The sequence below is a fragment of the Tissierella sp. QWL-11 genome, from assembly GCF_058683765.1.
Map to the genome: position 1 here is coordinate 807402 of NZ_CM178750.1, position 115343 is coordinate 922744.

Sequence of the window (115343 nt, forward strand, 5' to 3'; positions counted from 1 at the left end):
TATAACAGCTGCCATGTCTCTTTGTAATTTATTGGTTTCTGCATTGGCATTAGATATGGAAGATACTTTAATTAACAATCTCAAGGATAAAAGTAAAATACAAAAATATTTTTATGATAGATTAGAAATAGTAAAAAATTAAAGAAAGAGAAATCTCAATAAAGCCTATTAATAAAAACTCAATGTAGGTTTTATTGTATTTTTTTGCATTTTTATAACTTATGTAGTCTTGATTTTTAAAATCTTTTTCGGAATTTTTCTTATCTAAAATTATATTGAAAAACTTTTTAAATCCAAAACCTAATAAATCAAAAAAACCTAGACTTTTAACTAATTTAGAAAGTCCGATTATAATATAAATTAAACCTAAAACACCTAAAGAGTCTGATAAATTTAGAGGAAAACTTTTATTTCCTAGAAAAAAACTATATATACTAATGAACAAAATGGCTATTAATATATGTTTAAATATAAATTTATTTTTTTGATTTTTCATTTATATATTCCACCTCTATTTTATAAACATATTATATCTTAAACCCTCATATAATGAAAGTATTAAAGTGAAAAGTATAAAAAATCAGATAAATTATATTTATTACTTAACATGAGAACTAGCCGGTGATTCTCTGACTAGATGATATATTTATTAGTATCTTAAATTAATTGAAAATTAAAAATATTTGTGGCTTATTCAATGAGATTACATAATAATTTTAAAAAGTTAATTATCACATCTATAAGTTGTGGTTTAATTAGATTTACTTAAAATAAGGAGGGAATAAGATGTGTAAAAAAATTGTTTTATCTATGGTCGTTTTAGCTCTATGTATTAGTGTAATATTAACAGGGTGTTCATCAAAAAATCCGGATAATGCTCCAGCAGATGGGCAAACAGATAGTGAGGCAAAACAATCTACAGATAAACTAGAAGAAACAGAAAAAATTTTTAGAACGCTTTCAGTGATGGCGGCATCAAATGCTAATCCTCATATAGCTAGTACATCTTATGATAATGAGATTAGTACTCTTATAAATGCTGGATTATATAGATATGTTCCAGGAGAAGATAGAAATAGTTCATATTTAGCACCTGAATTGGCTGATGGAAATCCTAAGCAAATGGATGACAAAGGCAAAGTATGGGAGATAAAGATTAATAAAAATGCTAAGTGGTCAAATGGAGAGCAAATAAATGCAGATACTTTTATATATTCTTGGAAGACAGCACTAGATCCAACATTATTAAATCCACCTGCCATATCATTAGCAGTTAGTTATATAGAAATAGAAAATGCAGAACAATATTATACTCAAGTTGCTGATGAAACAAAAGTTGATTGGGAAGATGTTGGCATTAAAAAAATTGATGACTATACTGTTCAAATTAAGACAACACAAGGATATACAGAGCAAGATGTAATGAGACATTTTAGTGTTAGAGTGACTAAAGCGGTAAATGAAAAAATGTATGAAGAATTCATGAACGATTCTAAGACTTCAACCTTATATGGCACTGATAAAGACAAGATTATATCTGCTGGTCCATTTATATTAGATGAATGGATAAAAGGATCAGAACGTGTATTTAGCAAGAATCCTGAATACTTATTTGCAGATGAAATAAAACTTGATGGAGTGAATACTCGAATTATTAAAGATACTGGAACTCAGATGCAAATGTTTGAAAATGGGGAGCTAGATTATATAAATCTCTCACCAGAAGGTTATCTAAAGTATGAAGAAGATCCTAGAATTGCAGTTTTTCCATCAAGGGTAGTAAGAAATGTAGAAATTAATAGGGCTAATCCAGACCAACCAATACTTGGAAATCTGAATTTTAGAAAGGCATTGTACTATGCTATGGATAGAGAAACTATGGCAGAATTAGGAAAGCACAAACCAGCACCTTATTATGTTTCTACAAATTCTGTTGCATATTCAGATGGTAGTAAATTTAGAGATATTCCTGAGGCTAATGAATATATACCAGAAAATAATGGATACAATCCAGAATTAGCCCTTGAATTATTTAATAAGGCTTTAGAAGAAGAAGGAATATCTAAAGTAAGCTTAACTTTAAATTACTATGATTCAAGAGAAGATGTAAAAATGATGGCAGAATATCAACAAAAGAGCGTGATGGAATTATTTGGAGAAGATAAATTTGAATTAAAACTACAAGCATTACCAAACAAGCAATTATTTGAAACAATGAAAGATTTCAGACAAAATCCTTCTAGCTATGAATTGTCATGGGGAGCATGGTCTTGGTCATCAGGAGACTTTGCACCTAATAGAAACTTTGAAACCTTCCAAAGCGATTATCCAAGGGCAAACGCACCTTATAATAATAAGAAGCTAGACAAATTATATCATGAATCAATTCAGGAAGAAGTAAGATTAGATGAAAAAAAGGTAGCAGAATATGCTATGGAATTAGAAAAAGAATATATAGAAGATGTTATAACTATACCCATATTTGAAGTAGTAAATAAGGTAATGTTTTCAGAAAGGATAGATTTGCCAGTAGATATATACCAATCTGGACTTGGCTGGGGAACAAAGTATGCAGATATACTAGAATAAGATTTATAAATCCAAACACAAGACTTATGATAATTCTTGTGTTTGGGCTAAAACATTAGAAACTCTATAAGGGGGGTTATAGTTGATAAAATATATATTCAAAAGAGTAATTGCTATGTTTATTACTTTATTTATAATACTTACTATGGCGTTTATTGTTGTAAGACTTATGCCAGGAAATGTTTATGAAAACCCAGAACTACCTCAAAAGGTTATTGAAGCTTTAGAGAAAAAAGCCCATTTAGATAAGCCTTTTATCGTTCAATATTATTACTTTTTAAAAGGAATAGTTTTAAATAATGACTGGGGAACTTCAGTTAAAATAGAGCCCAGTGTACCTGTATTTGAAGTATTAAAAACTAGAATACCAGTATCTATGACAATAAATATAATATCATTAGCTATATCTTTGCCTTTAGGGATTATTGCTGGATCTGCAGCAGCATTAAAAAAGAACAAATTAACAGATCATATAATATCATTTCTGGTAGTAATTTTTATCTCAGTACCATCCTTTGTTTTTGCATCATTACTTCAATATTTTGTTGCATTTAAATTAGACTTATTTCCAATAGTATATCAAGGAACGAAAGTTGGAGTTACTAGACTGTCCTCATTGATGCTGCCTATTTTAGCTTTATCTTTTGGCCCTATTGCAACTGTTACTAGATATTTAAGAGGTGAATTAATAGAAACTTTGGATTCGGAGTTTATGTTATTAGCTAGAACAAAAGGCTTAACAAAGGTTCAATCAACAGTAAAGCATGGTTTTAGAAATTCATTATTGCCTTTAACTAATATAATAATTCCTATGTTTACAAATATATTAGGAGGTTCTCTTGTTATAGAAAGGATATTTTCTATACCAGGGGTAGGTGGTATAATGATAGATTCTATAAATGCAAATGACCACCCATTAACTATAGCAGTGCTAATTTTTTATTCCCTTGTATCTCTTTTAACTATATTAGTTGTAGATTTATCCTATGGTATTGTGGATCCTCGTATTAGAATAGGGGGGAATAGTCAATGAACAGTATGAAAAGAGATCGACAAATAGAAGATATTAGTACCCATAAGTTTGAGTTTGTACAAAAAGATAAATCAATAAAAGATGAGAAATTTGAAATTAAGTCTATAGGATATTTTGAAGATGCCATGATTAGACTTAGAAAGAATAAAGCATCTGTAATTTCATTCTTTTTGATTTGTATAATTGCAGCTTTATCTATAGTGGGACCTAGCTTCAATAATTTAGGTTTCAATGATCAAAATGTCAGTAGAGTAAATATGCCTCCTAGAATTCCAGGAATTGAGAAGATAGGGATTGGAGATAGTACAAGACTTATCGAAAATAGAAGACTGGATTCTTTAGAAAATGAAGAAAAATATCCACCAGGAACTATATTAGAAAGAAGAAACGAAAGAGAAGTTAGAGGTATAAAGGTAGTTGATATAGTTGTGGATTATTATAAATTTACTGGAGCAGAAAATGAATATTACTGGCTAGGTACAGACTATTTAGGAAGAGATTTATGGACAAGGTTGTGTAGGGGGGCTAGGGTATCTTTGATGATAGCTCTATTATCAGTAGTAATTAATATTGTTTTTGGAGTTATATATGGAGCTATAGCAGGTTATTATGGTGGAAAAGTAGATATGGTTATGATGAGAATTGCAGAAATTATCAATGCATTTCCAAGAATTGTAGTAGTAACATTATTTATAATATTTTTTGGAACGGGAATATTTTCAATTATTATGGCATTAGTAATAAGAGGTTGGGTACCAACAGCAAGGATGATTAGATCTCAATTTTTGAGGTTTAAAAATAGAGAGTATGTATTATCTGCTAGAACTCTAGGAGTATCTGATAAGGTGCTTATTTTTAGACATATATTGCCAAATTCAATTGGTCCAATCATTACAAGAGCTATGATAGCAGTGCCAGGGGCTATATTTTCTGAGTCTTTTTTAGCATATATAGGATTAGGACTACAGGCTCCAGAACCATCAATAGGTGTATTATTATCTGAAGGCCAAAAGACATTATTACATTTTCCACATCAGACACTTGCTCCTGCTGTAATGATATCAATATTGATGATTTCATTTAACTTATTTTCTAATGGATTAAGGGACGCATTTGATCCAACTATGAGAGGCCAAGAATAGTTTAGGGGTGATTTAAAGTGGATAATAGAGAAACAATTTTAAAGGTAGAAGACCTAAATGTCTCCTTTAGCGGATATGCAGGGAAGATATATGCAGTAAGGGGAGTAGATTTTACATTAAAAAAAGGTGAAACTATAGCAATAGTTGGAGAATCTGGGTCAGGTAAATCAGTAAGTATTAAATCTATAATGGGCATACTTCCCAAAAAACGGAACTATAGATAGAGGAAAAATATCATATGATAATAGAGATTTAACAAAAGTTACAGAAGAAGTATTCCATGAAATAAGGGGAAAGAGAATTGGATTAATCTTTCAAGATCCATTATCAGCTTTAAATCCAATAATGAAAATAGGAAAACAAATAACAGAGGTTTTGACTTTACAAAAGAATATGTCAAAAAAGGAGGCTAAAGAAAGGGCTATAGAATTAATGACTGCAGTAGGAATACCAAACCCTAAAGTGAGATTTAATCAATATCCTTTTGAGTTTTCAGGTGGTATGCGACAAAGAATAGTTATTGCAATAGCATTAGCTTCAGATCCTGAAATTTTAATATGTGATGAGCCAACAACTGCATTAGATGTAACTGTTCAGGCTAAAATACTTGAATTAATTAATAATATAAAAAAAGAAAAAAATCTTTCAGTTATATTTATCACACATGATCTAGGAGTAGTTGCCAATATGGCAGACAGAGTATATGTAATGTATGGAGGGAAAGTAGTAGAATATGGAACTAATGAAGAAATATTTTTTGAGCCAGCACATCCTTATACCTGGGCATTGCTTTCATCTATGCCAGATTTAGAGACAAAAGAAAAGCTTGTTTCTATCCCAGGAACTCCTCCTAATATGGTCAATCCTCCAAAGGGAGATGCCTTTGCTGCAAGAAATGAATATGCAATGAAAATTGATTTTGAAGAACAGCCTCCATTTTTTAAAATTTCAGATACTCATTATGCAGCAACTTGGCTACTACACAAAGATGCACCTAAAGTTAAAATGCCAAAAATATTATTTGAAAGAATAGATAGAATGAAAGGTGGTGAGCTACTTGATGAACAATAAAAGAAAGCCTATTTTAGAAGTTGAAAATTTAGAAAAACATTTTATTTCTGGCAGAAAAAGAAAGAAAGTGACTGTTAAAGCAATTGACGATATATCTTTTAATATATATGAATCTGAAACCTTTGGATTAGTAGGGGAAAGTGGATGTGGTAAAACTACAACAGGAAGAACTATTATAAGACTTTATAATCCTACTAATGGTGAAATAAAGTTTAAAGGCAGAACTATTTCAGGTCCTATGAATAAAGAACTAAGGAAATATCTTACTTCAAATATTTCAATGATTTTTCAAGATCCAATAGATTCTCTTAATCCCAGGATGACAGTTCAAGAAATTATTGGAGAGGGATTAAAGGTAAAGGGAATGACTAATCTAGAAGAAAGACAAAAATTAGTTTATGAGATGCTAGACAAAGTAGGTCTTACAAAAGAGCATGCAAGTAGATATCCACACGAATTTAGTGGAGGACAAAGACAGCGTATAGGGGTTGCAAGAGCTATAATAACTAAACCTTCTCTAGTAATAGCCGATGAACCTGTATCCGCTTTAGATGTATCTATTCAAGCACAAGTAATAAATTTGCTTAATGATTTAAAAAAAGAACTGGGTTTGACAATATTATTTATAGCTCATGACTTGTCCGTAGTAAAATATTTTTCGGATAGAATTGGAGTAATGTATTATGGAAAATTAGTTGAAGTGGCTAATGGAGAAGAACTTTACAAAAACCCTGTTCATCCTTATACTAAAGCTTTAATTTCTGCTATTCCTCAGCCTAACCCTATAACAGAACGAACAAGAAAGAGGATAAAGTATGATCCATCAAAAGAACATGATTATAGTATAGAAAAACCATCTATGGTGGAGATAGATGATGGACATTTTGTATATGCTTCCCCATCTGAAATAGAGAAATACAAGAAGGAATTAATATGAAATGGTAGTACATGGGTGTGGATACAATTTAATAGCGCGTGCGTAGGAGGATTCATATGTATGATATATTACTGAAAAATGGAATGATTTATGATGGATATAGCAAAAAAGCTTATGAAGGTAGTATAGCTATCAAAGATAGAAAAATTACAAGCATAGGAAAAAATATAGATGGAACCTCAGAAATAACTTTAGACTTAAAAGGGTTAGCTGTAAGCCCAGGTTTTATAGATATACATTCTCATTCAGATAATTCATATTTACAAGATGATAGATGCGAATCAAAGATATATCAAGGAGTAACCACGGAGGTTGTAGGGCAATGTGGGAATACTATGTTTCCTTGTAAAGAAGAAAAAATGGAAAATTTACTAAAGTATGTAGGCACACATCCTAAATATGACAAAGAGTATTATGCATCTACATCTTTGGAAAAATTTATAGACAAAGCTAAATCTAATAATAAAAAAACATCTGTAAATCTGATTCCTTTAATTGGTCATGGTGCTTTAAGAGCTGGAGTTATGGGATTTGATGGAAGAGCATCCAATGAAGAAGAGTTACAGGAAATGGTAGATTTACTAGATAGAGAGATGAAATTTGGAGCATGGGGAATGTCTTTAGGATTAGGATATGCACCTGGAATATTTGCAAATCAAGAAGAATTAAATAGTCTGGGAGAAGTGATAGCAAAATATGATGGTATAATTCCATCTCATATGAGAAATCAAAGTGATAAAATATTTGACGCTTTAGAAGAAATGTATGAAATAAATAGAAGAACAGGTGCCAAGGTGCATATTGCTCACTTAAAGATGGGTGGCAAAACACAATGGGGAAGAGCTCAACAACTAATTGATCATATTACAAATGCAAAGAGAGAAGGTATAAAAGTAACAAAGGATATGTATCCATATAATGCATCGTCTTCTGGTATAACTAATATTTTACCTAAATGGACACTAGATGGTGGGCAGTCTATGGCAGCTAAAAGATTTAAAACACAAGAGCGTGAAATTATAATGAAATATTTAGAAGAGAGACTTAAGACTAGAGAAGATGGAGAAGGAATTTATATAGTATCCACATATGATAGATATCCTATAGCAGATGACAAAAATATATATGAGCTAAGTCAAGAGTTGGGAATTACTATGGCAGAAGCAGTTGAACAAATTATAATAAACACAGATGGTAAAGCAAGAGGTATATTTGTGTCTATGGCAGAAGAAGATGTGATGCTAATGCTTAGAGAAGATGATATTTCAATAGGTAGTGATGGATATTCATTGCCATTAGATAAGAATTTAAATGAAGGCAAGTCTCATCCAAGAAGCTTTGGTACATTTCCTAGATTTTTAAAATTAGTAAGAGAAGAAAACATATGTAATTTAGAGACAGCAATTAACAGAATAACAAAATTACCAGCGGATACTATGGGTATCAAAGATAGAGGAATCTTAAAAGAAGGAATGGTTGCTGATATAACAGTATTTAATCCTGAAACAATATCTGATTTAGCAACATATGAAAATCCATTTTGTAAGCCAATAGGAATAGAACACGTTATAATAAATGGAGAATTTGCAGTTTATAATACAGAGCAAACAGATAGACGTTTAGGAGAAATTTTATTAAAGGGGAAATAATGGGAGGGATAATTTGTTATTAATTAAAAATTGTAAATTAATTGATATGGCGGAGATTTTTGAAGAAAAATATGATATTCTAATAGATAATGACAGAATAGTAAAAATAGAAAAAGAAATAGATGGAAAGTCCATGGAGGATGTCGAAATAATAGATGCAAAAGAAAGATTAGTAACTCCTGGACTAATAGAGCCACACTGTCATATGGGAGTATATGAAACTGGAATAAGAGAGGGCATGGATGGAAATGAGACCACAAATCCAGCAACTCCACAGTTAAGAGCAATAGATGCAATAGATCCTATGGATCCAGCATATGATGTTGCTATAAGACATGGAGTTACTACAGTAGTACCAGGTCCAGGTAGTGCCAATGTTATTGGTGGGATATTTACAGCTATGAAGACTACTGGAAATATCCTAGATAAAACTATAATAAAAGAAGAAGTTGCTATGAAGATGGCTTTAGGAGAGAATCCTAAAACTAATTATGGAAAGAGAAATAAAGCCCCATCTACTAGAATGATGAGTGCAGCTATTATGAGAGAACAGCTATTTAAAGCAAAAGAGTATCATGAAAAGTTTAAAGAGTATGAAGAAAAAATAAAAAATAATCATAAAAATGCTAGTTTTGATTATGATTTAGGACTTCATAATTTGATGAGAGTGTTTGATGGACTTAGAGTAAAGATTCATGCCCATCAAGCAGATGATATCTTGACAGGGGTTAGGATAGCTGAAGAATTTAATTTAAAATATACAATAGATCATTGCACAGAAGGTCATTTAATAGCAGATGAATTAAAATCTAAAAATGTGCAATGCATCATAGGACCTACTGCTGGTGGTAAAAGTAAATTTGAGGTTAGAAATAAGACATTGGAAATTGCAGCTATATTAGAAGAAAAAGCTGTAGATTTTGCTATAATGACAGACCACCCTGTAATACCAATAGAAGGGCAGTTAATGCAATTAGCATTATATGTAAAACATGGATTATCCCGTGAAGGGGCCTTAAAAGCAGTGACAATAAATGCAGCAAGAGTCACAGATATAGATGATAGAGTAGGAAGTATAGAAGTGGGTAAAGATGCAGATATAGTAATTTGGAATGTAGACCCTCTCCATACTATGAGTGAAGCAGGCATAGTTATTATAAATGGAAAAGTAGTTTATGAGAAGAAGGAGGGGGCAGTTTATGTTGATTATAAAAAGTTGTAATCTGATAAACATGGTTGATATATATGAAGAGACTATGGATATAGCTATTAAAGATGGGAAGATAATAGAAATTAGTAAAGAAATAAATCCAGAAAAATATGGAGATGTTCAAATAATATATGCAAACAATGATTTTGTAACACCAGGAATTATAGAGCCCCATTGTCAATTAGGTGTAAAAGAACAAATATATAGATATGAAGGTGATGATTCTAATGAAAATACAGATCCAATATTGCCTCAACTTAGAGCATTAGATGCCATAAATCCAATGGATGAAGGAATTCAAACTGCAAGACAATCTGGAGTTACAACAGTGGTTTCTGGTCCTGGGGATAATAATTTGATAGGTGGAACTTTTGCAGCTTTTAAAACCTATGGAAAAACTGTTGAAGATTTGATAATAAAAGATGAAATAGCATTTAAAATTTCATTGGGAAATTCCCCAAAGCACACTTATGGAGATAAAGGAATCATGCCAAAAACTCGTATGGCATCTGCCGCTATGATTAGAGAAGCCTTTATAAAGGCAAAAGAATATCATAGGCAATACTATTTAGGACAAAATCCTAAGTTTGATATAAAGATGCACTCTCTTATGAGAATATATGATGGTATGTTAGTAAAATTTGTGGCCCATCAAGCTTATGATATTATAACTGCCATTAGATTGGGAGAAGAGTTCAACCTTAATTATACAGTAGATAAGGCCAGTGAAGCATATTTAATAGCACAAGAGTTAAAAGAGTTTGATACAAGGTTTGTTATAGGTCCTGCTTATGGTGGTAAGAGAGAGCATGAAATAAGAAATATAGATACTATTATAGCATCTATAATGGAAAAACATGGTCTTGATTTTTCCATATCTACAGGTCATCCAGGAGTAGATTTAAGTATGACTATGGTTCAAACCATAATGATGCATAAAAAAGGTCTGTCTAGAGAAACTGCTTTAAAAGCTATGACTATCAATGCAGCTAAAGCTGTAGGACTAGAAAATAGAGTGGGGAGTATCGAAGTAGGTAAGGATGCAGATATAGTAATTTGGGATGGAGATCCACTTGACTACTATACCTCTCCTAGAATAGTGATTATTGACGGTGATGTAGTATATAAAAGTTAAACTGGAGTGATATTATGATAAAACTTATAAAAAATGTTAATTTATATGGTGAAAAATCAAATCAAGATATTTTAATATGTAATGAAAAGATAATAAACATAGGACATAATTTAAATTATAATTTTAATGATATAGAGATAATATATGGTGAAGGGAAAATAGCCATTCCTTCATACATAGATCAGCATGTACATGTTACAGGGGGAGGTGGAGAAGGAGGATTTACTACTAGAGTACCTGAATTAAAATTAACAGACTGTATAAAATCAGGAGTCACAACAGTTGTAGGTTTATTGGGTACTGACTCAACTACAAGATCTGTAGAAAACTTAGTAGCTAAAACCAAGGCACTTAATGAATATGGATTAACAGCTCACTGTCTGACTGGTTCATATGAATATCCGTCTCCAACTATTACAGGAAGTGTAAAAAAGGATATCGTATATATAAAAGAGATAATAGGTGTAAAGATTGCACTATCAGACCATAGGTCTTCTCATATGAGAAAGGAAGAAATGATAAAATTAGCATCACAGGCTAGATTAGCTAGTTTAATATCAAAGAAACCTGGAGTAGTTCATATTCATATGGGAAATGGGAAAAAAGCTTTAGATTTATTATTTGATATACTTGAAACAGAAGATATTCCAATAAGCGTATTTAGACCAACTCATGTAGGCAAGATATTTGATTCAGCTATAAAATTTGCAAATATGGGAGGATATATTGATTTTACTGCTAGAACAGAAGATGATAAGACGGCTAATTTATTAGCTGATGCCATTAAAAAGGCTCCAGCAGATAAGATAACACTTAGTACAGATAGTAATGGTAGTATGCCAAAATGGAATGACAAAAATGAGATGATAGGTATTGGTGTAGGGAAAATGGATACTATGCACCAGGTAATAAAATCCTTAATTTTAAACCATGAATTTAAAATTAAAGATGCCATAAGATTTTCAACAGAAAATGTAGCAAAAGCTTTAAGTGTATATCCTCAAAAAGGGCTATTAGATAAAGGTAGTGATGCTGATATATTATTATTAGATGAAAATTTAGACATAGATACACTAATAGCTAGAGGACAAATAATGATGCAAGAAAAGAGAGTACTTGTCAAAGGAAATTTTGAAGATTAAAGATAAAAAAATAGGGTTTCATTTGAATACACTAAAAAGGTATTTTTAACTTTTTAGTGTATTTTTATATGATCTATTTTAGATATATTATCTTTGAAAGTTCTTCCATAAGTAGTTTAATAAATATATTTAATTCTTCACTATAGAGGTGGTTTTCCTTTGTTATTAATACTAAGCACATTTCTAATTTAGGTATTGGTATGGATACTATATCATCAATTTCCGCCATATTAGGATGAAAGGCAGAACCTACGCTAAATGAATTTGTAGATAGAACTATCTGTCTTCTAGTTTCTCTTTCATCTACATTTATGACTTTATCCATATTTATAAATCCCATAGAAAGTATATCTTGAAACTCTGTTATTATTGTAAAATTAGATTGGGCATTAAAATTATAGTCTGCAAAGGGATAATCGTATAGTTTAGAAAAGTCAAAGGGTTGCTCTTGCAACAAAGGATGTCCATTTCTTAGATTTACATTTATATTCATGTTTTTTATTACTTTAAAATCTAAATTTTTATTACCCATAGTATTTATATAACTATCCAATACCATGCTATTAATCAATATAATTCCCAATTGACTTACATTTTGATAGACATCTTCAATTATATCTCTGGATGAGCCAGTGTATAGTGAGAAATTGAACTTAGAGCTATTTTCAAAGTTCTTACAAAGTTTTATAAAGGCTTCAGATACGGAAGTGTGGTTAAACATACATCCTATTGAAAATTTTCTATATGGCTCCTTTTCCTTTATGCAAGAAATTTTGTCTAATTCATTTAGTATATTTTTTGCATGTGTTAAAAAGTATTCTCCCTCAACAGTTATGCTTATCCCTTGATTTGTACGCTGGAAAATTTGAAATCCTAATTCCTCTTCAAGAGAGTTTATAGAGAAACTTATATTAGGTTGTGAGACAAAGAGTTCCTTTGCTGCCTGAGAAAAGGAACGGGTTCGTGAAACTGCCAAAACATACTCTATTTGCTTGAATTTCAATTTAATCACCCTCCTACTATATAATTATAGGATTAACTTTAGTAATTTACAATGATATATGTATAAGTTATACCAGTATAAATATTATATATTCGACTTAAATGTCCATCTCTTTTAAAATAAACAATAAAGGAGGAGAGATTTATGGATTATAAATTATTAGAAGATTCAATAAATGAAAAACAGGGAAGGTTTCACGAGGTGAGTGATGAGATTTGGTCATTTGCTGAGCCGGCATATAAGGAGTTCAAATCATCTGAATTGCAGCAGAAAGTAATGGCAGAAGAGGGATTTACTATTGAAAAGGGAATTGCAGGTATAGAAACTGCTTTTACTGCTACTTTTGGTAGTGGTAAGCCTGTCATTGGGTTTTTAGGAGAATTTGATGCCTTACCAGGATTATCTCAAAAGGCAGATGAATTACAACAAGATCCATTAGTAGAAGGTGGATATGGTCATGGTTGTGGTCACAATCTTTTAGGAGTAGGCTGTATGCAAGCAGCAGTAGGAGTAAAAGACTATCTATTGGAAAAAGGAATTGAAGGTACAGTAATTTATTATGGTTGTCCAGCAGAAGAAGGTGGAGCTGGAAAGGCATTTATGCAAAGAGAAGGCAGCTTTGATGATTGTGATATTTGTTTGGCATGGCATCCATATTCTGCAACAGCAGGATCCACATCTAGCTTAGCCAATGCAAGAGTCTATTACAACTTTAAAGGTGTAAGTTCTCACGCAGCAGTATCTCCACATTTAGGACGTAGTGCACTTGATTCTGTAGAACTTATGAATATAGGAGTAAATTACTTAAGAGAGCATATTATTTCTGAAGCAAGGATTCACTATGCAGTGACAGAGACTGGTGGTAATGCACCAAATGTAGTACAAGCAAATGCTCAAGTATTGTATTCCATAAGAGCACCTCAAAATGATCAATTATTTGAATTGCTAGAACGGGTAAATGCAGTAGCAAAGGGTGCTGCAATGATGAATGGAACTACAGTTGATATACAAGTAGTTAGTGCTTATGCAGATGTACTTCAAAATAAAACCCTAGACCAATTGGCATTTAAACACATAAAAGATATTTATCCTTTAGAATATACAGAAGAAGAAATAGAATATGCAAAGGATTTCCATGCTGTTGGAGATAAGACTGAAATAAAAATGATTCAAGGATTAGCTAAAAGAGTATATGGAGAAAAAGGTGAAGGATTATTTAAGGGGCCATTAGCAGATGCAGTATTTCCACCTGTTCCAATGAAAATGGGATCTACAGATGTGGGCGATGTGAGTTGGAATATACCTACAACTTGGTTTATGGGTAATTGCTATGCCTTGGGAACAACTGCACATAGCTGGAATACAGTAGCTCAAGGAAAATCTCAAATATCCCATCGAGGAATGACATCTGCAGCAAAGGTTATGGCTCGTTGTGCTGTAGACATATTAAATAATCCTGAAATTGCCAAAAAGGCAAAAGAAGACTTAGAGAAAAGTCTTAATGGAAGAGAATATAAATCTATTATACCTAAGGAGATAAAACCTGGAATGATAAAATAGGAGGGAATAGTATGAAAGAAGCTTAAATTAGAATATAAATTGAATTTCCTAGTTAAAAATAAATTAATATTTCTATCAAAATATAGGCTTTCTTATTCCAAGAAGGCCTATATTTATTCAATAAATCTACATTAATTTAACTGTAATGATTTTTTTGACTCCATTACTGCATCTACAACATAATCTGCACCTATAATCTCTGCCCCTTCTACTAAATTATCTTCACTTACACCATTATGCATCATACAAGCTGAACAAACCTTTAATTTCCCACCAGCTTCTATAAAAGCTGGAAGTAATTTATTAATTGATTCAAAAGGTTTTCCGATATCTATCTTATCTGCATAACCCTTACTTGCCAAGTGAACAGCATCTGATAAAAGTATTAACTCCACATCATATCCTTTCTGTGCAGCTTTTAATCCCATAGTAAAAGCTATGGTAACATTATTTGAATCTCTTTCGTGTTGAGTTAAAGTAACTAATAGGTCAATATTATTCATTATATAAACCCTCCTAAAATTTCTATTAAAGAATATATACCCGTCGGGGGTATTTATAAACAATTATTAGAAATTTATTCTAAGTGGACATGCTGATATGATATAATCGATTTATAAATAAATAATATTTAAAATATTTAATCTATAAATTACTGGAGGAGAATAAAAATGAAAGCTTTATTGGTAATTGACATGTTAAAAGACTTTATAGATGAAGGAGGAGCATTAGAAACAGGACCTGATGGCAGAAATATAGTTCCATTTATAAAGGAAAAGATAGAAGAATTTAGAAAATTAGGTTATCCAATAGTCTATGTATGTGATAATCACGAAGTAGATGATAAAGAGTTTGATATGTTTTCACCTCATTGTATAAAGGATACAGAAGGAAGTAAGATAATAGATGAATTAGAAGTATTAGAAGGGGATAAAGTTATTAAAAAGAGACGCTATAGTTCATTTTATGGAACAGATCTAGACTTATATTTAAGAGAAAAAGGAGTAAATGAAATATATATAGTTGGAGTATGCACAAATATTTGTGTACTTTATACAGCAGCAGATGGAAGAAATATTTCATATAATATAAAAGTATTTAAAGACGGGGTGGCCTCCTTTGATAATGAAGCACATGAGTTTGCATTAAAACAAATAGAATCAACATTAGGTTGTACTCTTATTTAATATTTTATATCATAATGCTTTAATTATGGTATAATAAAATTTGTGTAATATTGAGTATAAAGAAACTATATAATATTACACAGAAAATACATATTAATAGATGTTTGGGGGTACACTTTCATGTTTGTTGTTGAATTATTAAAAGTTATAATTATAGGGATTGTAGAGGGAATTACTGAATGGTTACCTATAAGTAGTACAGGACATATGATTTTAGTAGATGAATTTATAAAACTAAACTCATCAGCAGAATTTAAGGAAATGTTTTTAGTAGTTATACAATTAGGTGCTATTATGGCTGTAGTACTTTTATACTTCCATAAATTAAATCCATTTTCACCTAAGAAGTCACTTAAAGAAAAAAAGGATAGTATGTCCATATGGTATAAAGTTGTTATTGGAATCATCCCAGCAGGAGTACTAGGAGTATTATTAGACGATTGGTTAGATGCAAAATTTTATAATTATCTTACAGTTGCAATTATGCTAATTGTATACGGTGTTCTTTTTATAGTTATAGAAAATATGAACAAAAATACTAGGCCAAGGACAAATGACTTTAGAACATTATCCTATAAAACTGCTTTTGGAATAGGGATGTTTCAAGTTCTCTCTCTAATACCAGGGACATCACGCTCAGGTGCAACTATAATTGGTGCTATGTTATTGGGAACATCTAGACATATAGCAGCAGAATTTTCATTTTTTATGAGTATCCCAATAATGTTTGGAGCTAGTGCATTAAAATTAGTAAAGTTTGGTTTTAACTTTACAGTAGAAGAAATTACTATATTACTTGTAGGTATGATTGTAGCATTCTTAGTATCTGTTATTGCTATTAAAATGTTAATGAAGTATATTCGAAATAATGATTTCAAGGTATTTGGGTGGTATAGAATTATACTTGGTATCTTAGTGATAATGTATTTTACATTTATAGGATAGTCTTTAAAAACCTGATAATAGCTAAAACTTAGCTTTATCAGGTTTTTTAAACTCTCTAATTACAAAAGATTTAAAATCTTAACTATAAAATCCATCCTTATTCTCTTCAAGTGCCTTTAATTCTTCTGGAGTTGATTCTCTACCTAGGTCTTTGTTTTGATATGGATAACGACCAAACTCCTCTAAGACCTGTCTATGAAGTTTTTCAAAATAAATAGTATCTTCATCTCCTAATTCCTCAAAATACTTATTTGCCCAATCATGAAGCTCTAAAGATTCAGAATGCATAAAGGGTAGGAGTATAAATGTTTTCTCTTCTCTAGATAGTTGATCATAATCAGGATGATTTACCACTTCTTGAGCTAGTGCTATTGCCATTTTGTCTTGAGTATATGTGCGAATATCATTTCTCCATAAATTTCTAGAAAATTGATCTAATACAATAATTTCTGCAAGTCTGCCCTTTATATCTTTTCGCCAATCTACTAAAAGTCCCTGTGAAGCTTTTTCCCAAGTTTGTAGAAATTTATCACGGATTTTTTCATCAAAACTAGGATTTTCAGCAAATTGAAGTGAGATATTTTCAGGGTTAAACCAAAAGTTGAGGACCTCTTTATAATTTACAACAGTCATAAAATCCCTCCTTTTTATTAATAATAATTATATACCCAATATTTAGGGAAACTCAATATATTTAAAAATAGAAATATGGATTTTGAGCAATATCTGATATAATGTTATATTATAAGTATCCTATCTAAATAAGAGTTGTAATAAATTGTTGTAAAAACTTTAATTAACAATAAAGGAGAAGTGGGAATATGAAAATATATAAATTAAAAAAATATATTAGTATAGTTTTAATATATGTATTTGTGTTGAATGTGTTTGTATATGCAGATAGTTCTAATGTAGTAACTTTAGGAAGAGATTTAACTGATAATCAAAAAGAAGATATGCTAGATTTATTTAATATGAAAAAAGAAGAAGTGAATATTATAGAAGTAAATAATGAAGAAGAAAGAAAATATCTAGAGGGAATAGTTAGTGAAGCTAAAATAGGCAATAAAACTATATCATCAGCTTATGTAGAACTATTAGAAGAAGGAAAGGGGATAGATGTAAGTACCTATAATATAAACTGGGTTACAAAGCAGATGTATGAAAGTGCCTTGGTAACAGCTGGACTAAAAGATGCAAAAATAGTAGTTGCAGCTCCCTTTGAAGTTTCAGGAACTGGAGCTTTAACTGGAATAATAAAGGCCTTTGAAGAGGCTACTGGGAAAGAAATAAGTGAAAAGCAAAAGAGAGTTGCAAATGAAGAGGTAGTTCAAACTGGAGAATTAGGTGAAAAAATAGGGAAGGAAGAAGCAAGTGAATTAATCCGTATTATAAAAGAAGAAATTCTATCTAAAGATATAAAAGATAAAGAAGATATAAAAAAGATAATTATAGAAATAGCAGGCAAATTAGATATAAATTTAAATACAGATCAAATTAATGATCTAACTAAATTAATGAAAAAAATAAATAGCTTAGATTTAAATACAGAAGAAATCAAAAATCAACTTAAAAATATAGGCGGAAAATTAGATGATACTTTAAAAAACAATGAGGAAGTAAAATCACTGTTAGAAAAGATATTAGATGCTATAAAGGAATTTTTTAAGTCATTGTTTAGTTAAATAGAGATAAGGTGATTTAAAAATGAAGGATATATAAATATAAGTATAGAAAAATCTTGTTTTACTATTAAAGACTCCTCAAACTAAAGTTTGGGGAGTTTTTAATAAATTATAAAAAAGTATGTAATGAAATGGAAAGTTTTTCGTATTAACATATGAGAAAGGAATTAAAAAGAGAGTCTAGATAATATTATATTACTTGGCCAAGTAAATATGAAAGGGGGTAAAGGATGCAACCAGTTGCATTAAGAAATATATTAGATAAAAAAGAAGATAAAGAGATTAAATATAGAGAAATGGATTTTACTTATATCTTTGAAACCTATTATAAAAGAGTTTATAACTATATATATTACAGAGTTAATTCTTGTCATATAACAGAAGATTTGACTAGTCAGGTTTTTGAAAAGATTATGATTAAAATTGATAGCTATTGTGAAGACAAATCTCCATTTGAAGTGTGGATGTTTGCCATAGCTAGGAACACAATAAATGATTATTTTAGGGAGAGAAAAAAATACAAGGTTTTTTCAATAGATTTAATTAAAGATTTAATATCAAGTAAAAAGACACCAGAAGATGTAGTTGAGATAGAAGAAACCAAGGATGAACTTCTAGATGCATTAAAAGTTTTAGATACAAGAGAGAGAAATATTATAGCGCTTAAATTTGGTGGGGATTTAAAAAATGTGGAAATAGCAGAAGTATTGGGGCTTACTGAAAGTAATGTAGGAGTAATTCTCTATCGTACAATGAAAAAACTAAAAAGTGAATTGGAGGGAGGAATTAGGTATGAGTAAAAGAAAGATTGAAGATAAGTTTTTCATAGAGTTAGATGATGATAGTGATGGGATAGAAAATCAAAATGATTCACAAGAAAAAGAATACTACGAGATTTTACAATTAAGTAAGGATTTAGCTAATAATGATTTTAGCCAAAATAGTAATAAAGAAGAAGTATTTCATAAGACCTTAAAAAATATTAATAAGTATAAAGGAGAAGATAGTATGAAAAAATCAAATAAGAATAAAAGACCTATTATGAAAGTAGCTTCCATTGCATTAGTATGCGTATTGGGTATTACAACAATGAGAACATCTTTTGCACAGGAATTAGTAGATAAAGTATTAAAAAGCATATCCATTGGACACGTAACAGTCTATGAAGACCCTAAAGAGGGAGAAATTATGCCTGTTTCAGAATCGCTAAAGGGTCAAATTTTTGATAAAGATGGGAACCCAATAGAAGAGTTTGTAGTGGGGCAACCTCAGAAAATATATACAGCTGATGGAGAAGAAATACACAATTTTATTTCTCTTGATGATAAGATAAAAATAGTTACTGATTCTGAAAAAGAGAAGGAAAGAGAAATACAAGATTTAGTAGTTAAAAATACTAATGAATTAAATGACTATACTTGTTTTGATGTAGTACTTCCTAATTATTTACCAGAAGGATATGAGTTCGATAGGGCTGAATTTTTTAGGGATGAAAATGGAGTTGTAGAAAATACTAAGTATATTTCTTTATTCTTTACCAATGAAGAGACGGGAGAATATATTTATATGCAACAAAGATTTGCTGATGAAGAGACTGCATATGAAGCAGGAGGAAATAAAGTTGAAAAAATAAAAGTAAATGGTGTAGATGCATTATTGTATGGGAATAATTTAGACTGGGAAGATAATGGAGTCATCTATATGTTAAATGGTAGAGGAATCATTAAAGATGAATTAATAAAGATGGCGGAATCCTTTAAATAAAATTTATAATATGAGGGTAGATAATATAGATAATTATTTTATTTGAATTTAAATTGTAGAAATATAAAAATATGCTTAAGAACCTATTTAATAAAATATAGTTCTTAAGCATATTTTATTTACTTTGCATTATTTTCTATTATTTTTACTATTAATTCAGATGCTTTTTTCATAGATTCTATTGGTATAAATTCAAATCTTCCGTGAAAATTATATCCTCCAGTAAAGATATTTGGACAAGGTAGTCCCATAAAGGATAATCTAGCTCCATCAGTACCACCTCTAATTGGCTTAATAATAGGTTCAATGCCTAATTCTATCATAGACTTTTCTGCTAATTCTACGATTTCCATACGTGGTTCTATTTTTTCCTTCATATTATAATAACTATCTTTGATTTCTATATTGATAATATCTCCATATTTATTATTTAAAAATTTAACTACATTTTTAATATGGTTTTTCTTTTCTTCAAATTTGTCCATAAAATGATCCCTAATAATATAGTTAACAGTAGTATGTTCAACACTTCCATTAATTCCACGTAATAGATAAAAACCTTCATATCCTTCAGTATATTCTGGTTTTTCGTTTACTGGAAGCATGTTTTCTATTTCCATTGCAATAAGTGAAGAGTTTATCATTATATTTTTTGCTGTTCCAGGATGAACATTTTTACCTTGAATTTCTATTTTCACACTGGCAGCATTGAAATTTTCATACTCTAATTCTCCCAAAGGGCCACCATCTACAGTATATGCAAAGTCAGCTTCAAAGCCCTCTACATCAAATAAGTCAGCTCCTCTTCCTATTTCTTCATCTGGGGTAAAGCCAATTTTTATATCTCCATGTTTGATATTTGGATTTTCAACTAAAAACTCCACTGCATCCATGATTTCTGCTACACCAGCCTTGTCGTCTGCACCAAGTAAAGTTGTACCATCTGTTATCATAAGATCTTGACCAATTAATTCATTTAAGTGAGGGAATTCTTTCACAGTCATAGTATATTGATCATTTAGTCTTATATCCCCACCTTCATAGTGGATTATTTGAGGATTCGTACATTTTCCATCTAGATCTGGACTAGTATCTAAATGGGCAATAAACCCTATGGTTGGAACTTTTTTATCTATATTAGATTTTAAAGTAGCATATACATATCCATTTTTATCCTGCTTCACATCACTAAGTCCTATTTCCTTTAACTCTTCTACTAATATTGCTCCTAGTTCTAATTGTCCTTTGGTACTAGGACAAGTCTGGCTGTTTTCATCTGATTTTGTATCGATAGCAATATATCTTTTAAATCTTTCAACAATCTTATCCATATAATCATCCTTTCAAAGAAAATTTAAATCCTCTTACTTATATAATGCTACATTATGATTGGTAATACAAGTATAATAGAAGTAAATATTCTAATTATTTCCATCATAAAATAAAATAATACTATATAATTGATCTACTAATTTTAAATATTGACTCATATGTATAATGATGATATCATTCCTTTAAACTGTTAAATTAGATATGAACAAAAGGGACGGGAAACGTTGTTCATTTATGTAAGTTAAATAATTATACTAGAGGAGGCAAATATGAAAAAAGAAGATAAACAGTTGGAAGAATCAGAACTACCTTTAGTTTTGGCGATTTTACCAATTTTAGCTGTAGTAGTATTAGGATTATTATCAGTATTAAAATGGAAAGCAGGAATGAATATCCCTATAGTGGGAGGTATTATAGTAGCAGGTATAATAGGAATCACCCAAGGACTAAAATGGGAAAATCTACAGAATAGCCTGGTAGCAGGAGTATCTAGAGCATTGCCAGCTCTATTTATAGTGATTATAATAGGAGCTATAGTAGGGAGTTGGATACAAGGTGGAGTAATTCCATCTTTAATATACTATAGCTTAAAAATAATAAGTCCTAGTATATTTGTACCTACTGCATGTTTTGTTACAGCCATTGTGGCTGTAGCTACAGGAACATCCTTTGCATCAATAGCAACAGTAGGACTAGCCTTGATGGTTACAGGAGTGGGAATGGGATTCCCAGCTCCATTATTAGCAGGTGCTATAATATCAGGAGCATATTTTGGAGATAGCACATCTCCTTTGTCAGATACTACTAATCTGGCATCGGCTGTGACAGGATGCTCCCTCTTTGAGCTATTAGGGCATTTAGCAAAATCAGGTATTCCAGCACTGTTATTATCCTTAATAGGTTACTATATCTTAGGGGCGAGACATGTAATTACAGGAGGAGCAAATTTAGAAACTATCGAAAGCATATTGGAAGGTTTATTAGCTAGCTTTACCATAACTCCATTATTACTACTAATCCCTGTAATTACAATATTGTTCTCAATAAAGAAATTTCCAGCTCTTCCATCTTTAATTATGGTAGCGGGTTTAGCTGGCCTTGCTGCAATAGTTTTTCAAGGTTACGATTTAGGAAGTGTGATAAGAACCATGACTAGTGGATTTGTCTCTGAAACAGGAAATGAAATGGTAGATTCCCTCTTAACTAGAGGAGGGATTACTTCTATGGGAGGTACAGTTATTCTATTGACAGTTGCTACAGCCTTTGGAGGTATATTGGAAGAGATTGGGTCATTGGACGCTATATTAAATGTAATAATGAAAAAGGTAAATTCTGTTGGAAGTTTAGTTTCCGTGACAATGTTAAGTGGGCTGGCTGTGGCTTTTGCAACAGGGGCACAATTATTGGCAGTAGTTATTCCAGCAAGAATGTTTGGGGATGCCTACAGAGAAAAGAAACTACATTCTAAAAACTTAGCTAGAATCTCACAGTCAATAGGAACTGCTTGTATAAATTTAGTTCCTTGGAGTGTACCTGCACTTTTTGCACAAAATATACTTGGAGTAGAGGCTATTAAATTTATACCTTATGTTTTATTTGCATATTTTGTTATAGCTGTGAATTTGATATATGGATTTACTGGAATTACAATGGATAAGATAGACAATTAATATTTAGGAGGTATATCGTATGAATACAGAAACAAAGGTAGTAATGCTGGGCACAGGAACTCCAAACCCAGTGCCAGAAAGATCTGGGCCCTGTGTGGCAATAATAGTAGGAGAAAATTCATACTTAGTAGATTTTGGAGTAGGCTTAGTAAGACAAGCAGAGTTAGTAAATAGAATGGGGGTTTCAGCACTAGAGGCTTCAAATTTAAAGAGGGGATTTTTAACCCATTTACATTCTGACCATACCATAGGTTTAACAGATTTAATTTATACTCCATGGGTTTTAGAAAGAAATGAGCCACTTAAATTATTTGGACCTACAGGTTTAAAAGATATGACAGATCATATTTTAGAAGCTTATAAGGTTGATATCCATGGAAGAATGAATGGATTAGAGAAGGCAAATCAAGAGGGAATAAAAGTAGAAGTTGAAGAAATTAAAGAAGGAATAGTATATAAAGATAAATTTGTTACAGTTGAAGCATTTTTAGTGGAGCATCCTCCATTTAAAGCCTATGGATACAAGTTTACCACTCCAGATAAGGTGATTGTAATATCTGGGGATACAATTCCGTCAGAGAACCTTATTAAACATGCAAAGAATTGTGATATATTGATTCATGAGGTCTATTCCCATGAAGGAGTTAAGAGAAGATCACCACAATGGCATAGGTACCACACCAGTGTACATACATCTAGTTTAGAATTAGGAGAAGTTGCTAAAAAAGCAAATCCTAAAAAGTTAGTATTATATCATCAACTGTTCTTTAGAGTGCCTGATGAAGAGGGAAATGTAATATCAGAAATAGATAGAGAGATAGAAATGATAAATGAAATAAAACAAAATTACGATGGAGAGGTTATTTCCTCGAAGGATTTAGATATCATAATATGATTCTAAAAAAGCTATGGAATTGTAGATAAATATCAAATATTTTATCACAATCTCCATAGCTATTATTTTTTGTGAATTACTCAATATTTTCTGCAGCTGTATTACCAGCTATTCTTCCAAATACAATTATATCTACAAGAGCATTTCCGCCTAATCTATTACCACCATGTACTCCGCCTACAACTTCACCTGCAGCATATAAGCCTTTTATTGGTTCGCCTTCAGTATTTAGCACTTGGGTTTGTGGATTTATTTTTAAACCACCCATTGTATGATGAACAGCTGGAGCTACTTCTATGGCGTAGTATTTAGGGCTTTCTAATTTTCTTGGCATATCAGGTCTAGAAAAATCCTTATCTTTCTTTAAATCCACATATTGATTATAGGAATTTAAAGTTTCATTTAAGTTTTCTGAGCTAATGTTTAGGGAATTAGCTAAATCTTCTATTGTATCTGCTTCAGTAGTTAATCCCATATTTATATATTTATCTATAGATTTTAGACTTTGTCTAACACCTTCATCAAAAAATAAGAAAGAGGTTTTTTCTTTTTGATTTAATGTAGCTTCAGATACTACATCTCGAGTATCTATTTCATTTACAAATCTCTTACCATCCTTATTTATTAGTATTGCACCATTTCCTCTTACAGCTTCTGTTATCATATATCCTTTAGTTATAGCTACTGTGGGGTGTGTTTGGATTTCTTCCATTTGAACCAAATCAGCACCTATTGCAGTTGACATAATGATTCCATCTCCAGTTGAACCAGGATGATTGGTAGTGCCAAACCCTTTTAGAGATTCATCATATTCAACTACCATATCAGAATTAGCACCAAAACCTCCAGTTGTAACTATAACTGCTTTAGCTTCAATAGTAAATTTATTTCCACCTTTATCTTCAGCAACTATTCCTTTTATCTGATCGTCTTCATAGAGGATTTCTGTAGCCCTAGTTTCTTTTAATATTTCTATTCCATTTTTAGATGCATTATCACTTAAGGTCTTAACTAAATTATAACCTACTGCTTCTCCACCACTAGGTCTATGAGCTCTGTCAGCACTTGCACCTCCTAATCTTCCTACGTCACTTAAATCTGCCCCCAAACCAATTAACCACTCTACAGTCTCAGCTCCATTATTTGTCATAATTCTTACAAGTTCAGGATCGTTTTTTTCGTATCCGCCCTTCATAGTATCTTGAAAGTGCAGTTCAGGACTATCTTTTATACCTAGTTCTTCTTGTACTGAAGTACCTGCAGCATTTAAACCCCCTGTAGCCCAAAGAGTATTGCCACCTACAACAGACATTTTTTCTACAATAATTACTTGCTTTCCATCATTTTTACTTTCTAAAGCAGCTGCTAATCCTGCACCACCTGCTCCAATAATTACTATATCTGTGGATTTGTCTGATACTTGAACTTGGTCTTCTGGATTTTTTTCTACATCTGTATTTGTACATCCTATAATAAATGATGATATTAGAATAATTATAAGAAATATGGAAATTAATTTTTTAGGTCTTTTCATATGTAATTCCTCCTCAAAATTTTTATGAAAAATACATAGTAAGATTATCTCACTATTTGATAAAATTATTCCCACACATGAATCCATTTTTCAATTCTATTTATAAAAACACTAGAAAGAAATAAAAAGATGAATAATAAAAAACAAGTTTAAAATAAATATTTGCTACTATGTATGTTTTCTAAATATAGTATAATGAATAATAACCATGTTTTAGAGTTTGAGATAAAAATAATAAACTAAATAAATTGAATAAAACTATAAATGAAAGGAAGTATTAGATGAAGGCGGCAGTATTTGATGTAGATGGGACTCTTATAGATTCAATGGAATTTTGGAACAATCTAGGAAAAAACTATTTATTATCTATAGGAGTTTTAGCTTCAAAGGATTTAAATCATGCTTTAGAAAAACTTACAGTTGATGAAGGAATTTCTTATATGAAAGAAAGGTATGGGATTGAAAAAACTCATACAGAGATAAAACATGAGATGGACAAATTATTAATTTCCTATTATAGAGAAGATGCAAAATTAAAGCCCTATGCAATAGAAATGATAAAGGAGTTAAAAAACAAAGGGATTAGAATGGCAATAGGAAGTGTAATTGATGAAAACCTTATATTTAGTGTTTTAAATAGATATAATATTGCCCATTATTTTGAGTTTGTACAAACCTGTGAAAACAGTGGTCTAGGGAAGGATGATGAAAGTTTTTTTAAACTTACAGCTAAAAAATTGAATTTAAAACCTAGAGAGATCTATGTATTTGAAGACTCTTTATACTCTATGCTATCTGTTAAAAATGCAGGTTTAAATGTTATAGCTGTAGAAGACAATGCTTCTATTGATGATTTAGAGAAAATACTAAAAATCTCAGATATTTATATTAGAGACTTTAATGAATTTATAAAGATATTAGATGAATCAAATTATAATAACATATAAATTAATCCATAAGAGAAAGAATAGGGCAAATTGACAATACAAACTTTGTTTTATATAATTAAGTTTAATAACATAAAATGGGAGCTTGGAGAGACCTTGCTGAGAGGAGCTGTGAATCAGTTCGACCATATACCTGATTTAGATAATGCTAACGTAGGGAACATACAAAAAATTTGGTATGAGACTTGCTTAGGTGAGTCTTTTTTTGATATAAAATAATAATTTGGAGGAATCAAAATGTTTAATAAAACTTTTGAAAACTTAAAAAGTGGTTCACTTGTACACTGTATAACAAACTATGTAACTGTAAATGATGTAGCAAATACAATTTTAGCATCAGGGGCATCTCCAATAATGGCAGATGATATAGAAGAAGTTTTAGAAATCACATCTATTTGTAATTCCCTAGTTTTAAATATAGGAACGCTAAACTCTAGAACTATAGAATCTATTATAAAAGCTGGAAAAACTGCAAATAAATTGGACAAGCCTGTTATATTTGATCCTGTAGGAATAGGTGCATCTACATTAAGAACAAATACAAGTATGAAATTATTAGAGGAAATAAAGTTTTCAGTAATTAGAGGAAATGCCTCAGAGATAAAAGCAATTTTAAAGGGTAATAAAACCTCCAGCGGAGTAGATGTAAGTATAGAAGATGCTATAAACCAATCTAATCTAGAAGAGTATATAAAAATTGCAAAAGAAGTAAGCAAAACTTATAATTCAGTAGTAGTTATAACTGGACCTATTGATATAGTTACAGATAATAAAAACACTTATATCATAAAAAATGGACATGAAAATATGGAAAAGATAACAGGTACAGGTTGTATGCTAACAGGACTTATAGGAGGATGTGTAGGAGCAAATATTGAAAATATCCTAGATAGTACTGCACTAGCAGTGGGAATGATGGGATTAAGTGGAGAATTGGCTAATGAAAAAATGATAAAAGAAGATTTGGGAACAGGATCTCTGAGAACATTTTTAATAGATTATATTAGCAAAATTGATGAAAAAACATTAGAGGAGGGTTTAAAAGTTGAAATTAGAGAATAAAGATTTACTTCTTTACCTAGTAACAGATAGAACATGGTTAAAAGAAGATAATTTAGCTGAAGTGGTAGAAGAAACTATAAAAAATGGGGTTACATTTGTACAAATTAGAGAAAAGGATTTGGAACATGAAGAATTTAAAAAACTAGCTATAGAGGTAAAAAAGGTTACAGATAAATATAAAATCCCATTTGTAGTAAATGACAATGTCCAATTAGCCTTAGAGATAGATGCAGATGGAGTTCATATTGGTCAAGGAGATATGGGGATTTCTAAAGCTAGAAATTTAATTGGAGAAGATAAAATTCTAGGAGTTTCTGTTGGAAATATTGAAGAAGCAATAGATGCTGAAAATAAAGGAGCAGACTATTTGGGCACAGGAGCTGTATTTCCAACTCAATCGAAATCAGATGCAAGGGTTGTAGATTTAGAAAAACTAAAAGATATTCGAAATAGTGTAGATATTCCAGTTATAGCAATAGGTGGTATAAATCATGAAAACATTCATCTTCTAGAAAAGAGTAAAATGGATGGAATTGCTGTGATATCAGCTATATTGGCTAAAAAAGATATAGGAAAAGCTACAAGAGAATTAAAGGAATTAGCAAAGAAACACTTAGGAGGGAAGCAGTGAAAAAATTACTAACTATAGCTGGCTCGGATTGCAGTGGTGGAGCAGGTATCCAAGCAGATTTAAAGACTTTTGCGGCTCATAAGACATATGGAATGAGCGTTATCACATCTCTAACAGCACAAAATACCATGGGAGTAATAGATGTAATGGATTCGTCTCCTGAATTTGTAGGGAAACAAATTGATGTAGTATTTACAGATATATATCCAGATGCCATCAAAATAGGAATGGTTTCAAATGAAGAGATAATAAAGATAATTGCTAGGAAATTAAGAGATTATAAGGCAAAAAATATAGTTCTAGATCCAGTTATGGTCTCTACAAGTGGTAGTGCCTTAATGGATCCTAAAGCCAATAAGGCTTTGATAGAAGAACTATTACCATTAGCAGATATAATAACTCCAAATATGCAAGAGGCTAGAGTATTAAGTGGAATAGAAGTAAAAAATAAAGAAGATATGGAGAAAGCAGCTAAGATAATAGGAAAATCTATAAATGGAGCTGTATTAGTAAAAGGAGGGCATCTATCAGAATCTGCAGATGATTTACTTTATATAGATGGAAAATTAGAGTGGATAGAAGGAGAAAGAATAGATAATCCTAACACTCATGGAACAGGATGTACTTTATCCTCAGCCATAGCAGCAAATCTTGCTAAGGAAATGGATATTAAGACAGCCTTTATAAAGGCAAAAGAGTATCTAACTGGGGCAATAAAAGATGGATTAGATTTAGGTAAAGGAAGAGGGCCTTTAAATCATTTATATTAAAGATAAGACAAGGAGTTAAACTCCTTGTCTTACTATATACTAGATCCATTAGTTTTTTTAGACATATCGTAACCTAATTCGTAATAGTTGTTATTGTTAAATTGGAATTCTTTGATTATATCCAGTCCCAGTTTCTTATGAGCACTAAATGATCTTGGGTTTATTTGATTTATAAAGGTAATTAAAATAGGATATCTATCTTTCATTTGAGTCCTAGAAAATTCAAATAGATTTGGCAGTACATCACTGCCACGATAGTCTTTATGAATAGCAATAGGTCCGTATTGATAAGAGTTTTCTGTAGAAAGAGTTTGCCCTAGATATTTTGTATTAGGAAGATCTTTTATCATATATTGAAATAGGGGCCAAGCAGACCAATATTTCCAAGATGCTGCCATAGCATATCCTACAATCTTGTCTCCATCACAAGCTATTGCCAGTCCATTTTCTTTTTCTATTAATTCTTTAAACTGTTCTTTAGTAAATAGAGTAGTTACAAATCCATCAGGTTTATCTTCTTCACTTATGGTATTTATATGATATTTTTCTTGTAGTTTTGAAACAGCAGGTATGTCTTTTAATGTAGCATTTCTATAATCCATCCAATTTACCCCCTTTTAAATTTGGAAATTTTCTGTTAATTTATATTTTACATCAATTAGCTCTTCAAGTCTAGGAGTATTTTTTAGTAATTAAGCAAATTTCGCTGCTAATATTTTTCTAAAGTTATACTTTTAGCATTATATGAAATCAATCCATCTCTTTTCATTTTTTTAAGTTCTCTTTGTAAAGAAGGTCTCTCAACTCCAAATCTTTCAGCTAATTCTTTTTTTGAAAGAGGAAGTATAATAGTATCACTTTTTTGTCTATTTATTTCAAATAATAAAAATTCTATCATTTTTTCTCTTATAGTTTTATTGGCCAAAGAATTTATTTTACTAGTTAAAATTAAGGCTTTATCAGAAAAAATTTCCAGTAAATTAGCTAAGAAATCTTTGTTTACTTGGCATAAATTTAATATCATATCTTTTTTTATTCTTAAGAGTTTCACATCTGTCTTTGCTATTATAGTCATAGGATATTCGTTTTTACTTGAAAATATAAGATTTCCTCCAAGCATATCTCCCTGGGTTAAAGAAACTATAGATAATATATTTCCATTTTTATCTATATTTTTGATTATTATATCTCCAGACAATACTATATCCATAGTAGTAGCTTTTTCATTTTGTAAATATATAATTTGTTCTTGAAAAAAATTTTTAATATGAGAATTGTCTTTTAAAAAATGATATAGGTCATTATGATTAAACCCATTAAATAGAGGAAGAGTTAATAAAAAATTAATAGAATTAAATATATCCATAAAAAAACCTCCAAAAAGTAACTATAGTTACTTTTTATTATATCAGAATATATTATTCTATAAAAGAAATGAAAATGAAAGGAGAGATTATATGGATATTTTTACCCTTGGAATGTGGGTAGTCACATTGATTTGGTTTATAATTTCTATGATAAAAGGCAAAGAAAAGACAGTGGATTCTATGAAAAAATCAAAGAATATGATGGGAAGCATGTTACCTCAAATACTAGGTATATTATTTTTAATAGGATTGATTGTGACATTTATACCTCCAGAGACAATCAAAAATTATCTAGGTGGTTCAAATCCAATTCTGGCTACTGTTATATCAGCTTTAGTAGGCAGTATAACATTAATTCCAGCTTTTGTAGCATTTCCTTTAGTAGGATCAATGGTAGATATGGGGGCTAGTATTATGCCGGCAGTATCATTTCTAACTACTCTTACAATGGTTGGGTTTGTAACTTTTGATCTAGAGAGCAAAGAATTCGGTAGGAAGTTTGCTATAAGTAGAAACTTATTGAGCTTTGGTTTTGCAATTGTAATTTCAGTATTAATGGGGGTAGTGCTATGATAGAAAGGATAAAGAAAAATAGATTTTTATTTATGGTACTGAGTATATATATAATACTATTTATAGCAAATGCAGAAAAGGCAGCTTTAGCCATTACAAATACTGGATATTATTTAAAAGAAATGTTAATCATAATGCCAGTAGTATTTCTACTAACAGCTCTTATTGATGCTTGGATACCTAAGGATTTAATAATGAAGTCACTTGGTGAAAAATCTGGATTAAGGGGTTCTTTTATCGCTTTGGGCTTAGGTAGTATTTCAGCGGGTCCCATATATGCAGCTTTTCCTGTGGCAAAGACCTTGTTAAAAAAAGGAGCCAGTGTTTCAAATATAGTAGTGATATTAAGTGCCTGGGCAGTAATTAAAATACCTATGCTTGCAAATGAGGCAAAGTTTTTAAGCTCTAAATTTATGATAACAAGATGGATATTTACAGTTATATCAATAATAATAATGGGATATATAGTTTCAAAATTAGTGAAAAAGGAAGATATTCCACTAAGAGAAGATATGTTGAAAAAAGGAGAAATAAAGCTAGATAGAGAAACTTGTATAGGATGTGGTCTATGTGCTAAATTAGCTCCTGATTATTTTGTAATGGACAATAAAAAGGCAGCTTCAATTAAAAGTATAAGTAAGGATAAAGGAGAAAAAGCTATAGAAGCAATGGAAAAATGCCCTGTAAGCTGTATAAAAATAGGGAGATAGAAAAATAAGTTTAAATATTAGAAAATAAAAGGAGAGTGCCAATATGATAGAAAAGGTTTTTAAATATAGTACAGGAGATGTAAAGGCAGTAGAAAAAATTATTATGGATGATAATTTAAATTATATTCATATGGTATTTAATAAAAATGAGGGGATGCCAGAGCATTTCTCCAACTCAAATGTATATATGACAGTTATAAGAGGGACACTTTCAATAAGATTAGATGAGCAAGAAATACATGAATACAAAAAAGGAGATATTTTACAAATTCCATATAATATTAAGATGAATGTAAAAAATCTTCATGATCAAGTCCTAGAATTAATAATAATAAAGGCTCCAACTCCTAAAAATTATAAGGAGTAAAGGGGTAATAGTAACAGGATATTATCTAAATAATCAAGGAACGGGAAACTTTGTTCATTTTGAACAAAGTTTCCCGTCCCTATTGTTCACTATTTGCACATGTTTTCTAACATTCTCAAATAATGATAGGCTTCACGAAGTACATGATCAGCTAAAAGTGGAGGAATTATAGATTTTATCTCACAGTTTATTAGGCCCTTAGTAGCAGATTCTTTATAATTCTTTATTTCTTTTGTAGCTCTAAGACTTTTTTGTACAATTTGTCTTTGTGAACCTCTTCTATAATCATCTAGCAATCTTTCATATATACATATAAATTCTCTAGCCATTTTCTTCAAATCTTCTTCTGAAGGGTCAAGCATTCCATCTATAAACTGAGCATGCTCCTTCATAATATAATTCCAAAACTGCATCATTTGTTTAGGCTCCATATGTGGCATTTCCTTTTGGGAGAGTGAATTTAGATGAGCTAGATACATCTCTTCTTCCTCTATAATATGATCTAAAATTTCTGGATAAAGGGTAATATAGACATTGCAATCTAAAACTAATTCTAATAAATTCTTCTTATATTCTATTGCTTCTTTGACTAAGTTCATAATACGGAAATTTAAATTTTCTACCTTTAGCTCCATTTCTTCATCATAGACAAAATCAGGGTCACTAGTTAATTTGTACTCTAATTTTGTAATATTTGTATTTATTTCTAAACCTGTCAATTTAGAGGTAATTTCTTCTACATCCAATGTATATGGAGTAACTATATCTTTATTTTCTAGATGTTTTTCTCCTATAACTCCATCTGATAACAACACGGTTTCCTTTAGTAAGTCGGCAAAACTCATCCTTAATATATTAGCTCTTTGAATTAGATTAGTATTTACTGGACTTAAGTTTGTTTGTATAAAGTAAAGATGTTCTTTTATAAGTCTTAAAAAAAACAAATTCATGTGTAATGACATTTTTATAAATCTCTCTCTAGATAACAAAAAAAATCCTCCTTCCTTAATACTATTTAATATTATAGTATTAAAGAAGAAGGTAATTGTTACTTTTACTTTTCTTTATCTATTAAAATTTTTACATTTTCAAAGAGGTATGTGTGTTGGTAGTTTTCCTCTAGAAACTCTCTTTGTTCTTCAGTAATTGGATTTTCGTATGTTCTTTTAATAAAAGTATCTATATTTTGATTTATAATTTTTTTTATTTCATCTATAGACTGGGAATATGGGTAGGTAATTATAAAGTTTTCCATCATAGTAATTTTTTGTGTAAACTTTTCAAAGCTTATATCTTCATAATCTTCTACATTCATAATTTTTAGCAAATCTTTATATTCATTAGATATGTTTTCTCCAAACTCTTTTACAAAGAATTCATGATTAACTACATACTCATAATTCTTGTCTATTAATTCTATCTTATAGCCTAATTTTAATTTCTTAATCATATCTTGTTTAATTTCCCTATCTAAAGATATCATATCTTCTGATCTTAGATAATCTATATCGTTTATCTTATTTAATGGAATCTTATATTCTTTATAGATATCTTTTAAATCTAAGCTAATTGTATTGATTTGGGATTGTAAATTTGAAATATAAATTTTTAAAAGTTGGGTTGTGTCATTATTAGATAAATCTTTATTGTTTTTCTTTAAATATTCTAAAAAAGAAGTATCATTGTCTTTTAGTAATTTTTTAGAAGTTTCCAAGATTTCTTTATTAGATTTTATATCTTTACTATTCTCAATATTTATTTTTTCCATTTCAACTAGATTTGCAGAGTCTAAGCCATCCCATTTGTACCATAGAAGTAGTTTATCCTTATCTTCTATATCTTCTTTTTTAGACTCAGGATCAATTGTATAGATGCTAAATTCTAATATCCCGTCATTGTCTATATCTTTGATTTCATTTATAGGTTCTATGGAGATTAGATTCAACATTTTTTCATTTAATATACTTGTGAGCTTACCATCACGAAGGACAAATCCATAAGTAAATCCAAAACCTTTGCCTACTTGGTTGCTTAGATATATTCCATTTTCATGTTTGGATATTTTACCTACTTTAAGATCATAATTGCTATTGTCATAATTCATTGTCACACTATCCAGTAGGTTATAAGTTTTTCCGTTAAACTTATATATCTCTAAATAACCTGTATCATTTGGGTCTTCAAATTTTCTTTCCCTAAATACGATAATCTCAGGAATTGTATCCTCATCTAAATTTCCAAATACAAAGTTTTCTGGCTTTATGATACCTTTTTCTATAAATTTTTCTACAAGTTCATTCATCTTTTCTATATATAGTTCATCTTTCAAAAAATCATAATTTTTACCCTTAGAGTTGATAATCTCTTCTATAGTTTCTTCTAAATTTACAATAGTGGGAAATCTATCTGATTGTTCACAGGAAGTAAATATTAGACTAAATCCTAATATAGATATTATAAATATTAATTTTTTGCTCATAAATGCTCCTTTCTATAAAGATATTATATAACAACAATATATAATGTGGTAACAAATAGGTTACAAAAATTTACATTTACAAAATAAAATTTTTTCTTGATTATTAATATATTAATGGTAATATGTATAAGGGCAAATTAATTTAAAGGAGAGAAACATGACAGAAAGAACAGAGACAAAAGACATACAAAAGATTAAAATCACTAATTCAGATCCATCAGCCATAGGATTATTTGGATTAGCTATGGTAACGTTGGTTGCATCATCTCAGAAGTTAGGGATAACAAGTGGACTATCTATGATACTTCCTTGGGCTATCTTTTTAGGAGCATTTGCACAATTATATGCATCTATTGAAGATTCTAAGAGAGGAAATACCTTTGGAACTACAGCCTTTGGAGCCTATGCTTTCTTTTGGCTAGGTGTTGCAAGTTCTTGGATGATAAATATGGGTGTATTTGGAGAAGAACTAGCTAATAATGTAGATTTAAAACAATTAGGATTTGCATTTTTAGGATACTTAATATTTACAATTTTTATGACTATAGGTGCTATGGAAACTCATAAGGTATTATTTTTAATATTTTTCTTTATAGATCTATTATTTCTAGGATTAACTCTAGATAGTTTTGGAATAATGGGAGAATTTCCTCATAAACTTGCAGCTTATTCAGAACTTATTATTTCCCTATTATCTTTTTATGGTTCTGGGGCAGCAGTTTTAAATGAACATTTTGGAAAAGTATTTTTGCCAGTAGGAAAGCCCTTTGGAATTTTTAAATAATTATTGAAATTACCTTCTTTTTAGAAGGTAATCAAACCGTAGACAAAAGACACTTAAAATGAACATGTCCCTGTCAAGTAGACAGGGGAAATAATAAAAAACTTTGTGCGCCAATCATTGAATTATGATTGGCGTAATTTTATTTTATGGAGCTAAATTCAAGAGATAAGCCCTACACTCTAGCAGGGTAATGAAAAGGACATGTATAAAAATCTGTTAAATATATATAAAGAAAAGTATTTAGTAAAAAAAGATAAATTTAAAATACTAGAAGAAGCAAATGAATGTCTAAAAACTGAAAAGTTAAACTATAAAAAACAGAAACAAAGAGAAAATAAAAGTGCAAAAGAAATTTTAAAAGAAGAAATATCCCATTTAACAAAACTTATGCTACCATGTGATGTTTCAAGGGTACTGAACTAAGTAAATAAATATTCAGTAATAACTGTAGTAGTTATACTGGTATTATTAGCATCAAATAATCAAGGTACCTCAGATCGGAGTTTTGCTGCTGATTTTCTTCAGATTCCAATTTATATTGGATATCCTTGTCTTAATCTAACGGTTTCATCATTAACCTCTGTATTGGACTAGTTTATTCCAATGCTGAGTGTACAAAAATAAATGCTAGGTTTTTATATCCTAGCGTTTATTATAGAATCTATCTTTTTTATTAAATTAATCAAATGAAGATCGTTTATTTTTTGCATGTTTTCTACCATTTATGAGGTGTTTTTTTGATGATTCCTTCTTACCTTGTTTAGATAATATAAGTGCGTAATAATCTTCAGCGATAGCTCTGCCCCATATACCTTCATATTTTTCATAATAATCTAATGCTTTTAACAAGTACTTCTCTGATGTTTCAAGATCATTCAATTCATAGCTAACTTGTCCTGCTTCTGTATAAAAGACAACTAATCCCTTTATTATATTATTTTCTTCACATAATTTAATTGCATCCTCGTAAAAACTCAAAGCTTCTTTATATTTTTCTTCAAACTTACTTATATTTCCTAAATAGTTATAACAAGAGCATATATTTAAAACATAATTGTGATTAATTTTGTTAAGATTTTCAAAAATATTTATTGATTTTAAGAGATATCTCCTTCCAGAATTAAAATTATTTGTTTTTATACTATAAAGACCTTTAAATCTATACAAGTTACCTTCTTCTTCTATATCTGACTTTTGATTAATAATAGATTCTAATTTTTTAATATACTTATTCATTATTACAGTATCATTGATTTGTATGCCATAAAAAATAATTTGCTTATAACCATCTAATTTATTTGAATAATCTTCTGCTTTTTCAGCATAATTTATAAATTCATGAATATATTTAAGTCCTTCTTTATAATCTCCATTCCTTATATTATATTTTCCTTTTAGATATAAAAATTTCATTTTGTAGTTTATATAAGATATAGAATTATCTTTTAAGTTTTCTAAAAGGACTTCAATTTTGCTAAATCTGTTATTTATATTAATTTTATCTTTTGAAATATCATTAGAATCGTAAGATAAAGGGAAAAGTTCATGCTTTATATTACTATACAAAGATAGATATTTTATAGAATATTCCAAGTTCTTTAGTGTATTATTTGAATTGGAATAATGATATGCAATTCCAGGATAAAAGTGTTTATCTCTATTATCTCCATATAAATCTTCTTCTAAATATTTTCCAATATCATTGTGGATTAGTTGTCTTTTTAATTGAGATTGATTTAAATAAAGATATTCTCTAAATTTAAAATGGGTGAATTGGTAATAGATACCTTTAGAAAAAGAGTATTCTTTTATCAATTGTTTATCTTGCAAAGATTGTAAGGCATCAAAAATTTCAAATTGATCTTCTTTAAGTTCTCTTAAGAGAAAATTCAACTCAATTTTATTATAAAAAATACATGCAATATCAAGGATTTTATTTTCAAGAGAAGTTAAATTATATAATCGGCTCTTTATTATGTTTTCCATTTTCTCAGAAAAATGTTTTAGATCAGAGTTCTCAGCAAGAAGTTTTATGGATTCAATAATAAATAAAGTATTTCCGTCTGTCTCATTGTAAATTTTATCCAAAATATTTTCCTTTAAGTTTAGACCATTAGAATATTCTTTTATAAATTCTTGAGTTTGTTTCTTCGTTAATCGTTTGAGTTCTAAACTTTCTCCTAAATTACTTCTAAGTATAGGAAGTATCTTAGTTTCAAGTTCTTTTGAGTGAGAATCTCTATAAGTACATAAAAATATTATATTTTTAAGGTTGGGTATCAGATTGAATAATAAGTTTAAACTAAAACTATCCATCCATTGAATATCTTCAAATATTATTATAAATTTTTTGTCTGTTGATATCTTTTTCAAGATTTTATATACAGAATCAAAAGTTACTTTATATTTTACAGATTCTATTTTTTCTATAGAGTCTATATTTAAAGGTTTATTATACAAATTAAATGAAGGAAAATTATAAGTGATTACATCTTCCCATAGTGGGGATATTTTTATATTATTAGCTTTAATTATATTAGATATTTGAGAAAAAATTGCATCCCAAGGTCTCAAATAATAACTTTTTTCAACCTCAAAACATTGGCTTTTAAAAACAGGTATAGACTTTCCTTCACATAAAGACTTAAATTTATCTGAAATGGCACTTTTCCCGATTCCTGCTTCTCCGTATATAAATAATGATTTTTGTTCATCTTGTTCAAAATTATTTAAAAGAACTTTTAAATAATGTATTTCTTCATATCTCCCAATAAAAGTTTGTGTTTTTATATACCCTTGATTTTCAAGGTTTCTTAGCTCTATAATTTCATTAAAAAGCTTTTTAGTAGAAGGTTGAGGTTCAACTTCTAAATCTTCTTGTAATAGATTAGAGAGTTTGTAGTACAAGGATAAGGCCTTATTGAAATCTCCTCTGGTAGCATAAATACGCATTATATCACAATATTCTTTTTCATCGTAGGGGTTTTCCTTTAATATAATTTTTGCATAATGTTCTATATCTTTAATATCTGTATTATTTGTAGTTTCACTTAATTTAATTTTTATAGCTTCAATATATATTTTTTTGTAATATTCTCTTTTTTCTCTAAACCATTCTTCAAAAAAATAACAGTCTTTCACTATAAAACCTTCCAAAAAATCACCTTTATATAAATTTAAAGCTGAGTCTTTAGAAAAACCATCTATGTCTGACTTTATTTCATATTTGTTATTAAATAATATTGATGTCTGTTTTGGAGAAATTAAAATATCAAAACCAAAAGTTTTTTTGATTTTATACAGAGCATCTCTAAGATTTTTTCTAGCTGATTCATCATCAAAATCACACCAAAATATTTCAGTAAGGTTATTTCTTGAGGATGATTTCTCAAAGTAGAGATAGTAGAATAAAGCCTCTGCTTTCTTATAGGGAAAGTAAATTCTCTTTTTATCTACAAATACTTTTGGGAAACCTAAAAAACTAATTTCAATATCCAAAATCTTCACCTCCATAATATATTGGATATAAATATTCTATTAAACTTTTCTTTTTAAGTAAACTCATATCTTAAAGCTTTTTGCCTTGTACCTTTTTTATGAATATTTACAAAATAAGTCCACCAGATTTAAATCTTAAAAAACTCAAACAAAGTGGATATAAAGTTATTTTAGATTGATTTTATACCCAAGGAACTAAGAAATTTTAGGGGTTAAAATCAAATGTAAAGAACTTAAAATTGGTCATTTTTTAACTTTTGTACATAATTGGTTGAATTTATGTAATTCTTCAAGTATAAGAACTTTTTCCCTTAGAGTTTCAAAACTACATCTATCATACACTTCAAATTCCAGATCACTATGGGCACGCTTAACTTTAGCTAACAGTTCCTGCTACCAAGTTATTGTTTATACTAAGTACACATAAAGAGGATAAATCCTTTTTTGAAATTTATCCCCCAACATTTTTTATTGACTGGCTATTTACTGCTTATACAAAATAATTTAGCTTTTATTCTGTTATATTTTCTATCTCATAGCTTATTTCTACATCTACTTTTCCACTATTATGTCTTATTCTTCCAAAAACAAACGCAAATATAACAACACCTAAATTAGCTAGCAGCAACGGTAATGGTAAGTCTATTGATGACATTATTCCTGAGAATATAACGACTGATAAACATACAAATCCTACTACTTTTAATTTACCATCACTGATATAAAAATTCGAATTCTTCCAAGCTTCAGGAGTGACTTTATTTAATCTCAGTAAACATAATATTACCATAGTTTTTGTAATCGATGCGACAGTTATAGTTACATTACCTATTACACCTATATCAAAATTTAATGCTATTGGTAGAAAACCTATGATGTAATAGATACCTAATAAAATTATAGGTGTTCTATATTTTGGATGTAACCTTGCTAGAAACTTTGGATACCAACCATCATTGCACGCCTGCATCAATGGCTTAGTACATGAAGCAATTTGGCTATTTAAAGTTGTAATTAATGCCATCCATGCCCCACCTATTACAAAGATTAAGTAAAGGGGTCTAGTAAGTATTTTTTCTGCTACTATTGTTAAAGGTTCAAATGCTACCTGTTCAATAGGCAGCACACCTGCAGCCACCACACCTATAATTCCATATGCTACTGATACGATCATTGTTGACAGTAGCATAACTTTAGGAATATCTTTTGTTGGATTTTTTGCCTCCCCCCCCAAATCGGTTATCGTCTGTGCGCCATCACAAGCTAAACTCATTAAAACAGCTGCTCTCCAGAATCCCTTTAAACCTCCAGGCATCCAACTTTCTTTAGCAAAATAATTTGGTTCTAATTTAGTTAGTCCGAATACAGTAAATATTGTTAATGATAATACTAATAGTCCTACTGTTAATTTTTGAAATCGTGCAAATTGTTTAATTCCAAAAACATTTATCACAAATAACAGTGTCAATATACCAATGGCTATTAATTTTCTTGACACCATAGGTAAAAACGGCATTGCATAATCAGAAAAAGAAAGTGCATACATTGATAGTGTAACACTAGTAAGTAAAGAAATCATTGAGAATGTTCCTGTCCATCTTTCCCCAAGATATGTACCTACCATTGAATATTGACCACCTCTAAATCTTGCGACTGAATTAAGGAATATTTGGGGGGCTCTTGTTACTAATGATATTAAACCACCTAGAATAAAAGCGATAGGAATAGAACGACCAGTCATACCTATCCCTACTCCCGTCAATGACATAACTCCTGAACCTATAATCGAACCAACAGCAATTCCCATTAAATCCCAGAAACCTAAAACCCTCTTTAAATCTTTAGTTGATGTTAAGATCTTTGACATTGATTAACCTTCTTTCTAAATTAAATATAGACTTTAAATAAAACCTGTAGTTCTTATTGATTTTAGCTAGTACAATTCACCTCCTATTTTAAATCAAGTAGTATTTTTCAATACTATTGATTTGTGTTTTGTTATTTTATTTTTATTATTAAATAGATTATTGAGTGAGGATAATAATTAGTAGTCCCTGTTAGAATAAAAGGTCTTGATAAGTATACCACAATACCAACTAAATTTGACACTATGTATGCTATTAAATTTCTTTCGGTCCTATTATTTTATGTTTAGTAATTATAATAATTTCCATATATTCAATATATTCAATATATTATATATAAATAATACTGTCAAGTAAGAATTAACAGTGTCCAGCACCTATATTTGTCAATTGGAATTTCCACTAGTTAATAAAAAAATAATATTGATTTGTCAATCAAAGCTTAGTCTCTTTTAACTTATATTTCAAAATACTTATCCCATCTTTCAAAAGATAAATTTATGATTATAGCTATGTTCATCCTGTTAAAGTTTTAAATTCACCATATTAAAAATCATCAGAAAATAAACTGTTTTTTTCTATCGACATTTTATCGACGATTGTCAAGTATTATTTTAGATAGCAATAGTATTATAAAAAAGGAGATGTCTAGTATGATAGTAAAAAATGGAGTAAGTAAAGAAATCAATACCGATGAAAGAATGATGATGACTGCGATTGACAATAGCAGAGAAAAAATTCATATGATAGCTAAAAAAATATGGGATTTTAGCGAGGTAGGTTGGGAAGAATTCAAATCTTCTGCTCTAGTAATGGACGAATTAGAAAAAGAAGGTTTTAAAGTACAAAGAGGTTTATTGGGAAAACATCCAAAATTTGATTATGATATTGATATGCCAACAGCATTTAAGGCTGTATTTGAAGGGGAAAAAGGTGGATCTACAATCGGAATAATGCTTGAGTATGATGCTTTACCTAATGGTCATGCCTGTGGTCATAACCTCATTTCATCTGCTGGATTTGCAGCTACAATAGGACTAAAAGAATTATTTAAAACAACACCAGGAACGGTTATAGTATATGGAACTCCGGCGGAAGAACTTGATGGGTCTAAGCATTACATTCTATCAGGTGGGCATATGGATGAAGTAGACCTTATGCTTACTTCACACTATGGTTCAAAATGGGGTTCTGAGGTAACGGGTAAAGCTATAGTTTGGCCTACTCATGATAATTGGGTAACATTTAAGGGTAAGTCTTCTCATGCATCTGCATCACCAGAGAAAGGGAGAAGTGCTTTAGATGCAGTTATACTGACAACAATGGGTTTAGAGTTTTTAAGGGAACATATGGTGGAAACAAATAGGATACACTATATAATTTCACAAGGTGGAACAGCAGCTAATTCAGTTCCAGATCTTGCAACTCTTAATGTGGAGTTAAGATCAAATAATTCTGCTGAGCTTAATGATTTAATGAAAAGAGTTGATAATGTTATAAAAGGGGCCGAACTTATGACTGATACTACTGCTATGTATAAGTGGGATGCACCATGGTATTGCGCTACTCCAGTTCCAAGCTTATATAAAGCTGCAGCAAAATTTGCTCCGGATCTTGGAATCGATGAAACTCAATTTACCTTTGACAATTTACCACAAGCCTCATCTGATTTAGGATGTGTAGCTTATGAAATACCTACTGTTGAAATAACATTCCCTATAGTTAAAGAAGATGAGATTTTACCGGTGGGGCACAGTGAAGAATTAGCTGATATAGCGGGAAATCAATTTCCTATAGACCAAAGTATCTTAGCAGGTAAACTAATGGCACTTACAGCTTATAGAATAGGGACTAACCCTGAAGAACTAAAAAAATTAAAAGTTGAGTTTAAGGAGAATTATAAATAATAATTTCTCTAAGTAGGAAATGCTAGTAATCAGATATCTGGAAGAATTCTCAAATCTAGCTGTTTAATATTAAACTTATTTCGGATGATAAAGAAAATATAGAAAAGATTATGCAAAACAATAATTTATTGAACTAGTAGCCAATAAAATAGAATTTTAAAAGATAGAAAGTATATAAAAACAATAAAAGTGGAGATCCTGTAATTTTTCTATTAGAATATAATCCTACTAGAAAGAGATTTTATTGCTGTATAGAATCAGCAAAGGAATTGTCTATAAAAAACATAGGAGATACCATTTATTCTGTAAGGATAATAATAGACATTTCATATGTAAAAATAGGCAAAACAAATAAACCTAAATTAACAGCAAATAAATTTAGGTTAGAATTAAATTGAATTTAAGAATAACTTTATATATGAGGGATGTAGGACTTGTTATGGCCAAGGGGTGCAAAGACAATGTTGCACATCTTTCGAGTAACTACACTGATAGCTATTAAAAGATGTTTACCACATGCTTTAAGTGATTGATAATATACAGATAATGCTGTATCTTTAAATGCTACAACAGTAGCAGCTAAGAAATTGCTCTATGGAGATAAAGAGAACGATGTTTTGAAATTTTAGATTCAAGTTCTTTTAATTTTTCTTCAATAAAGTTAATTTGGGCAATAATTTGCTTAATTTCAATATAAATGAATATTTTCCAAATCTAAATTGAAAGGTATTAGAAGCAGACTCTTATATTTCAGTAGCTTTTGGGATACTAAATAGATCTTTACTTGTTTTTGACAAAATCTCTGTAAGAGTCTCTGTATCCACAGACAATAAATCTTCAGGAGTAGGATATTTAGAAAGAAGTTCTCTAGAAGCTACTCCAGAGGTATCGGAAAAAATATTGAAATATTCACGAAAAACTTATTCTAAAAGAGCAATACATCTGCATTTCCAGTCGGAGCATTCATCGACTAAAGTAAGACGATATCGAGATAATTGGGCTAAAGTTATAATATCTTCATTAGCCAAAGAAGTAGTGGCAAACTAACTAAAACGCATAATTTGAACTGCGATAAAAGAATCTTTAGAATCATTCTTGATTTGTCTAATATACATCTTTGTAAAGGGATCAGTTTGAATTGTATTAATGACATATATAGTAAATCTAAGATCTAAAAGATATCAATAAAGGATAACCCAATAATAACCAGTGGATTTCATGCCAATGGTAACATTGGAAGCATCAGCTTCAAATCTTGCAAGCAAAGAAATTAGCTTAACATATATATCTTGAGAATTTGAAAAAACACTTTTATCAAGAAGCTTATCACTAGAATTAATAATAGAAGACTCGTGATTTTGTTTAGCAATATCAATATCAAAATAAAATATAAAATCATAAGCTTTTAATATATTTACAGATAAAGTCTAGAACCACTCTATTCTACAACAATACAACCTTGTTATATATTTAGTAACTTTTGTACTATCTAGCTCATTCACATATGGATTAAAGAAGACTAGTCTTCAAGGATGTGAACTACGACCTCTATCTGTACAAATATTATCTCACAAGATAAGCGACATAGAAGAGAAAATAAAGTTTTAAACTTTAACTATATTATACGAGGAGGTGAATTGTACTAGCTAAAATTAATAATAACTACATGTTTCGTTGAAAGTATACATTTAGTTTAGATTAGAAAGGAGATCAATCAATGTCAAAAAATTTAACATCAACTAAAGATTTGAAGAGAGTTTTAACTTTTTGGGATTTAATGGGAATTGCTGTTGGTTCGATTATAGGTTCAGGAATTATGTCATTGACGGGAGTGGGGATAGGTTATACTGGTAGGTCTATACCTATTGCTTTTATTCTAGGTGGTTTAATAGCAGTAGTAACAAGAGGGCCACAAATATTCCTTAATTCAGTTGCAAGATTTAGAGGTGGTGATTATTCAATGGTAGGTACATTACTTGGGGAAAGATGGACAGGAACATACTCAATGATTTCTTTACTTACTAGTGTTACACTATCAATGTATGCACTTTCATTTGCTGATTATGCAATGCCGTTTTTACCTATGGTGTCAAGAAAATTAATAGCCATTGGTATATTGACACTGTTATTTGTGATAAATGTTTTTGGAATTAAACAATTTGCACGATTTCAAAAATTAACAGTAGGACTATTAGTATTATCATTAACAATATTTACTGTATTCGGACTAACTAAATTAGAACCAAATTATTTTGCCAAAGAAAGTTGGATGCCTGGAGGTTTAAAGGGATTATGGAAAGCCGCTGTTCTAATGAGTTTTACTGCTGATGGTGCACAGATGATAACCTCTATGGGTGCGGAGGCGAAAAAACCAACAAAAGATATTCCTAAAGTTATGCTACTGTCAACAATGGGGTTAGCAATCTTTTACGGGGTAATGGGTGTAGTGGCTGCAGGTGTTCTGCCTATTGAACAGGTAGCATTTGAACCTTTAACATTAGTAGCAGAAAAAACACTTCCTAATAGCTTGTACTTATTTTTTATAATAGGTGGGGCATGGATGGCATTAATTACAACTTTAAATAGCCAAATTGCTGGATGTACTAAGCCATTGATGCAGGCGTGCAATGATGGTTGGTATCCAAAGTTTCTAGCAAGGTTACATCCAAAATATAGAACACCTATAATTTTATTAGGTATCTATTACATCATTGGTTTTATACCAATAGCATTAAATTTTGATATAGGTGTAATAGGTAATGTAACTATAACTGTGGGATCGATTACAAAAATTATGGTAATATTATGTTTACTAAGATTACCTAAAGTTCTACCTAAGGCTTGGAAGAATTCGAATTTTTATATCAGTGATGGTAAATTAAAAGTATTTGGAATTGTGGTTTTATCAGTCGTTATATTCTCAGGAGTTACGTCATCAATAGACTTACCATTACCGTTGCTGCTAGCTAATTTAGGTGTCGTTATATTTGCGTTTATTTTTGGAAGAGTAAGATATAATAGTGGAAAAGTAGATGTAGAAATAAGCTATGAGATAGAAAATATAACAGAATAAAAGCTAAATTATTTTGTATAAGCAGTAAATAACCAGTTAATAAAAAATGTTCATTGTAAAATGTTGGGGTTATTCATAAAAATAACAATTAATCGGGATTTAAGTAAAAACTTTAATCCCGATTTTTAAAACCTAAAAACAACAGTATCATTACTTTAAAATTGTAATTAATATATAGAAATTAAAAAAATACAATTTATCATGTGAAGAATTATATTTCTAAATCTATCAAAAATTTTTAACTAAAATATTAATAGTTTTGCGTATAGTACTTAAAATTGAAAATGAAAAAGATACATTTAAAGATTAATAGATCAGTAAATCACCCCAAAGAAAAGGAAAATACCATGTCTATAAAAGTAATGTAGAAAGAACTCTAATTACTAGATTTGGAGAATTAGAATTTGAAAGACTATATTACAAAAACATATTATAAAATAAGTATGTTTATATACTTGATAAACTCTTAGGTATAGAAAAATACGAAAAAGTAGAAGGAAATCTTAAAGGAGAAATACGATACAAAGCAGCAGATTTTAGTTATCAAAATCAGTAAAATTATCTACCCCTGTGTCAATAATAATTGAGACAGTAAAAAGGCAATAAAAGAAAATGGTAAAATAGAAAACTGAGAGATAAAAGAAAAGTAGAATAAAGAATATTTAACCTTGATAAAAATGTAGTAAATAGGATTAAAAAAGTTTACAATACAATTAATTCTGATGTAATGATAGGTATGTAGGGTAGGAACCTAGCGCCTTACTATGTTTCCATAGCAGGTTTCTCTGCCCCCCCTCCGAATCGTGCGTGCATATCTCTATGCACACGGCTCTCCATTCAAACTCTTATCTGATGCCTTGATGTATTTCTCTATGACATTTGTCACATACAATCAAGGTCTTTCTTTTTCTAGCAATCATTTCTATTTCTCATGATGCTTTTCCTTTGAGATTTTTCATCTTATTTACATGATGAACTTCATATCTTCTATCATTTTTATCATAGTTACATAATTCACATTTGTTGGCTTTTAGTCTATCTTCTAGCTGTATTCTTGTGCCTTTTATTGTCATTAAATTAAATTGGTCGTCCACTTTATCTTGTGGGAAAGGATTTGTTACTTTAACAATAGGGTCGTTATAAAAGTATCTAAACTTTTTGCCCTCTTTAGTCTCATAACTAACTCCCAACCTTTTTCTTTTCTGTATTTATCTAGTATTTTTCCTCTGGTTTTTTTATGTTTATTAGCTAGTGTTCCTAGACAACTATATTCCATTGAGTATATCAATGTGCTTATATGAGTATGAACATTATTTGACATTTTGTAATAATTGTACAACCCTCTGACTTCACTATTGTATATTTCTATTATCTCTAAGTCTGTTAATCCTAATAAGGTTGGTCTGTGGTTCGTTCTCCATTCCTTACTATCAATGTCTTTGACAATATTATTTTTGGCAAGCCAATTTTTAATTGTATTTTTAGGAATATATAAATTTATAATGACACTATGGTCTTTCTTAAGCACGCCATTTTTGTCTTTACTTAGAGATTTACTACTGCTTTTTACTATTTCGTATTCAATAAATTTTGCTCTATCTTTGCTATTAGTAATTAATGTTTTTTCATCAGATAATTCCATATTAAGATTTTCTTTGATAAATTCACTTATTCTATTTTTGATATATAGAGTCTTCTCTTGACCCAACTACACCAATTATAAAATCATCAGCGTATCTCACATGTTGCAATCTTTTATAACCACTACTCATTGGTTCCCAATATGGTTGATTCGCTCTTTCTAATCTCAATTCTTTAAGTTTCTTTTTGTTTTCTTCAGATGGATTATTTTCTATTTCTTTTTTCATATTATTCATTTGATGTGTTATTCTAGCCCATTCCTTGTTAACTTTTCTATCCTTGCTCTTATGTCCTCTATCAAACTCTTCTTTGAGTCTTTCAATAAACATATCAAGCTCGTTAAGATATATATTTGCAAGTAAAGGACTAATTATTCCACATTTCCTAAGTGCCGACCCGTGTGACCATTCAGTCTATTCTTTAAGCAGTTTAGCCTTCAACCTTATACTAACTTCATCTCGCCATTCAGTTGCAAGTTTTTGGGTTACTTGACTTATGACTTTGAGTTCATGCTATGTTCCTCTATCAGGGTTCTCTTTTAGAGTAAGGACTGTGATGTTGAATGTTCTATATCATTCAGTTAGACCTTTACTCTAACACTTATATATTACGCTCTAGGCGCACGCCTTGTGTATCTAAAACAAATGGAAGATGGCTAAAAGATATACTTAGAAATTCAGTATTCTAGTTGTAACCTTAGTGTAAAATTACATTGGGGAAAATAATCAAAAATAAAATAAGAGCATTCCAAGATATGATAGTATATAGGTGTCCAAACCAAATACACATATAAAAGGAGATGCTCTTATGAATACAATTATACAACAAATTGTAGAAAAAATCATTGAAAGTACAAATAAAAACTTAGAAATAGTATTAAAAGAAGGAAAAGGAATATCAGACTTTGCAATAAATATAAAAAATACACTAAATGAAGTAGGAGTAGATCTAGTTTCTGGGGCGTTAGAAGAAATAGATAAAAGGGTAAAAGAAGATATTAATAGAAAACAAGACTGGATTGTAAAAAGTAAAGATAATGTAAAAAGTTTAGGGACAATATTTGGAGAAGTTAAATACAAAAGGACATATTATGAAAATAAGAAAACAGGTGAATACAAATATTTATCAGATGAAATGCTAGGAATAAAAGCACATGATAAGATAGATACATTAATGAAATCAAAGCTTGTAGAAGAATCAATAGATTCCTCTTACAGAAAAAGTGGAATTCAAGCTAGTGACAATCTAGATATAACAGGTCAAACAGTAATGAATACAATTAGAGAACTTGATGTTGTAGAAAACAATGTAATTCCAATAAAGAAAAGAAATAATGAAATAAAGCTTTTATACATTGAAGCTGATGAAGATCATGTAGCTCTTCAAGTAGGTAAATGTATAGAACCAAAGCTTGTTTATGTTCATGAAGGAAGAGAAAAAGTAAGTAAAGATAGATACAGATTGATAAATAAGAGAGTATTTAGTGGAGTATATAAATCAAGTGAAGATCTATGGCTGGAAGTAGCTGATTACATAGATGAAGCTTATGATATGGATAAAATAGAAAAGATATATCTTTCAGGAGATGGTGCAAGCTGGATAAAACAAGGAGTAGGATGGATAAATAAGTCTGTATATGTATTAGATAGATTTCATTTATCCAAGTATGTAAAGAAAGCTACAGCTCATTTACCACATATAACACATCCCCTATGGAATTATATAAATAGATTAGAGATAGAAAATGTTAAAGAGCTTTTTAAAATAATATTAGAAGAAACAGAAACAGATACAAAGAAAGAATCAGTTAAAGATTCAAAGAGATATATTTTAAACAACTGGGAAGGGATTAAAAATCAGTATAACGATGATTATATAGGCTGCAGTGCAGAAGGTCACATAAGTCATATATTATCAGATAGACTAAGTTCTAGACCTCTTGGATGGTGTGAAGTTGGAGTCAATCAAATGTCAAGATTGAGGGCTTTTAAGGCTAACGGTGGAAATGTATATGAACTATTTAATCAGAGAAGAAAACAGCAGTTAAAAAAAGAAAGAATACTAAAATTAGAAAAGAGAAATATTAGTAAAAAAATAATATCTAAAACAGCAAATGAGGTTATTGGTAACATACCTCTATTAGCTGATGGTAGAAATACTGGCTTAAACACTATACTTAAGTCCTTTAGAGGAGCCTAAGTTTAATACATAAATATATGAAGATGCTTTTATTTATAAAACCCAAAGTAACTTGACACTATCAGTTGTAACAACAAATTTATTAATATAGTTAAAACATGTTAATATAATAGGTTTATTAAAATTAAGTAAAATTAAAACTTCAGGACATTACATTATTTAATTATGGAGATACTGTTCTGATAATTACTATAAAAAAATAGTAGTAATTGTTGGAAAACAATTACTTGACACTATCTTATCAGGTCTTAGTGTAAAATAATTGTAGGAAAAAATAAAAAAAGAATAGCTCCATATGTTATGATAGAAGTACCGAGCAACATCAAAACATTTGAAAGGAGCTATTCTTATGAATACAATTATACAACAAATTATGCAAAAGGTCACTAGGGATTATATAAAAAATTTAGAAACACTTATAGAGGAAAAGAAAGACATATCAAAATTTGTACTAGAAATGAAAAAATCTTTAGATGAAGTGGGTACACAGCTAGTAGGCAAAGCTTTAGAAATAGTAGACGATGTAGTAAGAGAATCTAAAGATAGAAAAAAAGAATATTACATAGAAAGAAGAAATGATGAAAAGTCACTTTTAACTACATTTGGTGAAGTTAAATACAAAAGAACATATTACAAAAATAAAAAAGATGTCACTTATTCTTACTTATCGGATGAAATGGTTGGTATAGAGGTTCATGATAGAATGGACTTATCTTATGAATCTAATTTAATAGAAAAATCTTTAGAAATATCCTACGAAAAGTCTGGAAAACAGGGATTATCAAACTCACAAGTAAGCAAACAGACAGTTATGAATAGTATTAGAAAACTAGGAAGTATAGAGAATGCAGATGTAGAAATTAAACAATTAAAAAAAGTAGTAAAAACAATATATATAGAAGCCGATGAAGATCATGTAGCTATGCAACATGGTAAAAACAAACAAATCAAATTAATATATGTTCATGAGGGAAGAGAGGAAGTCTCAAAAGGAAGATACAAACTAATAAATCCAAGATACTTTACAGGATCTCTTAAAAACAATGAAAACCTATGGTTAGAAGTAGCTGATTACCTAGAAGATGCTTATGAACTTGAAAAGGTAAATAAGATATATCTATCAGGAGATGGAGCAAATTGGATAAAAGAAGGACTTAACTGGATTAAAGGAAGTGAATATGTATTAGATTACTTTCATTTATCTAAATATGTGAGAAAAGCTACAGCTCATATGCCAGAATTCTTTAATGAAATTATTTGGCATTATATAAATGATTTAAATAAAAAAAGTGTAATAGGAATGTTAAATGTAATAATAGAACAAACTGAAAAAGAAAGTAAAAAACAAGCAGTAAAAGATTCCAAAAGATATATCATAAATAACTGGAAAGGTATTGAAAATAGATATCAAGAAGAATACTGTGGATGTAGTGCAGAAGGGCATATAAGTCATATTCTATCTTCTAGGCTAAGTTCAAGGCCTTTAGGATGGAGTCTAATAGGTGATGATCAAATGGCAAGGCTAAGAGTCTATAATGAGAATGGTGGTAATATTTATGACATTATGTTTCTTAGAAAAGAAGAAAAAAACAAAGAACAAAGAATGTTGAAATTAGAAAAGAGAGTAATCAAAAAGAAACTAAAAACATCTCTAGAAACATTAGATAATATTCCGGCTATCAATGATGGTAAGCGTACTTGGCAAAGAGAGTATTTTAAGTCTCTTAGAGGAGCATAAAGAAAAAAATACTAGTTATAAATATATTTAAAATTAATTTTTAACATATTTATAACTCCAACGATTTTATTTTGCTTGAAATTAGTATATTTCTAACTTCTATAAAATAAGGGGAAATTCTAATTATTTTTTCCTACAGTATATTGACACTATCTTATCAGGTAATTTTTTTGTATTTTTTAAAGCTTTAATATATAATAGAAGAAATAATCTAAAATTTTAAATAGGGGTGTGGCAATGAAGAAGGCATTTTTTTTTATATTAATTTTTTCTCTAATGTTAACCAGTAATGTATTTGCAAAGTCGGAGGATTTTAAAACATATACAAAGGAATTTACAGTAAATGGGATGAGTAAAAATGTAAACATCGTAGAAGTAGATTTAAACAAAGAAGATATAAGTTTTGAAGTGGTAACTGCAAATGATGGTGTAATAGGTTCTGAATCATTTTCTAGTATGATAAATAGAAAAAATCCTAAGGCAGCTATAAATGCAAATTTCTTTGGGGCATATGATACTCTAGAGCCCTATGGTTCTATAATGAAAGATGGGAAGTTTACATATTTAGAAGGGAAAAATACTTCTTTAGTCATAGATTCTAATAATAAATTAGATATAAAAAATTTTAGTACTAAAATAAGAGGATATATAGATGGACATAGAAAAAACAGGTGGAATAATGAAAAAAATGCTATGGACTTTTATCTTTTTGATGTGTGGTATATAAATAATCCACCTATGGATACTACAGGGGTATATATCTATACTCCAGATAGAGGAGAGAGTATCTTCTTAAAGACTGGAACAGTTATAGAAGTTAGAGAAGATAAAGTAACAAATATAAAGAAAAATCCAGGTGAAATTATAATACCTAAAAATGGATACTTAATATATTATGGAAAAGATGCAGCTAGTGATAATTACATAGATAGTAGATTTGAAAAGGGAAAGACCATTGAATTAGAATATAATATAAGTGCATCTAATAAAGATATGGAAGACAAAGAAAATAGCAAAGATAAGGAAGATAAAAAATTATCTTCTAAAAATACAAAGTTATTTGGAAGTATAGACAAGAAGACAAAAAACAAATGGAACAATGAAAAAAATGCCATGGACTTTTACCTATTTAATATATGGTATATAAATACAAATCCCATTGATTCTAGTGGGGTCTATCTATATACTCCAGAAAAGGGAGAAAAACTAAAGGTTTCAGGTGGTAATAGTGTAGTAGTAGAAAATGGTAAGATAAAAAAGGTAGAATTTAATATAGACAGTATTCAGATTCCCAAAGATGGTTATATAATTTATTTTGGAGAAGATGCTGTAAAGGATACATATATAAAAGATAGATTTAAAGTTGGAAATACTGTAGATTTTTATAATAAAGATACTTTGAAATTTGATACACAAAATATAATAAAAAGGGCAGTAGCTGATAACGAAGCTGCTATAGCTAAAAGCCTAAAAGTAGATATTCAAACTGAGATAAATAAGAATAATATAAAGTGGATGATTTCAGCAGGTCCTCATTTAGTAGATGGTGGAAAGATAATTTTAAATGGTGAAGAAGAAGGTTTTAAAGAAGATAAGATAAATAAAAATAGAGCATATAGATCTGCTCTTGGAATTACAAAAGAAGATAAACTAATTCTGTTAACTGGTTCAAATTTAAATACAAGAGAACTTGCAGAAATTATGCTAAAGTTAAAATGTGAAAAAGCCATGAATTTAGATGGAGGGGCATCATCAGCTCTCTATGTAAATGGAAATATAATAACTAATCCTGGAAGAAAATTAAACACAGTTTTGATGGTACATGAAAAAGTAAGTGAGTAAAACTTAAATAAACTTGATTTTGGGGGAATAAATATGGAAAAAGAAAAAATTAAAAAGATGGACTTTAGCACTAGAGCAATTCATGCAGGTTATGAAAACAATCAGTATGGAGCATTAGCTACTCCCATATATCAAACTTCTACATTTATCTTTGACTCAGCAGAACAAGGGGGAAGGAGATTTGAAGGAGAAGAAGATGGATATATATATTCAAGACTGGGAAATCCTACAAATACTCAAATAGAAGAAAAATTAGCAAATTTAGAAAATGGAGAGGCAGCTATATCTACAGCTTCGGGAATGGGTGCTATTTCTGCTGCTATGTGGACAATTGTAAATTCAGGAGATCATATTATAGCATCGAAGACTCTATATGGTTGTACATTTGCATATTTTATCCATGGACTTACAAGATTTGGAGTAGAGGTAAGCCTAGTAGATACAACTGATCCAGAAAATGTAAAAAAGGCTATGAAAGAAAATACTAAGGTAGTATATCTAGAAACTCCTGCTAATCCAAATATGAAACTTTGTGATATAGAAGAAATATCAAAAATAGCTCATGAAAATGAAGATTGTAAGGTTATAGTTGATAACACTTATTGTACTCCATACTTACAAAGACCAATAGATTTAGGTGCAGATGTAGTAGTACATTCAGCTACTAAATATTTAAATGGACATGGAGATGTTATAGCAGGTTTTATAGTTGGAGAAAAAGAACTTATAGATGAGATTAGGGGAGTAGGATTAAAGGATATGACAGGGGCGAGTTTGAGTCCTTTTGATGCATTTTTACTAAATAGGGGGATGAAAACTCTACCTCTTCGTATGGAAAGACACTGTTATAATGCACAAAAGGTTGCAGAGTTTTTAGAATCTCATCCTGCTGTTGAAAGTGTATATTATCCTGGACTGAAAAGTTTTCCTCAATATGATTTAGCTGAAAAACAAATGAAATTACCAGGTGCTATGATTGCCTTTGAACTTAAAGGTGGAATGGAAGCAGGAAAAAAACTAATGAATACAGTGGAGCTTTGCATTTTGGCAGTAAGTCTTGGAGATTGTGAGACTCTAATTCAACATCCTGCAAGTATGACACATTCTCCATATACAGAAGAGGAAAGAGAAAAAAGTAATATAAAAGATGGATTAGTTAGACTATCAGTAGGTCTAGAAGATTATAAAGACATAATAGAAGATTTAAGAAATTGTTTAGATAGATTATAAAGTCTTGAAGTATGGTAAATATTATAGTGAAGAGAATATTTAAAATTCCACTTGACATATTTCGACCCTACTGCTAAGATTAAACCATAACATAATAATTACGAAAATTGCTCATATATTTCCCATAATAAGGTTGGGGAGTTTCTACTAAGTGACCGAGAATCATTTACCTATGAGCGAAAGTGTGTCTAGGGTTCCGAAGATTATTCTTGCTGGACCAAGCGGCACAAATACTAATTTTAGTGTTTCGCTAATTTAGTATTACACCGAAGGGAGAAAAGCCCAGTCGGGTAGGTTTCGCTTTACCTACCTGGCTGGGCTATATTTATTTTTGAGGAGGAAAAAAATGGATTATAAAAGAGTTTTTATTGAAAAGAAGACAATTGAAAGCACTGAAGCAAAAACACTATTAAAAGAGTTTAAAGATTATTTAAAAGTTAAGAATTTACAAGGTGTGAGAGTAGTAAATATTTATGACTTAGTAGGTGCAGACGAAGAAGGGTCAAAGAAAGTAATAGAAAAAGTACTTTATGAGCCAATGTTAGATTTAATATATGACGAGCCTCCAATGGATAAAGATGAAAAAGCGTTTAGAATAAAATATCAAAGAGGACAATACAATCAAAGACAAGACTCAGTCCTTGAGTTTGCAAATAAATTTGTATTAGAAAAGGATATAGATATAGTTCATACAAAGATGATAATTTTAAAGGGAATAAATGAAGAAGATTTAGAAAAGATTAAATCATACTATATAAATCCTCTAGAGATGGAAGAAATAGATATCAAGAAATTTATATACGAAAAAGAAAAGGATACAGATGAAGAAGTAGAGATAATAAATGGATTTAATAAATTAGAAGAAAAAGAGATGGAAAAGTTTAAAAATATATATGGTATAGGTATGGATATAGAAGATCTAATTCATTGTCAAAAATATTTTAGAAAAGAAGATAGAAATCCAACTATAACAGAAATAAAGTTAATCGACACGTATTGGTCAGACCATTGTAGACATACTACATTTATGACTAAGATAAATGATATAGAATTAGAAGATGGAGCATACAAAGAAGTATTTGAAAACTCTATAAAAGATTATATAAATTCAAGAAATTTTGTATACGAAGATAGGGAAAAGGCAATTTCCCTAATGGATCTTGCAACTATAAACATGAAGGAAATTAGCAAAAAAGGACTTTTAGAAGATAAAGAGGATTCAAAGGAAGTAAATGCTGCAAGTATAGAAATAGATGTAGATGTAGATGGGAAAATAGAAAAATGGCTTTTAATGTTTAAAAATGAAACCCATAATCATCCTACAGAGATGGAACCCTTTGGAGGAGCTTCAACTTGTTTAGGAGGAGCTATTAGAGACCCACTATCTGGAAGAAGTTTTGTCTATCAAGCTATGAGAATCACAGGAGCAGCAGATCCAAGAGAATCCTTTGAAGATACACTTGAAGGAAAACTTCCTCAAAGAAAGATTACAAAAACTGCAATGGAAGGATATAGTTCTTATGGAAATCAAATAGGTGCAGCTACAGGATATGTGAAAGAAATATACGATGATGGATTTAAAGCAAAGAGAATGGAATGTGGAGCCTTAGTAGCAGCAGCACCTAAGGACTGGGTCTATAGAGGAGATGCGTGCCCTAGTGATTTAGTAATCTTAGTAGGAGGAAGGACAGGCAGGGATGGTCTTGGTGGTGCAGTAGGTTCTTCTGTAGAGCATAAGGAAGATGCACAGGATAAGTTTGGAGCACAAGTACAAAAGGGAAATCCACCACTAGAGAGGAAGATACTAAGATTATTTAGAAACGAGAAAGTATCTAAGATGATAAAGATATGTAATGACTTTGGAGCTGGAGGAGTAGGAGTTGCTATAGGTGAACTTGCAGATGGATTAGAGATAGACTTAGACAAAGTATTGTTAAAATATCCAGGACTAGATGGAACAGAAATTGCCCTTTCAGAGTCTCAAGAGAGAATGGCAGTAGTTATAGATAAAGAGGATTTAGAAGAATTTTTAAAAGAAGCTGAAAATGAAGATTTAGAAGCAACTGTGGTAGCTAAGGTTACAGAAGAAAAAGTATTGAAAATGTCTTGGAGAAATAATGAGATTGTAAATATAAAAAGAGAATTCTTAGATACTAATGGTATTAGAAAAGAAACTGATATAAAACTTATGCAACCAGAAGAAAAAGGAGTTTTCCATAAAAAAGTCGATGGAGATTTAGAGACTGTATTTAAGGATAATTTAAAAAATATAAATATAGCAAGTCAAAAATCTTTAGTAGAAAACTTTGACAACACTGTAGGTTCAGGAACAGTATTGATGCCATATGGTGGAAAGTATAGATTAAGTCCAAGTGAAGGAATGGTTGCAAAAATTCCTGTATTAGATGGGAAAACAAATACTTGCTCCATAATGACCTATGGATATGAACCTGAAATTTCCAAATGGAGTCCTTACCATGGAGGATATTATGCAGTAATAGACTCTTTAGCTAGAATAACAGCTTTAGGTGGAGATTATAGAAAGGCTAGACTTAGTTTTCAAGAGTATTTTGAAAGACTTGGGGAAGATAAATCTAAATGGGGTAAACCATTTGCAGCCCTACTTGGAGCTTTTATAGTAGAAAAAGAATTAGATATACCAAGTATAGGTGGAAAAGACAGTATGAGCGGAACATTTGAAGATATAGACGTACCACCTACTCTTATAAGCTTTGCAGTAGTAAGTGATAAGGTTGAAAATATAGTTTCAAGTGAATTCAAGTCATCAAATAGCGATGTAGTAATGCTTAAATTAGATATAGATGAAAAAGGATTAGTAGATTTAAATGAATTAAAGAAGAACTTTACAAAGATAAAAGAACTTATAGATGAAAAGAAAATAGCTTCTGCCATGAGCATTAAATTAGGTGGAATAGCTAGAGCTATATCTGAGATGAGCTTTGGAAATAAGATTGGATTTAAATTTAATCAAATTGATAAAGATGAGTTATTTAAACCACAATTTGGGTCCATAATACTTGAGCTAAAAGAAGGAGTAGATTTAGAAGAGAGCTTTAAGGATATAAACTATAAAGTTCTTGGTAAAACTACAGATGAAAAAGCTATTGAAATAGATAAAGTTAAAATGGATATAAACCAATTAATTCAAGATTGGGAAGCTCCATTAGAAGATGTATTTAATAAAAATAAAAAAGAGTTAAAAAAACATATAGAAATACAAGATAATGAAGGAATTGAAATAAAAGCTAATAAAAAATATAAAAATCCTAAAGTGATTATTCCTATATTTACAGGAACACATGGAGAATACACTATGGGAGAGCAGTTTAAAGATGCTGGGGCACAGGTAGAATACTTTGTATTTAATACTCAAAGTAGAGATAATATAGAGAAATCTTTTATAAAATTAGCTGAAAAAATTTCCGATTCACAGATATTAGGATTGGCAAATGGAGCAGTTCTAGGAAATGAACCAGAAACTGGAGGGAAATTTGTATCCTTTATATTAAACAATCCACATGTCAAAGATGCTATAAATTCACATTTAAAAAATGACGGACTTATTTTAGGTGTTGGAGATGGCTTTAGTGCATTATTAAAAGCAGGACTTATCGAAAATAACAATTTATATATTACTAAAAATGAAAATGGAGGATTTGTATCTACTATCTCAGATATAAAGGTAGTATCTAATTCATCTCCATGGATGAGGAATTTAGAAATAGGAGATGTATATTCAGTACCAGTTGCAACTTATGAAGGAAGAATTACAGTTAAGGATGTAGAAAAATTAGATGAAGCTCAAATTGCAAGTAAGTTTGAAGGTTTAAATCCAACAGGCTCAGAGTTTAATATAGAGTCCTTGACAAGTAAAGATGGTAGAGTGCTAGGAACCATATCCACAATAGATAGAGTTGGAGAAGGTTTATATAAAAATATAGATATAAAAGGAACACATAATATATTTAAGGCTGGAGTAAATTATTTTAAATAGGAGGCTACTATGAAGACAAGTATAGTAATGGGGAGTATTTCTGATAGGGAAATAGCTAAAAAGGTTACAGATGTATTAGAGAAATTTGGGGTGGAATATGAATTAAAGGTAATATCAGCTCATAGATCTCCAGATTTAGCACATGATTTTGCTAAAAATGCAGAAAAAAATGGTATAGAAGTTATAATTGCCATAGCAGGAAAAGCAGCTCATCTAGCGGGAGTAATAGCAGGGACTACACCTCTACCAGTAATAGGGGTACCTGCTAAGTCTTCTACTATGGATGGATTAGATTCTCTTTTATCTGTGGTACAGATGCCAAAGGGAGTACCAGTTGCTACAGTCGCTATAAACGGAGGAGAAAATGCAGGACTTTTAGCTGTGCAAATATTATCTTTAAAATATCCTGAATTAAGAGAGAAGTTTAAAGATTATAAGGTAGAGATGGCTAAAGGTGTAGAAAAGATGCAATTAGAATTAGATGCTAATTAAGGAGGAAGTCCTTTGAGTGGAGTAGTAGGTGTATACAGTAAAAAAAATGATCATGTATCACAAATAATATATTATGGCCTTTATGGAATTCAGCATAGAGGTCAAGTCAGTTCAGGTATTGCAATAAATAATAATGGGTTTGTAGATTACTTTAAGGATTTAGGATTAGTACATGAAGCATTTCCTAAAGATGTAATAGATAGTCTTAGAGGAAATATAGGAATAGGACATGTGAGATATGCATTTTCAGGAGAGGGAAAAAATTTAAAGAATGCAGAACCATTAGTTGTAGGGTATAGAAAGGGAGCTCTTGCAATAGCTTTAGATGGAAGTATAGTAAATTTTAAGCATTTAAGGGAAGATTTAGAAGATAAAGGTACCATATTTCAGTCTGATATAGATGCAGAGGTAATTGCAAATCTTATAGCTAGATATCACAAGGATGATGTAGAAGAGGCAGTTATGAAAGCCCTTGATGATATAATTGGATCCTTTTCTCTAGTTATAATGACCAATGACAGATTAATAGCTGCAAGGGATACACATGGCATAAAGCCTCTTTCCATAGGAAAGTTTAAGGATGACTATGTAATAGCATCTGAAACCTGTGCCTTTGATACTATGGGGGCAGAATTTGTGAGAGATGTAAAACCAGGAGAAATAATAGTAATAGATGAGTATGGACTTAAGACCATATCTAAAAAAGAAAAAAAGAGACATTTGTGTCTCTTTGAATCAATATATTTTGCAAGACCAGATAGTTTAGTAGATGGAAGAAGTATATATTTAAATAGGATAGAGGCAGGAAGAATACTTGCAAAGGAATCTCCAATAGATGCAGATATAGTAATAGGTGCTCCAGATTCTGGTATAGTAGCAGCTATAGGATATGCAGAGGAGTCGAAAATTCCATATGCAGAGGGAATAATTAAAAATAGATATGTAGGAAGAACTTTTATTCAACCTACACAAGAATTAAGAGAACAAGGCGTAAAGATAAAATTAAATGTATTAAAGGAAAATATAGAGGGCAAAAGAGTTATACTTGTAGATGACTCTATAGTCCGAGGAACTACCATAAAGAGAACGGCAATGATGTTAAAAGAAGCAGGAGCAAAAGAAGTTCATATAAGAATAGCATCTCCTCCAGTAATAAGATCTTGTCACCTTGGAATGGACACTCCAAGTGAGGAAAATCTAATAGCAGCAAATATGAGTTTAGAAGAATTAGAAGAAAAAATTGGAGTAGATTCTCTAAGATATATTTCCCTAGAGGGACTTTTACATGCATCAGATGTAAATAATGGATTTTGTAGAGGATGCTTTACAGGAGACTATCCAATTGAGCCTATTAAGTAAAAAATATTCTATAGAAAGGATATGAACATGAGTATAACTTACAAAGATTCAGGAGTAGATAAAGAAGCAGGATATAAACAAGTTCAAATGATAAAGGGCTTTATAAAAGAGACCCATAATAAAAATGTATTATCAGATTTGGGAGGTTTTGCAGGATTATTTCAATTGGGAAAAGAAAATTATGATGAACCTGTATTAGTTTCTGGAACAGATGGAGTAGGTACAAAGCTTAGAGTTGCCTTTATGATGGACAAACATGACACCATAGGAGAAGATTGTGTGGCTATGTGTGTAAATGACATACTTTGCCAAGGGGCTAAGCCTTTGTTTTTTCTAGACTATATTGCCACAGGGAAATTAGTTCCAGAAAAGATGACACAAGTAGTAAAAGGGATTTCAAATGGATGTATAAAGGCAGGTTCAGCACTTATAGGAGGAGAAACTGCAGAGATGCCAGGCTTTTATAAAGAAGATGAATACGATGTGGCAGGTTTTGCAGTTGGTGTAGTAGATAAGAAAAACATTATAACAGGTAAGGATATAAAAGAAGGAGATATTATAATAGGTCTTCCATCCAGTGGAATACACAGTAATGGGTTTTCCCTAGTTAGAAAAATATTATTTGAAAAAATGGGGTTTGAAATAGATACGATTATCCCTGAGCTAAATTCTACAATAGGAGAAGAAATAATAAAACCTACTAGAATATATTTTAATCCTGTATATGATTTAGTACAAAATTTTAATATAAAGGGTTTAGTCCATATAACAGGTGGAGGATTTTATGAAAATATACCGAGAATTCTTCCTAAAGGGCTTACAGCTCATATAGATAAGGAGAAGATAGATACTCCTATTATATTTTCTTTATTACAAAAATGGGGAAATATAGAAGAAAAGGAAATGTATTCAACATTTAATATGGGAGTTGGAATGATCCTAATAGTATCTGATAAAGAGCTTAATAATGTAGAATCTAGTTTAAAGGAAAAAGATGAAAAGTATTATATTTTAGGAGAAGTAAAAAAGGGAGATAAGGGAGTAATTCTATGATAAAAATAGGAGTCCTTGTCTCTGGAGGAGGAACTAATCTCCAAGCTATAATAGATAATACAAAGAACAAGAATATAGATGGACAAGTAGTCCTCATAGTTTCAAATAAAAAAGATGCTTATGGTCTTAAAAGAGGAGAAAAATCAGGGATAAAGTCTCTCTTTATAGACCCTAAAGTCTTCAATACTTCAGAAGATTATAATCAGAAATTAATAGAAGAGTTTAAAAATGCGGATGTAGATTTGATAGTTTTAGCAGGATATCTAAAGGTTTTATCAGCAGATTTTATCTATGAATTTGAAAATAAAATAATAAATATCCACCCATCTCTTATTCCAAGTTTTTGTGGCAAGGGTTATTATGGGGAATATGTACATCAATGTGTATTAGACAGAGGAGTAAAGTACACTGGTGCTACAGTTCATTTCGTAGATACTGGAACTGATACAGGGCCTATTATATTACAAGAAGTGGTAAGTGTAGATGAAGATGAAACCTTGGAAAGTTTAAAGCAAAAAGTATTAAAAGTAGAACATAAAATACTCGTAAAAGCTGTATCACTTTTTTCACAATGTAAGATAAAAGTAGATAAAAAAAAGGTAATTATAGACGGAGGAAATGAAGATGAGAGCACTTATTAGTGTATACGATAAGGAAGGAATAGTAGATTTTGCTAAAGAATTAAAAGAACTAGGTTGGGAGATAGTTTCAACTGGAGGAACTTATAATAAGCTAAAAGAAGCTAAAATAGATGTAATAGAAGTTGAAGATGTGACAAATTTTCCAGAGATATTAGACGGTAGGGTAAAGACCTTAAATCCATTTATTCATGGTGGACTGTTATATAAAAGAGATGATGAGAATCATAAAAATACTATAGATGATATAGGTATAAAACCTATTGATATGGTAGTAAATAATCTATATCCATTTGAAGATACTATTAAAAAAGCTGATGTAAGTCATGAAGAAATCATAGAAAATATAGATATAGGTGGACCATCTATGATAAGAGCTGCTGCAAAAAACTATGAATCAGTTACAGTTGTAATGGATCCTAAAGACTATGAAAAAGTCTTATGTGAATTAAAACAAAGTGGAGATGTATCAGTAAAAACTAAAAAGTATTTAGCAGGGAAGGTTTTTAATTATACTGCATACTATGATTCTCTAATTGCTAATTATTTTAATAGGGAGACAGATACTCTATTTCCTGAAAATCTTACCCTTAGTTTTAAAAATATGAAAGAAACTAGATATGGAGAAAATCCCCATCAAAGAGGAGCTTTTTATGAAGAAGTAATAGGTACAGATGGAACTCTTTCAAAAGGCATCCAACTTCACGGAAAAGAACTTTCATTTAATAATATAAATGATGCAAATGGTGCATTAAAGATATTAAAAGAATTTGATGAACCTACAGTAGTAGGTGTAAAACATTCAAACCCATCTGGTATAGGAAGTGATGAAATACTCTTAAATGCCTATAAAAAGATGTATGAATGTGATAGTGAGTCTATATTTGGAGGAATAATAGCTGCAAATAGAGAGATAGATCTTCATGTGGCAAAGGAAATAAATAAGATATTTATAGAGGTAGTTTTAGCTCCATCCTTTAGCCAAGAAGCACTAGATATATTGAAATCAAAGAAAAATATAAGACTTATAGAGATAGAAGATATAGGAAAAAATGACTATAAAGAAGTAGATGTAAAAAAGGTCTTAGGTGGAATTTTAATCCAGGAGAGAGATTTGGAATTATTTAAAGATGATTTAGAAATAGTTACAGATAGATTTCCTACAGATGAAGAACTAGAAGATCTATACTTTGCTTGGAGAGCTGCAAAAAATATTAATTCAAATGGAGTAGTTTTAGTAAAAGATAAAGCTACTATAGGATTAGGTTTAGGCGAAGTAAATAGATTTTGGGCAGTGGAAAATGCTTTGAAAAGAGCAGGAGATAAGATAGAAGGAAGCGTATTGGCATCAGATGGATTTTTTCCATTTAAAGATTCAATAGAGATTTTAGGGAAAAACAAAATCCGTGCTATTATTCAACCAGGAGGCTCTATAAAAGATAAAGAAGTTATTGAAGAGGCAAATAGACAAGGCATTGCAATGGTATTTACAGGAATAAGACATTTCAAACACTAATTAGGAGGATTTTATGAAAGTTTTAGTTATAGGAAATGGTGGTAGAGAGCACGCACTTTCTTGGAAGTTAAGTCAGTCTAAAAAGGTAGATAAATTATATTTTGCAATGGGAAATGGTGGCACCAAGGATTTAGGAGAGAACTTAGATATAGCTCCAAATGATATAAATGCTCTTTTAGAATTTGCTATTAAAGAAAAAATAGACTTAACAGTAGTAGGCCCTGAAGAACCTTTAGTATTGGGAATAGTAGACAGATTTAGGGAAAAAGGGTTAAATATATTTGGTGTAGACAAAAAATGTGCTCAACTTGAGGGGAGTAAAGAATTCTCTAAAAAATTCATGGAGAAATATGATATCCCAACTGCAAAATATAGATCCTTTAGAAACTTTCAAGAGTCTATAGAAGGGATAAAAGAATTTTCATATCCACTAGTAATAAAAGCAGATGGATTATGTGCAGGTAAGGGAGTATTCATATGTGAGTCTGAAGAAGAAGCAAAAGAAGTTTTGGAAGATATACTTGAGAGGGACATATTTGGTAGCGAAGGTAAAAGTGTAGTAGTAGAAGAGTTTTTAGATGGTATAGAATCTTCTTTATTATGTTTTGTCACTAAGGACAAGATAATTCCTATGGAAAGTGCTAAGGACTATAAAAAAATATATGAAGATGATCTAGGACCAAATACTGGTGGAGTTGGATGTTATTCTCCAAGTCCTCTATTTACACCTGAACTCGAATCACTTATAGAAAAAAATATATTGGAAAATATAAATAAGGGCTTTAAGTCTGAAAACATGGATTTTAGAGGAATATTATTTATTGGATTAATGATAGTTAAAGGAGTCCCTAAAGTATTGGAATTTAATGTAAGATTTGGGGATCCAGAAACTGAAGTACTTATGCCAAGACTTAAAAGTGATTTAGTAGATTTGATGGAAAAAACTATAAATGGAACAATGAAAAAACAGGATATAGTATGGAAAGAAGATCATTGTGTGACAGTAGTTGCAACTTCTAAAGGATATCCAGGACAATATGAAAAAGGTATAGAAATTACTGGAACAGATACTCTAGATGAATCTATAATTCTTTTTCACAATGGAACAAAATATGAAGATGATACTTTATTTACAAATGGTGGAAGAGTATTAAGTATAACCTCCCTAGGAGATACTAAAAAACAAGCAAGGGAAAATGTCTATGAAAACATCAAAAAAATTAATTTTGATGGGATATATTATAGAAAAGATATAGCAAAAAAATAACAGGAGTGATTAAGGTTAATGGAAAAGTTTTTTAAACTAAAGGAAAATAACACAGATGTAAAAACTGAAGTCTTAGCAGGAATTACAACATTTATGACTATGGCATATATATTGGCGGTAAATCCTGATATCTTATCTAAAACAGGAATGGATTATGGTGGAGTATTCACAGCAACAGCTTTAGCAGCAGGAATTGCTACACTTATAATGGCTTTTTATGCAAAGTATCCCTTTGCACTAGCACCTGGAATGGGATTAAATGCCTTTTTTGCATTTTCAGTAGTTTTGGGACCAATGGGTAAGAGTTGGCAGTTTGCACTTACAGCAGTACTTGTAGAAGGAATCGTATTTATATTACTTAGTTTTGTAAATGCAAGGGAAGCTGTGTTTAACTCTATACCTATAAATTTAAAAAATGCAGTTTCTGTAGGTATAGGTCTGTTTGTTGCCTTTATAGGATTAAGTGGAGCTGGAATAGTTAAAACTGGAGATGGAACTATAGTAGCACTAGGAGATTTAACGCAAGGTTCTCCTTTACTTGCTATAATAGGAATAATACTAACTGGATTTTTACTTTCAAAGAATGTAAAGGGAGCTCTTTTGATAGGAATAGTTGGAACTACAATTATAGGCTTTCCTATGGGCGTTACACAACTTCCTGAAAGCTTTACAGGGATAATAAGCCTTCCACCTTCATTAAGTAAGGTTGCATTTCAATTTGTAGGATTTGATGAGATATTTTCTTTAGAAATGTTAGTAGTAGTATTTACATTTTTATTTGTAGATATATTTGATACAGTTGGAACTCTAGCTGGAGTAGCATCTAAAGCAAATATGTTGGATAAGGATGGAAAACTTCCAAGAGTAAGTCAAGCGCTTATGGCAGATGCAGTGGGAACAATAGCTGGAGCATGTCTTGGTACTAGTACTGTTACAACTTTTGTAGAATCATCTTCAGGAGTTGCAGAAGGTGGTAGAACAGGGCTTACAGCTTTAACAACAGCAATCATGTTTTTATTAGCATTATTTTTTGCACCTGTATTTTTAATAGTACCTACAGCAGCAACAGCTCCAGCTTTAGTTATGGTAGGATTATTTATGATGAGTCCTATTAAAAAAATAGATTTCGCAGACTATACAGAAGGGATTCCAGCATTTTTGACAATAATAATGATGCCATTTGCATATAGTATAGCTGAAGGAATAGTATTTGGTATGATTTCATATGTAATACTTAAATTTATAAGTGGAAAGAAAGAAGATGTATCTTTAATGATGTGGGTACTTTCAATTCTATTTATAATCAGAATAATATTCATGTAATATTCTTAAAAGAGTGAAAAAGGCAGCTTGGCTGATTTTTTTACTCTTTTTTTCACTTTTTTCATTTAAACCCCTATACTTTTTTGACAGATTAATATATAGTATATTGTGTAGAGTAAATATTGTGTAAATTTGATATTGTGTAAATTTAATATTAAATTATAAATATTTATTTATGTGTATGTTGGGTATAAATATTAGAGAATAAATTTTATTTAATAGGAGGAGTTAATTTGAAAACAGATGTACAAATAGCCCAAGAAGCAAAGATGGAACCAATATTAGAGGTAGCAGAAAAACTAAATATCCATGAAGACGATCTAATTCAATATGGAAAGTATAAGGCAAAGGTTTCCTTAGATGTTTTAGAGAGAAATTTAGATAAAGAAGATGGTAAATTAGTTTTAGTAACTGCAATAAATCCAACTCCAGCAGGAGAAGGGAAAACTACCACTAATATAGGGCTATCAATGGGATTAAATAAAATAGGAAAATCTGCAATAACAACCCTAAGAGAACCATCATTAGGGCCAAGCTTTGGTATAAAAGGTGGAGCAGCAGGTGGAGGATATGCACAAGTAGTTCCGATGGCAGATATAAATCTTCATTTTACAGGAGATTTCCATGCTATAACAACAGCACACAATCTTATATCAGCACTGATTGATAATCACATACATCATGGGAATCAGTTACAAATAGACCCAAGAAACATAGTGTGGAAAAGAGTTATAGACATGAATGATAGAGCTCTTAGAAACGTAGTAGTAGGATTAGGTGGAAGACCAAATGGAATGCCTAGAGAAGATGGATTTGACATAACAGTAGCATCTGAAATTATGGCAATATTCTGTTTAGCAAAAGATCTAGAAGACCTAAAGAAAAGAGTAGGAGATATTATAGTAGCTTATAGATTTGATAAAACTCCTGTATTTGCAAGGGATCTAAAAGCACAAGGAGCAGTAGCATTAATAATGAAAGATGCTATGGCACCAAACCTAGTTCAAACACTAGAAAATACACCAGCAATAATTCACGGTGGACCATTTGCAAATATAGCTCATGGATGTAACTCACTTATAGCTACACAAATGGCATTAAAAATAGCAGACTATACAGTAACAGAAGCAGGATTTGGAGCAGATCTTGGAGCAGAAAAATTCTTTGATATAACATCAAGATTTGGAGATTTAAAACCAGATGCAGCAGTAATAGTAGCAACAGTGAGAGCATTAAAACACCACGGTGGAGCTAAAAAAGAAGAGCTAGGAACAGAAGATTTAGAAAAACTTGCAAAAGGATTTGAAAACCTAGAAAAACACATAGAAAATGTAAATAAATTTGGAGTACCAGCAATAGTTGCAATAAATGAATTCCCAACAGACACACAAGCAGAAGTAGACTTTGTACTAAACAAATGTAGAGAAATGGGAGCAGAAGCAGTAATCTCACAAGTTTGGGCAAAAGGTGGAGACGGAGCAATAGACCTTGCTAAGAAAGTAGTAGAAGTAGCAGAAAAAGGAAATAGCAAATTTAAATATATATATGAAGTAGAAGACAGTATAGAAGAAAAAATAGGAAAAATAGCAAAAGAAGTATATGGAGCAGATGGAGTAGAATTTACAAGCAAATGTAAAAAACAAATAAAAAATATAGAAGAGTTGGGATTTGACAAGATGCCAATATGTATGGCAAAAACTCAATCATCCCTATCAGATGATCCAAGTCTAATAGGTAGACCAACAGGATTTACTATAACAGTAAGAGAAATAAAGGTATCAAGAGGAGCAGGCTTCTTAGTAGCTCTAACTGGTAATATAATGACAATGCCAGGGTTGCCAAAAGAACCTGCTTCAAATAAAATAGATATCTTAGAAAATGGAGAAATAGTAGGATTATTCTAAGAAAATAATTGGGCTTTTAGCCCAATATTTTCTGGTTTTATCACTTGACTAGAGTAGTTCAGCATAATACAAAACAAAGGGGTATGTAATATGGAATATAATTCTAGAATTAAAAATGAACAGACTGATGGTCTGTTTGAGGCAGTTTTAACCCTAGAAAATATGGAGGATTGCTATAGGTTTTTTGAAGATATATGTACTATAAAAGAAGTACATGCTATTGCTCAAAGACTACATGTAGCTAAGCTTTTAACAGATAAAAAGACATATAGTGAAATAGAAAAGGCTACTGGAGCAAGTACTGCAACCATAAGTAGGGTAAATCGATCTCTAAATTATGGAGCAGATGGCTATGATATAGTTTTAAAAAGATTAGGCGTTATAGAATAAAAGATTTCCTGCTGGAAATCTTTTTTTTATGAAATTTTATTTTTAATGAAGTTTTTTATTTTGGTATAAAACTATCAAATATAAATAAGTCGAAAATATCTTGATTTATTTCTAAAACCTTCTGTGATTTTATAGTATATGCAAATGTAAGAGGACTATATATTTTTTTACATATATTGAAGGATAACATATGGCTTTCCTTATGATTAAAGGCTATAAAATGAGGTTTAGCTAAAAAATTAAATAAGAGATTTTCTAAAGCAAAGTTTTGTATTTTTTCTTGAAGTGATTTTCCCTTTTTCTTCATTCTAGTTGCCAGTTGTCCCCTCATAATATCTGGTCTATTATTTTTATACCAAAGTACTATAAGAGGATTGAAGGACTCCACACAATAGACTCCACTGTATTTGTCTAAAAGAGTGCTTGTAAATTTACAAACGGATATATCACTAGTCTCACCTTTTAACTCTACGATTAAAGGAACTCTCCCATCTACCAAATCTAACACTTCTCTAAGTGTAGGTATTTTTTGATCCGAATTATATAAATGGATATTTTTAAGTTCATTATAATTACAATCACTTATTTTTTTATTTATTCCACATACTCTCTTTAAACTATAATCATGAAATACGATGGGAACTTTGTCTTTAGTTAACTGTACATCAAGTTCAATACCATAGTCCTTATCACAGGCTAATTTAAAAGCTAGGAGAGAATTCTCGGGAGAAATATTCTTGTCTCCAAAAAGCCCTCTATGTGCATAGTGTCTTCCTAGAAAAGGGGTGAAATAAGATTTATCTACTATTTTTGGCATAATTGCAAATAGATAAATTATAATTATTATTGCTAAAATAAAAGATAAATATATCATCTTAAAATCCTTTCTTTATAAGTGTTAATCTTCTACATGTGAGCTTTTACTTATTTAAATAAGTAAAAGTTGCTTTGAAGAATCAAGGGAATAATATTATCATACAATTGCCAAAATGCAGATATGGACATAAATGCAAGACCAATAAAAAAAGTACGCTTATAATTTAATTTCACAGAGATACCCCCTTATATGTAGTTTAAAATAATTATATCATTGGAAAAATTTTAAAACAATGGATACAATGTGAAGTTATTGTAAACATTTTATACTTTGATATAATTGATGTAATAGATAAAAAAGGGAGATGATTTAATGCAAACAGCTCATATTAATGCAAATAAAGGAGATATAGCAGAAACGATTTTACTTCCAGGGGATCCATTAAGGGCAAAATTTATAGCTGAAACTTATTTAGAAAATCCTATAGAGTTTAATAATGTTAGAAATATGCTAGGGTATACAGGAACTTATAAAGGAAAAAGAATATCTGTAATGGGAACAGGTATGGGAGTAGCATCAATAGGTATATATTCCTATGAACTAATACATTTCTTTGGAGTAAAAAATCTTATAAGAGTTGGTTCCTGTGGAGCTTATAATAAAGATTTAAAATTATATGATATTATCTTTGCAATGGGAGCCTCTACAAATTCAAATTATGCACACCAGTATAATTTACCAGGAACTTACTCAGCAATAGCATCATGGGAATTATTAGAGAAAGCTAAAAAGGTAGCAGATGAAAAAGGTATAAAAGTAAATGTGGGAAATGTATTAAGCAGTGATGTATTTTATAATAAAGATTCTGAAGCATATAAAAGATGGGCGGAAATGGGAATACTCGCTGTAGAGATGGAAGCCTATGCTTTATACTGCAATGCACAAGCTGCAGGAGTAAATGCTTTAACAATTCTTACTGTATCAGACTCTCTAGTTACAAAAGAAGAGACTACAGCTAAGGAAAGAGAAAATAGCTTTACAAAGATGATGGAGATAGCATTAGAATTGGCATAAAATTTATTTGTTGACTCTACAAGAGATATATTATGAAGAACAATTCTCAGGTTCAAGATTTAAGAAGTATAATCACTCATAAAGAAATAGTCTAGCAAACTTGCTGGGTTCAGACAGTGCAGGACAAAACAATTTTTTATTTAGTGAATACTTCTATTAAATCTTTCACGTTATGAGTCTTATTTTCATAATATATCCTTTTTTGCTTTATAATCTATTTTATATAATTAATATCCTTGCTTTTATAATTTGTTAAATAAATATTTAATGTCAAAATTGTCAAAAAAATAAAAAGGTTTTCCTATTGACAAGGCTAAATGTGATTGCTATAATTAACATAAAATAACATAATTTAACATAATATATCATAATATATTATATGAAGGGAGGTCCCCTTTGTTAAAAGCAGAGAGATTAGAAAAGATAATAGAGATGTTCAATAAAGATGATGTGATTAAAATATCTGATATAAGCAAAGCTTTAGGAGTCAGTGAAATGACCATACGAAGGGACTTAAAACTACTTGAGGAAAAGGGTCATGTGGAATATATTCATGGTGGGGGCAAGAAGGCTCAAAATAATATATTTAGAGAATTATCCCATAGTGAGAAGAAAAATATAATGGTAGAGGAAAAAAAGTATATAGCTAAAATTGCAGCAAGTCTTATAGAAGAAAACTCTACAGTTTTTATTGGAGTAGGTACTACAAATGAATTTATCTATGACTATATAGAGGTTTCAAAGGCTAAGATTATCACAAACTCTATCACAGTATTTTCTAAGTTTTTAGGAGATGATAGATTTGAATTAATCCTAGTTGGTGGGAAAATTAGAACTAGGACTGGAGCTTTTGTAGGAAGCATTGCAAATGATTTAATTTCTAAGGTGAGGGTAAAGATTTCTTTTATAGGTGTAAATGGAATCTATAAAGATTGTATTACAAATTCTAATGAAGATGAGGGAGAGCTTCAAAAGAACATTTTAAATAATTCAATTAAAAAATATATCTTATGCGATCATTCTAAATTTAACAAAGAAGACTTTTATAAATTTTATAATCTAAGAGACATAACTGCTATTATAACAGATGATAAAATAGATGAAAAAACTAAAATTGCGTATCAGAAGTATACAAGAATATTTAATTAAAGTTTTATTAAAATTGGATTAAATATTTTATAAAATATTTAATAATATATTTCATATATTTAATATGAAAGAAATATCAAGGGGGAGAAAAATGAAAAAATTTATTGCATTACTTTTAGCTTTAGTGTTAGTAGTATCATTGGTAGGTTGTGGAAACAATGATGCAGATTCAGGAGAAAACACTGATGCGGGAAACAATGTGGAAAATACTGATGGGGATAAGGGTGAAGATATAAAGCTAGGTGTACTTATATACAAATATGATGACACTTATATCTCTACTGTAAGGCAAGCTCTAGAAGCTCAAGCTAAGGATTTAGATGTTGAGCTACTTATGAATGATGGTCAAGGAGACCAAGGTCAACAAAATGACCAATTAGACATCTTAATTGAAAAAGGTGTAGATGCTTTAGTAGTTAATATAGTAGATATTGGTGCAGCTAATTCTGTAATAGAAAAGGCAAAAGAAGCTGATATTCCTGTAGTATTCTTCAATAGAGAGCCAGAGACAGAAATAGTAAAATCATATGAAGATGCAATCTTTGTAGGAACTCAACCAGAAGAAGCTGGAATAATTCAAGGTGAATTAATGGCAGAAGTTTGGGAAGAAGCAGATTATGACAGAAATGATGATGGAAAGATTCAATATGTAATGCTAAAAGGAGATGCAGATAATCCTGAAGCAATAGCTAGAACAGAATATTCCATAAAGACATTAAACGAAAAAGGAATAGAAACAGAGGAATTAGGACTTCAAGTTGCAAACTGGGACAATGACAAAGCTAATCAAGCAATGGAAGCATGGTTTGCAAAAGATGGAGATAAAATAGAATACGTAATAGCAAATAATGATGGTATGGCATCAGGAGCTATATCAGCTCTTCAAAATGCTGGATATAATTTAGGTGAAGAAGATAAATATATCCCAGTATTTGGTGTAGATGCTACAGATGAAGCAAAAGACCTAATAAAAGAAGGATATATGACAGGTACAGTTAAACAAGATGGAGAAGGTATGGCTAAGGCAGTTTTAGCACTAGCTATAAATGCTGCAAAAGGAGAAGACTTCTTAGCAGAGACTGCATATGAATTTGATGATACAGGAGTTTCTGTAAGAATTCCTTATCAACCATATAAATAAAACTATATAGCTAATAGCTAATAGGAAAAGTCATGCAGGAAATTTTTCCTGTATGACTTTTTTCTTATACATATAAATTTATTGAAAGTTGGTGAAGAGATGGCTGAAGAAAAGTTTTTACTTGAAATGACAAATATATCTAAGGAATTTCCAGGAGTCAAAGCTTTGGATGATGTAACTTTTAAAGTAAGACCTGGGACAGTTCATGCCCTAATGGGTGAAAATGGAGCTGGAAAGTCTACTCTCATGAAAGTCTTATTCGGAATTTATAATGAAGATACTGGGAAGATATATTTTGATGGAAAAGAGACAAAATTTACTAATCCAAAAGTGGCTTTAGAAAATGGAGTATCTATGGTTCATCAAGAATTAAATCAAGTGTTGCAAAGAGATGTAGCTGATAATATACTACTTGGTAGATATCCTAAAAAGGGGATAATGATAGATCAAAAAAAGATGTATGAATATACAAATGAAATATTTAAAGACTTAGGTATAGATATAGATCCAAGAACAAAATTAAAAGATCTATCTGTATCTCAAAGACAGATGGTTGAAATTGGAAAGGCAGTTTCCTATGATGCTAAGATACTAGTATTAGATGAACCTACATCATCACTTACAGAACAGGAAGTAAACCATCTATTTAGAATTATAAATCTCTTAAGAGATAGGGGAGTTGGGATAATATATATATCCCATAAAATGGAGGAAATCCTTACTATATCTGATGAAGTAACGGTTATGAGAGATGGTAAATGGGTAGCTACTAAGCCTGCTAGTGAATTAGATACAGATAAGATAATTAGTCTGATGGTAGGGAGAGATCTTACAAATAGATTTCCGCCAAAGACTAATAATCCAAAGGATGTAATCTTAGAAGTTAAGAATCTTACAGGAAAATATCAGCCTTCTATAAAGGATGTATCCTTTAAATTGAGAAAAGGTGAAATCCTAGGAGTGGCAGGACTCGTAGGTTCAGGTAGAACTGAAATTTTAGAGACTATATTTGGTGTGGCTACTAAGGAGAGTGGACAGATTTTTCTTCATGATAAGGAAATTGACAACAAGAATGCAGCCACTGCCATAAAAAATGGTTTTGCACTTTTAACTGAAGAGAGAAGAGCTACAGGAATATTTCCAAAGCTTGATATTAGACATAACTCTTTTATAGCAAATATAAACAATTATACGAAATTTGGAGTTTTAAATAATAAAAAGACAAAAGAAGATACAGCTTGGGTAATTGATTCTATGAAAGTAAAAACTCCAAGTCAAACCACAACTATTAAATCTCTATCAGGAGGGAATCAGCAAAAGGTAATTTTAGGAAAATGGCTTTTAACTGATCCAGAAGTACTCCTACTTGATGAGCCAACCCGTGGTATAGATGTAGGAGCAAAGTATGAGATATATCAACTTATAATAGATTTAGCAAATAGAGACAAAGGTGTAATCTACGTAAGTTCTGAAATGCCTGAATTACTTGGAATATGTGACAGAATACTTGTCATGTCAAATGGAAGAATTTCAGGGATAGAAGATACAAAAGAATTAAATCAAGAAAAGATAATGGCTTTAGCAGCTAAAAATTTTTAAAATAAGAGGTGAGTTGATTGAGTGAACAACCAAAAAAAAGTAGAGTAACAAAATTTTTAAGAAAAATGGAATCCATGGACAGAAGCGCTTGGATGGAATTATTACTTAATTATGCACTATATATTATCCTTGGAATCATGATTGTAGGTGTAATAATAATAGAGCCAAGCTTTGTATCTATAAATAACTTTACAAATATACTTAGCCAGGCATCAACTAGGGCAATTTTAGGTATGGGGATAGCAGGACTTATAGTGCTACAAGGTACAGACCTTTCAGCAGGTAGAATACTGGGGCTATCTGGTATAGTTGCAGCATCTCTTTTACAAGATGTAAACTATGCATCTAGAATGTATGAGAACCTTCCAGCTCTACCATTAATACTTCCATTTCTAGTAGCAATATTAATAGGTGTTGTATTTGCACTTATAAATGGATTTGGTGTAGCAGTATTAAAGATTCATGCATTTATAGTTACTTTAGGTACCCAACTTATAGCATATGGTGTAGCTCTTATCTATATAGATAGGCCACCACTAGGAGCTCAACCTATAGCAAGGTTAGATGAAAGATATATAAACCTTGTAAAAGGAGCTATTGAAATAGGTGGAGAAAATGGATTTGAAATACCCTATTTAATTATTTATGCAGCAATTATAGCTGTTATCATGTGGTTTATTTGGAATAAGACTAAATTAGGTAAAAATATGTTTGCCATAGGTGGAAATCCTGAGGCAGCAGAAGTATCAGGTGTAAGTATAGTTAAAAATATAATGCTGGTATATCTTATTTCAGGAGTATTATATGGTATAGCAGGATTCTTAGAGGTAGCAAGAATTGGGTCAGCAACAAGTATTACTGGACAAAACTATGAACTTGATGCTATAGCAGCCTGTGTAGTAGGAGGAGTTTCTTTCTCTGGGGGAGTAGGAACTATTCCGGGAGTACTTATAGGAGCTGTACTTTTACAATTTATAAACTATGGACTAAACTTTATAGGGGTAAATCCATATCTTCAAATAATTGTAAAAGGGATTATAATATTAGTAGCAGTTGCAATAGATGTAAGAAAATATATAGAAAAGAAATAGTGTTTTAAAGGGGAATTGGGATTAATATAATTTATAAATATTCACTTTGTGAATATAGGATGGGTGAGTAGATGGATTTAGGAAATTTAAAAGAAAAATTTAAAAAAATGTATGGTAGAGAAGATATAAGATATTTCTTTTCTCCAAGTCGTGTAAATATAATAGGAGAGCATATAGACTACAATGGAGGAAGAGTCTTACCAGCAGCTATAGAGATTGGAACTTATGGACTTGTATCTAAAAGAGATGACAATTTATTGAGATTTGCATCGGAAAATATAGATTTAAAAGTAGAAGTTGATTTAGATGATTTAAAATATGAAAAGACTCATGGATGGGCTAATTATCCTAAAGGAGTTATATTTTTTCTAAAAGAAGCAGGATATAATCTAGGTGGAATGGATATTTTAATAGAAGGAAATATTCCAAATGGAGCAGGACTATCTTCATCTGCATCTCTAGAATTACTTATAGGAGAGATGGTAAATAAACTCTTTAATAATGGAAAAATAGACAGATTAGAATTAGTTAAATTAGCTCAAAGGGCAGAAAATCAATTTGTAGGTGTAAACTGTGGTATAATGGATCAATTTGCAATAGGTATGGGGAGAAAAGATAGGGCTATCCTACTAGATACAGATACTTTAGACTACAGATATATTGATATGGATCTAAAGGATCACACTTTAGTAATTATGAATACAAATAAGAGAAGAGAATTAAGTGATTCAAAATATAATGAGAGAAGAAGAGAATGTGAACAGGCATTAAAGATTTTGCAAGGATACAAAGATATAAAATATCTTTGTGATCTAAGCATTGACGAATTTGAAGATTTTAAATTTGCTTTTAAAAAAGAAAACATAAGAAATAGAGCAGAGCATGTAGTATATGAAAATCATAGAGTTAATTTAGCTATAGAGGCTTTGAAGAGTGGAGATATAGATTTAATGGGTAAACTATTAAATGAATCCCATGAATCCTTAAAAAACTTGTACCAGGTAACTGGTAATGAATTGGATAAAATCGTAGAATCAGCAAGGTCTCTTCCATCAACTAAGGGAGCTAGGATGATAGGTGCAGGTTTTGGAGGAAGTGCCATAGCCATAGTAGAAAAAGATGGAGTAGACGAATTTATTAAAAAAGTAAAAGAAGACTATAAAAAAGAAATAGGATATAGTGCACAGATGTATATCTCAGATATAGGAGATGGCACAAGAGAAATTACAAAAACTGGTATTTAGATATCAGTTTTTTATTTTGTTTTTATTAAATTATGTCAGAAAATGCCGATATATAGTGTAACATTAAAAATTGGAGGGATTATAATGAAATTAAAAAACAAAATAATAAGTTTCACATTGATAACTTGTATAGTAAGTATAGTATCTATGTTTATTATAAACTATACATCCTCAATAGGACAACTCAAACAAGAAGTAAATCAAAGGGTGCAATATCATACTCAAAATATTGCAAGTAGTTTAGACAGTTGGATGAGTGTAGAGAAAAAATCTGTGGAAGAAATTATTAGCTCTATGATAAAGACAGATAGTTTTGAGTCCGAATTCGCTAAAAAATATTTAAAAGAATTTTCAGAAAAGAATGAAGGTAATGACTATTATATAGCTTTTGAAGATGGGGAATATTTACATCATAGCTTTCAGCCTACATATGACCCAACAGAAAGGCCATGGTACAAAGGAGCTATAAGCACTAATGATGAATTTTTTATATCTGATCCATATATTGACTCTTTGTCTGGTAATATTGTAATTACAATTTCTAAACAATTTAGCACATTAGATGGAAGAGTAGGAGTAATAGCAAGTGATATACAGACAGGTTATTTAGTAGATACAGTATCTTCTGCAACTGTAGGTACTAATTCCTATGCATTTTTAGTAGATGGAAACAACAATATAATAGCTCATAGAAATGAAGAGTTCAACCCAGAGGCTGATTCTTTTAAGAATCTAGAAGGAATTTTTGATGGGAAAATTTTAGAGATAATAAATTTAGATTCTGAAGAAAGAACTTTAAACAAAAGAAAGTTTATAGATTATGATGATGTTGAAAAACTCTTATTTTTCCAACCATTAGAAGAATCAAATTGGACACTTTTAACTGCAGTCTCTGTGAATGAAAGTTTAGGAATAATAGATGATATTATACAATATAGTACAGTAGCAGCAGTTATAATATTGATACTTGCATCAGCCATAGCACTATATATATCAAACTCTATTTCAAAACCAATAATAAATGCTGTGGGCATTGCAGAAAATATAGGAAACCTAAACTTAAAAGATGAAATAGATGAGAAAAAGTTAAAGAGGAAAGATGAAATAGGAACCATGTATAATTCCTTTAGTATGATAATTAGTAAATTAAAGGATTTTATAAAAGAAATGGAAGCTTCTATAGATACAAATCAAGAAGTATATGAACAAACTTTAGAGAAATTAAATTTCTTAGTAGATCAATCAGAAGACACTTCAGCTACCACACAAGAACTATCAGCAAGTATGGAAGAAACTTCAGCGTCTACTATATCTCTAGATGAATCTAGTCGTGAAATAGAAAGTGCAACAATTGACTTCACTGAAAAGGTAGAAGAAGCATCAACTACAACCAATGGAATAAGTACAAAGGCAGATTCATTAAATACGCAATTTGTACAAGCTAAAGACAATACAATGGATATATATTCAAATACAAAAGATGAAATAAAAAAGGCAATAGAATCATCAAAACAAGTAGAACAAATAAATGTGCTTTCAAATGCAATTCTAGAAATATCTGAGCAAACTAGCCTATTGTCACTAAATGCAGCTATAGAAGCAGCAAGAGCTGGAGAAGCTGGAAGGGGATTTGCAGTAGTAGCAGATGAAATAAGAAAACTAGCAGATAATTCAAATTCTACAGTAGGAGAAATCCAAGAAGTTACAAAGGGAGTAACTAAAGTAGTAGATACTCTAGTAGACAGTGCAAAAGATCTAATAGACTTCTTAGAGAGCAATGTAATAAATGACTATGAAATGATGGTAAATGCTGTAGATGAATATAAAGAAGATGGGAAAAGCTTAAACAATATAATCTCAAACCTATCAGCAACAGCAGAAGAATTATCAGCAACTATAACTCAAATGGCTCAATCCATAGGAGATATAAATATAACAGTAGAAGAATCTACAAAGGCTACTACAAATATAGCTGAAAAGAATATGGATATTGCACAGGCAATAAATCATATAAATGAAATAATGGAGAAGAACAAAGAAGTATCAGATAAGCTACAAGAGATAGTATCACAAGTAGAGTATTAAATGTAGGGGCGGTCATAAGACCGCCCTTTTTATTGTGCGCCCAGCATGGATGCAAACTAGTCGGTGAAAGTCCGATACGGGGGTTGATAGTGCCAACCGTTAGCTTAAGACAAGGGTGTCCACTGTGAGGTGGAATCTGAAGGAAGTCGGCGGCAAAACTCCGGTCTGAGGTACACGAACTACATTTGAGGCTTGACCTTGTGGATGAGGTTGCAATACAAACCAAAGTCCTAAACTATCCGAAACAGGGGAAGTAAATGTAGCAGATATATGGAGAGAAAGTTTGTATTCTTACCTGGGGAGGTCTGATAGATAAGTCATAAAAGACTACGGTCTACATGACAAACTACATAGTGATATGTAACTGAATTATCAGAAGTCAGCAGAAGTCATAGTACAAGATTAATCATGATAATCTTGGAAGGACTGAACATTAGGGAGGTGAGTAAGTTTGGCAATCTCAACAAACATGAAAAGAATACAGAAAACCAAAGATTTGGGCTGGACTGTGGAAGTAGAGATGGAAACTCAAGGTAAACAGGGAGCGTATAGTGATTTGTCGGCGAAGTCAAATCTGAAAACCAAGTCGGGATTTAATACTGAAAATCTACTCGAAAAGATTGTAGATAAGAGAAATATCTTTGAAGCATACAAAAGAGTACTAGCTAACAAAGGAAGTAGTGGAATAGATGGAATGAGAGTAGATGAACTTCTAACCTACCTGAAAGAAAACTACGAAACTTTGAAAGCAAATCTGTTAGATGGAAAATACAAAGTACAACCAGTAAAAAGAGTAGAAATACCCAAACCCAATGGAGGCATAAGACTCCTTGGAATACCAACAGTAGTAGATAGATTAATCCAGCAAGCAATAAACCAAGTGATTAATCCGATATTCGATAGAGCATTTTCAAATAATAGCTATGGATTTAGACCAGGAAGAAGTGCACACATGGCTCTAAAACAAGCTCAAACATATATAAATGAAGGATACAAACAAGTTGTAGATATGGACTTAGAAAAGTTCTTTGACAATGTAAACCATGACATATTAATGAACTTAGTATCAAGAAAGATACAAGACAAAAGAGTATTAAAATTAATAAGGAAGTATTTAAACTCAGGGATAATGTTAAATGGTATAGCAGTCAAATCAGAACAAGGAGCACCCCAAGGTGGTCCTTTAAGCCCATTACTCAGCAATATATTACTTGATGAATTAGATAAAGAATTAGAAATAAGAGGACATAAATTCTGCCGTTACGCTGATGATTGTAATATCTATGTTAAAAGCACAAGAGCAGGAGAAAGAGTCCTTAAGAGCATCACTAAATTTCTAGGAAGAAAACTAAAACTAAAAGTAAATACTGAGAAATCAGCAGTATCTCCACTAACTAAAAGAAAATTTCTAGGATACAGTTTCTACTACTCAAAAGGTAAAATTAGATTTAGAACCCATAACAAGAGTTATGAAAGACTTAAAGAAAAGATTAGAAAGATTACTAATAGAAATATAAACATGAATTTTGATTATAGAATTAAGAAACTAAATGAAATAATTGTAGGTTGGGTAAATTACTTTAAACTGGCAGATATGAAGACTAAACTAACAGAACTAGACAAATGGGTACGAAGGCGACTTAGAGCTTGTGTATGGAAAACATGGAAACTAGGTAGAACAAGATTTAAGAATCTAATGAAACTAGGAGTACCTAAATACAAGGCTTGGGAGTATGCAAATACAAGGAAAAGTTACTGGAGAACATCAATTAGTCCAATACTAAGTAAAACCATAACTAATCAAAGACTGATTAGTCATGGTTTTAAAAGTTTATCTTCACAGTATGAAAAAGCTAGACTGTCTTAATGAACCGCCGTATACCGAACGGTACGTACGGTGGTGTGAGAGGACGGAAAATAAAATAATTATTTTCCTCCTACTCGATTAGTGGATACGGAAACATTAATATTAAACTACTCTTTGATATGATAAAATATAGATAGTAGAAAATGAGAAAGGAGATACTTAGAGATGAAAATACCTGTAATAATAGATTGTGATCCAGGGCTTGACGATGTAGTGGCACTTTTAATGGCATTGAAAAATGAACACCTAGATATAAAAGCTATAACAGCAGTAGCAGGCAATCAAACCCTGGAAGTAGTTGGGAAAAATATCTTGAGGCTTTTAACCTATGTAGACATAGAAATTCCTGTAGCCTTTGGATGTGATAAACCTTTAGAAGGTGAACTATTTACAGCTTCAAATGTTCATGGAGAGGATGGACTATATGGAATAAGTTTACCTGAAGCTAAATTTAAAAAAGAGAGTTTAAATGCTATAGATTTAATGGCTGATATAATAAGAGATTCTAAAGAAAAGATTACAATTATAGCCCTCGGACCCTTGACAAATATAGCCACATTTTTAAATGAATATCCAGAATTAAAGGAGAAGATAGGGAGAATTTACTTTATGGGTGGAGCTATATGTGGAGGTAATGTTACGAAGGCTTCTGAATTTAATATCTATGTAGATCCTAAAGCAGCGGATGTAGTGTTTAATTCAAACCTTCCCTTGACTATGTGTGGTCTAGATGTAACTGAAAAGGCATACTTATATTTAGAGGAAATAAAAAAAGTAGAATCCATAGGTAATGAAATCGGAAAATTTGTTGTGAAAATATTAGAAAGCTTATCAATCTATCATAAAGATGACGGGATTTATGGATGCCATCTACATGATCCAGTGGCAATAGTATCAGTTACAAATCCTCATATAATAAAAACTATACCAATGGAGGTTTCAGTGGAATTAGAAGGAAAATTTACAAAGGGGATGACCGTAGGAAACTTTTCTAAAAGATACAATAAAAATCCAAATATGGATGTGGCAATTGATATAGATAGGGATAAGTTTATAGACACTTTAATTAATGAAGTTAAAAAATATTAATAGATATTTTAAAGTATAAAAGGAGGAATAAATTTGGACAGAAGTTTCATGAAATCATATTTTGGAACACCTATAGAAAATGATCAGCAAAGGGGAGTTTCACAGCTACCTTTAGAAAAACCATATGATAAAAATGTGGAAATAATAGACTTACCAGAAGTAGATAAGTCTATTATAACCAAAGGTGATATATTTGATTGCATCTTAGATAGGAGAAGCCACAGAGCTTATTTAGATGAAGGGATAACTCTAGAAGAATTATCTTATCTCCTAATTACAACTCAAAGAATTAAAGAGATAAAAGGAGATAATTATGTAGGATTAAGGCCAGTACCTTCAGCAGGAGGAAGGCACCCCTTTGAAACTTACTTAGTGGTATTAAATGTAAAGGATTTAAAAAAAGGAATATATAGGTACCTACCATTAGAACACAAGCTTTTGTTTATAAAAGAAGAAGATAATCTAAGTGAAAAAGTTATAACTGCTGCAAATAGACAAAAGTTTGTAGGTAAATCTGCTGTTACTTTTATATGGAGCTGTATACCATATAGAACAGAATGGAGATATGTAGATAGGTCCTATAAAATAATGCTCTTAGATGCAGGACATATTTGTCAAGCTCTATATTTAGCTTGTGAAACTATAGGCCTTGGTACTTGTGCTATCGCATCATATGATCAAAAGATATTGGATGACTTGATAGATGTAGATGGAGAAGATGAGTTTGCTGTATATTTATCTCCCGTTGGTAAAGTATAGAAAAATAAGATGAAAATTACAAAAAAAGATTAAATTCACAATAAAAAAGATAATTGGAATTTAGTCTTTTTTTATTTTAAAAAACATTAATAATTTTCAAATTATTCTTGCGTAGATTAAATTAATATGTTAAAGTATAGTTAATCGATTACCTAAGTAAACGATTAACTATATAAATTAAGGAAAGTGAAAATGGTTACTTTAAAAGAAATTGCAAAATTAGCAAATGTATCTAGTGCTACGGTTTCTAAAGTTATAAATGGTAAGGACAAATATATAAGTGAAGCTACTAGAAAGAGAGTACTAGAGATAGTAGAAAGAGAAGGATATATCCCAAATGGAATTGCAAAGAGTTTAAAGATGCAAAAGACTAAAACCATTGGAATTATAATTCCAGACGTGATGAACTTGTTTTTTTCAGAGCTTGCTCGTGGAGTAGAAGATGCAGCTGAAAACAAGGGATATACTGTTATACTTTGTAATTCAGATAATAAAGAGTCAAAGGCAAAAAGGTATATGGAAGTTCTTCAAGAAAAAATGGTTGATGGAATAATAATCACTGCATCTGAAAAGGGGGACTATAGCTCAATTAAATCTGGAAATATCCCTACAGTTTTGTTAGATAGAGATATAGATGCAGATAAAAAAATAGGGCGTATAATTGTAGATAATAAAGAAGGTGCCTACAAAGCTACAAATCATCTGATAAAAAAAGGATGTAAAAACATAGCTATCATATCTTCAAGTACTAAAAACAAACCATCAGCAGAAAGAATTAAAGGATATGAAAACGCTCTCTTAGATAACAACATTAGCATAGATAGAGATAAAATATATTTAGATAGCTATACTATAGAATCGGGATATGCTGGAATAAAGGAGATAATTAAAAAAACTAAAGTAGACGGTATATTTTGTGGTAATGATCTAATAGCAATAGGCGCTGTAAAAGCCTTGAAGGAAATGAAGATTAATATTCCAGGAGATGTAAAAATAGTAGGATTTGACGATATTCAAACATCACAATATATGGATCCACCTCTTACAACAATTAAACAACCTATTTATGAAATGGGAGAAGAGGCAGTTAATATGCTGATTGGCATCATAAAAAAAGAAAATGTAGACAAAGCAAAAGTATTAAAAACTAATTTGATTATAAGGGAAAGCACTTAAAAGAATTTATCTAAAATGGAAGGAGAAAAAGATGAATAAGAGAGAAAGAGTCATAGCCAGTATAAAAGGAGATCATATAGATAAGGTACCTACTTGTTTTTCTTTACACTTTTCCAATGAGGAGAGATTTGGACAAGCTGGTGTAGATGTACATCTTAAATTTTTTAAGGAAACAAATACAGATATAATAAAGATTATGAATGATAATCTAGTTCCCAGCACATACAGTATTAAAACACCTCAGGATTGGAATCAACTAAAGGAATTATCCATAAAAGACAAATTTATAACTAGGCAAATTGATTTAGTAAAGAGAATTTTAGATAAAGCTGAAGAAAACGTTTTTTCAATAGGAACTTTACATGGAAGTGTTGCTTCTGTACTTCATGCCATAGAAGGAAAATATGGATATGTGAGAGGTAGAGAAATGATTACTGCACATATGAGAGAAAATAGTAAACCTATACTTTATGCATTTGAACATATTACAGATATAATGAGTGAATTAGCTAGGAAATATATAGAAATAGGATTAGATGGAGTATATTATGCTGCTTTAGGAGAAACACAATATTTTACTGAAGAAGAACATAAAAATCATATTGAAGTCTTTGACAAGAAAATATTATCTGCTATAAAAGAAAAGCATGGATATAATATTCTACATATTTGTAAAGACAATATAGATTTAAGCCGTTACAAATCCTATGAAAATTTAATAGATGTATTAAATTGGGGAGTTTATGAGGGAGGTCTATCCTTAGAAGAAGGAAGAAACTTGTTTCCAAATACAACTATAATGGGAGGTTTGAAAAATAGAAGTGGTATATTAGTTGAAGGAACTTACGATGAAATACAAGATAAAGTAAGATCTATAATACAAGAGTTTGGAGAAAAAAGGTTTATATTAGGTGCAGATTGCACATTACCTTCAGAAATTCCTTATGAAAGAATAAGACAAGCTGTAGAAGCTGCAAATATTTAACAATTTTAAAATTCAAAGGAGGGTTGATAAAAGATTTAAGAAAATCAATATTTGAGTAATATGCACATCTAATTTTGCTACATTTAAGAAAATTATAATTATTAGGAGGTCAATATATGAAAAAAGTTATATCTATATTTATCGTTGTTTTAATATTATCTAGTTTTTTAGTAGGATGTGGTGATAAGACTAACAGTGATGGCGGAGATTCAAATGTATATAAATTTGCAGTTTTTGCACCTATAACAGGAAATTATGCTGAATATGGAAAAGGTTTTCAAGTTGCAACTCAAATGGCTGCTGACGAAATAAATGCAAATGGTGGAGTTAATGGGAAAACTATAGAATTAGAAGTATTTGATACTAAGGGAGATCCAAAGGAAAGTGCTGATATCTCAAGACGAGTAGCTGAGCAAGATGATATTTTAGGAGTTATTGGAGATTTTTCAAGTTCTAATGCCATGGCAAATGCTCCTATATTAGGAGATGCTGGTATAGTTCAATTATCTCCTACTGCATCTCATACTGATTTTGCAGGAATGAATGAATTTATGTTTAGTATTATGGGAAGGCAAGATGGAGAAGCTCCATTTTTCTCAACTTATTTGTTACAGAAATACAATAAATCAAAAGATGTTGGTGTAATCTATATAAATAATGACTGGGGTAAATCTGCATATGACAATTTCATGGCACAAGCTAATAAAGATAATTTAAATGTAGTTGCTGAAGAAAATTATGTTGAAGGGGAAAAAGACTTTACTTCTCTATTAACTAAAGTTAAAGATAAAAACCCTGATACATTAGCACTTTTAATGCATGCTAACGATGTAGCTCTAATTGCAAACCAAGTAAATCAAATTGGCTGGGATGTTAAATTAACAGCATTAGGACCTGGAACATCTATGCAAATAATAGAATTAGCAGGTGAAAATGTAGAAGGATTACTTCTATCAACTCCTTTCTTTATAACAGAAGAAAACGAGCAAGCTTGGGCATGGGCTGAAGAATTTAAAAAGAGGGCAGACTTTGAGCCTACAGTTCATCCAGCTGTAGCATATGATACAGTATATCTGTTAAAAGCTGCTATAGAAAATATAGATGGGGAAGTTACAAGAGATGAAATAAGAGACAAATTACAAAACTTAGAAGGTTTTGTAGGACTTACTGGACCTATTGAGTTTAATCCAAGTGGAGACATCACAAGAAAATATTTGATCATGGAAATAGAAGATGGAAAGTTTGTACAGAAGACAGACTTTGACTATGTAGATTAATTTTGACAGAATGCTACTAAATAAAAATACTTTGTAGCAATGTTGCTACAAAGTATTTTTAGATTAAAAGGAAGAGGTGATCTTATGGATTATTATTTAATGCAACTGGTAAATGGATTATCTCAAGGTGCTATATACGCTTTAATGGCAATAGGATATTCAACTATAGTAGGAGTAGTAGGGATGGTTACATTTACTCAAGGGGAAGTAATAATGATAGGAGCTTATGCTGCTTTTTATGCCTTTACTTTCTTTGCTGAAAATTTATTTTTAGGAATTATAACCAGTTTTGCAGCATCCTGGGTTTTAGGAATAATGATATACAAAATATGTTATGAAAGATTTTTTGACTCTCCAAGACATATTCCATTGATATGTACAATTGGATTTAGCATGCTTGTTAAGAATTTAGCACAAATAGTATTTGGACCAAATATGAAAGCAATGCCCCAACCTATTGATTTAGGATTTATAAATGTATTTGGAGTTAGACTTAATACGGTTCAAATTTTAATTATAGCAATAGTTATCTCCTTATCTGCTATTTTGTACATAATAAATAGTAAAACTAAATGGGGGATACAATTGAGAGCTGTAAGCCAAGATAAAAAGGCAGCTGCATTGATGGGAATCAATGTACAAAGGACTACTATGATAGGTAATTGCATAGGTTGTGGTCTTGGTGGAGTAGCAGGTATGTTGCTTGCTATATACTATCAATCAATAGTTCCTACAATGGGAGGACCATTGGGACTTAAATCATTTATATCATCAGTTTTAGGAGGACTTACAAATATTCCAGCAGCAGCATTAGGTGGAATATCAATTGGGATCGCAGAGAATATAGGGACAGCATTTTTATCAAATAGCTATAGAGATGTTTTTGCCTTTGTATTTTTAGTATTGGTCTTAATAATCAAGCCAGAAGGAATTTCTAAGAAAGTTGGTGGAAGACCATAATGATTTCAAAAATAATAAATAATATTAGAGATTTTTATAAAAAAAATATAAAGATTATAAACATAGTTTTATTTATTTTACTTATATTGCTTCCGAGGATATTATCAAGCAGCTATATAATGGGTATAGTCTGTAGAGTGTTAATGTATACAACTTTAGCTGGATCATTAAATATAATCAATGGCTATAGTGGACAATTTAATATTGGACATGCTGGATTCTTTTTAATAGGAGCTTATACAGAAGCTATACTAGGTACTAATTTTGGTTGGAGCTTTTGGCCAGCACTAATAGTTGCAGGTGTCTTTACATCCATAGTAGGATTTTTAATATCACTACCTACTTTAAGACTAAAGGGAATATATCTAGCTATAGTTACTTTAGGATTTTCAGAGATAATAAGAATTGTAGCATTAAATTGGAGTTCTGTAACTGGAGGACCAATGGGAATTAAAGGAATTCCATCACCTGTTTTATTTGGGTTTAAAATATCAGGACCTACAGATTATTATTATATATTTCTATTCATAGGTATAGCTTTCTTGTTTGCAACAAGTAAAATTTTAAAATCTAGAGTGGGAAGAGCATGGATATCCATTAGGGAAGATGAGTTAGCTGCCAAATCCTTGGGAGTGGAAGCTGGTAGATTTAAGTCTATAAACTTTATGTATGGTGCTTTTTGGGCAGGTATAGTGGGAGCAGCCTATGCACCCTATTATAAATTTATTGCATCAGATATGTTTACACTAGATGAAGGATTTAATATTCTTTCTATGGTAATTATAGGAGGTCAAGGAACATTAGTAGGTCCTTTTGTAGGAGCTTCTATTGCAACTATTATATCTGAGGTATTTAGATTTGCAAGTCAATATAGAATGGTAATATATGCAGTACTTATTATTGTAATGATGTGGTGGAGACCACAAGGCCTTGTAGGTGCATATGATAGTATCCTATCTGGCAACAATAATTCCATAAAACAAAAGAAAAAGTCAATTACTCAAAAAGTAGGTGATAAATAATGTCTGAGATAATTTTACAGGCAAAAGGAGTAAGTAAACACTTTGGAGGCTTAAAGGCTGTAGAAAAGGTAGATATGGAAATTCATAGAGGAGATATATTTGGCATAATCGGACCAAATGGAGCAGGTAAGACTACATTTTTTAATATATGTTCTGGAATTTATGAACCTACATTTGGAGATATACTTTTTAAAGGAGAATCTATAAAAAACCTTAAACCAGAGGAAATAGCCAGAAAAGGGATGGCAAGGACCTTTCAAAATATACAATTATTTAAAAATATGACAGTTTTTGAAAATATTAAAATAGGATTTCATATTAGAACAAAGACTAATATATTTGATGCAGTACTTAGAAATAAAACATATAAAGAAGATGAAGAACTAGTAAATAAAGAGAGTTTAGAGATTATTAAAAAGGTAGGTTTATATGAATTTAAAGATACATTAGCAGGGAACTTAGCTTATGGAGTACAGAGGAGAGTAGAAATAGCAAGGGCTCTAGCTCTAAATCCTGATATACTCTTATTAGATGAGCCAGCTGCTGGGATGAATCCTAATGAGACCAATCAATTGATGGAATTTATAATCAAGCTAAATAAAGAAGGATATACAATAGCTGTAATTGAGCACGATATGAAATTTATCATGTCCATGTCCAATAGATTATTAGTATTAAACTTTGGACAAAAAATATCTGAAGGAACTCCAGAAATTGTAAAAAAAGATCAAAATGTTATAGAGGCATATTTTGGAAAAGGTAAGATATCTGGAGGTGAAGATTTATAATGTTGGAAGTTAAAAACTTAGAAGTGAATTATGGTTATATAAGTGCTTTAAGAGGTATAAACTTCAAAGTAAATGAAGGAGAGATAATAACATTAATAGGAGGAAATGGTGCTGGTAAAACTACTACTTTGATGTCTATTTCAAATTTAGTTCCTAAGAGAGCAGGTAGTATAATTTTTGAAGGTAAAGATATCACTAATATACCTGCTCATAAAATAGTACAAGAAGGAATAAGTCATGTACCTGAGGGAAGAAAAATATTTCCAGCATTAAGTGTTAGGGAAAATCTCATAACTGGTACTTTTGGAAATAATAAATTAGGAAAAGAAAAGATAAATGAAAATTTGGAAAAAATGTATGAACTATTTCCTAGATTAAAAGAGAGGATAAATCAAGGGGGAGGTACTCTTTCAGGAGGAGAGCAACAGATGCTTGCAATTGCCCGTGGTCTTATGATGAATCCAGATCTTATAATGCTGGACGAGCCTTCCCTAGGATTAGCCCCTATTATAGTTGAAGAGATATTTGAGTTAATTCTTAGAATTAAAAAAATAGGAATGACAGTTTTACTTATTGAACAAAATGCAGCTATGGCATTACAAATAGCAGATCGTGGATATGTCCTTGAAAGAGGTAATATAGTTATGACTGGTACAGGAAAAGAACTTATAAATGATGAAAGAGTTAGAAAGTCATATTTAGGAGAATAGGAGGAGTTTTGATGAAAAAAATAATTAATGATCCAATGAATTTTGTAGATGAAACTATCGATGGAATACTCTATGCTTATGGGGAAAAATTAAAATGTCTTGATGGTGATAAAAGAATCATACTTAAAAACACTCCAACAAAGCCTAATAAAGTTGGGATAGTAACAGCTGGTGGAAGTGGTCATTTACCTGTATTTTTAGGATATGTTGGAGATGGAATGCTTGATGGATGTGCTGTAGGAAATGTATTTGCTTCACCTGCATCTTCCAAGATGGCTTCAATGATAGAGCAATGTAATAATGGAGCCGGAGTATTATGTTTATATGGTAATTATGGTGGAGATAATTTAAACTTTGAAATGGCTACTGAAGAAGCAGATTTTATGGATATAGAAACTGAACAAATAAGAGTAAAAGATGATGTAGCTTCTAGTCCTAAAGAATTAGCTGAGAAGCGTAGAGGTGTAGCTGGAATGGTGTATGCTTTTAAAATAGCTGGGGCTGCAGCAGATAATATGATGAATTTACAAGAAGTAAAAGAAGTAACACAAAAAGCATTAAACAATATAAGAACAATGGGTGTAGCTTTGACTCCTTGTATAGTACCAGAGGTAGGAAAACCTACATTTACCATAGCAGAAGATGAGATGGAAATAGGAATGGGAATTCATGGAGAGCCGGGAATTGAAGTAGGAAAAATAAAGACAGCTGATGAGGTAGTAGATATAATGTTACAAAAAATACTAGTAGATATAGAATTAAATAGCGGTGATGAAGTCTCTGTGATGATAAATGGATTAGGTGCTACTCCTTTAGAAGAACAATTAATCTGCTATAAAAGAGTTCATGAAGTTCTAAAGGAAAAAGGAATTTCAATATATATGCCTCACATTGGAGAATTTGCAACTTCTATGGAAATGAGTGGATTTTCAATAACCTTATTTAAATTAGATGATGAATTAAAATCATTACTTAGACAACCAGGAAGTACGCCTTTTTATACAAACGAAAATAAATAGGGGGTAAATATGAAAAGCTTTGGAATTAAAGATTTAACAGAAATTATTGCCAATATCAAAGATATAATGATTGAGAATAAGGACTATCTTATAGAATTGGATGCTCAAAATGGTGACGGGGATCTAGGCTTGAGTATGAGTAGTGGATTTACTAAAACATATGAAATGATGAAAAAAAGTGAAGAAGAAGATTTAGGTAGATTTATGCTTAAAGCTTCTAAAACCTTAAATGAATCAGCTCCATCTAGCTTAGGAACTCTTTTATCTATTTACTTTATGGGCATGGCGAAATATTTAAAGGGAAAGACCACAGCTACATTGGAAGATATAATACTTTCATTAGAAAGCGGCCTTTCAAATATGATGCAAAAAGGTGGGGCTAAACCAGGAGAAAAGACAATAATAGACTCACTGCACCCTGCAATAGAAGAAATGAAAAAAGGATTAGCAGAAGATAAGTCTATAGATAAAATTTTCTCATCTTCACTTGAAAAAGCCAATGAAGGAATGTTAGCTACTAAAAATATGAAATCTGTACATGGTAGAGCAGCTTATTATGGAGATAAGAGCATAGGAATTCAAGATGGAGGGGCAACAGTTGGAATGTATATAATTAAAGGTATTTCAGATTATATGCAGGAAATATAATAGATAGTAGGTGAGAAGATGAAAAAAGGAGTAACAGTCTTCGGTAGCTTCGTAGCCGATCTTATGGCTAGAAGTGAAACTCTTCCACTGCCTGGGGAAACAGTAAAGGGAAACTTTTTTAAGATATCACCAGGGGGGAAAGGCTCAAATCAGGCTATAGCAGCTAAAAGAGCAGGAGCAAATGTAGACATAATAACTAAAGTAGGCAATGATCAGTTTAAAGATTTGGCTTTTGAGAGTTTTCAAAATGAAAATATGTCTACTGAGTATATATTTTTAGATGATAAAGAATCAACTGGTATAGCTCTTATTATGGTAGCTGAAGACACAGGACAAAATATTATAACTGTAGTGCCTGGAGCTTCTTCTAATATTACAAATGAAGATATAAAAAAGGCAGAAGATATTATTTTTAAAAATCAATTTTTATTGTTGCAATTAGAAAATAATATGGAAGCAATATTAAAAGTAATAGATATGGCATATGAAAATGATATAAAGATCATTTTAAACCCTGCACCTGTCTCAGAATTACCTGATGAGATTTATAGAAAACTATATGTCATAACTCCAAATGAAGTAGAAGCAGAAAAACTAAGTGGAATAAAGATTGAAGAAGATGAGGATGTAATAAAAATAGCAAAATATTTTCATCATAAAGGTGTAAAAAATGTAGTGATAACTCTAGGGGATAATGGAGCATATGTATCTACTGAAGAAGATAAAAAATGGCTTAATACTATAAAGGTAGATGTAGTAGACACCACAGGAGCAGGAGATGCCTTTAATGGGGGGCTAGTAGCTGGATTATCTCAAGGGAAAAGTATATTGGAAGCATGTAAATATGCTATGGTAGTTGGAGGATTATCTGTAACTAAGGTAGGTACATCAATATCAATGCCGACTTTAGAAGATATAAATAATTATATTCAAGACAATTAGAATTTAAAAAACTATTTCAAGGAGGAATAATATTGGAAAATAAAAGGGAATTAATGAAAAAAGTATTTAATAATGAAAAAGCTGACAGGGTACCTATAGGATTTTGGTATCATTATGTTCCACCGAAAGATCATTTTAGATCATTGGAAGATAAAGATGTATTAAACAAAGTTATAGAAGGACATAAGAAGATGTATAGAGAAATGCAACCAGACTTTGTAAAAATAATGTCTGATGGATTCTTCGGACATCCTAGTGTAAATAATACAAAAATAGAAACAGGAGATGACTTGTTTAAAATAAAGGCAGTAGGAGAGGAGCATCCATGGATTACTGAACAAGTAAAGTTTGTAAAAGAAGTTAATGATGAGTTCTGCGATGAAGTTTATACATTTTATAATATATTTTCTCCATTACACTGTATAAGACTATATTTTGAAGAATTTGAAGCAGATAATAAAAAATTCCCAAGATTATTTTTAGAAAATCCAGAGGCTATGGACCATGCAGCAAGAGAAATAGCTAAAGATTTAGATATTCTAATAGAGAAATTATTTAAAGAAGTAAAATTAGATGGAATCTATTATAGTGTACAAGAAGTACAAGACGAAAGAGCAGATAAAGCTTTTCATGAAAAATATGTACATCCAACTGATTTACACACATTAGAAACTATTAAAAAACATAGTGATACAAATATATTACACATCTGTGGATATGGAGAATATACAAATGATTTAGATTTATTTACAAAATATGATTTAAGTATTATAAACTGGGCAACTCATACAGAAAATACTAGTCTGAAAGAAGGTAAAGAATTTTTTGAAGGAAAAGTAGTTATTGGAGGATTTGATAATAATAAAGGAACTCTATTAGATTCTGGAACAGATGAAGAAGTAGAGAAATATGTAAAAGAAATGTTAGAAGAAGTAGGAACAAAAGGAGTTGCAATAGGTGCAGATTGCACTATTAGCCCTGATATTCCAGTAGAAAGATTCAATTTTATAAGAGAATTAGGAAAAAAATACGCTAAATAAACCCATTCCCCCTTTTTAAATTAACCCAATGAAAGAACTTATATAGATATGAAAATTTCTATATAGAAGAAGTCATTGGGTTAATTTCATTTTTGATTATATTAATTGTTAAATTAAAAATAAAACGATTTCCTATTGACATATAAATTTAAACATTATAAAATGAAATTAACAAATGTGCACGAGCACATAACTAAATATTAGGGGGAGAAATATGAAAAAATTTATTAGTATGATGTTAGCACTAGTCTTAATGTTTTCTCTAGTAGCATGTGGTTCTGATAATGGAGACGCAGATAAGACTTCTTCAGATGGAGGATCGGAGGAAGTAATGGTAGGAGTTTCTATGCCTACTAAATCTCTTCAGAGATGGAATCAAGATGGGGAAAATATGAAAATGATTTTACAAGACAAAGGTTATGAAGTAGAATTAGAATTTGCAGAAAACAAAATAGAAACTCAAATTTCTCAAATTGAAAATATGATAACAAAAGGTGCAGATGTAATAGTAGTAGCAGCTATAGATGGAAGTGCTTTGACAAATGTATTAGATAGTGCAAAAGAAGAAGGTATAGAAATCATAGCCTATGATAGACTTATCATGAATACTGATGCTGTTAGTTACTATGCAACATTTGACAATTATAATGTAGGAACTATTCAAGGAAAATATATAGAAGACAAATTAGGATTAGAAGAAGGCAATGGACCATTTAATTTAGAAATAGCAACAGGCCCATTAGATGACAATAATGTTGTATTTTTCTATGGCGGAGCAATGGATGTACTAAAGCCTTATATTGACAATGGACAATTAGTTGTAAAATCAGGTCAAATTTCTAGAGAACAAACTGCAACTCCAAATTGGGATGAACAAGAAGCTCAAACAAGAATGGATAATATAATTACAGCTTACTATACTGATGATACTATAGATGCTGTTTTAGCATCTAATGACTCAGTTTCTCTTGGAGTACAATCTGCACTTAAATCAGCGGGATATGGAACTGAGGCGAAATCCATGCCTATAATAACAGGACAAGATGCAAATGTTTCAAATGTTAAGGCTATAGTTGGTGGAGACCAATCTATGTCAGTGTTTAAAGATACTAGAGCATTGGCAGATAAAGTTGTGGAGATGGTAGATGGTATAGTATCAGGTGAAGAAGTAGAAGTAAATGATACTGAAACTTATGATAATGGAGCAAAAGTAGTACCTTCTTATTTGTTAGAACCAAAGTTTGTAGATATAGAGAATTATGAAGAGTTACTAATTGATAGTGGTTATTATACAGAAGGTCAACTTAAATAATATGCATTAAATTTTATGCTAGCTCTTGCTAGCATAAAATTTAATCTGATTTCTATTTATTTTAAGAATTAATAGTAGGAATGGTGATATAGGTGGACAATATTCTATTGGAAATGAAGGGAATAACTAAAGAATTCCCAGGTGTAAAAGCTCTTGATAATGTAAATTTAAAAGTTAAAGAAAATACTATTCATGCAATAGTGGGTGAAAATGGAGCGGGAAAGTCAACTTTAATGAAAATATTAAGTGGAGTTTATTCTACTGGAAGTTATAGTGGAGAGATTATATTTAAAGATAAAGTTGTTAATTTTAAAGACATTAAAGATAGTGAAAATGAAGGAATAGTCATAATTCATCAAGAGCTTGCTTTAGTTCCTACACTTTCTATAATGGAAAATATGTTTTTAGGTAATGAGAGATCTGAAAAAGGTATAATAAATTGGGACAAAACAGAAGCGGATGCTCTTAAATATATGAAGATGGTAGGGTTGTATGAGAATCCTCATAATCTAATTGAGAAAATTGGAGTAGGAAAACAACAGCTAGTTGAGATTGCAAAAGCTTTAGCTAAAAGAGTAAAGTTATTAATTCTTGATGAACCTACTGCTTCTTTGAATGATGAGGATAGTGAAAAATTATTAAATTTAATTTTAGATTTAAAGGAAAATGAAGGGATGACTTGCATTATTATTTCTCATAAATTAAATGAAGTAAAAAAAGTTTCTGATGCCATTACTGTAATAAGAGATGGTGAGACAATAGAAACTCTAGAAATGAAAAATAATGATATAAGTGAAGATAGGATAATTAAAGGAATGGTAGGAAGAGAAATAAAAGACAGATATCCTTCTAGAGACAATAAAATAGGAGATATTAACTTTGAAGTTAAAGACTGGACAGTCTACTCACCTCATATTCCAGATAAATTAGTAATAGATAATATAAGATTTAATGTAAGAAAAGGAGAAGTTATAGGTATTGCTGGACTAATGGGTGCAGGTAGAACAGAATTGGCTATGAGTTTATTTGGTAGAGCATATGGAAATAGGATAACAGGAACTGTACTGAAAGAAGGAAAAGAAATAAAGTTAAATAATATTAAAGATGCTATAGAAAATGGGATAGGATATCTTACAGAAGACCGTAAAGAACAAGGTCTAATCTTAATGAATGATATTCGAAAAAATATAACATTAGCCAGTTTAAACAAGATTAGTAAAAAAGGTATACTAGATGAGCATAAAGAAATTAATATTTCTAAAGAATATTCAGAGAAAATAAATATAAAAGCTCCAAGCATATTTCATAAAACTGAAAATTTGTCAGGTGGGAATCAGCAAAAAGTTATGCTTGCTAGATGGCTTTATTCCGACCCTGATGTATTGATACTAGATGAACCCACTAGAGGAATAGATGTAGGAGCTAAATATGAAATATATAAGATCATCAATGAACTAGCATCAATGAATAAGTCAATTATTTTAATATCATCAGAGTTACCAGAGTTATTAGGACTAAGTGATAGAATATATGTAATGAATGAAGGGAAATTTGTAGCCGAATTTAATAAAAAGGATGCTACACAAGAAAATATAATGAGAAGTATAATTCAAAGTACAAAGGAGGTATAACCATAAAAAGTTTAATGGGCAAAAATTCAAAGATAGATTTAAGAAAATATGCTATGTTTATAGCTTTAATTTCTATAACAATATTATTTCAAATTACTACTGATGGAATACTTTTAAAACCAATGAATGTTTCTAAATTAGTTATGCAAAATAGCTATATTCTTATTTTAGCCATTGGGATGTTGCCAGTTATATTGACAGGAAATATAGATCTTTCAGTTGGATCTGTATTGGCCTTTGTAAGTGCTATTATAGGAGTTATGATAATTACTTATGAACTACCAGTATGGTTAGCAATAATAGTGGCCTTGATTGTTGGAGTAATAGTAGGAGCATGGCAAGGATTTTGGATAGCTTATGTTAGAATACCTTCTTTTATTGTTACTTTAGCAGGTATGTTAATTTTTAGAGGTTTAACATTAGTAATTTTAAAAGGGAATACACTAGCTCCATTTCCGGAGTCTTATCAATATCTTTCAGCAGGATTTTTAACAAGTAATAAAGATATGGTAACCATAGTTTCTTTAGGGGTAGGAGTACTATTTTCGATTTTAGCAGTATTTATAGAGTTTAGAAATAGGAAAAAAGAACAAAAATATGGAATTCAAGACACTAGCTTTCATGTTTTTATCCTAAAAATCATTACTGAAGTAGTATTAATTATGTTCTCTTTATATTGGTTGAGCCTATATAAAGGGGTCCCAGTAGTATTGTTTTTACTAACCCTACTAATATTAATTTACAGTTATATAACGAATAAGACAGTTTTAGGAAGAAGTATATATGCTTTTGGTGGAAATGAAAGAGCTGCAGAACTTTCAGGTATAAAAACAAATAGGGTGTTTTTCTTGACTTATGTAAATATGGGAATTATGGCAGCACTAGCTGGTATAATATTTTCTGGAAGATTAAATGCTGCTACACCATCTGCAGGAAATGGATTTGAATTAGATGCAATAGCTTCATGTTATATAGGAGGGGCCTCAGCTTCAGGAGGAGTAGGAACTATAATTGGAGCAGTAGTTGGAGGTCTGGTAATGGGGGTCCTAAATAATGGTATGTCAATTATGGGAATTGGAATTGATTGGCAACAAGCTATTAAAGGACTAGTTCTCTTGGCAGCAGTTGCTTTTGACACCTATAATCAAAAGAAAAAAGCATAGGTAATCAATATGAAAAACATAACAATAAAAGAAATTGCACAAGCTTGTGGAGTATCAAGAGGAACTGTAGATAGAGTTCTACACAATAGAGGAAATGTAAGTAAAGAAACTGAAAAGCTTGTAAGAGATACAATCAAAAAATTACAATATACTCCTAATATAACAGGAAAGATATTAGCTACTAAAAAAACAGGATTTAAAATAGGTGTCATACTAATATCACGAGGAAACCCATTTTTTGACGATGTACTAAAAGGTTTAAATAGAGCTAAAAAGGAATATGAAGACTTTGGAGTATCAGTTTTAATTCAAGAATTAGAAGGATATGAAGTTGAAAATCAATTGAGAAAAATAGATGAAATCAAAGATAAGGTAGATTGTATAATTTTAAATCCTATAAATGATAAAAAAATAATAGATAAAATAAATGAATTGGTAGAATCAGGAAAGATTGTAGTCAATATAAATACTGATGTAGAAAATAGTAAAAGATTATATTATATAGGTAGTGATTATACAAAAGGTGGAGAAACAGCATGTGGTATACTTGGATTGCTTACTAATGGTAAGGCAAATGTGGCTATATTGACTGGTTCTAAAAAGGTTTTAGGACATAATCAAAGAGTGGAAGGATTTAAAAAAATTGCTAAAACTAGGTATCCAGATATGAGTATATTAGATCTAGCTGAAACAAATGACAGTGATAAAATAGCTTATAAAGAAACTTTAAACCTTTTAAAAAATCATGATATTGACTCTATATTAATTGTAGCAGCAGGTGTAGAGGGAGTTTGTAGTGCTGTAAAGGAAATGAAAATGGAAGACAAAGTTACAATTGTAAGCTTTGATAAGATTCCTATTACAAGGCAAATGTTAAAGGAAGGCATAATAAAAGCAACAATATGCCAACAGCCTTTTACTCAAGGTTATAAGTCTATTGAAATGGCATATAGTTATTTTGTTTCAAAAAAAAGAAAAGAAAAAGACAAGTATATAGTTAAAAATGAAATAATAATATTAGAAAATCTGTAAGGAGATGAATTGAATGAAAACTTATTTTCCAAGTGTAGAAAAGGTTAAATTTGAGGGAAGTGATTCTAAAAACCCTTTTTCATTTAAATATTATGATGCAAAACGAGTAATAGATGGTAAAACTATGGAAGAACACTTAAAATTTGCCATGTCTTGGTGGCATACAATGGTGGCTGGAGGAACAGATCCTTTTGGTTCAGCTACTATGGATAGAGAATATGGAGAAAAAGACCCTATGGAGAGAGCAAAAGCTCGTGCAGATGCAGCTTTTGAATTTATGACTAAATTAGGCATAAAATACTTTTGCTTTCATGATGTAGATATAGCTCCTCAAGGAGAAACTTATGAAGAAACTCGAAAAAATTTACATGAAATGGTAGAATATATCAAGTCGAAAATGGAAGGTACTGATATTAAATTATTATGGGGAACTGCAAATGCATTTAATCATCCTAGATATATGCATGGGGCAGGAACTTCTTCAAATGCAGATAGTTTTGCATATGCAGCAGCTCAAATTAAAAATGTCATAGATGCAACAATCAAATTAGGTGGAAATGGATATGTATTTTGGGGTGGTAGAGAAGGCTATGAGACTCTATTAAACACAGATATGGAGTTTGAACTTGATAATATGGCAAGGCTTATGAAAATGGCTGTAGAATATGGAAGAAAACAAGGATTCAAAGGAGACTTTTATATTGAACCTAAGCCAAAAGAGCCTACTAAACATCAATATGATTTTGATACGGCTACAGTACTTGCTTTCTTAAAAAAATATGATTTACAAGATGATTTTAAGATGAATATAGAGGCAAATCATGCTACTCTTGCAGGTCATACTTTCCAACATGAATTGGCAACTGCAAGAATAAATGGAGTCTTTGGAACTGTAGATGCTAATCAAGGAGATCCAAACTTAGGTTGGGATACAGATCAATTTCCAACAGATGTATATAGTGCAACTCTAGCAATGCTTGAAATAATAAAAGCTGGTGGATTTACAAATGGAGGACTTAACTTTGATGCAAAATTAAGAAGAGGATCCTTTAAATTTGATGATTTATTATTAGGTTATATCGTTGGTATGGACACCTTTGCCTTAGCTTTAATCAAGGCATATGAGATAATAGAAGATGGAAGAATAGATGAGTTTGTGAAAGAAAGATACTCAAGTTATAATTCTGGCATTGGAAAGGATATAGTAGAGGGGAAAGTCACTCTAGAAGAACTTGAAGAATATACTCTTAAAAATGGAGAAGTAGAGATGGATAGTGGTAAACAAGAGTATTTAGAAGCAGTATTAAATAACATATTATTTAAATAGACATTAAACTTAAGGACTTCTTTTATTTGAAGTCCTTAAATTTACCATAAATTAAATTAAAGAGGTGTTCATATGAATTATATAATAGGTATAGATGTAGGAACTTCAGGTACAAAAGCAGTTTTATTTGATGAAGAATTAAATATTATCTGTACATCAAGCAAAGAATATCCACTGTATCAACCTAAAAATGGTTGGGCAGAACAAGATCCTAAAGATTGGGCAAATGCAAGTAAAGATGTATTAAAAGATATTGTAAAAAACAGTGGTGTGGATAAAAATGACATAAAGGGAATAGGTTTATCTGGTCAAATGCATGGACTAGTTATGCTAGATGAAAATGATGATATAATAAGGCCTGCGATTATTTGGGCAGATCAGAGAACTGGAAAAGAATGTGAAGAAATAACAAGAAAAGTTGGAAAAGAAAAACTAATACAAATCACAGCAAATCCAGCATTAACAGGATTTACTGCTTCTAAAATCCTATGGGTTAAAAACAATGAACCAGATAATTATAACAAGTGTGAACATATATTACTTCCTAAAGATTATGTAAGATTTATATTAACAGGCGACTATGCTACAGATGTATCAGATGCAAGTGGAATGCAGCTTTTAGATGTGCCAAATAGAAAGTGGTCAGATGAAATCTTAAGCTTACTAGAAATAGATAAAGATAAACTTGCAAAAGTATATGAATCACCTGAAGTAACAGGTAAACTAAAAAAATCAATAGCGGATGAGATTGGTCTATCAGAAGATACAGTTATAGTAGCAGGAGCAGGAGATAATGCAGCCGCAGCAGTGGGTACAGGAGTAGTTAAGGATGGGAGTGCCTTTACTACGATAGGTACTAGTGGAGTAGTATATGCTCATACAAGTAAGGTTAAGATAGACTTAGAAGGAAGAGTTCATACATTTTGCTGCGCTGTTCCAGGTAGTTGGCATGTAATGGGAGTAACTCAGGCAGCAGGATTATCTTTAAAATGGTTTAGAGACAATATTTATGATGGGAAAAATGAAAAGACCTCCTACGATGAGATAAATAAGGAAATTTCAAAGGTTGGTATAGGAAGTGAAAATTTAATTTATCTACCTTACTTAATGGGAGAGAGAACTCCACATCTAGATCCAAATGCAAGGGGAGTATTTTTGGGACTATCTGCAAAACATGAAAAAAAGCAAATGGCAAGAGCAGTAATGGAAGGTATAGCTTTCTCTCTAAAAGACAGCTATGATATATTAAAAGAAATGGGTATAGATACAGATGTGATGATGGTAACAGGTGGAGGAGCAAAAAGTGAAATCCTAAGAAAGATGCTATCTGATATGTATAATTGCAATATAAACACTATAAAATCAGAAGAAGGTGCTTCCCTTGGAGCAGCCATACTGGCAGGAGTTGGAGCTGGCATATTTGACTCAGTAGAAGATGCTTGTGAACTTCATATAAAAAAAGATAAAGAAGTAAATCCAGATATGTACAATCATAAAGAATATCTTAAATATCATGAAATATACCAAGATATTTACAAAGATTTAAAAGATACATTTAAAAAACTAAGTAATATATAGTGGAGGTGGAAGTATTGGGAATAGAAAAAACTTATTTCGGCACTACAAAAGATGGACAAAGGGTATATAAGTTTGCTCTAATAAATAATAAAAATACAAAAGTTGAAATAATAAATTATGGAGCCACTGTAGTCTCATTTAATATAAAGGATAAAAATGGAGACACAAAGGATATAGTACTTGGATATGACAATATATCTGATTATGAAAAAGGTGAAAAATACTTTGGAGCAACTATAGGCAGAAATGGAAATAGAATAGAAGGATCGCAATTTAAATTAAATGGGAAAACCTATAAATTGGATAAAAATGAAGGTGAAAATCAACTTCATGGGGGAGAAGGAGGCTTTCAAAAGAGAATATGGGATTATGAGGTAAATAAAAAATCCATAGTATTTAGTTATACAAGCAAAGACGGAGAAGCAGGCTTTCCTGGAGAATGTACTTTGAGGGTAGAATATATACTAAATGATGAGGATGAACTCCATATAAATTATACTGGAAATACAGACAAAGATACTATATTAAATCCTACAAATCACTCCTATTTCAATTTAAATGGGCATGATGATGGGACTATACTAGATCATTTTCTGGAAGTAGATGCAGATTGTTTTTTACCTACTGACAAAGATAATATCCCTACTGGGGAAAAAAGAGATGCAAAAGAGACTCCTTTTGACCTAAATACTCCTAAGAAAATAGGAGATATTATAAAAGAGGATTATCCCCAAATAAAAGATGCCAAAGGAATAGATCACAACTTTTGCCTAAATAATGAAGGAACACTAAAATTAGCTGCTACTCTTTATAATGAAGATAAAACTTTACAGTTGTTAACTTATACAGATCTACCAGGGATTCAAGTATATACAGGTAATTTTATTGGGAATGAAAGAGGAAAAAATGGGTCAATCTATATAGACTACTCAGGGATATGCTTTGAAACCCAATATTATCCAAATAGTATAAATATAGAAGAATTTCAAAGCCCTATTTTAAAAATAGGAGAAAAGTATCAAAGTACAACTATATATAAAATAGATAATAAATTTTAAATTTCAAGAAAGGAAAAATAAGATTTGTATAGTGCATTTTCTGGGAATACAGGGAATTAATAGGGTTTGCCTTAGTTTATTGATTATATTATCATATTAACAAAGAGAAAATCCATATTTCTAAGGAAATTATAATCAAATAAGTTTTAATTTTATTCTAAAATTTAAATATGAATATTAAAAGTACCTATTTTTTAGATTACTCTAGGTTTTATATAAATGAAAATTTATGAAGCTTTCTACTAGAGTTTGATTTTCTAGATAATGGGTATCTTTATTTTGCTGAAATAAAGTTTATTATTTATATTATAGAATGGGAGAAAAGATGAAAAATATTTACAAAGATATTATAAATATGAAGAAAAAGATTGCAGTAGTTGGACTTGGTTATGTAGGCATGCCTTTAGCAATATCCTTTGCTAAAAAAGTGGAGACTATTGGATTTGATATTGACAAAAGAAAAATTGGTAAATATTTAAATGGGGAGGACCCTACCAAGGAAGTAGGAGATGAAGAGATAAAAAAATCCACAGTTTTTTTTACAAATGAAGAAAGTAAATTAAGAGAGGCAAATTTTTTTATAATTGCAGTACCTACACCAATAAATAGTGATAAAACTCCAAATTTAAATCTTGTGAAAAATGCTTCCGAAATAATTGGTCGAAATCTTACTAAAGATTCCATAATAGTATATGAATCAACAGTTTTTCCTGGAGTAACTGAGGATATTTGTATACCTATTATTGAAGATGTATCAGGCTTAAAATGTGGAGTTGATTTTAAAGTAGGCTATTCACCAGAAAGAATTAATCCAGGAGATAAAGAAAATCGATTAGAAAATATTGTCAAAATAGTATCGGGGATTGATGAGGAAACTACAGAAACAATTGGCAAGGTATATGAAATAATTATAGAAGCAGGGACTCATAAAACCAGTAGTATTAAGGTAGCTGAAGCTGCTAAACTAGTGGAAAATGCTCAAAGAGATATAAATATTGCATTTATGAACGAACTAGCTATTGTATTTGAAAAGATGGACATATCTACCAACGAGGTTATTGATGCAATGAATACAAAATGGAATGCTTTGGGATTTAAACCTGGACTTGTTGGAGGACATTGTATAGGGGTAGATCCCTATTACTTTATCTATAAGGCAGAAAAATTAGGATACAATTCTCAAATAATTCTAGCAGGTAGAAAAATTAATGATGAAATGGGTAATTTCATAGCAGATATGTCTATAAAGAATATGGTTAAAGCTAAGACTTGTATAAATAATGCAAATATTTATATATTAGGTATTACTTTTAAAGAAAATTGTGCTGATATAAGAAATTCTAAAGTTCTAGATATTGTAAATAGATTTAAGGAATATGATATAGATGTTAAAATTGTAGATCCTATTGCTAATGCAGAAGCTGTTAAGGAAGTCTATGATATAGATTTAATAGATTTATCCCTTGTTAAAGATGCAGATTGTATAATATTTGCTGTTAGTCACAATGAGTTTAAAAGACTGTCCATAGAGCAGATTAAAAATATGTACAGAAAAGACTCTAGTGCTAAAAATATTTTAATTGATGTAAAAAGTATTTTCTATAAAGAAAAAATGGAGAAAGACTTTATTTATTGGTCTTTATAAAGGGGATGTAGATATGACAGAGATACAAAAAAAGAGAATTATGACAGGTATTATGGTAATTATGGTATTGATATTAATCATAGGAATCTTTATAAATTTTTATAATAGACAAAAAAGTATACCGATAAATAAAATAAATGGGTTAAATGAAAAGGATTTAATAAATACAGTTTTAGATAATTTAAAAAAAGATGGCAAAAATGCAGAGATAATCACCGATATAAAAACATCAGAAAATATACTTGCATTAAATTTCAAAGGATTATCTGATAGAGATACAAATGAAGAAATTCTAAATTTACTATCTAAATCAAAGGTTAAATCCACATTTTTTGTAACAGGTATTCATGCCATGGAGAACTCAGAGTTTATAAAAAAACTTGATTTGGCAGGTATAAATATAGAGAGTAATACTCTATCAGGTGAAAAGCACATGGAGAGACTCCCTAACGAGGACTTAGCAAAGGAGCTTATTAAATCCAGCAATATTATTGAGAAATTGACTAAAAAAAGGCCTAATTCTTTAATTTTAAATAGTACTATATATACCGATGATTTATTAAGAGCAGCTTATGAATCGGGGTACGATAATATAGTTCATAGCAATCATATATTGAATTATCAAAGTTTTGAAAGCTATGAACAGGTTCTTGGATATATTAAATCTATAGAAAAAGGAATTATTATAAATATAAAAATAGATGGGGTTTTAGATGAAATGGAGTATGAAGCCCCTATTAAGGAAGAAAAACCTGCAATAGACAAAAAATCCAGTACTAATATAGTTGAGAATGAGGCTTTAAAACCATTAACGGAAAAGGAGCGATTATTAAACCTTGTAAAATGGACTTTGCAGGCGATTGAAGAAGTAGATTATAAAATAGACTATGCAGAGAATTTACATTCTTATTCTAAACAAGATTTAAATACCATAAATTCAGAATTAAACACAATAAAAGATGAAGGCTTATCTAATGAGTACAACAAAGTTAAAACAAATATCGAATTACCATCCAATATAATTAATATACCGAATTATGAATATACAAAGGAAGAATTAGATATTTTAAGGAAAAAGAACAATGGTAAAAAGGCAGAAGAGTTACATACCATATACACTACTGAAAAAGCTCTAAATTTTTCATTTTACGGAATCGGAAATAAGGATGCCTTAAAAAGCACATTAAATAAATTAGATGAATTAGATATAAAGGGCACATTCTTCATAAATGAAAAAGAATTTTTAAATAATCAGGATGAGATCATCTATATTTCTCAAAAGGGACATGAAATAGGTATATGCTTAACAGAGTCCATGGGTACAGACTATTATGTGGTTTTAGAAAAAATATTAAAAATGAAGAAAAAAGCTGGAGATTTAACTGGAAAATACCCAAGTCTATTTAGATATCCATATCAAATAAAAATGGGAAGTGATGTATTAGAAGCTATATCTACTGTAAAAGGTAAGGTTGTGTGGGATGATCTTTCAGCTGCAAGTTCAATTGTAGGGAAAGATGGAAGTTTAGAAGATATTATAAAAAATATATTTAATGATGGAAATCTTTTTGCACGTAGAGGTTATATAGTTTATTCCCGTATGGATTTTTATTCTGATCCTAATTTAATTGCTCATGTTATAGATAATATTGTAAAAAATAGAGTTAATACTTTAGCTTATCCAGAAGATAAAGAACAAATCTCTGCATATTCTATTAAAACTTTAGGTGATATTATAAATGGAGAAAAGACATATAATTATCCTTTGAAGGCAGAAGAAATACTACCTTCTGTTAAAGATAAAATTTACCCGGGTCATTTAGATAGACTATCTAAAGAAGAAAAGTTTAATATATTAAGAGAAAGATATATAGGGAATCCTAATATTAGAAGTAAAAATACACTACCAGGATTTACAGATGAAGAACTAGAAGAAATAGATACGGAAGGATTAATGACAGATGAAAAGGTATTATTTTTAACCTTCGATGACTGGTCTTCAGACAAGCCAGTTAATCATATTTTATATGTTTTAGATAAGCACAATGTAAGTTCATCTTTTTTTATTAGGACTAATTATGTTGAACATAATCCTAATCTGTTAAGAGCCATTGCAGAGGCAGGACATGATGTTGGAAGTCATACAGATGAACATCTTCCCTTTGCATTAACAAAAGAGGAAGTAAATGAAGATGATTCAAAAGCAATATATTTTTCCATAACATATGAAGATGCAAAGGTGAGGAAAAAAGATTTAGTATTATCTTATAATAAACTACAATCCATTATAGGAGATATTGCTGTAGATGGGAAGCCAGTATTAAATAGGATATTTAGACCACCAACCTTGGCAATGAGTAGAGCTGGAATGGAAGCGATTTTTGACACAGGTTTTAGTCATATTATAAGTGGAGATTTCAGTACTGGCGACTATCAGGACACTGATCCACAAGTTGTTGCAGATAAAATTGTAAAAGGGATAACAAAGTGGGATGGTAGTCTGAGACAAATACAAAATGGAAGTATTTTAATTATGCATATGTCAGATGGTGATAAGGCTATATCAAATAGTGCAAATATAACAGCTAAGGCACTAGACATAGCTATTCCTATACTAAAATCTCAAGGATATAAATTTGCCAAGCTAAGTGATTATATCCAAGAAAGTAGTGTGAAATAATGCATTTTCTAAGGAAAAACAGAAGAAAATATAATAATAAGTATGAAGATATTCTTTTGAAGACTAATAGGGATAGAAGAATATTAGCTCACGTTCCAGATAATACAAAACAACGAAGCAATAAGGATAGAAGAGGTAATGATGGAGAATACTTTGAAGAAAATATCAATAAATTTATTGAGAATAAAAAGGCTGGGATAAGATACAAGGCTAATTACGATGTTAGTATAATATCTATTGTCAATGGTAAAAAAGTGAAAGTTTCAAGTGAAAGTATTGATATATCAATGACAGGAATTTTATTGAAATTTAAAAGTAAAGAAGATTTTAACAAGATAAAGAATGCAGATAATACTATATTGAAGTTTAAGATTAAACCAGGGACTATGCCTGAAGGTTCTGAAGTAAAGGTAAACATAAATGCTAATATAGTTAGAATTCAGGAATTAGATGGTGATGATATTTTATGTGGAATGGTTTTCGAAGAAAATCTTTATTCATATATATCTAGAACTAAGGGAAAATATGTTATTATGATTTCTAGTTTATTATTATTCTTGATTACAATATTTATTATTTTAATGAGAGCAGAAAGTGTAGTATATTTTAGGTTTAATAAAACCTTGTATCTATACAGTATTATTGCAGCTACATTTTTATTGAGTAGGTATTTTATTGGTATGTTCTATAGACCTGTTCCCATAGATATGGATTTTACTCCGGGAGTTACGATTCTAATACCTTGCTTTAATGAAGAAGAGTGGATACAGCAAACTATTCAGAGTTGCATAGATCAAGATTATCCCATAGAAAAATTAGAAGTAATAGTCATTGATGATTCTTCAACAGATAAATCTGTGGAAAAGATTAAAGAGATTGTGGATATACTCTATAAAGAAGCGGATCAATTTGATGTTAGAAATAGATTGAAATATATCTTAATGAAGGAAAATGGAGGGAAGAGAGAGGCTCTTTCTCTAGGTGTATTAGAAGCTAAACATGATCTTGTAGTATTTGTAGATTCAGATAGTTTCTTAGATCCCTATGCCATAAGAAATCTAGTTCAACCTTTTAAAGATCCAAAAATGGGAGGAGTATCTGGAAGAACAGATGTGGCTAATACTTACACCAATGTATTTACCAAAATGCAATCTGTAAGATATTATATTGCCTTTAGAATAATGAAGGCGGCAGAAAGTTATTTTGATGCGGTTACTTGTTTGTCAGGGCCTTTAGCATGTTATAAAAAGTCAATTATCCTAGAAAATATGGATGCATGGTTAAATCAAAGATTTCTAGGACATAGAGCTACCTTTGGTGATGACAGAGCTATGACTAATTTTGTATTGGCAAAACATAGGACAGCCTATCAAGATTCGGCAATTTGTTCCACTATTGTACCTAATAGACAGTCTGTATTTTTAAAACAGCAAATGCGTTGGAAAAGATCTTGGTTAAGAGAATCAATAATAGCATCAAAATTTATGTGGAAAAAGGAACCTTTTGCTGCAGCAACTTTTTATATGGGAGTGATTATTCCTATTCTTGCTCCAATTATAGTAATCTATAATTTAGTATATGTACCAATAACCTATAGAATATTTCCAAAGACATTTTTAATAGGTATCTTATTAATGTCTATGCTTATGAGTATGGCACAGCTATTTTTAAGAAAGAGTACTACTTGGATATTTGGATTAGTATTTAGTATTTACTATGAGGCTGTTTTACTATGGCAGATGCCTATAGCTTGGGTAACATTTTGGAAATCTACATGGGGTACTAGAATGACTCCAAGTGATGTAGAAGCTCAAGAAAAGGCCGATAAGAAAAGAGAAATGTTTAAAAAAAGTGTATTTAGGAAGGAAGGTAGTAAATGAGATATTTATCCACTAAGAAAGATAAAAAGAAGTTTTTTAGAAGTATCATACAGGGTATAATTTTAATTTCTATGGTTTGGATTCTCCTAAATACAATTTTCAATTTCCAAAAATACATTCACTTTGAAGATGAAGATAAAAATATATTTGAAAAAGATAAAGGTTTCATAGCCTTATCTTATATTGCAGTAGATAGAGATGAAAACGACAATATGATAAGCAAAGAAAGATTAGACGAACATTTCTCAGCTCTTAATAAAAATGGATATATCACTATTAAACAAGATGATATAGAAAAATATTATAAAAACAATAAAAACTTACCTGAGAAGTCTATGTTCTTAATGTTTGAGGATGGTCGCAGGGATACAGCTATATTTGCTGGGGATTTACTACAGAAATATAACTTTATAGGAACCATGCTAAGCTATGGAGATAGACTAAATAAAAAAGATTTAAAGTTTCTTAGAACAAAGGACTTTAAAAGTCTAGAAAAAAGCAGTTTTTGGGAATTAGGCACTAATGGATATCGTCTATCATATATAAATGTTTATGACAGATATGATAATTTTTTAGGAGAGCTTAGTTATGTAGAGTATTCAATTTTAAGTAAATATTTTAAAAGAAACTATAATCACTATCTAATGGATTTTATAAGAGATGAAGATAAGGTTCCAAAGGAAACCTATGATGAAATGAAAAAAAGGATTAGTAGAGATTATGAATTAATGGATGAAGTATATAAAGAGGAATTAGGAGAGATTCCAAATGCATATGTGATTATGCATGCTAATACTGGTGCCTTTGGCACAAATAAAAAAGTAAGTGATATTAATGAAGAGTGGATAAAAAAACTTTTTACCATGAACTTTAATAGAGAAGGATATTCTCATAATAACAGAGAATCTAGTATATATGATTTAACCAGAATGCAACCTCAAGCTTATTGGTATGCTAATCATCTTTTAATGAGAATAAAGGATGATACAAAAGAAGATGTAGAATTTGTATATGGAGATTTAAAGAAAAAGGAAGACTGGGATATATTAAAAGGAGCACCTGAATACAAAGAATCTAGTATTGTGTTGACATCAGAGCCAAGGGGAAAAGGGCTTGTAAGGTTAAAGCAAAGTAAAGAATACAAAGACTATAAACTATCTACTACTATAACAGGCAATAAATTCGGAAATCAATCAATATATCTTAGAGCAGATGAAAACTTAGATAAATATGTAGCTGTAAGAGTTCAAAATAATATTTTATACATCGAGGAAAATAGTGAAACGATCTATGAATTAGATTTAAATAAGCATGATGGAATTGTTCAGAAATCTATTGAGGAAGATGAGTATCTAATATTAAAGGAATCATTTGAAACCTATAAAAAGTATTCAAATGTAAAAAATAATCCAACAAAAATGGAATACCAAAAAGAAGTAGAAGATAAGGAAGTTAGAACCGTAGCTGAAGGGGGAGAAGAGTATATACCTGATATTCAGATAAATGAAAGAGGGGATAGAAAACTAGAAATATATTTAAAAAATGATAAAATATCTGTTAAAATAGATGATAAAGAAGCTGCTACAGATATAAGCTTATCAGAAAGCTCATCAGGATATATATACCTAGAATCAGCTTGGGGAGAATATGGTTATAGTCAAAGAAATATTGCAGACGATGTATATGATGGTGTGTTTGAAGATTTAATTATTAAGGATATTTCAAATGATGAAAAAGTACTATATAAAAATAAATTAGAAGGATTTAAGAAACTTCAATCCAAGGCTTTATTTAAGTGGAATAAGATAATAAGCTGGTTTATTAGAAATTTATAAAAAGGGAGAAATAGATGTTAAAAAAAATTTTAATAATTACATTTATAGTATCCTTCCTATCTATAGGCTGTAGCAATGGAGATATTAAGGATAATAGAGAAGATAATAAAACACTTCAGAATGAAAAAGAAAGAAAAATTTCTGTATGGACTACTTATTGGGATACTGAGGATTTAGAAAAAGAGATTGATAGAATAAGCAATAGTATTGAAAATATATCTTATTTTGCAGCATATTTTGATAAGAATGGTCAACTATTTATACCAGAGGAAGTAAATAAAACCTATCAAATGGTCAATGAAAAATATCCTAAACATGATTATGGAAGTTATCTAAGTATTGTAAATGACTTAATAAAAGAAGACGATGTACCTTCACTAAAGGATACGGAATTATTGTATGAATTAATGTCATCAGAAAGTTCTATGAAGAAACATATTGAAGAAATAATAAATATAGTCATAGATAATGGCTACAAAGGTATAGAAATTGACTATGAAGGAATAAAAGAAGATATAGAGCTTTGGAATTTATTTATAAATTTTTTAGAAAAACTAGAAAGAGAGACAGGGAAAGAAGGTCTAAAATTAAGAGTTCTTTTGGAGCCGAATTTTCCAGTGGATATGATTACATTGCCAGAAGGTCCAGAGTATGTAATTATGTGCTATAATCTTCACGGTAAAGGAACAAAACCAGGTCCAAAAGCAGATAAAGAATTTATTTTAAATATGATTGAAAAGATGGAAAAACTACCGGGGAATATTAATTTTGCAATGGCTACGGGAGGATTTAAGTTTTATGATGGCAAGGTAGAGCAATTATCGGAGAGACAAGGAGCAGAATTGGCAAAGATTCATAATTCACAAATCATAAGAGATAAGGAGAGTAGGGCGCTACATTTTTCATATGTAGATTCTGGCATAGAATATGAAGTATGGTATGCTGATTATGATACTTTAGATTATTGGTTTAGTATTGTAGAGGAAGAGGGAAAGGGAAATTATGGACTAAGTCTTTGGAAATTAGGTGGAAATATAAGTCTTAATTTTTAAAATTAAGGCTTTTTTATTTAATAGGAAAGTTCTACTTTCCTATTAAATAAAAATAGGTATGCTCTTAAATTAAAGCATACCAAAAAATCTAATAGAAATTAGATTACTTTTTGTATTCATAGTGAACACCACGAATACCAGTATATGATTTTGGAGTCATAATACCATCACAAACTTGGCAATAAGGCTGTGGTGGAACAGATGGAGCTAGACCATTAAAAATATTATCCTCTTCTAATTGATTTACAATGAAACTAGGAACCCAAAGGGAATAACCACATTTAGTACAAATAAATTCTACTAAATCATCATTTTTAGAAAAACCTTCAAGAATATTCATAAAACACCTCCACAGTGCTAAATTAATTACTAAGCACTATTATACAATTGAGAAGGAAAATTATCAATATACTGGTTTTCTCCTGAATGAAAAATATCAACAAGTTCCATTGTATGCCCACAAGAACACCATAAAGGGTCTACACCGAAAGCAAGAAGAAGTCTAGCACGCCAATTAGAATACTTTTTTCTAAAGTTTTTCTTAGAAACAGTATCCATTAGATAGAGCTTAGAAGAATGAGAATATTTTTTAGCATAAAGACCATAATATCTAATCATTTTAAATTGTGTTTCTGGAATATGAATAATTAAACGCTTAATAAAATCCATAGCATGTATTTTTTCAACTACCCGTTTGTTGTCTTCGTGGCGATCATAGTAAAACTCAACAAATTCACCATCATAATTAATGATACGAGACTGAGCCATAGCAGGACGCCCAGTGTATCGAATAATATACTTAACAGCCTCAGAAGATTTAGAATTAACATTTGGATTAGCATAAACATAGAAACCCTTAGGATAATTTTTAAACAAATATGATTTAAGAGAATAAAAAGAAGAACCAAGGTTTTTATGAAGAAATGAAAGCATAGTAGCTTGCCACCTTTTCCTGAGCATATTAAAAGGAATATGAGAGATTTTTCTCCAAACAGTTCTGTTACCAGAAGCACCTTCAGTTAAAAGCATATGTATATGAGGGTTCCATTTAAGATCACGACCGAAAGTATGCATAGTAGAAATAAACCCAGGCTTCAAATTCTCAGATTTATTTAATTTAAAAAACCAAGTTAGAATAGTATCAGCACTAGCCTTGAAAAATAGATTGAGAAGCTTTCTATCTCTGCTAAAGAAAATTCTAAGCTCTTTAGGAATAGTAAAAACAATATGACGATGTTTGCAATTAATGAGTTTAGAAGAAATTGAAGAAGCACGATCTTGAATATACTTAGCGCCACAAGAGTTACAAAAACGACTTTTACAAGTAAAATAGACATGCTTAAACTTACCACAGTGTTCACAGTGATAAAGTGCGTGTCCCATTGAAGAGTCACCACATTTAATTATTTTATCAACATTTTTTAAAACAGTAGGTCTAATAGGATAACCTTCATTAAGAAAAGCATCCCAATGATCTGCAAAGATATCTTTAATTTTAAAAGAAATATTGGGCATAAATATCACCAAAATATTTATACCCAAATGAAAACAAATTTAATTTTAAAAAGAAAGTTAAAATTTAAGATTTTAACGCGTCGTAGACGCTATTTTTATTATGTCTAAATTTAGAAGAATTTAATCAAAATAAAATTATAAATAACAGAATATTTCAATCAATTTCAATATATTGAAAAAACAGTATTAATATGGTAGTCTTTATAAATAGATAATAATTATATTGATAAATGGAGGCCCAAATTATGTATGATATAGTGATAAAAAATGCAAGATGTATCGATAAGGAAATAGATAAAATATTTGATATTGGGATAAAGAATGGGAAAATCGAAAAGATTAGCAAAGACATTGATTTAGGGAAAGCAGATCATATTATAGAAGCTAGACATAAAATACTTATGCCTGGCATAATAGATACCCATATTCATTTAAGTAAGCGCCATGGAGGAAGTGCAGGTCAAAAGATGTTAGTTAAAAATGGTGTAACTACAGCTTTGGATTTAGCAGGATTGATAGATGGAGTCCTAGAGATGACAGATAGACATAGCTATGGGATGAATATAGCTTCTGTAAATCAAATAAGACCAGGAGTAACAGTTAAAAACGAAAATCCAAATTCTAAAGAACTAAAACAGTGCTTGGATGATGCTCTTAAAAAAGGAGCTTTAGGATATAAATTATTAGGGGGACACTATCCTTTAACACCTGAATCTATATATGATGCTATTGACATAGCTAATAAGGAGCTTGCATATGTGGCATTTCACGCAGGTTCTACTGAAACAGGATCTAATCTAAATGGAGCCTTAGAAGCTATAAAACTAGCTGATAAAAACATGCTTCATTTAGCACATATTAATAGCTATTGTAGAGGACAAGTTAAGGATATTTTAGAAGAAAGCAAAGAATTAGTTTCAGCTCTAGATAATAATAAAAATATTATATCAGAATCATATTTAAGTCCATTTAATGGAACTAGTGCTAAGTTTAAAAACAATATTCCAGAAAGCAATGTAACTAAAAAATGTTTAGAGATAAGAGGTTATAGTCCATCAAAAGAAGGTTTAAGACAAGCCTTTATTGATGATTATGCTCATCTAAGTGTTATTATAGGTGGAGAAAATATATTAATAACTGGAGAAAAGGCAAATGAAATCCTAAATTCAAATGATTATGTAGGTACATTGAGTTTCCCAGTAAACCCAGCTTTAAGTAGATATTATATAGGAACACATAAAGATAAGAAGGGCTCATTTTCAATACCTTCCTTTAGTAGTGATGGGGGAGCTATACCCAGAAATGAGATATTATATAGAGGATTATCACTATGTAAATTTGGGGCATTGACTTTAAATGAATTTGCAGAAAAGTCTTCTTATGCTGGAGCTAAGATGTTAAGTTTAGATAAAAAAGGCCTAATAAAAGAAGGATATGATGCTGATTTAATAATTATAGATTATGATAAGCAGATAACAGAGACAACTATAATTGGTAGTAATATAGTTTATCATAAAGGAATTGTAAATAAAAACCCTTCTACTTTTATTACAACTGAAAAAGGTATGAAGTATTTAGAAAGATTTAGCTTTAATAAGAAATGTATTGATCTGAATAATTCTTACTTATATAATAAGGATATTTATCACATATAAAATAATATAGTTTGTAAAAGTTTCAACTTGAAATTTATTATTTCAAGTTGAAACAATAAAAATTATAAATATAATAGGATATAAATAAAATATAAAGATTTATAGTGTTAACATTATAAATCTTTATATTTTACTGAAAATTCAAGAATTTAAAGAGTTGAGTTAGTAAATCAAAGATGATATACTGAATTTGTCGAATTTTTAAATAAATTGTACTATTGCCCCAGTTTTTAGTTATGTTTGTATAATAAAAAATATTTTGAATTTGGAGGGATTAAAATGTTAGGATTTATAATAGGATTATTAGTAACAATTTTTGTAGGATACTCAATTATCAAGAAACAAAAACCTCATACAGTTTTAATTTTGGGAGGAATAATATTATTACTTTTTACTTATTTTTTAAATTTAGGAGAGATACTACCAGAAGATACTACAACAGGATTTGCTGTATTTGATATATTTGAATATCTTAAAAATACTTTTAGTAAAACAACAGCTGGTCTAGGGCTTATAATAATGGCAGTAGGTGGATTTGCTAAATATATGGAATATATAGAGGCAAGTAACACATTAGTTGACTATGCAATTAGACCATTAAAAAATATAAAAAGACCATACTTATTATTATCACTAGGATATATAATAGGACAACTTTTAAATATCTTCATACCAAGTGCCTCAGGACTAGGGGTTTTACTTATGGTTACAATGTATCCAATATTAGTATCTTTGGGAGTAAGTAAAGTAGCTGCTACAGCTATGATAGGTACTACAGCATGTTTAGATTTAGGACCTGCTTCAGGGAACGCTAATTTAGCTGCAACTACTTCTGGAATAGAAGTTTCTCAATACTTCATAAAATATCAATTACCTGTAGCTTTGATCACTATGGTGACAATTGCAGTTTTACATTATATTGTTCAAGTGAAAATGGATAAAAAAGAAGGATCATATTTAAAAAACAAAGATACAGATTTAGAAGTAAAAGAAGTAAAAAATGCACCAGGCATATATGCCATATTGCCTCTATTGCCCTTAGGGCTTATTTTAGTTTTTAGTTCTTTTCTAATAGATAGTATCAAGATGAATGTAGTTACTGCAATGTTTATTTCACTTTTTATCAGTATGATTTTTGAAGTAATAAGATACAAAGATGTAAAAAAAGTGTTTGCGAGCATACAAGTGTTTTTCGATGGCATGGGCAATCAATTTGCGAAGGTAGTAACACTAGTAATAGCAGGTCAAACTTTTGCTTATGGATTGACTAAAGTAGGATTTATTGACTTTATAATAAGTGGAGCACAAAGTGCTAATCTTGGAGTAATGCCAATGACTGTAGTTATGGTTGCGGTAATAGCTTTTGCATCAATAA

General features: G+C 30.4%; 97 protein-coding genes, 1 pseudogene and 1 riboswitch (2 of these 99 cut by a window edge). Of the genes and pseudogenes, 79 read left to right on the forward strand and 19 right to left on the reverse strand.

From position 1 onward, the window contains the following. On the forward strand, nt 1-142 hold the 3' end of the coding sequence (locus tag AC4PG3_RS03910) for a MurR/RpiR family transcriptional regulator (RefSeq protein WP_492197766.1). It extends 722 nt beyond the left edge of the window; 142 of the gene's 864 nt are visible here — the last part of the coding sequence; its start codon lies off the left edge, out of view; the stop codon is at nt 140-142. On the opposite strand, the gene AC4PG3_RS03915 is transcribed toward AC4PG3_RS03910, so the two are convergent. Beyond that, on the reverse strand, nt 122-496 hold the full coding sequence (locus AC4PG3_RS03915) for a DUF3899 domain-containing protein (protein ID WP_492197767.1): 375 nt from the start codon (nt 494-496) through the stop codon (nt 122-124). The two genes, AC4PG3_RS03910 and AC4PG3_RS03915, sit on opposite strands and share 21 nt — an antisense overlap. Before the next feature lie 290 nt (nt 497-786). On the opposite strand from AC4PG3_RS03915, the gene AC4PG3_RS03920 reads away from it, so the two are divergent. From AC4PG3_RS03920 to iadA, 10 genes are all read left to right on the forward strand, one after another. Further along, entirely contained in the window at nt 787-2589 is a 1803-nt protein-coding gene (locus AC4PG3_RS03920; RefSeq protein WP_492197768.1) for a peptide ABC transporter substrate-binding protein, read from the forward strand. An 82-nt stretch (nt 2590-2671) separates the two neighbouring features. Next, nucleotides 2672-3622 carry an ABC transporter permease gene (locus AC4PG3_RS03925; RefSeq protein WP_492197769.1) on the forward strand — a complete coding sequence of 317 codons (951 nt, stop codon included), beginning with the start codon at nt 2672-2674 and terminating at the stop codon, nt 3620-3622. Continuing rightward, on the forward strand, nt 3619-4764 hold the full coding sequence (locus tag AC4PG3_RS03930) for an ABC transporter permease (protein ID WP_492197770.1): 1146 nt from the start codon (nt 3619-3621) through the stop codon (nt 4762-4764). The genes AC4PG3_RS03925 and AC4PG3_RS03930 overlap by 4 nt, the downstream gene beginning before the upstream one ends. A 17-nt stretch (nt 4765-4781) precedes the next feature. Next, nucleotides 4782-4988 (forward strand): ATP-binding cassette domain-containing protein, encoded by a 207-nt coding sequence (locus AC4PG3_RS03935; protein WP_492197771.1) that lies wholly within the window; start codon nt 4782-4784, stop codon nt 4986-4988. A gap of 7 nt (nt 4989-4995) precedes the next feature. Then, the gene (locus tag AC4PG3_RS03940; protein WP_492198196.1) at nt 4996-5835 is read left to right on the forward strand and encodes an ABC transporter ATP-binding protein; all 840 of its coding nucleotides are present in this window, start codon (nt 4996-4998) and stop codon (nt 5833-5835) included. Continuing rightward, entirely contained in the window at nt 5825-6772 is a 948-nt protein-coding gene (locus AC4PG3_RS03945) for an ABC transporter ATP-binding protein (RefSeq protein ID WP_492197772.1), read from the forward strand. The genes AC4PG3_RS03940 and AC4PG3_RS03945 overlap by 11 nt, the downstream gene beginning before the upstream one ends. Before the next feature lie 56 nt (nt 6773-6828). After that, a complete protein-coding gene (locus AC4PG3_RS03950) occupies nt 6829-8421 on the forward strand; it encodes an N-acyl-D-amino-acid deacylase family protein (protein ID WP_492197773.1) in 1593 nt (530 codons plus the stop codon). Nucleotides 8422-8434: 13 nt separating this feature from the next. Next, nucleotides 8435-9643, forward strand: coding sequence for an amidohydrolase (locus tag AC4PG3_RS03955; RefSeq protein WP_492197774.1), 1209 nt, complete (start codon nt 8435-8437; stop codon nt 9641-9643). After that, a complete protein-coding gene (locus AC4PG3_RS03960) occupies nt 9621-10766 on the forward strand; it encodes an amidohydrolase (protein WP_492197775.1) in 1146 nt (381 codons plus the stop codon). The genes AC4PG3_RS03955 and AC4PG3_RS03960 overlap by 23 nt, the downstream gene beginning before the upstream one ends. A 14-nt stretch (nt 10767-10780) precedes the next feature. Next, a complete protein-coding gene (gene iadA / locus AC4PG3_RS03965) occupies nt 10781-11908 on the forward strand; it encodes a beta-aspartyl-peptidase (RefSeq protein ID WP_492197776.1) in 1128 nt (375 codons plus the stop codon). Between the two features lie 73 nt (nt 11909-11981). Here iadA and AC4PG3_RS03970 read toward each other — a convergent pair whose 3' ends face one another. Next, on the reverse strand, nt 11982-12911 hold the full coding sequence (locus tag AC4PG3_RS03970) for a LysR family transcriptional regulator (protein WP_492197777.1): 930 nt from the start codon (nt 12909-12911) through the stop codon (nt 11982-11984). 144 nt (nt 12912-13055) lie between these two features. On the opposite strand from AC4PG3_RS03970, the gene AC4PG3_RS03975 reads away from it, so the two are divergent. Beyond that, nucleotides 13056-14471 carry a M20 family metallopeptidase gene (locus tag AC4PG3_RS03975; protein ID WP_492197778.1) on the forward strand — a complete coding sequence of 472 codons (1416 nt, stop codon included), beginning with the start codon at nt 13056-13058 and terminating at the stop codon, nt 14469-14471. A 131-nt stretch (nt 14472-14602) separates the two neighbouring features. Here the strand turns inward: AC4PG3_RS03975 and AC4PG3_RS03980 are convergent, their stop codons facing one another. Then, the gene (locus AC4PG3_RS03980) at nt 14603-14974 is read right to left on the reverse strand and encodes a DsrE family protein (RefSeq protein ID WP_492197779.1); all 372 of its coding nucleotides are present in this window, start codon (nt 14972-14974) and stop codon (nt 14603-14605) included. A gap of 168 nt (nt 14975-15142) precedes the next feature. Between AC4PG3_RS03980 and AC4PG3_RS03985 the strand changes: the two genes are divergently transcribed. Together AC4PG3_RS03985 and AC4PG3_RS03990 are read left to right on the forward strand one after the other, a co-directional pair. Beyond that, the gene (locus tag AC4PG3_RS03985) at nt 15143-15658 is read left to right on the forward strand and encodes a cysteine hydrolase family protein (protein WP_492197780.1); all 516 of its coding nucleotides are present in this window, start codon (nt 15143-15145) and stop codon (nt 15656-15658) included. Between the two features lie 120 nt (nt 15659-15778). Further along, complete coding sequence (locus tag AC4PG3_RS03990) at nt 15779-16603, forward strand: undecaprenyl-diphosphate phosphatase (RefSeq protein WP_492197781.1); 825 nt, start codon at nt 15779-15781, stop codon at nt 16601-16603. 78 nt (nt 16604-16681) lie between these two features. Here the strand turns inward: AC4PG3_RS03990 and AC4PG3_RS03995 are convergent, their stop codons facing one another. After that, a complete protein-coding gene (locus AC4PG3_RS03995) occupies nt 16682-17236 on the reverse strand; it encodes a DUF924 family protein (RefSeq protein WP_492197782.1) in 555 nt (184 codons plus the stop codon). Nucleotides 17237-17424: 188 nt separating this feature from the next. Here AC4PG3_RS03995 and AC4PG3_RS04000 point away from each other — a divergent pair, with 188 nt between their 5' ends. The 3 genes from AC4PG3_RS04000 (at nt 17425) to AC4PG3_RS04010 (ending at nt 20052) form a co-directional block, all read left to right on the forward strand. Next, nucleotides 17425-18288, forward strand: coding sequence for a DUF1002 domain-containing protein (locus AC4PG3_RS04000; RefSeq protein ID WP_492197783.1), 864 nt, complete (start codon nt 17425-17427; stop codon nt 18286-18288). Between the two features lie 230 nt (nt 18289-18518). After that, nucleotides 18519-19088, forward strand: coding sequence for a sigma-70 family RNA polymerase sigma factor (locus AC4PG3_RS04005; RefSeq protein WP_492197784.1), 570 nt, complete (start codon nt 18519-18521; stop codon nt 19086-19088). Next, entirely contained in the window at nt 19081-20052 is a 972-nt protein-coding gene (locus tag AC4PG3_RS04010) for a DUF4367 domain-containing protein (RefSeq protein ID WP_492197785.1), read from the forward strand. The genes AC4PG3_RS04005 and AC4PG3_RS04010 overlap by 8 nt, the downstream gene beginning before the upstream one ends. A 119-nt stretch (nt 20053-20171) precedes the next feature. Here the strand turns inward: AC4PG3_RS04010 and pepT are convergent, their stop codons facing one another. Then, a complete protein-coding gene (gene pepT / locus AC4PG3_RS04015) occupies nt 20172-21383 on the reverse strand; it encodes a peptidase T (RefSeq protein WP_492197786.1) in 1212 nt (403 codons plus the stop codon). A gap of 270 nt (nt 21384-21653) precedes the next feature. Here pepT and AC4PG3_RS04020 point away from each other — a divergent pair, with 270 nt between their 5' ends. Both AC4PG3_RS04020 and AC4PG3_RS04025 read left to right on the forward strand, forming a co-directional pair. Next, the gene (locus AC4PG3_RS04020; protein WP_492197787.1) at nt 21654-23054 is read left to right on the forward strand and encodes a Na+/H+ antiporter NhaC family protein; all 1401 of its coding nucleotides are present in this window, start codon (nt 21654-21656) and stop codon (nt 23052-23054) included. 19 nt (nt 23055-23073) lie between these two features. After that, nucleotides 23074-23949, forward strand: a complete 876-nt coding sequence (locus AC4PG3_RS04025; protein WP_492197788.1) for an MBL fold metallo-hydrolase — start codon at nt 23074-23076, stop codon at nt 23947-23949. A 76-nt stretch (nt 23950-24025) separates the two neighbouring features. Here AC4PG3_RS04025 and AC4PG3_RS04030 read toward each other — a convergent pair whose 3' ends face one another. Further along, nucleotides 24026-25483 carry a flavocytochrome c gene (locus AC4PG3_RS04030; protein WP_492197789.1) on the reverse strand — a complete coding sequence of 486 codons (1458 nt, stop codon included), beginning with the start codon at nt 25481-25483 and terminating at the stop codon, nt 24026-24028. Between the two features lie 281 nt (nt 25484-25764). Between AC4PG3_RS04030 and AC4PG3_RS04035 the strand changes: the two genes are divergently transcribed. The 4 genes from AC4PG3_RS04035 (at nt 25765) to thiD (ending at nt 28893) form a co-directional block, all read left to right on the forward strand. After that, the gene (locus AC4PG3_RS04035) at nt 25765-26430 is read left to right on the forward strand and encodes an HAD family hydrolase (RefSeq protein ID WP_492197790.1); all 666 of its coding nucleotides are present in this window, start codon (nt 25765-25767) and stop codon (nt 26428-26430) included. Between the two features lie 237 nt (nt 26431-26667). Further along, entirely contained in the window at nt 26668-27492 is an 825-nt protein-coding gene (gene thiM, locus AC4PG3_RS04040; protein WP_492197791.1) for a hydroxyethylthiazole kinase, read from the forward strand. After that, the gene (gene thiE, locus AC4PG3_RS04045; protein ID WP_492197792.1) at nt 27476-28123 is read left to right on the forward strand and encodes a thiamine phosphate synthase; all 648 of its coding nucleotides are present in this window, start codon (nt 27476-27478) and stop codon (nt 28121-28123) included. Before thiM ends, thiE begins: the two co-directional genes overlap by 17 nt. Continuing rightward, nucleotides 28120-28893: a bifunctional hydroxymethylpyrimidine kinase/phosphomethylpyrimidine kinase gene (gene thiD / locus AC4PG3_RS04050; RefSeq protein ID WP_492197793.1), complete on the forward strand. Its 774-nt coding sequence runs from the start codon at nt 28120-28122 to the stop codon at nt 28891-28893. The genes thiE and thiD overlap by 4 nt, the downstream gene beginning before the upstream one ends. A 32-nt stretch (nt 28894-28925) precedes the next feature. On the opposite strand, the gene AC4PG3_RS04055 is transcribed toward thiD, so the two are convergent. Together AC4PG3_RS04055 and AC4PG3_RS04060 are read right to left on the reverse strand one after the other, a co-directional pair. Further along, nucleotides 28926-29495, reverse strand: a complete 570-nt coding sequence (locus tag AC4PG3_RS04055; RefSeq protein WP_492197794.1) for a GNAT family N-acetyltransferase — start codon at nt 29493-29495, stop codon at nt 28926-28928. Nucleotides 29496-29602: 107 nt separating this feature from the next. Further along, entirely contained in the window at nt 29603-30259 is a 657-nt protein-coding gene (locus AC4PG3_RS04060; RefSeq protein ID WP_492197795.1) for a Crp/Fnr family transcriptional regulator, read from the reverse strand. Nucleotides 30260-30350: 91 nt separating this feature from the next. Between AC4PG3_RS04060 and AC4PG3_RS04065 the strand changes: the two genes are divergently transcribed. Genes AC4PG3_RS04065 through AC4PG3_RS04075 form a run of 3 tightly spaced genes read left to right on the forward strand, consistent with a single transcriptional unit; the run spans nt 30351 to nt 31910 of the window. Continuing rightward, a complete protein-coding gene (locus tag AC4PG3_RS04065; RefSeq protein ID WP_492197796.1) occupies nt 30351-30833 on the forward strand; it encodes a permease in 483 nt (160 codons plus the stop codon). Next, complete coding sequence (locus tag AC4PG3_RS04070; RefSeq protein WP_492197797.1) at nt 30830-31543, forward strand: permease; 714 nt, start codon at nt 30830-30832, stop codon at nt 31541-31543. The genes AC4PG3_RS04065 and AC4PG3_RS04070 overlap by 4 nt, the downstream gene beginning before the upstream one ends. A gap of 43 nt (nt 31544-31586) precedes the next feature. Next, on the forward strand, nt 31587-31910 hold the full coding sequence (locus tag AC4PG3_RS04075) for a cupin domain-containing protein (protein WP_492197798.1): 324 nt from the start codon (nt 31587-31589) through the stop codon (nt 31908-31910). 89 nt (nt 31911-31999) lie between these two features. Here the strand turns inward: AC4PG3_RS04075 and AC4PG3_RS04080 are convergent, their stop codons facing one another. Both AC4PG3_RS04080 and AC4PG3_RS04085 read right to left on the reverse strand, forming a co-directional pair. Further along, on the reverse strand, nt 32000-32899 hold the full coding sequence (locus tag AC4PG3_RS04080) for a DUF2935 domain-containing protein (RefSeq protein ID WP_492197799.1): 900 nt from the start codon (nt 32897-32899) through the stop codon (nt 32000-32002). A gap of 65 nt (nt 32900-32964) precedes the next feature. Next, complete coding sequence (locus AC4PG3_RS04085; RefSeq protein WP_492197800.1) at nt 32965-34389, reverse strand: hypothetical protein; 1425 nt, start codon at nt 34387-34389, stop codon at nt 32965-32967. 157 nt (nt 34390-34546) lie between these two features. Between AC4PG3_RS04085 and AC4PG3_RS04090 the strand changes: the two genes are divergently transcribed. Further along, nucleotides 34547-35173 (forward strand): acetate uptake transporter, encoded by a 627-nt coding sequence (locus AC4PG3_RS04090; protein WP_492197801.1) that lies wholly within the window; start codon nt 34547-34549, stop codon nt 35171-35173. Between the two features lie 201 nt (nt 35174-35374). Further along, nucleotides 35375-35596, forward strand: coding sequence for a hypothetical protein (locus AC4PG3_RS04095; RefSeq protein WP_492197802.1), 222 nt, complete (start codon nt 35375-35377; stop codon nt 35594-35596). Between the two features lie 255 nt (nt 35597-35851). Here AC4PG3_RS04095 and AC4PG3_RS04100 read toward each other — a convergent pair whose 3' ends face one another. Together AC4PG3_RS04100 and AC4PG3_RS04105 are read right to left on the reverse strand one after the other, a co-directional pair. Continuing rightward, nucleotides 35852-38671 carry a BTAD domain-containing putative transcriptional regulator gene (locus AC4PG3_RS04100; RefSeq protein ID WP_492197803.1) on the reverse strand — a complete coding sequence of 940 codons (2820 nt, stop codon included), beginning with the start codon at nt 38669-38671 and terminating at the stop codon, nt 35852-35854. A 511-nt stretch (nt 38672-39182) separates the two neighbouring features. Beyond that, the gene (locus AC4PG3_RS04105) at nt 39183-40538 is read right to left on the reverse strand and encodes an APC family permease (RefSeq protein WP_492197804.1); all 1356 of its coding nucleotides are present in this window, start codon (nt 40536-40538) and stop codon (nt 39183-39185) included. A 651-nt stretch (nt 40539-41189) separates the two neighbouring features. Between AC4PG3_RS04105 and AC4PG3_RS04110 the strand changes: the two genes are divergently transcribed. After that, nucleotides 41190-42443, forward strand: a complete 1254-nt coding sequence (locus AC4PG3_RS04110) for an amidohydrolase (RefSeq protein ID WP_492197805.1) — start codon at nt 41190-41192, stop codon at nt 42441-42443. 1181 nt (nt 42444-43624) lie between these two features. Here the strand turns inward: AC4PG3_RS04110 and AC4PG3_RS04115 are convergent. Beyond that, nucleotides 43625-43855: an IS110 family transposase gene (locus AC4PG3_RS04115; protein WP_492198197.1), complete on the reverse strand. Its 231-nt coding sequence runs from the start codon at nt 43853-43855 to the stop codon at nt 43625-43627. 305 nt (nt 43856-44160) lie between these two features. On the opposite strand from AC4PG3_RS04115, the gene AC4PG3_RS04120 reads away from it, so the two are divergent. After that, the gene (locus AC4PG3_RS04120; RefSeq protein WP_492197806.1) at nt 44161-45516 is read left to right on the forward strand and encodes an APC family permease; all 1356 of its coding nucleotides are present in this window, start codon (nt 44161-44163) and stop codon (nt 45514-45516) included. Between the two features lie 845 nt (nt 45517-46361). On the opposite strand, the pseudogene AC4PG3_RS04125 reads toward AC4PG3_RS04120, so the two are convergent. From AC4PG3_RS04125 to AC4PG3_RS04135, 3 genes and pseudogenes are all read right to left on the reverse strand, one after another. Next, a pseudogene (locus AC4PG3_RS04125) lies at nt 46362-46589 on the reverse strand (HNH endonuclease). A gap of 44 nt (nt 46590-46633) precedes the next feature. Then, a complete protein-coding gene (locus AC4PG3_RS04130; RefSeq protein WP_492197807.1) occupies nt 46634-47224 on the reverse strand; it encodes a group II intron reverse transcriptase/maturase in 591 nt (196 codons plus the stop codon). Next, a complete protein-coding gene (locus tag AC4PG3_RS04135; RefSeq protein WP_492197808.1) occupies nt 47190-47486 on the reverse strand; it encodes a hypothetical protein in 297 nt (98 codons plus the stop codon). The genes AC4PG3_RS04130 and AC4PG3_RS04135 overlap by 35 nt, the downstream gene beginning before the upstream one ends. 478 nt (nt 47487-47964) lie before the next feature. On the opposite strand from AC4PG3_RS04135, the gene AC4PG3_RS04140 reads away from it, so the two are divergent. From AC4PG3_RS04140 to AC4PG3_RS04205, 14 genes are all read left to right on the forward strand, one after another. Next, complete coding sequence (locus AC4PG3_RS04140; protein WP_492196315.1) at nt 47965-49356, forward strand: ISLre2 family transposase; 1392 nt, start codon at nt 47965-47967, stop codon at nt 49354-49356. A 349-nt stretch (nt 49357-49705) separates the two neighbouring features. Continuing rightward, entirely contained in the window at nt 49706-51094 is a 1389-nt protein-coding gene (locus AC4PG3_RS04145; RefSeq protein ID WP_492197809.1) for an ISLre2 family transposase, read from the forward strand. A 237-nt stretch (nt 51095-51331) separates the two neighbouring features. After that, on the forward strand, nt 51332-52936 hold the full coding sequence (locus tag AC4PG3_RS04150; RefSeq protein WP_492197810.1) for a phosphodiester glycosidase family protein: 1605 nt from the start codon (nt 51332-51334) through the stop codon (nt 52934-52936). 33 nt (nt 52937-52969) lie between these two features. Continuing rightward, on the forward strand, nt 52970-54166 hold the full coding sequence (gene megL / locus AC4PG3_RS04155; RefSeq protein WP_492197811.1) for a methionine gamma-lyase: 1197 nt from the start codon (nt 52970-52972) through the stop codon (nt 54164-54166). Between the two features lie 91 nt (nt 54167-54257). Further along, a riboswitch (purine riboswitch) is annotated at nt 54258-54359 on the forward strand. A gap of 153 nt (nt 54360-54512) precedes the next feature. Then, nucleotides 54513-58181, forward strand: coding sequence for a phosphoribosylformylglycinamidine synthase (locus AC4PG3_RS04160; protein ID WP_492197812.1), 3669 nt, complete (start codon nt 54513-54515; stop codon nt 58179-58181). Nucleotides 58182-58190: 9 nt separating this feature from the next. Further along, nucleotides 58191-58673 (forward strand): 5-(carboxyamino)imidazole ribonucleotide mutase, encoded by a 483-nt coding sequence (purE, locus tag AC4PG3_RS04165; protein ID WP_492197813.1) that lies wholly within the window; start codon nt 58191-58193, stop codon nt 58671-58673. Between the two features lie 12 nt (nt 58674-58685). Next, a complete protein-coding gene (gene purF / locus AC4PG3_RS04170; RefSeq protein ID WP_492197814.1) occupies nt 58686-60032 on the forward strand; it encodes an amidophosphoribosyltransferase in 1347 nt (448 codons plus the stop codon). Between the two features lie 27 nt (nt 60033-60059). After that, nucleotides 60060-61085, forward strand: a complete 1026-nt coding sequence (gene purM / locus AC4PG3_RS04175) for a phosphoribosylformylglycinamidine cyclo-ligase (RefSeq protein WP_492197815.1) — start codon at nt 60060-60062, stop codon at nt 61083-61085. Beyond that, nucleotides 61082-61726 (forward strand): phosphoribosylglycinamide formyltransferase, encoded by a 645-nt coding sequence (gene purN, locus AC4PG3_RS04180; RefSeq protein ID WP_492197816.1) that lies wholly within the window; start codon nt 61082-61084, stop codon nt 61724-61726. Before purM ends, purN begins: the two co-directional genes overlap by 4 nt. After that, nucleotides 61710-63239, forward strand: coding sequence for a bifunctional phosphoribosylaminoimidazolecarboxamide formyltransferase/IMP cyclohydrolase (gene purH, locus AC4PG3_RS04185; RefSeq protein WP_492197817.1), 1530 nt, complete (start codon nt 61710-61712; stop codon nt 63237-63239). The genes purN and purH overlap by 17 nt, the downstream gene beginning before the upstream one ends. Before the next feature lie 13 nt (nt 63240-63252). After that, nucleotides 63253-64506, forward strand: a complete 1254-nt coding sequence (gene purD, locus AC4PG3_RS04190) for a phosphoribosylamine--glycine ligase (RefSeq protein WP_492197818.1) — start codon at nt 63253-63255, stop codon at nt 64504-64506. A gap of 18 nt (nt 64507-64524) precedes the next feature. Then, complete coding sequence (locus AC4PG3_RS04195) at nt 64525-65829, forward strand: NCS2 family permease (protein WP_492197819.1); 1305 nt, start codon at nt 64525-64527, stop codon at nt 65827-65829. Nucleotides 65830-66062: 233 nt separating this feature from the next. Continuing rightward, on the forward strand, nt 66063-67733 hold the full coding sequence (locus tag AC4PG3_RS04200; protein ID WP_492197820.1) for a formate--tetrahydrofolate ligase: 1671 nt from the start codon (nt 66063-66065) through the stop codon (nt 67731-67733). A 90-nt stretch (nt 67734-67823) separates the two neighbouring features. Further along, a complete protein-coding gene (locus AC4PG3_RS04205) occupies nt 67824-68123 on the forward strand; it encodes a YerC/YecD family TrpR-related protein (protein ID WP_492197821.1) in 300 nt (99 codons plus the stop codon). Between the two features lie 55 nt (nt 68124-68178). Here the strand turns inward: AC4PG3_RS04205 and AC4PG3_RS04210 are convergent, their stop codons facing one another. Beyond that, complete coding sequence (locus AC4PG3_RS04210; RefSeq protein ID WP_492197822.1) at nt 68179-68997, reverse strand: glycerophosphodiester phosphodiesterase family protein; 819 nt, start codon at nt 68995-68997, stop codon at nt 68179-68181. 315 nt (nt 68998-69312) lie between these two features. Here AC4PG3_RS04210 and deoD point away from each other — a divergent pair, with 315 nt between their 5' ends. The 33 genes from deoD to AC4PG3_RS04375 all read left to right on the forward strand — a co-directional run bounded on the left by deoD (nt 69313) and on the right by AC4PG3_RS04375 (nt 110798). Continuing rightward, complete coding sequence (gene deoD, locus AC4PG3_RS04215) at nt 69313-70014, forward strand: purine-nucleoside phosphorylase (protein WP_492197823.1); 702 nt, start codon at nt 69313-69315, stop codon at nt 70012-70014. Between the two features lie 396 nt (nt 70015-70410). Continuing rightward, nucleotides 70411-71163, forward strand: coding sequence for a DeoR/GlpR family DNA-binding transcription regulator (locus AC4PG3_RS04220; protein WP_492197824.1), 753 nt, complete (start codon nt 70411-70413; stop codon nt 71161-71163). A 91-nt stretch (nt 71164-71254) separates the two neighbouring features. Further along, nucleotides 71255-72304, forward strand: coding sequence for a galactose ABC transporter substrate-binding protein (locus tag AC4PG3_RS04225; protein ID WP_492197825.1), 1050 nt, complete (start codon nt 71255-71257; stop codon nt 72302-72304). Nucleotides 72305-72403: 99 nt separating this feature from the next. Beyond that, nucleotides 72404-73903 carry a galactose/methyl galactoside ABC transporter ATP-binding protein MglA gene (gene mglA / locus AC4PG3_RS04230; protein ID WP_492197826.1) on the forward strand — a complete coding sequence of 500 codons (1500 nt, stop codon included), beginning with the start codon at nt 72404-72406 and terminating at the stop codon, nt 73901-73903. A gap of 17 nt (nt 73904-73920) precedes the next feature. Next, complete coding sequence (gene mglC, locus AC4PG3_RS04235; RefSeq protein ID WP_492197827.1) at nt 73921-74994, forward strand: galactose/methyl galactoside ABC transporter permease MglC; 1074 nt, start codon at nt 73921-73923, stop codon at nt 74992-74994. Nucleotides 74995-75065: 71 nt separating this feature from the next. Then, nucleotides 75066-76238, forward strand: coding sequence for a galactokinase (locus AC4PG3_RS04240; protein ID WP_492197828.1), 1173 nt, complete (start codon nt 75066-75068; stop codon nt 76236-76238). A gap of 84 nt (nt 76239-76322) precedes the next feature. Continuing rightward, nucleotides 76323-78323, forward strand: coding sequence for a methyl-accepting chemotaxis protein (locus AC4PG3_RS04245; RefSeq protein WP_492197829.1), 2001 nt, complete (start codon nt 76323-76325; stop codon nt 78321-78323). A gap of 451 nt (nt 78324-78774) precedes the next feature. Next, nucleotides 78775-80190: a group II intron reverse transcriptase/maturase gene (gene ltrA, locus AC4PG3_RS04250; RefSeq protein WP_492197765.1), complete on the forward strand. Its 1416-nt coding sequence runs from the start codon at nt 78775-78777 to the stop codon at nt 80188-80190. Nucleotides 80191-80355: 165 nt separating this feature from the next. Beyond that, on the forward strand, nt 80356-81279 hold the full coding sequence (locus tag AC4PG3_RS04255) for a nucleoside hydrolase (protein WP_492197830.1): 924 nt from the start codon (nt 80356-80358) through the stop codon (nt 81277-81279). A gap of 33 nt (nt 81280-81312) precedes the next feature. Continuing rightward, nucleotides 81313-82038: a SagB/ThcOx family dehydrogenase gene (locus AC4PG3_RS04260; protein ID WP_492197831.1), complete on the forward strand. Its 726-nt coding sequence runs from the start codon at nt 81313-81315 to the stop codon at nt 82036-82038. Nucleotides 82039-82230: 192 nt separating this feature from the next. Further along, nucleotides 82231-83214, forward strand: a complete 984-nt coding sequence (locus AC4PG3_RS04265) for a LacI family DNA-binding transcriptional regulator (RefSeq protein WP_492197832.1) — start codon at nt 82231-82233, stop codon at nt 83212-83214. A 31-nt stretch (nt 83215-83245) separates the two neighbouring features. Next, nucleotides 83246-84199: a uroporphyrinogen decarboxylase family protein gene (locus AC4PG3_RS04270; protein ID WP_492197833.1), complete on the forward strand. Its 954-nt coding sequence runs from the start codon at nt 83246-83248 to the stop codon at nt 84197-84199. A gap of 116 nt (nt 84200-84315) precedes the next feature. Then, nucleotides 84316-85476 (forward strand): ABC transporter substrate-binding protein, encoded by a 1161-nt coding sequence (locus tag AC4PG3_RS04275; protein ID WP_492197834.1) that lies wholly within the window; start codon nt 84316-84318, stop codon nt 85474-85476. An 84-nt stretch (nt 85477-85560) separates the two neighbouring features. After that, a complete protein-coding gene (locus AC4PG3_RS04280; RefSeq protein ID WP_492197835.1) occupies nt 85561-86436 on the forward strand; it encodes a branched-chain amino acid ABC transporter permease in 876 nt (291 codons plus the stop codon). Next, a complete protein-coding gene (locus tag AC4PG3_RS04285) occupies nt 86436-87458 on the forward strand; it encodes a branched-chain amino acid ABC transporter permease (protein ID WP_492197836.1) in 1023 nt (340 codons plus the stop codon). Before AC4PG3_RS04280 ends, AC4PG3_RS04285 begins: the two co-directional genes overlap by 1 nt. Then, on the forward strand, nt 87458-88246 hold the full coding sequence (locus AC4PG3_RS04290; protein WP_492197837.1) for an ABC transporter ATP-binding protein: 789 nt from the start codon (nt 87458-87460) through the stop codon (nt 88244-88246). Before AC4PG3_RS04285 ends, AC4PG3_RS04290 begins: the two co-directional genes overlap by 1 nt. After that, nucleotides 88246-88956 (forward strand): ABC transporter ATP-binding protein, encoded by a 711-nt coding sequence (locus AC4PG3_RS04295; protein WP_492197838.1) that lies wholly within the window; start codon nt 88246-88248, stop codon nt 88954-88956. Before AC4PG3_RS04290 ends, AC4PG3_RS04295 begins: the two co-directional genes overlap by 1 nt. Nucleotides 88957-88967: 11 nt before the next feature. Further along, a complete protein-coding gene (locus tag AC4PG3_RS04300; RefSeq protein ID WP_492197839.1) occupies nt 88968-89975 on the forward strand; it encodes a dihydroxyacetone kinase subunit DhaK in 1008 nt (335 codons plus the stop codon). A gap of 9 nt (nt 89976-89984) precedes the next feature. Beyond that, the gene (dhaL, locus tag AC4PG3_RS04305; RefSeq protein WP_492197840.1) at nt 89985-90623 is read left to right on the forward strand and encodes a dihydroxyacetone kinase subunit DhaL; all 639 of its coding nucleotides are present in this window, start codon (nt 89985-89987) and stop codon (nt 90621-90623) included. A gap of 18 nt (nt 90624-90641) precedes the next feature. Next, complete coding sequence (gene rbsK / locus AC4PG3_RS04310; protein WP_492197841.1) at nt 90642-91565, forward strand: ribokinase; 924 nt, start codon at nt 90642-90644, stop codon at nt 91563-91565. Between the two features lie 32 nt (nt 91566-91597). Further along, nucleotides 91598-92605, forward strand: coding sequence for a uroporphyrinogen decarboxylase family protein (locus AC4PG3_RS04315; RefSeq protein ID WP_492197842.1), 1008 nt, complete (start codon nt 91598-91600; stop codon nt 92603-92605). A 214-nt stretch (nt 92606-92819) separates the two neighbouring features. After that, a complete protein-coding gene (gene chvE / locus AC4PG3_RS04320; protein ID WP_492197843.1) occupies nt 92820-93917 on the forward strand; it encodes a multiple monosaccharide ABC transporter substrate-binding protein in 1098 nt (365 codons plus the stop codon). Between the two features lie 92 nt (nt 93918-94009). After that, complete coding sequence (mmsA, locus tag AC4PG3_RS04325; protein ID WP_492197844.1) at nt 94010-95548, forward strand: multiple monosaccharide ABC transporter ATP-binding protein; 1539 nt, start codon at nt 94010-94012, stop codon at nt 95546-95548. A gap of 14 nt (nt 95549-95562) precedes the next feature. Beyond that, entirely contained in the window at nt 95563-96711 is a 1149-nt protein-coding gene (mmsB, locus tag AC4PG3_RS04330) for a multiple monosaccharide ABC transporter permease (protein ID WP_492197845.1), read from the forward strand. A 9-nt stretch (nt 96712-96720) separates the two neighbouring features. Beyond that, a complete protein-coding gene (locus AC4PG3_RS04335) occupies nt 96721-97743 on the forward strand; it encodes a LacI family DNA-binding transcriptional regulator (RefSeq protein WP_492197846.1) in 1023 nt (340 codons plus the stop codon). A 13-nt stretch (nt 97744-97756) separates the two neighbouring features. Further along, entirely contained in the window at nt 97757-99070 is a 1314-nt protein-coding gene (xylA, locus tag AC4PG3_RS04340) for a xylose isomerase (RefSeq protein WP_492197847.1), read from the forward strand. Between the two features lie 72 nt (nt 99071-99142). After that, nucleotides 99143-100648 carry a xylulokinase gene (xylB, locus tag AC4PG3_RS04345; RefSeq protein WP_492197848.1) on the forward strand — a complete coding sequence of 502 codons (1506 nt, stop codon included), beginning with the start codon at nt 99143-99145 and terminating at the stop codon, nt 100646-100648. A gap of 14 nt (nt 100649-100662) precedes the next feature. Beyond that, a complete protein-coding gene (locus AC4PG3_RS04350; RefSeq protein WP_492197849.1) occupies nt 100663-101706 on the forward strand; it encodes an aldose epimerase family protein in 1044 nt (347 codons plus the stop codon). 325 nt (nt 101707-102031) lie between these two features. Continuing rightward, complete coding sequence (locus AC4PG3_RS04355) at nt 102032-103351, forward strand: nucleotide sugar dehydrogenase (RefSeq protein WP_492197850.1); 1320 nt, start codon at nt 102032-102034, stop codon at nt 103349-103351. Between the two features lie 13 nt (nt 103352-103364). Further along, on the forward strand, nt 103365-106031 hold the full coding sequence (locus AC4PG3_RS04360) for a polysaccharide deacetylase family protein (protein WP_492197851.1): 2667 nt from the start codon (nt 103365-103367) through the stop codon (nt 106029-106031). Between the two features lie 56 nt (nt 106032-106087). Further along, nucleotides 106088-107911: a glycosyltransferase family 2 protein gene (locus tag AC4PG3_RS04365; RefSeq protein WP_492197852.1), complete on the forward strand. Its 1824-nt coding sequence runs from the start codon at nt 106088-106090 to the stop codon at nt 107909-107911. Continuing rightward, entirely contained in the window at nt 107908-109746 is a 1839-nt protein-coding gene (locus tag AC4PG3_RS04370) for a glycoside hydrolase (RefSeq protein WP_492197853.1), read from the forward strand. The genes AC4PG3_RS04365 and AC4PG3_RS04370 overlap by 4 nt, the downstream gene beginning before the upstream one ends. Before the next feature lie 14 nt (nt 109747-109760). Further along, nucleotides 109761-110798: a glycosyl hydrolase family 18 protein gene (locus tag AC4PG3_RS04375; RefSeq protein WP_492197854.1), complete on the forward strand. Its 1038-nt coding sequence runs from the start codon at nt 109761-109763 to the stop codon at nt 110796-110798. Nucleotides 110799-110901: 103 nt separating this feature from the next. On the opposite strand, the gene AC4PG3_RS04380 is transcribed toward AC4PG3_RS04375, so the two are convergent. Next, nucleotides 110902-111138: a hypothetical protein gene (locus tag AC4PG3_RS04380; protein WP_492195895.1), complete on the reverse strand. Its 237-nt coding sequence runs from the start codon at nt 111136-111138 to the stop codon at nt 110902-110904. Nucleotides 111139-111167: 29 nt separating this feature from the next. After that, complete coding sequence (locus tag AC4PG3_RS04385; RefSeq protein WP_492195896.1) at nt 111168-112313, reverse strand: IS91 family transposase; 1146 nt, start codon at nt 112311-112313, stop codon at nt 111168-111170. 245 nt (nt 112314-112558) lie between these two features. Between AC4PG3_RS04385 and AC4PG3_RS04390 the strand changes: the two genes are divergently transcribed. Further along, nucleotides 112559-113968, forward strand: coding sequence for an amidohydrolase family protein (locus AC4PG3_RS04390; RefSeq protein WP_492197855.1), 1410 nt, complete (start codon nt 112559-112561; stop codon nt 113966-113968). A 279-nt stretch (nt 113969-114247) separates the two neighbouring features. After that, nucleotides 114248-115343, forward strand: partial view of a C4-dicarboxylate transporter DcuC gene (gene dcuC / locus AC4PG3_RS04395; RefSeq protein ID WP_492197856.1) — the 5' portion only. 266 nt of this gene lie beyond the right edge of the window; 1096 of the gene's 1362 nt are visible here — the first part of the coding sequence; its start codon is at nt 114248-114250; the stop codon falls past the right edge of the window.

Excerpts from the sequence above, each read along its gene's own strand:
- AC4PG3_RS03915 (WP_492197767.1), bottom strand. The coding sequence starts at position 496 with ATGAAAAATCAAAAAAATAAATTTATATTTAAACATATATTAATAGCC.
- AC4PG3_RS03920 (WP_492197768.1), top strand. The coding sequence starts at position 787 with ATGTGTAAAAAAATTGTTTTATCTATGGTCGTTTTAGCTCTATGTATT.
- AC4PG3_RS03930 (WP_492197770.1), top strand. The coding sequence starts at position 3,619 with ATGAACAGTATGAAAAGAGATCGACAAATAGAAGATATTAGTACCCAT.
- AC4PG3_RS03945 (WP_492197772.1), top strand. The coding sequence starts at position 5,825 with ATGAACAATAAAAGAAAGCCTATTTTAGAAGTTGAAAATTTAGAAAAA.
- AC4PG3_RS03950 (WP_492197773.1), top strand. The coding sequence starts at position 6,829 with ATGTATGATATATTACTGAAAAATGGAATGATTTATGATGGATATAGC.
- AC4PG3_RS03960 (WP_492197775.1), top strand. The coding sequence starts at position 9,621 with ATGTTGATTATAAAAAGTTGTAATCTGATAAACATGGTTGATATATAT.
- iadA (WP_492197776.1), top strand. The coding sequence starts at position 10,781 with ATGATAAAACTTATAAAAAATGTTAATTTATATGGTGAAAAATCAAAT.
- AC4PG3_RS03975 (WP_492197778.1), top strand. The coding sequence starts at position 13,056 with ATGGATTATAAATTATTAGAAGATTCAATAAATGAAAAACAGGGAAGG.
- AC4PG3_RS03980 (WP_492197779.1), bottom strand. The coding sequence starts at position 14,974 with ATGAATAATATTGACCTATTAGTTACTTTAACTCAACACGAAAGAGAT.
- AC4PG3_RS03985 (WP_492197780.1), top strand. The coding sequence starts at position 15,143 with ATGAAAGCTTTATTGGTAATTGACATGTTAAAAGACTTTATAGATGAA.
- AC4PG3_RS03990 (WP_492197781.1), top strand. The coding sequence starts at position 15,779 with ATGTTTGTTGTTGAATTATTAAAAGTTATAATTATAGGGATTGTAGAG.
- AC4PG3_RS03995 (WP_492197782.1), bottom strand. The coding sequence starts at position 17,236 with ATGACTGTTGTAAATTATAAAGAGGTCCTCAACTTTTGGTTTAACCCT.
- AC4PG3_RS04000 (WP_492197783.1), top strand. The coding sequence starts at position 17,425 with ATGAAAATATATAAATTAAAAAAATATATTAGTATAGTTTTAATATAT.
- AC4PG3_RS04005 (WP_492197784.1), top strand. The coding sequence starts at position 18,519 with ATGCAACCAGTTGCATTAAGAAATATATTAGATAAAAAAGAAGATAAA.
- AC4PG3_RS04010 (WP_492197785.1), top strand. The coding sequence starts at position 19,081 with ATGAGTAAAAGAAAGATTGAAGATAAGTTTTTCATAGAGTTAGATGAT.
- pepT (WP_492197786.1), bottom strand. The coding sequence starts at position 21,383 with ATGGATAAGATTGTTGAAAGATTTAAAAGATATATTGCTATCGATACA.
- AC4PG3_RS04020 (WP_492197787.1), top strand. The coding sequence starts at position 21,654 with ATGAAAAAAGAAGATAAACAGTTGGAAGAATCAGAACTACCTTTAGTT.
- AC4PG3_RS04025 (WP_492197788.1), top strand. The coding sequence starts at position 23,074 with ATGAATACAGAAACAAAGGTAGTAATGCTGGGCACAGGAACTCCAAAC.
- AC4PG3_RS04030 (WP_492197789.1), bottom strand. The coding sequence starts at position 25,483 with ATGAAAAGACCTAAAAAATTAATTTCCATATTTCTTATAATTATTCTA.
- AC4PG3_RS04035 (WP_492197790.1), top strand. The coding sequence starts at position 25,765 with ATGAAGGCGGCAGTATTTGATGTAGATGGGACTCTTATAGATTCAATG.
- thiM (WP_492197791.1), top strand. The coding sequence starts at position 26,668 with ATGTTTAATAAAACTTTTGAAAACTTAAAAAGTGGTTCACTTGTACAC.
- AC4PG3_RS04055 (WP_492197794.1), bottom strand. The coding sequence starts at position 29,495 with ATGGATTATAGAAATGCTACATTAAAAGACATACCTGCTGTTTCAAAA.
- AC4PG3_RS04060 (WP_492197795.1), bottom strand. The coding sequence starts at position 30,259 with ATGGATATATTTAATTCTATTAATTTTTTATTAACTCTTCCTCTATTT.
- AC4PG3_RS04065 (WP_492197796.1), top strand. The coding sequence starts at position 30,351 with ATGGATATTTTTACCCTTGGAATGTGGGTAGTCACATTGATTTGGTTT.
- AC4PG3_RS04070 (WP_492197797.1), top strand. The coding sequence starts at position 30,830 with ATGATAGAAAGGATAAAGAAAAATAGATTTTTATTTATGGTACTGAGT.
- AC4PG3_RS04075 (WP_492197798.1), top strand. The coding sequence starts at position 31,587 with ATGATAGAAAAGGTTTTTAAATATAGTACAGGAGATGTAAAGGCAGTA.
- AC4PG3_RS04085 (WP_492197800.1), bottom strand. The coding sequence starts at position 34,389 with ATGAGCAAAAAATTAATATTTATAATATCTATATTAGGATTTAGTCTA.
- AC4PG3_RS04090 (WP_492197801.1), top strand. The coding sequence starts at position 34,547 with ATGACAGAAAGAACAGAGACAAAAGACATACAAAAGATTAAAATCACT.
- AC4PG3_RS04095 (WP_492197802.1), top strand. The coding sequence starts at position 35,375 with ATGTATAAAAATCTGTTAAATATATATAAAGAAAAGTATTTAGTAAAA.
- AC4PG3_RS04105 (WP_492197804.1), bottom strand. The coding sequence starts at position 40,538 with ATGTCAAAGATCTTAACATCAACTAAAGATTTAAAGAGGGTTTTAGGT.
- AC4PG3_RS04110 (WP_492197805.1), top strand. The coding sequence starts at position 41,190 with ATGATAGTAAAAAATGGAGTAAGTAAAGAAATCAATACCGATGAAAGA.
- AC4PG3_RS04120 (WP_492197806.1), top strand. The coding sequence starts at position 44,161 with ATGTCAAAAAATTTAACATCAACTAAAGATTTGAAGAGAGTTTTAACT.
- AC4PG3_RS04135 (WP_492197808.1), bottom strand. The coding sequence starts at position 47,486 with ATGTTTATTGAAAGACTCAAAGAAGAGTTTGATAGAGGACATAAGAGC.
- AC4PG3_RS04140 (WP_492196315.1), top strand. The coding sequence starts at position 47,965 with ATGAATACAATTATACAACAAATTGTAGAAAAAATCATTGAAAGTACA.
- AC4PG3_RS04145 (WP_492197809.1), top strand. The coding sequence starts at position 49,706 with ATGAATACAATTATACAACAAATTATGCAAAAGGTCACTAGGGATTAT.
- AC4PG3_RS04150 (WP_492197810.1), top strand. The coding sequence starts at position 51,332 with ATGAAGAAGGCATTTTTTTTTATATTAATTTTTTCTCTAATGTTAACC.
- megL (WP_492197811.1), top strand. The coding sequence starts at position 52,970 with ATGGAAAAAGAAAAAATTAAAAAGATGGACTTTAGCACTAGAGCAATT.
- AC4PG3_RS04160 (WP_492197812.1), top strand. The coding sequence starts at position 54,513 with ATGGATTATAAAAGAGTTTTTATTGAAAAGAAGACAATTGAAAGCACT.
- purE (WP_492197813.1), top strand. The coding sequence starts at position 58,191 with ATGAAGACAAGTATAGTAATGGGGAGTATTTCTGATAGGGAAATAGCT.
- purM (WP_492197815.1), top strand. The coding sequence starts at position 60,060 with ATGAGTATAACTTACAAAGATTCAGGAGTAGATAAAGAAGCAGGATAT.
- purN (WP_492197816.1), top strand. The coding sequence starts at position 61,082 with ATGATAAAAATAGGAGTCCTTGTCTCTGGAGGAGGAACTAATCTCCAA.
- purH (WP_492197817.1), top strand. The coding sequence starts at position 61,710 with ATGAGAGCACTTATTAGTGTATACGATAAGGAAGGAATAGTAGATTTT.
- purD (WP_492197818.1), top strand. The coding sequence starts at position 63,253 with ATGAAAGTTTTAGTTATAGGAAATGGTGGTAGAGAGCACGCACTTTCT.
- AC4PG3_RS04195 (WP_492197819.1), top strand. The coding sequence starts at position 64,525 with ATGGAAAAGTTTTTTAAACTAAAGGAAAATAACACAGATGTAAAAACT.
- AC4PG3_RS04205 (WP_492197821.1), top strand. The coding sequence starts at position 67,824 with ATGGAATATAATTCTAGAATTAAAAATGAACAGACTGATGGTCTGTTT.
- AC4PG3_RS04210 (WP_492197822.1), bottom strand. The coding sequence starts at position 68,997 with ATGATATATTTATCTTTTATTTTAGCAATAATAATTATAATTTATCTA.
- deoD (WP_492197823.1), top strand. The coding sequence starts at position 69,313 with ATGCAAACAGCTCATATTAATGCAAATAAAGGAGATATAGCAGAAACG.
- AC4PG3_RS04225 (WP_492197825.1), top strand. The coding sequence starts at position 71,255 with ATGAAAAAATTTATTGCATTACTTTTAGCTTTAGTGTTAGTAGTATCA.
- mglA (WP_492197826.1), top strand. The coding sequence starts at position 72,404 with ATGGCTGAAGAAAAGTTTTTACTTGAAATGACAAATATATCTAAGGAA.
- AC4PG3_RS04240 (WP_492197828.1), top strand. The coding sequence starts at position 75,066 with ATGGATTTAGGAAATTTAAAAGAAAAATTTAAAAAAATGTATGGTAGA.
- AC4PG3_RS04245 (WP_492197829.1), top strand. The coding sequence starts at position 76,323 with ATGAAATTAAAAAACAAAATAATAAGTTTCACATTGATAACTTGTATA.
- AC4PG3_RS04255 (WP_492197830.1), top strand. The coding sequence starts at position 80,356 with ATGAAAATACCTGTAATAATAGATTGTGATCCAGGGCTTGACGATGTA.
- AC4PG3_RS04265 (WP_492197832.1), top strand. The coding sequence starts at position 82,231 with ATGGTTACTTTAAAAGAAATTGCAAAATTAGCAAATGTATCTAGTGCT.
- AC4PG3_RS04270 (WP_492197833.1), top strand. The coding sequence starts at position 83,246 with ATGAATAAGAGAGAAAGAGTCATAGCCAGTATAAAAGGAGATCATATA.
- AC4PG3_RS04275 (WP_492197834.1), top strand. The coding sequence starts at position 84,316 with ATGAAAAAAGTTATATCTATATTTATCGTTGTTTTAATATTATCTAGT.
- AC4PG3_RS04280 (WP_492197835.1), top strand. The coding sequence starts at position 85,561 with ATGGATTATTATTTAATGCAACTGGTAAATGGATTATCTCAAGGTGCT.
- AC4PG3_RS04285 (WP_492197836.1), top strand. The coding sequence starts at position 86,436 with ATGATTTCAAAAATAATAAATAATATTAGAGATTTTTATAAAAAAAAT.
- AC4PG3_RS04290 (WP_492197837.1), top strand. The coding sequence starts at position 87,458 with ATGTCTGAGATAATTTTACAGGCAAAAGGAGTAAGTAAACACTTTGGA.
- AC4PG3_RS04295 (WP_492197838.1), top strand. The coding sequence starts at position 88,246 with ATGTTGGAAGTTAAAAACTTAGAAGTGAATTATGGTTATATAAGTGCT.
- AC4PG3_RS04300 (WP_492197839.1), top strand. The coding sequence starts at position 88,968 with ATGAAAAAAATAATTAATGATCCAATGAATTTTGTAGATGAAACTATC.
- dhaL (WP_492197840.1), top strand. The coding sequence starts at position 89,985 with ATGAAAAGCTTTGGAATTAAAGATTTAACAGAAATTATTGCCAATATC.
- rbsK (WP_492197841.1), top strand. The coding sequence starts at position 90,642 with ATGAAAAAAGGAGTAACAGTCTTCGGTAGCTTCGTAGCCGATCTTATG.
- chvE (WP_492197843.1), top strand. The coding sequence starts at position 92,820 with ATGAAAAAATTTATTAGTATGATGTTAGCACTAGTCTTAATGTTTTCT.
- mmsB (WP_492197845.1), top strand. The coding sequence starts at position 95,563 with ATGGGCAAAAATTCAAAGATAGATTTAAGAAAATATGCTATGTTTATA.
- AC4PG3_RS04335 (WP_492197846.1), top strand. The coding sequence starts at position 96,721 with ATGAAAAACATAACAATAAAAGAAATTGCACAAGCTTGTGGAGTATCA.
- xylA (WP_492197847.1), top strand. The coding sequence starts at position 97,757 with ATGAAAACTTATTTTCCAAGTGTAGAAAAGGTTAAATTTGAGGGAAGT.
- xylB (WP_492197848.1), top strand. The coding sequence starts at position 99,143 with ATGAATTATATAATAGGTATAGATGTAGGAACTTCAGGTACAAAAGCA.
- AC4PG3_RS04355 (WP_492197850.1), top strand. The coding sequence starts at position 102,032 with ATGAAAAATATTTACAAAGATATTATAAATATGAAGAAAAAGATTGCA.
- AC4PG3_RS04360 (WP_492197851.1), top strand. The coding sequence starts at position 103,365 with ATGACAGAGATACAAAAAAAGAGAATTATGACAGGTATTATGGTAATT.
- AC4PG3_RS04370 (WP_492197853.1), top strand. The coding sequence starts at position 107,908 with ATGAGATATTTATCCACTAAGAAAGATAAAAAGAAGTTTTTTAGAAGT.
- AC4PG3_RS04375 (WP_492197854.1), top strand. The coding sequence starts at position 109,761 with ATGTTAAAAAAAATTTTAATAATTACATTTATAGTATCCTTCCTATCT.
- AC4PG3_RS04380 (WP_492195895.1), bottom strand. The coding sequence starts at position 111,138 with ATGAATATTCTTGAAGGTTTTTCTAAAAATGATGATTTAGTAGAATTT.
- AC4PG3_RS04385 (WP_492195896.1), bottom strand. The coding sequence starts at position 112,313 with ATGCCCAATATTTCTTTTAAAATTAAAGATATCTTTGCAGATCATTGG.
- AC4PG3_RS04390 (WP_492197855.1), top strand. The coding sequence starts at position 112,559 with ATGTATGATATAGTGATAAAAAATGCAAGATGTATCGATAAGGAAATA.